General features: G+C 52.0%; 109 protein-coding genes, 6 tRNA genes, 5 rRNA genes and 1 other RNA gene (2 of these 121 only partly in view). 37 read left to right on the top strand and 84 right to left on the bottom strand.

Translation table 11 applies throughout. The features are described from left to right. From ACSHSR_RS01695 to ACSHSR_RS01660, 8 genes are all read left to right on the top strand, one after another. Positions 1-451, top strand: partial view of a LysR family transcriptional regulator gene (locus ACSHSR_RS01695; RefSeq protein ID WP_025011927.1) — the 3' end only. Its footprint begins 512 nt before the window's first position; 451 of the gene's 963 nt are visible here — the last part of the coding sequence; its start codon lies off the left edge, out of view; its stop codon occupies positions 449-451. Between the two features lie 32 nt (positions 452-483). Next, the gene (locus ACSHSR_RS01690; RefSeq protein ID WP_164489371.1) at positions 484-651 is read left to right on the top strand and encodes a hypothetical protein; all 168 of its coding nucleotides are present in this window, start codon (positions 484-486) and stop codon (positions 649-651) included. 9 nt (positions 652-660) lie between these two features. Beyond that, entirely contained in the window at positions 661-2,103 is a 1,443-nt protein-coding gene (locus tag ACSHSR_RS01685) for a disulfide bond formation protein B (protein ID WP_208161823.1), read from the top strand. Positions 2,104-2,220: 117 nt separating this feature from the next. Continuing rightward, on the top strand, positions 2,221-4,422 hold the full coding sequence (locus ACSHSR_RS01680) for a molybdopterin-dependent oxidoreductase (protein ID WP_208184367.1): 2,202 nt from the start codon (positions 2,221-2,223) through the stop codon (positions 4,420-4,422). 11 nt (positions 4,423-4,433) lie between these two features. Continuing rightward, complete coding sequence (locus tag ACSHSR_RS01675) at positions 4,434-4,982, top strand: 4Fe-4S dicluster domain-containing protein (RefSeq protein WP_107111687.1); 549 nt, start codon at positions 4,434-4,436, stop codon at positions 4,980-4,982. Next, a complete protein-coding gene (locus tag ACSHSR_RS01670) occupies positions 4,979-5,602 on the top strand; it encodes a TorD/DmsD family molecular chaperone (protein ID WP_208184366.1) in 624 nt (207 codons plus the stop codon). Before ACSHSR_RS01675 ends, ACSHSR_RS01670 begins: the two co-directional genes overlap by 4 nt. Before the next feature lie 18 nt (positions 5,603-5,620). Continuing rightward, entirely contained in the window at positions 5,621-6,586 is a 966-nt protein-coding gene (locus ACSHSR_RS01665; protein WP_044733495.1) for a formate dehydrogenase subunit gamma, read from the top strand. Between the two features lie 103 nt (positions 6,587-6,689). After that, positions 6,690-7,748 (top strand): porin, encoded by a 1,059-nt coding sequence (locus ACSHSR_RS01660; RefSeq protein ID WP_208155549.1) that lies wholly within the window; start codon positions 6,690-6,692, stop codon positions 7,746-7,748. A gap of 36 nt (positions 7,749-7,784) precedes the next feature. Here ACSHSR_RS01660 and ACSHSR_RS01655 read toward each other — a convergent pair whose 3' ends face one another. Further along, a complete protein-coding gene (locus ACSHSR_RS01655; protein ID WP_025011932.1) occupies positions 7,785-8,120 on the bottom strand; it encodes a YkvA family protein in 336 nt (111 codons plus the stop codon). A gap of 407 nt (positions 8,121-8,527) precedes the next feature. Here ACSHSR_RS01655 and speFL point away from each other — a divergent pair, with 407 nt between their 5' ends. The 5 genes from speFL to ACSHSR_RS01630 all read left to right on the top strand — a co-directional run bounded on the left by speFL (position 8,528) and on the right by ACSHSR_RS01630 (position 16,668). Next, entirely contained in the window at positions 8,528-8,659 is a 132-nt protein-coding gene (speFL, locus tag ACSHSR_RS01650; protein ID WP_363325324.1) for a leader peptide SpeFL, read from the top strand. Between the two features lie 269 nt (positions 8,660-8,928). After that, the gene (speF, locus tag ACSHSR_RS01645) at positions 8,929-11,094 is read left to right on the top strand and encodes an ornithine decarboxylase SpeF (RefSeq protein ID WP_025011933.1); all 2,166 of its coding nucleotides are present in this window, start codon (positions 8,929-8,931) and stop codon (positions 11,092-11,094) included. Positions 11,095-11,152: 58 nt separating this feature from the next. Beyond that, the gene (gene potE, locus ACSHSR_RS01640) at positions 11,153-12,472 is read left to right on the top strand and encodes a putrescine-ornithine antiporter (RefSeq protein WP_028780970.1); all 1,320 of its coding nucleotides are present in this window, start codon (positions 11,153-11,155) and stop codon (positions 12,470-12,472) included. A gap of 77 nt (positions 12,473-12,549) precedes the next feature. Continuing rightward, positions 12,550-13,704 (top strand): porin, encoded by a 1,155-nt coding sequence (locus ACSHSR_RS01635; protein WP_144191263.1) that lies wholly within the window; start codon positions 12,550-12,552, stop codon positions 13,702-13,704. 270 nt (positions 13,705-13,974) lie between these two features. After that, positions 13,975-16,668: a DEAD/DEAH box helicase gene (locus ACSHSR_RS01630; protein ID WP_219012375.1), complete on the top strand. Its 2,694-nt coding sequence runs from the start codon at positions 13,975-13,977 to the stop codon at positions 16,666-16,668. On the opposite strand, the gene ACSHSR_RS01625 is transcribed toward ACSHSR_RS01630, so the two are convergent. Next, complete coding sequence (locus tag ACSHSR_RS01625) at positions 16,665-18,122, bottom strand: MFS transporter (protein WP_115389409.1); 1,458 nt, start codon at positions 18,120-18,122, stop codon at positions 16,665-16,667. The genes ACSHSR_RS01630 and ACSHSR_RS01625 overlap by 4 nt on opposite strands. 560 nt (positions 18,123-18,682) lie before the next feature. On the opposite strand from ACSHSR_RS01625, the gene ACSHSR_RS01620 reads away from it, so the two are divergent. Then, positions 18,683-19,294 (top strand): TetR/AcrR family transcriptional regulator, encoded by a 612-nt coding sequence (locus tag ACSHSR_RS01620; protein ID WP_221055700.1) that lies wholly within the window; start codon positions 18,683-18,685, stop codon positions 19,292-19,294. 57 nt (positions 19,295-19,351) lie between these two features. Here the strand turns inward: ACSHSR_RS01620 and ACSHSR_RS01615 are convergent, their stop codons facing one another. Further along, on the bottom strand, positions 19,352-21,718 hold the full coding sequence (locus tag ACSHSR_RS01615; protein ID WP_479631187.1) for a YgiQ family radical SAM protein: 2,367 nt from the start codon (positions 21,716-21,718) through the stop codon (positions 19,352-19,354). Positions 21,719-21,893: 175 nt separating this feature from the next. Further along, a complete protein-coding gene (locus tag ACSHSR_RS01610; RefSeq protein WP_025011611.1) occupies positions 21,894-22,298 on the bottom strand; it encodes an MAPEG family protein in 405 nt (134 codons plus the stop codon). A gap of 216 nt (positions 22,299-22,514) precedes the next feature. On the opposite strand from ACSHSR_RS01610, the gene ACSHSR_RS01605 reads away from it, so the two are divergent. The 3 genes from ACSHSR_RS01605 to ACSHSR_RS01595 all read left to right on the top strand — a co-directional run bounded on the left by ACSHSR_RS01605 (position 22,515) and on the right by ACSHSR_RS01595 (position 26,404). After that, positions 22,515-23,735, top strand: coding sequence for a threonine/serine exporter family protein (locus ACSHSR_RS01605; RefSeq protein WP_215794111.1), 1,221 nt, complete (start codon positions 22,515-22,517; stop codon positions 23,733-23,735). A gap of 156 nt (positions 23,736-23,891) precedes the next feature. After that, positions 23,892-25,541 carry a BamA/TamA family outer membrane protein gene (locus ACSHSR_RS01600; RefSeq protein WP_025889320.1) on the top strand — a complete coding sequence of 550 codons (1,650 nt, stop codon included), beginning with the start codon at positions 23,892-23,894 and terminating at the stop codon, positions 25,539-25,541. 68 nt (positions 25,542-25,609) lie between these two features. Further along, complete coding sequence (locus ACSHSR_RS01595; RefSeq protein WP_082052759.1) at positions 25,610-26,404, top strand: substrate-binding periplasmic protein; 795 nt, start codon at positions 25,610-25,612, stop codon at positions 26,402-26,404. 45 nt (positions 26,405-26,449) lie between these two features. On the opposite strand, the gene rnpB is transcribed toward ACSHSR_RS01595, so the two are convergent. Both rnpB and rsmI read right to left on the bottom strand, forming a co-directional pair. Next, positions 26,450-26,819, bottom strand: an RNA gene (gene rnpB / locus ACSHSR_RS01590) — RNase P RNA component class A. A gap of 44 nt (positions 26,820-26,863) precedes the next feature. Continuing rightward, complete coding sequence (rsmI, locus tag ACSHSR_RS01585) at positions 26,864-27,706, bottom strand: 16S rRNA (cytidine(1402)-2'-O)-methyltransferase (protein WP_028780979.1); 843 nt, start codon at positions 27,704-27,706, stop codon at positions 26,864-26,866. An 88-nt stretch (positions 27,707-27,794) separates the two neighbouring features. Between rsmI and ACSHSR_RS01580 the strand changes: the two genes are divergently transcribed. The 4 genes from ACSHSR_RS01580 (at position 27,795) to ACSHSR_RS01565 (ending at position 31,215) form a co-directional block, all read left to right on the top strand. Further along, positions 27,795-29,624 carry a penicillin-binding protein activator gene (locus ACSHSR_RS01580; RefSeq protein ID WP_479631186.1) on the top strand — a complete coding sequence of 610 codons (1,830 nt, stop codon included), beginning with the start codon at positions 27,795-27,797 and terminating at the stop codon, positions 29,622-29,624. Between the two features lie 8 nt (positions 29,625-29,632). Further along, positions 29,633-29,959, top strand: a complete 327-nt coding sequence (locus tag ACSHSR_RS01575) for a YraN family protein (protein ID WP_129980059.1) — start codon at positions 29,633-29,635, stop codon at positions 29,957-29,959. Positions 29,960-30,055: 96 nt separating this feature from the next. Continuing rightward, complete coding sequence (locus ACSHSR_RS01570) at positions 30,056-30,649, top strand: phosphoheptose isomerase (protein ID WP_028780981.1); 594 nt, start codon at positions 30,056-30,058, stop codon at positions 30,647-30,649. After that, the gene (locus ACSHSR_RS01565) at positions 30,646-31,215 is read left to right on the top strand and encodes a BON domain-containing protein (protein ID WP_025011605.1); all 570 of its coding nucleotides are present in this window, start codon (positions 30,646-30,648) and stop codon (positions 31,213-31,215) included. Before ACSHSR_RS01570 ends, ACSHSR_RS01565 begins: the two co-directional genes overlap by 4 nt. Before the next feature lie 31 nt (positions 31,216-31,246). Here ACSHSR_RS01565 and ACSHSR_RS01560 read toward each other — a convergent pair whose 3' ends face one another. Continuing rightward, a complete protein-coding gene (locus ACSHSR_RS01560; RefSeq protein ID WP_044733485.1) occupies positions 31,247-32,122 on the bottom strand; it encodes a DMT family transporter in 876 nt (291 codons plus the stop codon). Between the two features lie 122 nt (positions 32,123-32,244). On the opposite strand from ACSHSR_RS01560, the gene ACSHSR_RS01555 reads away from it, so the two are divergent. After that, positions 32,245-33,135 (top strand): LysR substrate-binding domain-containing protein, encoded by an 891-nt coding sequence (locus ACSHSR_RS01555; protein ID WP_107353278.1) that lies wholly within the window; start codon positions 32,245-32,247, stop codon positions 33,133-33,135. A gap of 57 nt (positions 33,136-33,192) precedes the next feature. Here the strand turns inward: ACSHSR_RS01555 and trpS are convergent, their stop codons facing one another. From trpS to rpe, 3 genes are read right to left on the bottom strand one after another with little or no spacing between them, the layout of a single operon-like run. Beyond that, positions 33,193-34,197: a tryptophan--tRNA ligase gene (gene trpS / locus ACSHSR_RS01550; RefSeq protein WP_479631185.1), complete on the bottom strand. Its 1,005-nt coding sequence runs from the start codon at positions 34,195-34,197 to the stop codon at positions 33,193-33,195. 8 nt (positions 34,198-34,205) lie between these two features. Then, positions 34,206-34,892 carry a phosphoglycolate phosphatase gene (locus tag ACSHSR_RS01545; RefSeq protein ID WP_037475295.1) on the bottom strand — a complete coding sequence of 229 codons (687 nt, stop codon included), beginning with the start codon at positions 34,890-34,892 and terminating at the stop codon, positions 34,206-34,208. A 3-nt stretch (positions 34,893-34,895) separates the two neighbouring features. After that, positions 34,896-35,564 (bottom strand): ribulose-phosphate 3-epimerase, encoded by a 669-nt coding sequence (gene rpe, locus ACSHSR_RS01540; RefSeq protein ID WP_025011600.1) that lies wholly within the window; start codon positions 35,562-35,564, stop codon positions 34,896-34,898. Positions 35,565-35,756: 192 nt separating this feature from the next. Here rpe and ACSHSR_RS01535 point away from each other — a divergent pair, with 192 nt between their 5' ends. Both ACSHSR_RS01535 and ACSHSR_RS01530 read left to right on the top strand, forming a co-directional pair. Then, complete coding sequence (locus tag ACSHSR_RS01535) at positions 35,757-36,107, top strand: hypothetical protein (protein WP_025011599.1); 351 nt, start codon at positions 35,757-35,759, stop codon at positions 36,105-36,107. Further along, a complete protein-coding gene (locus tag ACSHSR_RS01530; RefSeq protein WP_025011598.1) occupies positions 36,108-36,296 on the top strand; it encodes a DUF2970 domain-containing protein in 189 nt (62 codons plus the stop codon). A 21-nt stretch (positions 36,297-36,317) separates the two neighbouring features. On the opposite strand, the gene ACSHSR_RS01525 is transcribed toward ACSHSR_RS01530, so the two are convergent. The 9 genes from ACSHSR_RS01525 to ACSHSR_RS01485 all read right to left on the bottom strand — a co-directional run bounded on the left by ACSHSR_RS01525 (position 36,318) and on the right by ACSHSR_RS01485 (position 45,469). Continuing rightward, the gene (locus ACSHSR_RS01525; protein WP_071237680.1) at positions 36,318-37,157 is read right to left on the bottom strand and encodes a Dam family site-specific DNA-(adenine-N6)-methyltransferase; all 840 of its coding nucleotides are present in this window, start codon (positions 37,155-37,157) and stop codon (positions 36,318-36,320) included. A gap of 48 nt (positions 37,158-37,205) precedes the next feature. Continuing rightward, positions 37,206-38,672, bottom strand: a complete 1,467-nt coding sequence (locus ACSHSR_RS01520; protein WP_479631184.1) for an AAA family ATPase — start codon at positions 38,670-38,672, stop codon at positions 37,206-37,208. 16 nt (positions 38,673-38,688) lie between these two features. Further along, the gene (gene aroB, locus ACSHSR_RS01515) at positions 38,689-39,765 is read right to left on the bottom strand and encodes a 3-dehydroquinate synthase (protein ID WP_479631183.1); all 1,077 of its coding nucleotides are present in this window, start codon (positions 39,763-39,765) and stop codon (positions 38,689-38,691) included. Between the two features lie 8 nt (positions 39,766-39,773). After that, positions 39,774-40,289 (bottom strand): shikimate kinase AroK, encoded by a 516-nt coding sequence (gene aroK, locus ACSHSR_RS01510; RefSeq protein WP_025011596.1) that lies wholly within the window; start codon positions 40,287-40,289, stop codon positions 39,774-39,776. A 317-nt stretch (positions 40,290-40,606) separates the two neighbouring features. After that, positions 40,607-42,661 carry a type IV pilus secretin PilQ gene (locus ACSHSR_RS01505; RefSeq protein WP_413735018.1) on the bottom strand — a complete coding sequence of 685 codons (2,055 nt, stop codon included), beginning with the start codon at positions 42,659-42,661 and terminating at the stop codon, positions 40,607-40,609. Positions 42,662-42,682: 21 nt separating this feature from the next. Next, positions 42,683-43,201 carry a pilus assembly protein PilP gene (locus ACSHSR_RS01500; RefSeq protein WP_413735020.1) on the bottom strand — a complete coding sequence of 173 codons (519 nt, stop codon included), beginning with the start codon at positions 43,199-43,201 and terminating at the stop codon, positions 42,683-42,685. Continuing rightward, the gene (locus ACSHSR_RS01495; protein ID WP_144166169.1) at positions 43,198-43,818 is read right to left on the bottom strand and encodes a type IV pilus inner membrane component PilO; all 621 of its coding nucleotides are present in this window, start codon (positions 43,816-43,818) and stop codon (positions 43,198-43,200) included. Before ACSHSR_RS01495 ends, ACSHSR_RS01500 begins: the two co-directional genes overlap by 4 nt. Continuing rightward, positions 43,815-44,402: a PilN domain-containing protein gene (locus ACSHSR_RS01490; protein ID WP_044733478.1), complete on the bottom strand. Its 588-nt coding sequence runs from the start codon at positions 44,400-44,402 to the stop codon at positions 43,815-43,817. Before ACSHSR_RS01490 ends, ACSHSR_RS01495 begins: the two co-directional genes overlap by 4 nt. Then, entirely contained in the window at positions 44,390-45,469 is a 1,080-nt protein-coding gene (locus ACSHSR_RS01485; RefSeq protein ID WP_025011592.1) for a pilus assembly protein PilM, read from the bottom strand. Before ACSHSR_RS01485 ends, ACSHSR_RS01490 begins: the two co-directional genes overlap by 13 nt. Positions 45,470-45,651: 182 nt before the next feature. Between ACSHSR_RS01485 and ACSHSR_RS01480 the strand changes: the two genes are divergently transcribed. Together ACSHSR_RS01480 and ACSHSR_RS01475 are read left to right on the top strand one after the other, a co-directional pair. After that, entirely contained in the window at positions 45,652-48,186 is a 2,535-nt protein-coding gene (locus ACSHSR_RS01480; RefSeq protein WP_413735023.1) for a penicillin-binding protein 1A, read from the top strand. A 134-nt stretch (positions 48,187-48,320) separates the two neighbouring features. Then, entirely contained in the window at positions 48,321-49,646 is a 1,326-nt protein-coding gene (locus ACSHSR_RS01475) for an IS4 family transposase (protein ID WP_208184440.1), read from the top strand. A gap of 55 nt (positions 49,647-49,701) precedes the next feature. On the opposite strand, the gene argH is transcribed toward ACSHSR_RS01475, so the two are convergent. The 5 genes from argH to argC form a co-directional block, all read right to left on the bottom strand. Further along, entirely contained in the window at positions 49,702-51,069 is a 1,368-nt protein-coding gene (argH, locus tag ACSHSR_RS01470; RefSeq protein ID WP_413735025.1) for an argininosuccinate lyase, read from the bottom strand. A gap of 65 nt (positions 51,070-51,134) precedes the next feature. Further along, positions 51,135-52,358: an argininosuccinate synthase gene (locus ACSHSR_RS01465; protein WP_025889296.1), complete on the bottom strand. Its 1,224-nt coding sequence runs from the start codon at positions 52,356-52,358 to the stop codon at positions 51,135-51,137. A 34-nt stretch (positions 52,359-52,392) separates the two neighbouring features. After that, positions 52,393-53,298, bottom strand: coding sequence for an ornithine carbamoyltransferase (locus ACSHSR_RS01460; RefSeq protein WP_413735027.1), 906 nt, complete (start codon positions 53,296-53,298; stop codon positions 52,393-52,395). Between the two features lie 11 nt (positions 53,299-53,309). Further along, the gene (gene argB, locus ACSHSR_RS01455) at positions 53,310-54,092 is read right to left on the bottom strand and encodes an acetylglutamate kinase (RefSeq protein WP_025011587.1); all 783 of its coding nucleotides are present in this window, start codon (positions 54,090-54,092) and stop codon (positions 53,310-53,312) included. A gap of 33 nt (positions 54,093-54,125) precedes the next feature. Next, a complete protein-coding gene (gene argC / locus ACSHSR_RS01450) occupies positions 54,126-55,106 on the bottom strand; it encodes an N-acetyl-gamma-glutamyl-phosphate reductase (protein WP_144191256.1) in 981 nt (326 codons plus the stop codon). 264 nt (positions 55,107-55,370) lie between these two features. Between argC and argE the strand changes: the two genes are divergently transcribed. From argE to ACSHSR_RS01435, 3 genes are all read left to right on the top strand, one after another. Beyond that, positions 55,371-56,522: an acetylornithine deacetylase gene (argE, locus tag ACSHSR_RS01445; RefSeq protein ID WP_101058334.1), complete on the top strand. Its 1,152-nt coding sequence runs from the start codon at positions 55,371-55,373 to the stop codon at positions 56,520-56,522. Positions 56,523-56,666: 144 nt separating this feature from the next. Beyond that, positions 56,667-59,303 carry a phosphoenolpyruvate carboxylase gene (gene ppc / locus ACSHSR_RS01440; protein ID WP_221052523.1) on the top strand — a complete coding sequence of 879 codons (2,637 nt, stop codon included), beginning with the start codon at positions 56,667-56,669 and terminating at the stop codon, positions 59,301-59,303. Further along, on the top strand, positions 59,300-59,839 hold the full coding sequence (locus ACSHSR_RS01435) for a YceB family lipoprotein (protein ID WP_208136421.1): 540 nt from the start codon (positions 59,300-59,302) through the stop codon (positions 59,837-59,839). The genes ppc and ACSHSR_RS01435 overlap by 4 nt, the downstream gene beginning before the upstream one ends. Before the next feature lie 71 nt (positions 59,840-59,910). Here ACSHSR_RS01435 and ACSHSR_RS01430 read toward each other — a convergent pair whose 3' ends face one another. The 10 genes from ACSHSR_RS01430 to ACSHSR_RS01385 all read right to left on the bottom strand — a co-directional run bounded on the left by ACSHSR_RS01430 (position 59,911) and on the right by ACSHSR_RS01385 (position 70,860). Continuing rightward, positions 59,911-61,185 (bottom strand): CinA family nicotinamide mononucleotide deamidase-related protein, encoded by a 1,275-nt coding sequence (locus ACSHSR_RS01430; protein ID WP_221052522.1) that lies wholly within the window; start codon positions 61,183-61,185, stop codon positions 59,911-59,913. Between the two features lie 248 nt (positions 61,186-61,433). Next, a tRNA-Asp gene (locus ACSHSR_RS01425) sits at positions 61,434-61,510 on the bottom strand. A 37-nt stretch (positions 61,511-61,547) separates the two neighbouring features. Beyond that, positions 61,548-61,663, bottom strand: a 5S ribosomal RNA gene (rrf, locus tag ACSHSR_RS01420). 116 nt (positions 61,664-61,779) lie between these two features. Beyond that, positions 61,780-61,855: transfer RNA gene (locus ACSHSR_RS01415), tRNA-Val, on the bottom strand. 90 nt (positions 61,856-61,945) lie between these two features. Then, positions 61,946-64,838, bottom strand: a 23S ribosomal RNA gene (locus tag ACSHSR_RS01410). A 433-nt stretch (positions 64,839-65,271) separates the two neighbouring features. Beyond that, positions 65,272-66,816 (bottom strand): 16S ribosomal RNA (locus ACSHSR_RS01405). Together the 16S, 23S and 5S rRNA genes with 2 tRNA genes alongside form the textbook arrangement of a ribosomal RNA operon. A gap of 436 nt (positions 66,817-67,252) precedes the next feature. Beyond that, on the bottom strand, positions 67,253-67,837 hold the full coding sequence (locus ACSHSR_RS01400; protein ID WP_025889964.1) for a TlpA disulfide reductase family protein: 585 nt from the start codon (positions 67,835-67,837) through the stop codon (positions 67,253-67,255). Continuing rightward, complete coding sequence (gene nrfF, locus ACSHSR_RS01395; RefSeq protein WP_025889965.1) at positions 67,837-68,316, bottom strand: heme lyase NrfEFG subunit NrfF; 480 nt, start codon at positions 68,314-68,316, stop codon at positions 67,837-67,839. The genes ACSHSR_RS01400 and nrfF overlap by 1 nt, the downstream gene beginning before the upstream one ends. After that, entirely contained in the window at positions 68,313-68,867 is a 555-nt protein-coding gene (locus ACSHSR_RS01390) for a DsbE family thiol:disulfide interchange protein (protein WP_208184359.1), read from the bottom strand. The genes nrfF and ACSHSR_RS01390 overlap by 4 nt, the downstream gene beginning before the upstream one ends. A gap of 16 nt (positions 68,868-68,883) precedes the next feature. After that, positions 68,884-70,860, bottom strand: a complete 1,977-nt coding sequence (locus ACSHSR_RS01385; protein ID WP_208184358.1) for a heme lyase CcmF/NrfE family subunit — start codon at positions 70,858-70,860, stop codon at positions 68,884-68,886. Between the two features lie 453 nt (positions 70,861-71,313). On the opposite strand from ACSHSR_RS01385, the gene ccmI reads away from it, so the two are divergent. Further along, the gene (ccmI, locus tag ACSHSR_RS01380; protein ID WP_096142833.1) at positions 71,314-72,567 is read left to right on the top strand and encodes a c-type cytochrome biogenesis protein CcmI; all 1,254 of its coding nucleotides are present in this window, start codon (positions 71,314-71,316) and stop codon (positions 72,565-72,567) included. Positions 72,568-72,627: 60 nt separating this feature from the next. Here ccmI and ACSHSR_RS01375 read toward each other — a convergent pair whose 3' ends face one another. Next, positions 72,628-72,921, bottom strand: a complete 294-nt coding sequence (locus ACSHSR_RS01375) for a c-type cytochrome (RefSeq protein ID WP_025011985.1) — start codon at positions 72,919-72,921, stop codon at positions 72,628-72,630. A 323-nt stretch (positions 72,922-73,244) separates the two neighbouring features. On the opposite strand from ACSHSR_RS01375, the gene ccmA reads away from it, so the two are divergent. From ccmA to ACSHSR_RS01345, 6 genes are all read left to right on the top strand, one after another. After that, positions 73,245-73,892, top strand: coding sequence for a cytochrome c biogenesis heme-transporting ATPase CcmA (gene ccmA / locus ACSHSR_RS01370; RefSeq protein ID WP_028781247.1), 648 nt, complete (start codon positions 73,245-73,247; stop codon positions 73,890-73,892). 12 nt (positions 73,893-73,904) lie between these two features. Then, positions 73,905-74,591 (top strand): heme exporter protein CcmB, encoded by a 687-nt coding sequence (gene ccmB / locus ACSHSR_RS01365; RefSeq protein ID WP_025011984.1) that lies wholly within the window; start codon positions 73,905-73,907, stop codon positions 74,589-74,591. 1 nt (position 74,592) lies between these two features. After that, positions 74,593-75,339: a heme ABC transporter permease gene (locus ACSHSR_RS01360; protein WP_025011983.1), complete on the top strand. Its 747-nt coding sequence runs from the start codon at positions 74,593-74,595 to the stop codon at positions 75,337-75,339. Beyond that, positions 75,339-75,539 (top strand): heme exporter protein CcmD, encoded by a 201-nt coding sequence (gene ccmD / locus ACSHSR_RS01355; RefSeq protein WP_025011982.1) that lies wholly within the window; start codon positions 75,339-75,341, stop codon positions 75,537-75,539. Before ACSHSR_RS01360 ends, ccmD begins: the two co-directional genes overlap by 1 nt. Continuing rightward, complete coding sequence (ccmE, locus tag ACSHSR_RS01350) at positions 75,536-76,024, top strand: cytochrome c maturation protein CcmE (RefSeq protein ID WP_025889966.1); 489 nt, start codon at positions 75,536-75,538, stop codon at positions 76,022-76,024. Before ccmD ends, ccmE begins: the two co-directional genes overlap by 4 nt. A 103-nt stretch (positions 76,025-76,127) precedes the next feature. Next, a complete protein-coding gene (locus ACSHSR_RS01345; RefSeq protein WP_342896762.1) occupies positions 76,128-77,102 on the top strand; it encodes an ABC transporter substrate-binding protein in 975 nt (324 codons plus the stop codon). A 65-nt stretch (positions 77,103-77,167) separates the two neighbouring features. Here the strand turns inward: ACSHSR_RS01345 and rplQ are convergent, their stop codons facing one another. The 45 genes from rplQ to ACSHSR_RS01120 all read right to left on the bottom strand — a co-directional run bounded on the left by rplQ (position 77,168) and on the right by ACSHSR_RS01120 (position 109,562). After that, positions 77,168-77,566 (bottom strand): 50S ribosomal protein L17, encoded by a 399-nt coding sequence (gene rplQ, locus ACSHSR_RS01340; protein ID WP_028781249.1) that lies wholly within the window; start codon positions 77,564-77,566, stop codon positions 77,168-77,170. A 41-nt stretch (positions 77,567-77,607) separates the two neighbouring features. After that, positions 77,608-78,597, bottom strand: coding sequence for a DNA-directed RNA polymerase subunit alpha (locus ACSHSR_RS01335; protein WP_025011980.1), 990 nt, complete (start codon positions 78,595-78,597; stop codon positions 77,608-77,610). A 24-nt stretch (positions 78,598-78,621) separates the two neighbouring features. Further along, positions 78,622-79,242: a 30S ribosomal protein S4 gene (gene rpsD / locus ACSHSR_RS01330; protein ID WP_025011979.1), complete on the bottom strand. Its 621-nt coding sequence runs from the start codon at positions 79,240-79,242 to the stop codon at positions 78,622-78,624. A 34-nt stretch (positions 79,243-79,276) separates the two neighbouring features. After that, entirely contained in the window at positions 79,277-79,669 is a 393-nt protein-coding gene (gene rpsK / locus ACSHSR_RS01325) for a 30S ribosomal protein S11 (protein WP_025011978.1), read from the bottom strand. A 14-nt stretch (positions 79,670-79,683) separates the two neighbouring features. Continuing rightward, entirely contained in the window at positions 79,684-80,040 is a 357-nt protein-coding gene (gene rpsM / locus ACSHSR_RS01320) for a 30S ribosomal protein S13 (RefSeq protein WP_025011977.1), read from the bottom strand. A 114-nt stretch (positions 80,041-80,154) separates the two neighbouring features. Continuing rightward, on the bottom strand, positions 80,155-80,268 hold the full coding sequence (gene rpmJ / locus ACSHSR_RS01315; RefSeq protein WP_006083579.1) for a 50S ribosomal protein L36: 114 nt from the start codon (positions 80,266-80,268) through the stop codon (positions 80,155-80,157). Between the two features lie 22 nt (positions 80,269-80,290). Then, positions 80,291-81,631 carry a preprotein translocase subunit SecY gene (gene secY / locus ACSHSR_RS01310; protein ID WP_025011976.1) on the bottom strand — a complete coding sequence of 447 codons (1,341 nt, stop codon included), beginning with the start codon at positions 81,629-81,631 and terminating at the stop codon, positions 80,291-80,293. A gap of 7 nt (positions 81,632-81,638) precedes the next feature. Continuing rightward, positions 81,639-82,082 (bottom strand): 50S ribosomal protein L15, encoded by a 444-nt coding sequence (rplO, locus tag ACSHSR_RS01305; RefSeq protein WP_025011975.1) that lies wholly within the window; start codon positions 82,080-82,082, stop codon positions 81,639-81,641. Positions 82,083-82,085: 3 nt separating this feature from the next. Continuing rightward, the gene (gene rpmD, locus ACSHSR_RS01300) at positions 82,086-82,268 is read right to left on the bottom strand and encodes a 50S ribosomal protein L30 (protein WP_025011974.1); all 183 of its coding nucleotides are present in this window, start codon (positions 82,266-82,268) and stop codon (positions 82,086-82,088) included. A gap of 6 nt (positions 82,269-82,274) precedes the next feature. Beyond that, a complete protein-coding gene (rpsE, locus tag ACSHSR_RS01295; RefSeq protein WP_025011973.1) occupies positions 82,275-82,778 on the bottom strand; it encodes a 30S ribosomal protein S5 in 504 nt (167 codons plus the stop codon). A gap of 11 nt (positions 82,779-82,789) precedes the next feature. After that, positions 82,790-83,140, bottom strand: a complete 351-nt coding sequence (gene rplR / locus ACSHSR_RS01290; protein ID WP_025889969.1) for a 50S ribosomal protein L18 — start codon at positions 83,138-83,140, stop codon at positions 82,790-82,792. A 10-nt stretch (positions 83,141-83,150) separates the two neighbouring features. Then, positions 83,151-83,684 (bottom strand): 50S ribosomal protein L6, encoded by a 534-nt coding sequence (gene rplF, locus ACSHSR_RS01285; RefSeq protein WP_025011971.1) that lies wholly within the window; start codon positions 83,682-83,684, stop codon positions 83,151-83,153. A 10-nt stretch (positions 83,685-83,694) separates the two neighbouring features. Further along, positions 83,695-84,090, bottom strand: coding sequence for a 30S ribosomal protein S8 (rpsH, locus tag ACSHSR_RS01280; protein WP_025011970.1), 396 nt, complete (start codon positions 84,088-84,090; stop codon positions 83,695-83,697). Positions 84,091-84,114: 24 nt separating this feature from the next. Continuing rightward, positions 84,115-84,420, bottom strand: a complete 306-nt coding sequence (rpsN, locus tag ACSHSR_RS01275) for a 30S ribosomal protein S14 (protein ID WP_025011969.1) — start codon at positions 84,418-84,420, stop codon at positions 84,115-84,117. Positions 84,421-84,431: 11 nt separating this feature from the next. Next, entirely contained in the window at positions 84,432-84,971 is a 540-nt protein-coding gene (gene rplE, locus ACSHSR_RS01270) for a 50S ribosomal protein L5 (RefSeq protein ID WP_025011968.1), read from the bottom strand. A gap of 12 nt (positions 84,972-84,983) precedes the next feature. Further along, positions 84,984-85,298, bottom strand: a complete 315-nt coding sequence (gene rplX / locus ACSHSR_RS01265) for a 50S ribosomal protein L24 (protein WP_025011967.1) — start codon at positions 85,296-85,298, stop codon at positions 84,984-84,986. Between the two features lie 11 nt (positions 85,299-85,309). Further along, a complete protein-coding gene (gene rplN / locus ACSHSR_RS01260) occupies positions 85,310-85,678 on the bottom strand; it encodes a 50S ribosomal protein L14 (RefSeq protein WP_011494644.1) in 369 nt (122 codons plus the stop codon). A 180-nt stretch (positions 85,679-85,858) separates the two neighbouring features. After that, the gene (gene rpsQ, locus ACSHSR_RS01255) at positions 85,859-86,107 is read right to left on the bottom strand and encodes a 30S ribosomal protein S17 (RefSeq protein WP_025011966.1); all 249 of its coding nucleotides are present in this window, start codon (positions 86,105-86,107) and stop codon (positions 85,859-85,861) included. Then, a complete protein-coding gene (rpmC, locus tag ACSHSR_RS01250) occupies positions 86,107-86,298 on the bottom strand; it encodes a 50S ribosomal protein L29 (protein WP_011758342.1) in 192 nt (63 codons plus the stop codon). The genes rpsQ and rpmC overlap by 1 nt, the downstream gene beginning before the upstream one ends. Further along, positions 86,298-86,708, bottom strand: coding sequence for a 50S ribosomal protein L16 (rplP, locus tag ACSHSR_RS01245; protein ID WP_025011965.1), 411 nt, complete (start codon positions 86,706-86,708; stop codon positions 86,298-86,300). Before rplP ends, rpmC begins: the two co-directional genes overlap by 1 nt. A gap of 11 nt (positions 86,709-86,719) precedes the next feature. Continuing rightward, positions 86,720-87,409: a 30S ribosomal protein S3 gene (gene rpsC, locus ACSHSR_RS01240; protein ID WP_025011964.1), complete on the bottom strand. Its 690-nt coding sequence runs from the start codon at positions 87,407-87,409 to the stop codon at positions 86,720-86,722. Between the two features lie 9 nt (positions 87,410-87,418). Beyond that, a complete protein-coding gene (gene rplV, locus ACSHSR_RS01235) occupies positions 87,419-87,751 on the bottom strand; it encodes a 50S ribosomal protein L22 (RefSeq protein WP_025011963.1) in 333 nt (110 codons plus the stop codon). A gap of 15 nt (positions 87,752-87,766) precedes the next feature. Next, positions 87,767-88,045 (bottom strand): 30S ribosomal protein S19, encoded by a 279-nt coding sequence (gene rpsS, locus ACSHSR_RS01230; protein WP_025011962.1) that lies wholly within the window; start codon positions 88,043-88,045, stop codon positions 87,767-87,769. Between the two features lie 14 nt (positions 88,046-88,059). Next, complete coding sequence (rplB, locus tag ACSHSR_RS01225) at positions 88,060-88,884, bottom strand: 50S ribosomal protein L2 (RefSeq protein ID WP_025011961.1); 825 nt, start codon at positions 88,882-88,884, stop codon at positions 88,060-88,062. Between the two features lie 11 nt (positions 88,885-88,895). Continuing rightward, positions 88,896-89,198 carry a 50S ribosomal protein L23 gene (gene rplW / locus ACSHSR_RS01220; protein ID WP_025011960.1) on the bottom strand — a complete coding sequence of 101 codons (303 nt, stop codon included), beginning with the start codon at positions 89,196-89,198 and terminating at the stop codon, positions 88,896-88,898. Next, positions 89,195-89,800, bottom strand: coding sequence for a 50S ribosomal protein L4 (rplD, locus tag ACSHSR_RS01215; RefSeq protein ID WP_025011959.1), 606 nt, complete (start codon positions 89,798-89,800; stop codon positions 89,195-89,197). The genes rplW and rplD overlap by 4 nt, the downstream gene beginning before the upstream one ends. A 17-nt stretch (positions 89,801-89,817) precedes the next feature. Next, positions 89,818-90,456, bottom strand: coding sequence for a 50S ribosomal protein L3 (gene rplC / locus ACSHSR_RS01210; RefSeq protein ID WP_025889970.1), 639 nt, complete (start codon positions 90,454-90,456; stop codon positions 89,818-89,820). Between the two features lie 27 nt (positions 90,457-90,483). Then, positions 90,484-90,795, bottom strand: coding sequence for a 30S ribosomal protein S10 (gene rpsJ, locus ACSHSR_RS01205; protein ID WP_011635639.1), 312 nt, complete (start codon positions 90,793-90,795; stop codon positions 90,484-90,486). Positions 90,796-91,155: 360 nt separating this feature from the next. Continuing rightward, on the bottom strand, positions 91,156-92,340 hold the full coding sequence (gene tuf, locus ACSHSR_RS01200; RefSeq protein ID WP_071239068.1) for an elongation factor Tu: 1,185 nt from the start codon (positions 92,338-92,340) through the stop codon (positions 91,156-91,158). Positions 92,341-92,420: 80 nt separating this feature from the next. Next, entirely contained in the window at positions 92,421-94,517 is a 2,097-nt protein-coding gene (gene fusA, locus ACSHSR_RS01195) for an elongation factor G (protein WP_025890055.1), read from the bottom strand. A 72-nt stretch (positions 94,518-94,589) separates the two neighbouring features. Next, positions 94,590-95,060 (bottom strand): 30S ribosomal protein S7, encoded by a 471-nt coding sequence (gene rpsG, locus ACSHSR_RS01190; protein WP_025012041.1) that lies wholly within the window; start codon positions 95,058-95,060, stop codon positions 94,590-94,592. Positions 95,061-95,136: 76 nt separating this feature from the next. After that, complete coding sequence (gene rpsL, locus ACSHSR_RS01185) at positions 95,137-95,511, bottom strand: 30S ribosomal protein S12 (RefSeq protein ID WP_025012042.1); 375 nt, start codon at positions 95,509-95,511, stop codon at positions 95,137-95,139. A 178-nt stretch (positions 95,512-95,689) separates the two neighbouring features. Next, positions 95,690-99,901, bottom strand: a complete 4,212-nt coding sequence (gene rpoC, locus ACSHSR_RS01180) for a DNA-directed RNA polymerase subunit beta' (RefSeq protein WP_044733357.1) — start codon at positions 99,899-99,901, stop codon at positions 95,690-95,692. 84 nt (positions 99,902-99,985) lie between these two features. Next, positions 99,986-104,017 (bottom strand): DNA-directed RNA polymerase subunit beta, encoded by a 4,032-nt coding sequence (gene rpoB, locus ACSHSR_RS01175; protein ID WP_479631182.1) that lies wholly within the window; start codon positions 104,015-104,017, stop codon positions 99,986-99,988. 233 nt (positions 104,018-104,250) lie between these two features. Then, on the bottom strand, positions 104,251-104,619 hold the full coding sequence (rplL, locus tag ACSHSR_RS01170) for a 50S ribosomal protein L7/L12 (RefSeq protein WP_025890054.1): 369 nt from the start codon (positions 104,617-104,619) through the stop codon (positions 104,251-104,253). Between the two features lie 54 nt (positions 104,620-104,673). After that, positions 104,674-105,174 carry a 50S ribosomal protein L10 gene (gene rplJ, locus ACSHSR_RS01165; protein WP_025012044.1) on the bottom strand — a complete coding sequence of 167 codons (501 nt, stop codon included), beginning with the start codon at positions 105,172-105,174 and terminating at the stop codon, positions 104,674-104,676. A 262-nt stretch (positions 105,175-105,436) separates the two neighbouring features. Continuing rightward, complete coding sequence (gene rplA, locus ACSHSR_RS01160; protein ID WP_025012045.1) at positions 105,437-106,138, bottom strand: 50S ribosomal protein L1; 702 nt, start codon at positions 106,136-106,138, stop codon at positions 105,437-105,439. Between the two features lie 4 nt (positions 106,139-106,142). Beyond that, entirely contained in the window at positions 106,143-106,571 is a 429-nt protein-coding gene (gene rplK / locus ACSHSR_RS01155; RefSeq protein WP_025012046.1) for a 50S ribosomal protein L11, read from the bottom strand. A 123-nt stretch (positions 106,572-106,694) separates the two neighbouring features. Further along, the gene (gene nusG, locus ACSHSR_RS01150; protein ID WP_025012047.1) at positions 106,695-107,246 is read right to left on the bottom strand and encodes a transcription termination/antitermination protein NusG; all 552 of its coding nucleotides are present in this window, start codon (positions 107,244-107,246) and stop codon (positions 106,695-106,697) included. A gap of 8 nt (positions 107,247-107,254) precedes the next feature. After that, on the bottom strand, positions 107,255-107,635 hold the full coding sequence (secE, locus tag ACSHSR_RS01145; protein WP_025012048.1) for a preprotein translocase subunit SecE: 381 nt from the start codon (positions 107,633-107,635) through the stop codon (positions 107,255-107,257). Between the two features lie 263 nt (positions 107,636-107,898). Next, entirely contained in the window at positions 107,899-109,083 is a 1,185-nt protein-coding gene (gene tuf / locus ACSHSR_RS01140) for an elongation factor Tu (RefSeq protein ID WP_071239068.1), read from the bottom strand. A gap of 116 nt (positions 109,084-109,199) precedes the next feature. Beyond that, positions 109,200-109,275: transfer RNA gene (locus tag ACSHSR_RS01135), tRNA-Thr, on the bottom strand. Positions 109,276-109,284: 9 nt separating this feature from the next. Beyond that, positions 109,285-109,358, bottom strand: a tRNA-Gly gene (locus ACSHSR_RS01130). 35 nt (positions 109,359-109,393) lie between these two features. Continuing rightward, positions 109,394-109,478: transfer RNA gene (locus tag ACSHSR_RS01125), tRNA-Tyr, on the bottom strand. Between the two features lie 8 nt (positions 109,479-109,486). Then, positions 109,487-109,562: transfer RNA gene (locus tag ACSHSR_RS01120), tRNA-Thr, on the bottom strand. Positions 109,563-109,795: 233 nt separating this feature from the next. On the opposite strand from ACSHSR_RS01120, the gene coaA reads away from it, so the two are divergent. Beyond that, positions 109,796-110,743, top strand: coding sequence for a type I pantothenate kinase (coaA, locus tag ACSHSR_RS01115; protein ID WP_208184356.1), 948 nt, complete (start codon positions 109,796-109,798; stop codon positions 110,741-110,743). On the opposite strand, the gene birA is transcribed toward coaA, so the two are convergent. The 4 genes from birA to ACSHSR_RS01095 all read right to left on the bottom strand — a co-directional run. Beyond that, complete coding sequence (gene birA / locus ACSHSR_RS01110; RefSeq protein WP_144133383.1) at positions 110,744-111,703, bottom strand: bifunctional biotin--[acetyl-CoA-carboxylase] ligase/biotin operon repressor BirA; 960 nt, start codon at positions 111,701-111,703, stop codon at positions 110,744-110,746. A 2-nt stretch (positions 111,704-111,705) separates the two neighbouring features. Beyond that, a complete protein-coding gene (murB, locus tag ACSHSR_RS01105; RefSeq protein WP_117200097.1) occupies positions 111,706-112,731 on the bottom strand; it encodes a UDP-N-acetylmuramate dehydrogenase in 1,026 nt (341 codons plus the stop codon). Between the two features lie 447 nt (positions 112,732-113,178). After that, a 5S ribosomal RNA gene (gene rrf, locus ACSHSR_RS01100) occupies positions 113,179-113,294 on the bottom strand. Between the two features lie 101 nt (positions 113,295-113,395). Then, positions 113,396-114,528, bottom strand: a 23S ribosomal RNA gene (locus tag ACSHSR_RS01095); it runs 1,760 nt beyond the window's last position.

Genomic DNA, 114,528 nt, shown 5'->3' with positions numbered 1-114,528 from the left:
CTACATTCTGGCCAGAAAAGATCATCCAATTCTGTCCGAATCCATGTCATTGGAGCAGCTATCCCACTATCCCTTGCTGGAAATCGACAACTACAACGACCTGACCTGCCCTTTGCTGGTCAATCTGTGTCGTGACAACGGCCTGCAGATGGATGTCGCCGGTTATACAGACAGTGTTGCCACCGCGATGCAGATCCTTGCCGAGTCGGACAATATAACCCTCAGCTGCAATCAATTTACCCGCAAGTTTGTCGACATGTTGCCGGCGGTCAGTTATCGAAGATTATCTGACAACATGATTGAAAATATAAAAGAAATCCGTAGCGAACATCGTACTGTCGGCAATTACATTCTTTATGGAAATATTAATAATTCCCCGGCATTCAACTGGGTGAAATCAAAACTCGTTTATGGACTGGAACGGGAATGGCGTTTGGCTGCGGCCACATAGAGATAAATCACAAGTGAAACAAGAGGTATCCAATGGAGTTCACACTATTTTGCATTACGGCCTATGCCGCTTATCTGGTTTATAAGAAACCAGAAAAAGAAAAACTGGCAGATAAACTTCTTTTCGGTTGTATCGGAATGAGTTTCTTTATTTGGATCATGATGTCCTGGGGCATTTTACTTCCAGTCGGAAATTACTAAAGAGTCGTTATGAAAGAGCATATATTCAACAAGTTGGCATCCTTAGCCGCTATTGTCATCATGGCCTTACCCGTAGGTATTGCCTGTTTCTTTTTCGGATTTATTCTCCTGGATAACCCTTGTGCATTTTGCTGGCAAGAACGTACGGCAATGATTCTGGTGGCGCTGACCGCTCTGTATATTGTGCGCTTTGGCCTCAAGCCGAAATATATTGCCGCGCTGGTTTGGCTGGGTATTTATGGTGCCTTTATGGCATCCGTGCATACTTCCATCAACCTCGGCAGCGACATAGGCCAGGGCTTCTCATTGAAGATCATGGGCGCCCATACCTACACCTGGGCACTGCTGGTCTTTATCGTGGTCCTTGTGGTTGTTGCTCTGCTGATGCTGACCCTGGGCAATAAATTTCCCGGCAACGCCTATGGCAAACAGCCGCTGGACACCCTGCCAAAATTGGCCTGCGGAGTATTCCTGGTAGTGATTGCCGGCAACATAGTACAGGCCTTCACCCAAACCGGCCCGATTCCCTTCGTCGGCCAGGACAGTCCAGGCCGCGTATCCTTCAATCCCAAGTTCATGAGCTGGGAACTGGACCACTGGCCAACCTATGCCCCGAATGCCCGCGGCGCCTATGCCATCAGCAACCCGGATATAGAAAGTTGGAACAAGACGGCTGCACTGTTTACCTCGGCTCCAGAAGCCAGACTACTGAGTCAAACGGCATTGCCGGAAGCGATTTCCGGCCGGGTAACTGCCATCGACTACCAGCCTGAAAGCCAGCTCTACGCCCTGACCACTTCAGACAACTGGGTCTACATACTCGACCGTCAGTTCAAGCTGCTCACGCAGGCGCAAATCGACGGCATGTATATGCTGCACATTGAAACCTTGAGCGGCGTCAGCTTTACCTCGGCCAACAGCCTGTTGGTGATGGGATTCAACAAGGCCTGGGCCGAACTGGTAGTGGATCCTGAGCAAAATTGGGAAATGAACTATCGCCGCTTCAATCAGAGCAGCGACGGCATAGGCGAAACGGCCCGTGGTCAGTTCAGCACTGTCAGAGCCAAGACCAGTTATAGCCTGGCACTGGGTTACAGCAAAGCGCTGGATCAATACGTCACTGTCACCACCCGCAACGAATTCAGCGATGCCTTGGTGGTATCCCGTTTCGACAAGGGTGACATGACACTGTCTGCCGAAGCCAATCTCAAGGGGCTTGAAGGCAAGGCGCTGCCACAACTGACGGGTATCAGCGTCGATGGCGAGCAAGCCTGGCTGCTCAACAATGACGCGAGTGAAGCCATGCAACTCAACCTGCTCACAGGTGAAGTTCACTCAGGTGTGAAACTGCCTGGCACAAACAACCCACAGGGCTTGCTGGTTCGCGATGGTCAACTGCTTACTGTCAGCCTGGTGAATGGCCGTAACCAACTGCAAACCTTTGTAATGTAACGCACCTTAGCCCTGGGGGTGTTTCCCCCGGGGTAACGCCGGGAAACCGGCACTATAAAGGCCCTTGGGCCAACAATCATAACGGACCCAGGGTCCAAATTATGGTGAGTGATGACTATGAAAATCAACAGACGCACATTTCTACAGGGGGCCAGCGCCACAGCCGTGCTTTCCTCCCTGTCAGGGTTGACTCCCGGTGTTGCCAATGCCAAAGAGGCGGGAGCCAATTCAGGGCTGCTGGCCAAGCGTAACGGCAAAGTCGTGTACCACAGCTGCCTGCGTAACTGCGCCGCCCGCTGTCTGCTCAAGTTCCGGGTTCAGGACGGCAGAATGACTTATGTCACCGGCGCCGAGGAACAGGCCAAGACTGGCAAGGCCCCCTGCCTCAAGGGGCAAAGCTACGTGCAATACACCTATGCCGCCGACCGTATCCTGCACCCTATGGAACGGGTGGGCAAGAAGGGTGAAGGCAAGTGGCGCCGGATCACCTGGGATCAGGCCTACAGCAAGATCGCCAGCCGCTTTAAGCAGATCATCAATGAGCACGGTTCGGAAGCAATTCTGCCCTACAGTTATTCGGGTAACTATGGTGCCATCGGCATGTCGGCCTCCGGCGAGCGTTTCTGGAACCGTATCGGTTCCTCCATTCTGGAACGTAAGGTATGTACCTACGCCGCCTACGACGGCCTCAAGTCACTCTACGGCACCTTCCTCGGCCCGGATCCTGAAGATGTGCTGCTCAGTGACGTCTATCTGACCTGGGGACACGATGAAGTCGTTTCCAACACCATAGCCATCAAGCTCATCAACCAGGCCAGGGATCGCGGCACCAAGCTGCTGGCGGTCAACCCACAGCGCACACCTTTGTGCTCTCAGGCCGACATCTACCTGCAACCTCGCCCCAGCACAGACGTACAACTGTGTGCCGGTATCATGAAGTATCTTGTAGAAAAAGATCTGGTTAATCATGAATTTATTGCCGAACAGACCATGGGCTACGACGAGTTGCTCAAGCGCCTCGACGAAATCAGCTACGACGAAATCGAAGCCATTACCGGGGTACCCAGAGCCAAGATGTTTGAGTTTGCCCAGGTACTGGGTGAAAACGAAAAAACCATGCTGCGTATGGGTTATGGCTTCCAGCGCAACTTCAACGGTGCCCGTATGTCTCGTGCCGTCGCCATGCTGCTGGCGGTCACAGGCAATTTCGGTAAGCGCGGTAACGGCCTTATCTATGACAACGTTCATGCCGGTGGTGGCTTGAATCAGTACCAGGCCAGCGGCAAATATATGCGCCCGAATCCGGATGCCCAGCGGATCAATATGACAGAGCTGGCCAAGGCGCTGCATCCAACCAATCCCACCAGCCACGACAAGCCCAGCAAGCCGATCCACGGGATGATCATCTATAACGGTAACCCTGTGGTTGTGGCACCCGATACCAATGCGGTGCTCGAGGGGATGAAGCGCGAAGACCTGTTTGTTGTCGGCCACGACATGGTAATGACAGACTCTCTGCAGTACTGCGACATTATAGTCCCGGCTGCCAGCCAGTTTGAAACCGATGATATTGTCGGCGACTACCACGGCTACTATGTACAGGTGTGCCAGAAGGTGATTGAACCTCTGGGTGAAACCAAGTGTAACTGGACCTTCTTCCGCGAGCTGGGCCAGGCAATGGGCTTTGAAGACCCCGCCTTCCGGGCAAGCAATGACGATGTGATCCGCGAGCTGCTGGATACCGACTCCGAGTACTATAAAGGAGTAACCTATGACCGGCTGATGAAGGAGAAATACATCAAGCTGGACATTCCTCAGCCCGTATTGGCCGACGGTAAATATGAAACCCCAAGCGGCAAGATTGAATTCAGTTCTCAGTTGATGGCCGATGCAGGTTTCCATCCGGTACTGGATTGGGGCCTGCCAGAGGATGAGATGGAACCCAGAGAGCGAGAGTTGCCATTCCGCTTGCTATCTTCCGGGGTACCACAGCGGGTTAACAGCTCCTTCTACAACGTGAAATATATCCGCGCCATTCCAGCCTACTACGTCAAGATCAATCCCAAAGATGCCCAGCAATACGGCATTGCCAACAACGACACAGTCAAACTCAGCAACCACAGAGGTGAAGCCAAATTTGTGGCCATGGTCACCACAGGTGTGCCAGAGGGCTCGCTGATGACTCCCAAGTGTAACTGGCTCAGGCTCAATCCCAACGGCACCGAAGGCTGCACCAACTCGTTGACCACAGACAAATTGACCGATATGGGCGGCTGCTCGGCCTATCACTCAACCCGCGTGGCACTGGCCAAAGCCTGAAGGAGATCCTCATGGAAAACAAACATCAACTCGGATTCGTCTTCAGACAGGAAAACTGTGTCGGCTGCCAGGCCTGCACCATAGCCTGCCAGATCCACAATGAGCTGCCGGAAGACGTGCGCTTTCGCAAGGTAGACCGCTACGAAGTCAAACGTGACGACGGCATGGTGGACGTGTGGCTCAGCCATTCCTGCATGCATTGCGGCAACCCGGCCTGTCTCATGGTGTGCCCGGCTCAGGCCTATACAGTGCGTGACGATGGTTTGGTAGTACTCAACCGCGAGAAATGTAGCGGTTGCGGCCTGTGTGTCAGTGCCTGCCCTTATGATGCGGTAGTCATGCTGAAAACCGATGGCAAAGCCGCCAAGTGCAACATGTGTATTGAGCTTATCGATCAGGGTCTCAAGCCCGCCTGTGTCGACGGTTGTCCGGTCAAGTGTCTGGATACCGACAGAGTACAGCAGGTGTTGGCCCAGAAACCTTCAGCCAGTAAACAAGGCGTAGGTTACGGCGACTGCATCACCAAGCCCAATATGGTCATCATCAAGGAGCGGCCATGACACATCTCGACCTCGGTCCGGTCGCCAGCGGCTATCAGGCCTTGAAGGGAATGCTGTTTGCCCCCTCAAGCCCTGAATCGCTCAAGCGGCTTATCGATTGGCTGGAACAGGAGCAGCGCTATCCAGAGTTGCTCCAACAAGCCAAACATTGGCAATCAGAGCCTCTGGAACTTGAGTGTGACTTCAACCGTATGTGTATCGGCCCCACCAAGTTACTGGTGCCTCCCTATGAGTCTGTCTACCGCGATGTCGGCCGGCAGATCCATACGGATCGCACTCTGGAGGTCGCCGACTTCTACCAGCAGCTGGGACTGGTGACGGATACAGGTTTCAACGAACCGGCGGACTATATAGGCAATGAGCTGGAGTTTCTGTTTTGTGCCGAGGCCCTGCGCCATCAGCAGCAAAACGAAGACCCGGCCGCAGCCGATGAGCTGGAGCAGTTGGCGCAAGTCTTCCTCGAGCAACACCTGGGCACTTGGTATCAGGCGTTTGCCCAGGGGATCAGCCAACATGCACGGCTGGATTTCTGGCGCTGCTATGCCCAGGTGCTGGAAGACCTCCTCACTTCCAGACTGAAGAATTCCGGGGTCGAGACTCCGACTGCAAAGCATCATTAAGATGTTTAAGGATTTGACATGAAAAGTTTGAATGCCTTTATCTCAGGTGCTGTGGCCTTAGTATTCAGCTTACCGCTGCTGGCCGCCGACACTCTGACACCCGAGCCACAACAGTGGCAACCGATACAGGAAGTGGCGATTCAGGGCGATATCCCTGAACTCAGGGGCATGCCGCAACAGGCACAGTTCCCGGACGCGTTGCCCCCCGTCAATCAAGGGTATCTCGATACTCTGGCGCCGGCCTCCTGGTGGGCCGACCTCCTGAGCTACAGCTTCTTTGGCATGATAGTACTGCTGGCATTGTTCGTGGCCATCAATGGTAAAGCCAAGCTGAGCCAGGGCTTTTCCGGCAAAAAGGTTGACCGCTGGAGTGGCATGGATGTGCTGGTGCACTGGGTGGGCGCCATCGCCTGCCTGCTGCTAATCATCACAGGCCTTATCATGGTTGCCGGCCGCTTCTGGCTGGAACCCAACATGGGCGCCTCCCACTGGACCGGCTTTATCGGCACTTCGGTAGCCCTGCATGACCTGATGGCCTTCCCCTTCATCCTGGGATGGGCGGTCATGGTGGTCAAATGGGCCGGTAAGCAACTGCCGGAAGCCTGTGATATCGGCTGGCTCAAAGTGGTTGGCGGCTATCTGAACTTCGGTCCCTTCAAGGGCAAGCATCCGGATGCCGGTTTTGCCAATGCCGGTGAAAAACTCTGGTTCTGGTGCTTCGCCTTGTTCGGCGCCCTGATGGTCGGCTCGGGTCTGGTGCTTATGTTCCCAAGCCTGGTTGCCACCAAAGACGGTGCCAATCTGGCATTGATCCTCCACCTAGTCAGTGCCTTCGTACTCGGCGCCTTTACAATAGTGCACATCTATATGGCCACAGTGATCTCTGAAGGCGGTATGGAATGTATGCTCAGTGGCAAGTGCGACGAAAACTGGGCGAAACAGCACCACAACCTCTGGTACGACAGCCTCTCCAAAGGCAAATAACCCCTGCGCCCTCCTCCTGCTCCCGGGGGAGGGTTTTCCAAACCTATGGCAACCACGGCCCTGATGGGTCGGGGATCCCTATACCCAAATGAGGGACAAACAGATGCGAACATCTTCCCTGTATTTACTCAGTTGTGCCCTGCCGCTGACAGCAATGGCGGCCGATAATAACAGCAACGGTGACTGGCAGCAGATTGACCAGCGCCTGCAACGCCTGGAACAGCAACAAGTCAGCTCCAGTGCCGAGAACACCAGCTTCAGCCTCTATGGTTCACTGCGCCCGACCCTGGTTTACAGCGACAGTGACATCACAGATGAGTGGGATGTGGGCGATGCCCTGTCCCGTATCGGCGTCAAGGGCCGCACCGAATTTGCCCCCGGCTGGGCCTTGCTGGCTCAGGGTGAATGGAAAATCAACCTCAATGGTGATGGCAGCTTCGGCGATGCCAGGCTGGCATTTGCCGGGGTGGATTCACCCTATGGTCAACTCAGCTTTGGCCGCCAGCGGCCGGTGCAGTACACCCTGGTGGCCGAATACACAGACATATTCAACAACGCCAACAGCCCGTTTGCCTACAACCAGGAAAGCCCCTTCTTCGCCGACAACCTGGCGTTGTACCAGTTTAAGTTGCAACACTTTACCCTGATGGCCTCGGCACGTTTCGATGGTGAAGGCGATAACAGCGGCGCCGATGCCATCAATGCGGGTCTGGGCTTTGACTGGCATGGTTTGCATCTGGGGGTGAGCTATCTGGAACAGGACAATTTCGAGGGTGGGCTAAAGACAGGCAAGGATAAGACCAGCGCCGCCGCTGTGGCCTACAGCTTCGACAACGGCATCTATCTGGCGCTCGCCTACCAGTATAAAGACTATCAATTGACAGGCTCCGAAGACAGGGACGGCAGCACCCTGGACGCCGCGCTGGCCATCCCGCTGTGGCAGGACTACAAACTCAAGCTGGGCTACTTCCGCTTCGATGATGGCCTGGAGCCCGATATCAGCCTGGATTATCAGGGCTTCAACACCACGCTGGAATGGAACCCCGCCGGCAATGTACGCCTGCACCTGGAGTACCTGCAGCAAGACAACGAACAAGGTGCCACCGACAAGAGCATTGCCATAGGCATTCGCTACGACTTCGATCTGAACTGGCGCTTCTGAACCTTCTCCATTGGGCCAGGGACGGCCAACCTTGAGTTACTGCTCATCCCCAAACCAGCGCTTCAGCGTCTGATCGGCTTCCTGCTTCACCTCGGCATTCACATAGAGGCTCACCATGGTCAGTGCCGCTGCCAGCGCACCGAGATCATCACTGAAACCCACCAAGGGCGTCAGATCCGGAATGGCATCCAAGGGAGTAATGAAATACGCCAGGGCGCCAAAGATCACCGTCTTGGCCCATTTGGGGGTATCGGGTCTTTGGGCGGCATAGTATAGCCAGAGCGCCTTTTGCACTACCTCCCTGCCGGCCTGCCTGGCATAACCCTTGAGTTTGGCCCAGAAACCACTGTCGCTGTACTGCTCTTGTTCCATCTCACTCTCCACTGCTGATATAGAGGACAGTATTCAACCCTGGCCCCGACAACGTCAAGCACCATACAAATATCTGATACTGGAATAATCCGCCGACTCATTTACCTTTATGCAACAGTCTTAATAAAGTGAATATTTAATCAAATAATCGCAATATAATCTCAAATATATCGATATATCATACATATCCATTTATTTTAAATGTTCCTTATTTTATGTATAACCAAAACAATATATAAATATAAAGTGTAGTTTTTTGGTACAACTCATTAAAAACAATAAAAATTTAAAATAAGCAGATACACTTTTTCACAAGTGATTGGAACTATGACTTAGCTCATACTTTTATTTTTTGGCCGGATATAAACTCGCAATTAAGTTATCACCAGTGCTTTTCTCTAAACGTAATGGAGTTGTATATGAAGAGAAAGTCCAAAATCATGGCGCATATAAGGCGCACCCGACATATCATGATGCCAACCCATCGTGACTATTTTGACTACTCCTACTTTTTCCCCGCCTCAATCATCGCTGACTGAGGAGATAGGCTGCTCCGCGCATCCATCTCCTTAGCATCCCCAATACATACAATTAGTTGCTTTTACTCGGCCGGTAATATCCTGCACGCGTAACGGTAAGGCTTTCTTATACCTTATTCTCTGACGAAGCATTCGTCATGGTATCTCTACGCCTTACATAAATATCGCTGCTTGAATATATCAGCCCAGGGCTGACTTTATCTAAATTTTAATATTGGAATTTATTTTCCGATACGAGCCCTGCTGACTTTTTTAAATAAGGTTATTTTATGAAATCACTAAAAATTGCAGCAAGTTTATCTGTTCGTTCTTGTTTTGATACTGAAAGAGAAGTGGTCAACGTATTAACTACCGACTTTTGCGATATTGGTGCCGTGGTTGTTTCAGTCACAGACGTTAATAACGGTATAGTTGACAAAATCAATAACACAGGCCTGAAACTGCCGATCTTCGTTGCCGTATGTTGTGAAGAAGCCTTTCCCGATGATATCTGCTCTTCCATTACCGGCGTATTTGAGCTGTGCGCCAGCAGCAGTACTGAGTTTTACGGCAAACAGGTAGAAACCGCGCTCAATAAATATGAGCAGGCCCTGCTGCCACCTTTCTTCGGTACACTGAAGAAATATGTGGAAATGGGTAACTCCACCTTTGCCTGCCCAGGACACCAAGGCGGCCAGTTCTTCCGTAAGCACCCTGTTGGCCGTCAGTTTTTTGATTTCTTTGGCGAAACAGTATTCCGCTCCGACATGTGTAACGCCGACGTCAGACTGGGCGACCTGTTGATCCACGAAGGCGCCCCCTGTGATGCCCAGAAGCATGCCGCCAAAGTATTCAATGCCGACAAGACTTACTTTGTCCTCAACGGCACTTCAGCCTCCAACAAGGTGGTGTGTAATGCGCTGCTGACCAAGGGCGATCTGGTACTGTTTGACCGCAATAACCATAAGTCAAACCACCACGGAGCGCTGATCCAGGCCGGTGCTACCCCGGTTTATCTGGAAACTGCCCGTAACCCCTTCGGCTTTATCGGCGGTATCGATGCCCATTGTTTCAGCGAAAACTATCTGCGCGAAGAAGTCCGCAAGGTTGACCCCAGCCGTGCCGATGCCAAGCGCCCCTTCCGTCTGGCGGTGATCCAGCTGGGTACCTACGACGGCACCATATATAACGCCCGTCAGGTCGTGGACAAGATAGGTCACCTGTGTGACTACATACTGTTTGACTCCGCCTGGGTGGGCTATGAGCAGTTTATACCCATGATGAACGACTGCTCACCGCTGTTGCTGGAGCTGACCGCAGAAGATCCGGGGATCCTGGTGACCCAGTCGGTACACAAACAACAGGCCGGTTTCTCACAAACCTCGCAAATCCACAAGAAAGACAGCCATATCAAGGGCCAGGACAGATACTGCAACCATAAACGTTTCAACAACGCCTTTATGTTGCACGCCTCCACCAGCCCCTTCTATCCGCTGTTTGCCGCACTGGATGTCAACGCCAAGATGCACGAAGGCGCCAGTGGCCGCTTCCTGTGGCGTGAGGCGGTGAAAGCCGGTATCGAAGCCCGTAAACTACTGCTGAAAAAGTGCAAATATATCAAGCCATTCATTCCGCCAATGATAGAAGGTACCCCATGGCAGGATCATGAAACCGAACAGATGGCCGATGACCTGCGCTTCTTCGAATTCGAACCCGGTCAGAAATGGCATGCCTTCGAGGGATATGAGAAAGGCCAATACTTCGTCGACCCTTGTAAGTTCCTGCTGACGACTCCGGGTATCGATGCCGAAACCGGCAAGTACACCAACTTCGGTATTCCGGCGACGATTCTGGCCAACTTCCTGCGTGAAAATAACATCATTCCGGAGAAGTGCGACCTCAACTCGATTCTGTTCCTGATCACCCCGGCCGAAAACATGGCCAAGATGCAGCATCTGGTATCTCAGATTGCCCGCTTCGAGAAGCTGGTCGATGAAGATGCGCCGCTGTCTGAAGTGCTGCCCAATGTCTACAACGCCAACAAGGAACGCTATCAGGGTTACACCATACGCCAGCTGTGTCAGGAGATGCATGACCTCTATGTCAGCCATGATGTAAAACAGCTGCAAAAAGAGATGTTCCGCCAGGCCCACTTCCCCAAAGCCGTGATGAACCCACAGGAAGCCAACATAGAGTTTATCCGCGGCAATGTGGAGCTGGTGCCCCTGTCACAGGTGGAAGGACGCATCGCGGCCGAAGGCGCCCTGCCTTACCCACCGGGAGTGCTCTGTGTGGTTCCCGGCGAGATCTGGGGTGGCGCAGTTCAACGTTACTTCCTCGCCCTGGAAGAAGGGATCAATCTGCTGCCGGGTTTCTCACCTGAGCTGCAAGGCGTGTATCTGGAACAAACCCCTGAAGGCCGGCAACAGGCCATGGGCTATGTCCTGAAAGCTTAACCATAAGCGGCGGGGCATGGCACCCCGCCACCTGGCAACATGACTTAGGTAAATAATTATGAGCAAAGCAAATAATAAAATTGGCGTGGTTCAGCTAACCATACTCACCATAGTGAACATGATGGGCTCAGGTATCATTATGCTGCCAACCCAGCTGGCTCAGGTGGGAACGATTTCAATTCTGTCCTGGTTGGTAACGGCGGCGGGTTCAACGGCATTGGCCTACGCCTTTGCCAAGTGCGGTATGTTCAGCAAAAAATCCGGTGGTATGGGCGGTTATGCCGAGTATGCCTTCGGTCGCAGTGGCAACTTTATGGCCAACTATACCTATGCGGTATCTCTGTTGATCGCCAACGTGGCCATCGCGATTTCCGCCGTGGGCTATGGTGCCGTGCTGTTCGGTGTCGAACTCAGCCCCATCGCTATCTGTCTGGCCACAATAGGTGTGCTCTGGCTGGCCACTGTGGCCAACTTCGGTGGTGCCCGCATCACAGGTCAGGTATCCAGTGTTACCGTGTGGGGGATTATCATTCCGGTTATAGGGGTGTCCCTCATAGGTTGGTTCTGGTTCGACTTTGACCTGTACAAAGCGGCCTGGAACCCCCACGACATGCCATTCTTCAAGGCTCTGGGTGGCTCAATCGCCATGACACTGTGGGCCTTCCTGGGATTGGAATCTGCCTGTGCCAACTCTGAAGCAGTAGAGAACCCAGAGAAAAACGTGCCTATCGCGGTAATGGGCGGCACCATAGGTGCAGCGGTTATCTATATCATCTCTACCAACGTGATCGCCGGTATTGTGCCCAACGGTGAGCTGGCGCTGTCCAACGCACCTTTCGGTCTGGCCTTTGCGCAAATGTTCAACCCCACTATCGGTTCCATCGTCATGGCCTGTGCCATCATCTCTTGTACCGGTTCCCTGCTGGGTTGGCAGTTCACCATCGCCCAGGTGTTCAAGTCATCTGCCGATGAAGGTTTCTTCCCTAAAGCCTTCTCCAAGGTAACCAAGAAAGACGCCCCGGTTGTCGGCATGCTGATCATCGTTTCGGTACAAACCGTACTGTCACTGATGACCATCAGCCCATCGCTGAGCAAACAGTTTGAGGCGCTGGTTAACCTGGCCGTGGTCACCAACATCATCCCTTACATCCTTTCCATGGCTGCTCTGGGTGTGATGCAAAAGCAATTGAATATCCCTGTAAAACAGGCCCGAATTGCCAACTTTATGGCGGTAATTGGTGCCCTGTACAGCTTCTATGCCCTCTATAGCTCAGGGGAAACCGCCGTAATGCTGGGTTCTATCGCAACCTTCTTCGGTTGGACCCTGTTCGGCATTATTTCCAACAAAAACGACAAGCAAAAATTGAAACACGCTTAAGGCTTACGGGTGTGCACTCCCCTGCGTGCGCGCCCACCTAAAAGTTAAATCAATAACAATATTGGATGAGGTGGACTATGAACAAGACAATACTGGCGCTGGCAATCCCTGCGCTGCTGCTCTGCGGCTCAGCCCAGGCAATCGATCTGTACAACGATGATACCAATAGCTTTGGCATCAGCGGATGGCTGGGTTTCGCCGCCTACAATGATGGCCACGAGACCTCGGTAATTGACGACACGTCAAGGATACGTTTGAGCTTCGAGCGTAAAGAGCGCAACGGCTGGACCGCCTATGCGGTCACCGAATGGGGCATCAACATGGTCACCAGTGATGACAATCTGGTGCTACAGGGCGGCAGACTCGCCGCAGAGAAAACCGATGACTTCCTTAACAACCGCCTGGGTTATGTCGGTCTGTCCCACGATACCTGGGGTAGCCTGACCTTCGGGAAGCAGTGGGGCGCCTATTATGATGTGGCCGGTACCACTGACTTACCCAATGTCGTGGCCGGTTATGCCGTCGGCGCTTACACCTTCGGCGATGGTGGCCTGACGGGTACAGGGCGCGCCGATGCCGCATTCCAATACCGCAATGACTTTGGCCCGCTGCATCTGGCACTGCAATACGCCGCCAAGCAAGATGGTGAGGTCTCGGTACAGGACAACAATGGCGAACCACTGGCCAACTCTGAACTGGACTTTGATTCCAGCTACGGTGCCAGCCTGACCTACAGCGTCACTGACAAGTTCAAACTGCTGGCCGGCTTCAACCGTGGTGATATCGATGGCCACCTGGAAGGCAGCGAACTCAAGGTGACCAACCAGATAGTAGGCATAGGTGCCATGTATGGCGACTATTATCACTATGCACCCAACCGTGAAGCCAGCGGTTTGTATGTGGGTTTCAACGCCCACAAGAGTGACAACAACGAACTGGTTGGCGGTGAACTGTACGACGCCACCGGCGCCGAGCTGATGGTGGCCTACCAATACGACAACGGCTTTGTGCCCATTGCCATGCTGAGCTACCTGGATCTGGATACAGATCAGCATAGCGCCATTCAAGGGAACTGGCGCCGCCAGTTTGCCATGGTGGGTCTGCACTATAGATACAGCAGAGACACTGTAATGTTCTTTGAGGCCAAACTGGACTTCAGCGACATGGATGACCCGGCCGAAGATGCCGCCCAGGACAATAACTTCGCAGTGGGGATCAACTACTTCTTTTAACTGAACTTCTATAGCGGCACACTCCCGCTCCATTGCTGGCAGTACCCTTTTTGCCAGGCACGCTCGGCCACCCTGACCCCACTTCCTTCCAGGGTGGTTTTTTTTACTTGAAACCGAAAAGATTGGCGGGAGATATGCCCCCAGGCTCCACTCAAAACGACCGGCATCATGGCGCATTTCTGGAAAGCTTACGCCTAAACCGTTAGGATACTTGCCATCCCGCGGCTTCAGTGGACGCAGCCGCGCCAACGTAAAAAAGTAGCCAAGGTCATGCCCGCCAAACCATTACTCGCTTACTACCAGGATTGCTATAAGGAAGATTGTGTCGACCTTAATCTGTGGCACCTTGGCAAACTAAACCAGGAAGACAGGCTATTTATTGAGGGCGAGGATTCGCTGCTTTCAGGCTTCCTGCCAAGACAGCCAATCGCCCATGAAGCCGGGGCGCAGCTCCTGCCCAGAATCGCCATGTACCAGCGCGAGCGCCAACTGCTCTATGTTTCCCATTTCGTGGTCGGCCAGCTAAAGGAAGAGGGGCAGACCCGCACTGTACTCAGCCCTCTGGTTTTTAAAGAAGCCCAGTTGGAAGAGGATGACGGCAGCTTCTATGTTTCCCTCAAAGAGGGGGCCCTGCAGATTAACGAGCCCTTGCTGCGGCTGTTGCTGCCGGAAGACACTATGGAAGCCGGCTTTGACGCCATCTTCGCTCCCGAGCACCCCGACAGCTGGACCTCGCTGTTGAGCCAGAGCCACCAGAACATAGATACCCTGGGACTGCTGGGATTCCCCAAACTGACAGGCTATGACAGCCTCGCCCGCCTGACCCGCAAGCGTAAGTTAACTCTGGTGCCGGCATCGGCACTGGTGTTTCTGAAACGCCCCAGCGCCAGTCGCGGCATTCTGCATGAGATCTCTGCCATGATGAATGCGGCCGAACTCTCGGCGCCGCTGCAGAATCTGATGGGAACACAACTGCCACCCAAGGCCGAAGCCAAGCGCCGCCTCAAAAGCCAGTACCTGCCCTGCCTCTTGTCCCGGGCACAGCAGCAAGTGCTGGAGATAGGCGCCGGCCACAGTCTTGGCTGCGTTGTCGGGCCGCCGGGAACAGGCAAGAGTTATACCATAGCCGCCGTCGCGACCGAACATATGGCCCGGGGCGAGTCTGTGCTGATCGTCGCCAACAACGAGCATGCGCTCGATGTCATTAACGACAAGCTTGAGAGTCAGTTCGGGCTCAAGGACATCAGCCTGCGGGCGGGACAAAAGGCCTTCCTGAAACAGCTGAAGGATTATCTCAGCAATCTGCTGGACGGCTATCATTCACTTGAGCACACACCCCCGCGGCAGTTGGAAAGCCAGCTCAATTTATTGAACCGGCAACTGGACAACTCAGAACGCCGGCTGCTGCGATTTTTACGCCGCGCCATTCGCCGCGGTCAAAGGCTGCACAAACTGGAGCGCTCACAGCAGCGCTGGTTGTTGCAGCTCTATCTTGCTCTGTTTGGCCACAGCATGGAAAACCTGAGCCAACATTGGGACACTCTGGATGAGTTGAACGATAGCCTGACAACCAAAGAGGCGCTGGCGGCCAAGTTGCTGCAAAATGTCAAAGCCAGCCGGGTCGCCGGCTTGCTGAACAACCACAGGCAACAGCTGCAAACTTTCAATCAAGCGATTCGTTCCCGCACCTCACAGCGGCAGTTTGCACTGTTCGATACCTTGGATTACCAGGTGTTGCAGCAGGCGTTTCCCATCTGGCTAGTGAGCCTCAACACCCTTCACAAGGTGTTGCCGTTGCAGCGGGAGCTATTCGATCTGGTTATCTTCGATGAAGCCAGCCAGAGCAATATCACCAGCGCTTTACCGGCGCTGTTTCGGGCCAAACGGGCACTGGTGGTCGGCGATGGCAAGCAGCTCAGGCATATCTCTTTCCTGTCCCGCAGCAAAGAGCAGGCGTTGCAACAACTGCATGGCGTGTCCACAGCGCAATCCGGCATCTGCAGCTATCGCGATAAATCGATTTTGGATCTGGTGGCCGAGCAGATAGCCTCCCAGCAGCAGGTCGCTTTTCTCGATGAGCACTTTCGCAGCGCTCCCGAGCTTATCAGCTTCAGCAACTCGCAGTTTTATCAGCAGCGGCTACGGATAATGCAGCACAGACCCTGTACCAGCAGTGGCCATCTGCATCTGCACTCAGTGATGGGCGAGCGCAGTGAACAGGGAGTCAACCAGGCTGAAATCAGTGCACTGTGCAACCTGATAAGGCAGCAGATAGACAGCTGCGAACAAGCGGGAATGACCAAGTCGCTGGGAGTGTTATCGCCTTTTAGGGCTCAGGCCGATGCGCTGGCCGATGCTTTGTTCAAACAGTTTTCCGCCACCGAGCTGGAAAAGTATCGCCTGCGGGCCGACACCCCCTTTGGTTTTCAGGGAGAGGAGCGCGACATTATGTATCTCTCCTTCGCCGTTGACCCACAGAGCAAGAGAGCCGCGGTATATCTCAACCGCGAAGATGTGTTCAATGTAGCCATTACCCGCGCCAGGGAACAACAGCACCTGTTTGTTTCGGTAGCGGCCCAAGAGCTGCCGAGCAACTCACTGCTGCGCCTCTATCTGGAATCCAGCCGTCAATTCAATGCTCGGCACAGGCAAAATGACCAGTTGGATCAGTTTCAGCGCCAGCTTTGTGACGCCTTGGCCGGGCACAATATCGAAACCTGGCCGGGCTATGAGATAGCCGGCACAGAGGTGGATATCCTCTGCCGCTGGCAGGGGGAGTATCTGGCGCTGGATCTCATCGGCTTTCCCGGCCCCTGGATGGACTTCTTTGAACTGGACACATACAAGATACTGCAGCGGGCCAAGGTGCCCATGTTGCCCATCAGCTATGGACTCTGGTTGAAGAATCCCGGTGCCTGTATCGAGCGCATTCGCAGTAAGCTGACTCGGGAACCCCAGAGTTAACAATCATCAGAAGCGGTTTTGGCGGCCGCAAGCGAACCCAAACGGGGATGACGCAGCAGCAGTAACCATAAGGTCATCCCCAAACAAAGCACGCCGGCCCAAAACATGGCGACCCCAAAGCCGGCGGCAACCGCCTGATGATTTATCGCTGCTATCCCACTCGGATCAAACTGTCCCCCACTTTCAGTCTCTTTGGCCGTGTAGATGACCCGGCTCATCAGAGTGCCCAAGAGGGCGATCCCCAAGGTCATACCCGTCTGCCTCACGGCATTCATGGTGGCCGAAGCCATGCCCGAGCGCTGAGCTCCGACACTGGCCATCACCAGCTCACTGGTTGCCGGTACCGCCAGCCCCATTCCCAAACCAAGCAGGGCAAGATAGCCCGCCGTCAGAAAATAAGCCGTTTCCCCTTGCAGGTTTGACAGCAACATGAGCGCCAAAGCCATCAATCCATACCCCAGATTCATCAGTCGCCTGACTCCAAAGTTCGCCGCCAGGCGGCCAAACCCCATGGCCGCCACAGCCATGGCGATAAACTCGGGCGCCATCCGCCAACCGGCCTCGGCAGCATCCCAACGCTGCGCTTCCTGAAAAAACAGCGACATAAAAAACACGCTGCTGTAGGCAGAAAAGCCCAACACAAAGGAAGCCGAGTTATAGCAACTAAAGTCCCGCTGCCGAAACAGCTTCAGCGGCAGCAGTGGCCGCGGCGCCTTAAGTTCAACCCGGATAAAGACCGCAAACAAAATGGCGGCCAACAACAGCGGCACCAAGGTGTGATAACTCAACCAATCATGCTCACCCAAGCCGATAAGGCCATAGGTCAGTCCCCCAAGGAAGAGTATGCTGAGCAACTGCCCGGCAAAATCCAGTGCCGCCTGTTCCGGGTCGGCACTCTCGTCCAGCCCCCAAGCCCCCAGCAGTAATGCGATGAAGCCTATGGGGACATTGATCCAGAAAATACTCTGCCAACCCACATGCTGCACCAGCAAACCGCCGACTATCGGCCCCAGTATCAGAGACAGGGCGCTGACCGATGACCAGATGCCTATCGCGCGGGTGCGGGCGCCAACGTCAGAAAAGGCGTGGGTCAACAGAGACAGGGCTCCCGGGATAACGGCGGCACCGGCAATCCCTTGAATCACCCTTCCCAGGAGTAACAGCCACAGAGAGTCTGCCATAGCGCAGGCTATTGAACCCAGAGTGAACAGCACGACCCCGCAGAGCCACAACAACTTGCGGCCAAAACGGTCCCCCAGCGGCCCGGAAGAAAGAATTAAAGCCGATAAACACAGGGCATAGGCGTTCACCACCCATTGGGAATCCGCCATGCTGATTGCCAACTCCTGTTTCATGGTCGGCAGGGCAACATTGACTATGCTGATATCCAGAGTCGCCATAAAAGTGCCCAGACAGATGGCCGCAAGCAGAGCGACCTGACGCAGAGAAGACATGCTGTTCCTCCTTGAAACTTAGCAATTGTTGAGAATAATTCTCAATATAGATTTCGACCGACCGTCGGTCAATGACATTTACAATCACTGGATGGTCGGCATCTGGCCTTGGATCAGCACTTTAGGTAGGATGAATGCCGATTCCGACCTAAGGAAGGTGCGAACAAATCCTCGTGGCCTTCTCTTTTGTAGAGAGTGGCTTGCACAGCAATTGGCGTTCAAGGCATCTGACTGAAGGCATGCCGGGGCCTGTCTAAGTCGGATAACGCAGAGAGCCGGTTGCTGTGAAAGCCCCGAAGGGCGTGGCTTACAAGCCTGCCTGCTGTGTTGTGCTTCTTGCAAAGGACTAGGGCCATTTACTGCAAACCACGCCTTGCATTCAGGCCCCGTAAGCCGACGCAGAGTACACATGGGATTTGTTCGCACCTTCCTAATGCACAGGGGCTTGATTCACTCGGCGAGTATGAAAGAATTTGGCGGCCAATCGGCCAAGAAAAACATTATCCTGGCCGACGCAGTTTCCTGGCAGATCAAACTTCTTATATTGAGTGGTATGGCTAATGACAAATAACAGCACCCCGGGAGCTCCACGTACCAAACCGGCCGAGGTTCGTCTCGATGAACTCATGGATGCGGCCCAGAAGTTATTTATTGAGAAGGGGTTTGAAGCCACTACAGTCAGCGACATAGTGCGCGAGGCCAAGGTCGCCAAGGGGACTTTTTACCACTACTTCAATGCCAAGCCGGAGATACTCTCGGCTCTGCGGCAACGCTTTAGCCGGCATTTTGTCGAGCAGGTGCAACTGGCAATGGATGCCTGCGATAGCGATGACTGGCCGACACGACTGGATGTTTGGTGCCGGGCCAGTGTCAACGCCTATCTGGCCGGTATAGAGCTGCACGACCTGCTCTTCCATGACAACTATTATCACGGTCACGGCAACAGTGAGCGGGATCGGGTGTTGGCGCAGATTATTGAGCTTTTGCTAAGCGGCAAGCGCCATGGCGCCTGGCAGTTGCAAAGGCCTGAGCTGAGCGCCATCATCCTCTATCACGGCATGCATGGCGCGGTAGATAACGCCATGCATAACGGCATCAAGGACCGCCAAGCGACGGCGCAACAACTCGGCGAAGATCTGTCACTGGAATTCCGGCGTCTGCTGGGATGTTAGCCTACGCAGCCCTTGTTTAGAACAAAGGCTTGCTAGCGCCCTCTATCGTCTTGGTTTTTACTTTGATTTCTTACTCTGGCCCTGGCTTTTACCCTGACTTTTACCCTGAGTATGGCTCTGAGCATGGCCAAAGACAGGCCTGGCTCCGGGTCTGGCTTTGCCACTGCCGGGCTTGGAGCCTTTAGCTGTTGCCACTTTGCCTGTTGTTGTGTGGTCGCCGCCCTTGCCTTTTCCGGCCTTGTTACCGCCTTTGGCCCCTTCGGTTGGCTTACCCTTGGCGGCTTTGCCGCTGCGCTCTGCAAACTGATTGTCGCTGAAACGGGTGAGTCCCTGGCGGCCCTTGTCGGCCCCCTTGCGGTTATGCTTACCGGCCCAGGCTTCGGCGCGGCCTTCCGGGGGCACCAGATGCTGTGGCCCGGTGCCGATAAGATGCTGTTTCCCCATGGCGATAAGCGCCTCGCGGATCAGCGGCCAACCTGCGCTATCGTGATAGCGCAGCAAGGCCTTATGCAGTCGCCGCTGGCGCCCTTTCTTGGCCACCGGTACCTCTTCGCTGCTGTGTTTGACGTTTTTCAACGAGTTCAGCTCTGTGTGGTAGATGGTTGTGGCATTGGCCATAGGCGATGGGTAGAAGTTCTGCACCTGATCCAGCTTGAACTTACGCTCTTTGAGCCACAGCGCCAGGTTGAGCATGTCCTCGTCCGTGGTGCCCGGGTGAGCCGAAATAAAATAGGGGATCAGATACTGCTGCTTACCCGCTTCGGCCGAGTATTGGTCGAACAGCTCCTTGAACTTGTCGTAGGTGCCCATACCTGGCTTCATCATCTTGGATAAAGGCCCCTCTTCGGTATGTTCCGGTGCTATTTTGAGATAGCCGCCCACATGGTGCTTGGCCAGCTCTTTAACGTAACGCGGATCTTCAATCGCCAGGTCATAACGCACGCCGGAGGCGATCATCACCTTCTTGATCCCGGGAACATCCCGGGCGGCGCGGTAAAGATCTATGGTGTGCTGATGATCTGTGTCCAAATGGCCACAGATGCCGGGAAAGACACAGGATAAGCGCCGACAGGTCTTTTCGGCCTTTTCGCTCTTGCAGCCGAGACGATACATGTTGGCCGTTGGGCCGCCGAGATCGGAAATCACCCCGGTAAAGCCAGGCACTTTCTGCTGTATATCTTTAATTTCTTTGATAATGGATTCTTTCGAGCGGCTCTGGATAATCCGCCCTTCATGCTCGGTTATCGAACAAAATGAGCAGCCACCGAAACAGCCTCGCATGATATTGATCGAGGTCTTGATCATGTCGTAGGCCGGGATCTTGGCCTTGCCGTAAACCGGGTGTGGCACCCTGGCGTAAGGCAAGTCGAATACCGCATCCATCTCATCTGTGTTGAGCGGCCAGGCCGGTGGGTTGACCCAAACACCACGGTCGCCGTGGGGCTGGAACAGGGCTCTGGCACAACCTGGGTTTTGCTCCTGATGCAAAATCCTCGATGCATGGGCGTACAGGTATCTGTCTTCACTCACCCGCTCGAAGGCCGGCAGCAACACATAGGTCTGCTCCCAGGGCCTTGGCTTGGGTGGCTGCACACTGATGGGCTTGGGAGCGTCGTTGTCGAAGATCTTCTTGTCGGATGGCCCGGACAAGTTCTGGCAGCCGACATCATCGGCGCCATAGGGATTGGGGATGGGGTCAATTTTGTGCAACTGATCTATCTTGCGCGAGTCCATGCCGCGCCATTCTGGCAGTGGCTCTTTTCGGATAACCGCTGTGCCGCGGATATTCTGCATCTGCGCCATGGTTTCACCCTTGGCGAGACGGTGCGCCACTTCCACCAGCGGCCGCTCGGCATTACCGTAGATCAGGATGTCGGCCTTGGCATCAAAAATCACACTGCGGCGCACTTTGTCGGACCAATAGTCATAGTGGGCAATCCGCCGCAGGCTGGCCTCGATACCGCCTATGACCACGGGCACCTCTTTAAAGGCTTCCTTACAGCGCTGGGTATAAACAGTCACGGCGCGATCCGGGCGCTTGCCGCCTTCATTGCCCGGGGTATAGGCATCGTCGTGGCGCAGTTTACGATCGGCCGTATAACGGTTGATCATCGAATCCATATTGCCCGCAGTGACCCCGAAAAACAGATTCGGTTTACCCAGGCTCATAAAGGCCTCTTTGCTGGACCAATCCGGCTGCGAGATGATCCCCACTCTGAATCCCTGCGCTTCCAGCAAACGGCCAATCACCGCCATGCCGAAACTGGGGTGATCCACATAGGCATCGCCTGTCACCAGGATCACATCACAGCTGTCCCATCCCAGTTGTTCCATCTCCTTGCGGGACATGGGCAGAAAGGGAGCCGTGCCGTAACACTCGGCCCAATACTTGGGATACTGAAATAAGCTGGATTCGACTTGCATTTGAGACTGACCATCAGAGGATTCGACACACGGCAGCCACGCTGCCTCAGGGCCGCGGAGTATAACAGGCTAACCTGGTTAAGTGTGACTAATTTTTCACCAACTGCCGACTATTTGTGCCCCTTGTTTGTGCCTGCAAGCCAAGGCCCTACTAGGATTGTGGCTTCTCTCGGGTTCAGAGCAACAAGCGCCCCACATACTGCCAGAGGTTAAACAGCGCCAGCACGAGTATGCTTATCCAGGTGAACAAGGTGCCGAGAAAACGGCCCGGGTGGTAACCGCCCTTGCCTTGGGTCAGACCTATGGCATGCAGCAATCTGGCCACCAGCCAAATCGTCCCCAGTAGATGTAACCAAACGCCGGCCATGCCGTTGGCTTCGGCCAGCACTAAAAGCAGCAAGGCTATTGGGGCATTTTCCAGCAGGTTACCGTGCACCCGGTTGGCCAAATGCAGTGCATCGTTGCCGCCATCGCCCAGGCCTATCTTGTAAGCACGGCGCAACCGCACCACCCGGTAAGCCAAAGCCAAGACCAAAAGCCCCGTCAAGGCGGCATAAAAACCCGATATAAACAATGACATAAGTTCTTTTATCTCCTTTTAAAATTCTCTGTTCAGCCTTGGCTGATGCGACGCTGTCCAAGCGCAGCCAATCAACCTTAACGCAACAAGCTTGCACTTAAGCTCACATAAAGGAAATAATTTTTAAAATGTCATTAACCAGATTCTGCCCCCTTGCTGTAGAATCCGCGCGGGCAAAAAGCCGTCCATCCAATCAAGGGCACAGTGGGAAACCGAGTGGATAATCAAGAATTCATTGAAAAGCGCCGTTTTATCATCAAGTTGGGCAAGGCTCTGCATAAGTTCGGCACCCCGGCTTATCGGCTCGAAACCCACTTGCAGACAGTGGCCAAGACGCTCGGCATCGAAGGCTATTTTCTGATCTCCCCCACTTCGATGACCTTTGTGCTGCAACACGATACAGATCAGGAATACAACCATGTTGCCAGGGTCAAACCCGGCGAGCTGGATCTGGGGTCGCTGGCCCGCACCGACGCCTTAGTGCAGGAGCTGAGCCTGGGGCAACGCAGCCTGAGTGAAGCGCTGGAACGGCTGGATGAGATAGCCAACAAGCCCAATCCCTATGGCCCCATGTTAACCCTGGGCTCCTTTGGTACCTCGGCCGCCGCCTTTGCCATGCTGATGGGCAGCAGTTGGAATGATGTGTTCTGGTCGGCCTTGATAGGCATGCTGGTCTATGGCTTGGTATTCAGCGCCGAACGCTCGCGGCGGATGGCCGAACTGCTGGAGCCTCTGGCCGCCATGCTGGCCGGTTTCGCCGCCTGTGGCCTGGCGCAACTGGATGCCGGGCTGAATATCCCCGTGGTGGTACTGTCGGGGATCATCGTCTTTATTCCCGGCCTGGCGCTGACCCTGGGCCTGGCCGAACTGGCGGCAAGGGATCTTATGTCAGGCACCATGAGGATCATGGATGCGGTAATGCTGCTATTCAAACTCTACTTCGGCGCCGTACTCGGCGTGGCAATAGGCAATGCCCTGTTCGGCGAATCCCTCTATATTGAGCCCATGCCGTTGCCTCGCTGGGCCATCTGGTCGGCGGTGCCCATCCTCTCCATGGCGCTGGTGTTCATCTTCAAGGCCAGGCTCAAAGATGCCCCCTGGGGCGTACTGGCCGGCATTGTGGCCTTCTTCTCCGCAATGTTCGGCGGCCTCTATCTGGGGGATTCTCTGGGGATCTTCTTCGGCGCCCTGGCCGTGGGTATTTACGCCAACCTGTTTGCCCGCTGGATGAAGGCACCGGCCTCCATAGCTCTGCTACAGGGGATAGTCATCCTGGTGCCTGGCTCCAAGACCTATATCGGCCTCAATGTGCTGATCTCGGGTGAAACCATGTTGAACCAGTCGCATCTGGGGTCGCAAATCTTTCTGATATTTATGTCACTGATCGCCGGGCTTATCTTCTCCAACGTGGTGGTACCGCCGAGAAACACCCTCTAAACGCTGCTGCCGTGGGCATTCGCGCCGGAGGGTGGTAATTTATTACAAGCTAAATCATTACTTTATTTCGAAGGTCGCCTTGACTAACCGCCTATTCGGTTGTGTTATTGAAGTGTGAATATCAGCCCGATATTCACTACCGAGAGGAGGCAGTCTATGGCAACAAGCCGCAGTGTCTTGCTTCTGGCAACCCTGTTTGCCAGCCTCTCCGTTTTGGCCGAAACCGGCACCAAAGGCGATAGCACCACCTCGTCTTCCCAAGGCCAAAATCCACTCCCTGAGCGGTTCAGGGTTGGCAAAATTGTGGTGGTCAGCAACCCAATTTTCGACGAGTCTGCCGACAACGCCATCTTCCTGCACAATTGGGCCAACGCCTTGCATATCAATACCCGGGAGTCGGTGATCCTCAATCGCCTCAGTATCCAGGAGGGGCAGGAAGTGACCCCAAAGCAATTGGAAGAAGCGCAGCGAATTCTTAGGCGTGAAGCCTATCTCAGAGACGCCAGGATCTCTGTGGTCAAGGCCGACCCGAGTGCCGATCAACAGCCTGATGGTGAAACCTTGCTGGTGGAAACCTGGGATCAATGGTCGCTGCTGCCCACTATCAGCCTGGGGCGCAGCGGCGGCAACAACAGCTTCTCCGTCGGGTTGAAAGACGACAATATTCTGGGTCTGGGGATCCGCACCCGTTTGAAGTATCAATCCGACGAGGACAGAACCGGCTACAAAGTCGCGTTCGAAATGCCGCTGAACATCATCAAAAATGCCACTGTGGCGGCCAACTTCTATGACAACAGCGATGGTCAGGCCAAACAACTGTATTTCGACAAGCCTTTCTATACCCTGGACGACACCCGGGCCTACGGTGCCGAGTATCTGGATGAAGACAGAATCGACACCATTCGCCAAAACGGCCTGGACATCAACGAGTTCGATGAAGAGATCCGCTATCGCAACCTCTACTGGGGCTTTATGTTCGCCAAAGAGAACCAGAGTCGGCAAAGATTACGCCTTGGAGTCACCCAGGATAAGCACAGCTTTCACGCCCTACCTCAATACCCGCAGCAGCCCTTGCCTCAGGACAGAGACTTTCTCTACCCCTGGGTAGAATGGGAGTACCTGCAGGATGACTTTCGGGTGCTGACCAATATTCACCTGGTCAACTATAACGAAGACTTCAACCTCGGCTGGCATCACAGCGTTAAATTGGGGCTGGAAACCAAAGACAGTGATAGCCTGGGTTATCACCTCAACTGGCGCAGCAGTCGCGGCTATTTTGAGGGCAAGGAGCTGCTATTGCTGGCATTTGGCGGTGAAGCCACCCTGGCCACCCGGCAACGGGACTTTTATCAAGTGAATGTTGCCGCCGAGTATTTCTATAAGTTCACCCCCAAGTGGACCGCCTATTCCAAGGTGCGGCTGTCCAACTCCAACAACAACTATATCGACCGTCCCTTTGCGCTGGGGGATGAAACCGGCATTCGCGGTTATCCCAACGACTACCAGCACGGTGACAATCAATGGCTGCTGACCGGCGAAATCCGCTATTACCCCAATATCAACCTTTACCAACTGGCAGAATTGGGCTGGGCCGCCTTTATCGATGTCGGTCAGGCCTTTGGGGGTGCCATGGCCAATGACAACGAAGTCTCAGGCCCCATAGGCTCTATCGGCATAGGTGCCAGAATCTACTCTTCCCGTTCCAGTTATGGTCATGTCGCCCATATCGATTTCAGCGTGCCCTTTACCCGGGGCGAGGAAGTGGACGGCTGGGAATGGCGCTTTCAAGTGAAGCAGAGTTTCTAGGCTGACTCTGCCACCCCAGCGGCAAACTCTGCACTAAACTTGAAGGGTCACAGCAACCTGGACCTGACATGAAAAAACTCCTTTCCTCCGTACTGCTCGGCCTGTCGTGCCTGATATCGGCACAGGCAAGCACGTTGAAAATCGCCTTTTTTGATTTTGCGCCATACAGCTTTCAGGAAGAAGGAGAACTCAAGGGCGTCATGGTAGAGATGACTCGCCTGGCCTGCCAGCGCTGGGAGGAAGGCTGCCAACTCAAGCTGTGGCCCAATCGCCGCGCCAGGCAACAGATGAACTCGGGAGAAACCGGTGCCATGGGGCTAGCCTGGGCAGATTATCGCACCTCACAATACTATTTCTCGGTCCCCCTGTTGCAGTCTGAATATGGTTTCTTCAGCCTCAAGGCACTGAGTTTGAAGCAGATGCAGCAGCTATCGGATCAGCGTGTGGCAGTATTCTCACCATCCAATACCCACAATGCCCTGCAAAAATTGAATCAGGAACTGATCCGGCAACAAGTTCCCCCCATGCAGGTGGTTACCTTTCCACAAAGCGATGAGTTACCACTGAAAATGCTCGCCAGAAAGCGTTTTGATGCCTATTTTGTCAACCGGGATGTCGGTCGCTGGTACGCAGGGAAACAGGGGATTGAAGGCTTGGACTATCTACCCAGCCAACCCAAGACTTACTACTGTCTGGCATTCGATATCCGTCATAATGACCGACAGACCATAGCCCGCTTCAATCGGCTGTTGTTGGAGTTGCAGCAGGGAGAAGCCTGGCACCAGTTACTGCAGCGCTGGCAGGTTGAACCGGCCCAATGGCAGCCTGAGCAAGCCCAAGCCATGAACATTCCACTCGAGTAGAAAAGCAAAAGGCCGCCCGTGATAACACGGACGGCCTCGTTTTATTTGGTGAGTTGGCCTATAAGCCGGGTCCTGTTCTCCCGAAGGAGCGGCAGTCATTCCTCTAGGCCTGCAATCGCTCACAGGCTCAAGCAATCTACCCGGTTCCAACGCGAGCCACGCATTAATTCCGAAGAATAGTGGAACCCTATTTGATCTTGCTCCGGGTGGAGTTTACCGTGCCGCGAACTGTTACCAGCCGCGCGGTGCGCTCTTACCGCACCCTTTCACCCTTACCGGCCCGAAGGCAGGCGGTCTACTCTCTGTTGCACTGGTCGTCGGCTCACGCCGCCCAGACGTTATCTGGCACCCTGCTCTATGGAGCCCGGACTTTCCTCCCCGTTCTTGCGAACGCAGCGACTGCCCGGCCAACTCGGCGCGGATTATAGCCCATAGCGAGCCTCACACCAAGGCATTTCCTTACCAGCCCAGCTCCAGCCCTTTTTTATAGAGAGCGTTTTTCTTCAACCCATGGATCTGTGCCGCAATGGCGGCCGCCTTCTTCAGCGGTAATTCATCACAGAGTAGTTTGAGGGTATCCAGCGCCGCGGCGGGCGTTTCGTCTGCTTCTTCACTGACAAAACCGTGCAGCATAAGCACGATTTCACCGCGCTGCTGGTTGGCATCGGCTTCTACCTGCGCCAGCACTTCGGCCGTGGTGCCGCAGAGGAAGGTTTCAAAGGTCTTGGTCAGTTCCCGCGCCATCACCATCTGCCTATCCGGCCCCAGGACCTCCACCAGCGACTTGAGGCTGGGCAGAATTCTGTGGGGAGACTCATAGAAAATCAGGGTGCGCGGGTCTTCCCTAAGCGCCAGCAGTTTATCCTGGCGCCCTTTGTCTTTGGCCGGCAAAAAACCTTCAAACGAAAAGCGATCCGAGGGCAAGCCAGATGCCGACAGCGCGGCAATGGCGGCGCAAGGGCCAGGCAGCGGAATCACCGGATAACCGGCGGCGCGCACATGGGATACCAGGTGATAGCCGGGATCGGAAATCAGCGGCGTACCGGCATCGCTGATCAGCGCTATGGCTTCACCTTCGCCGAGGCGTTCGACAATCCACTGCGCCCGGGCACGTTCATTGTGGTCATGCAGCGCTGTCGTGCGGGTGTCTATGCCGAAGTGACTCAGCAATTTACCGCTGTGGCGAGTGTCTTCACAGGCGATCAAGGCCACCTGATTCAGTACTTCCAGAGCCCTGGGGCTCAAGTCCCCTAGGTTGCCTATGGGAGTGGGAACTATATACAGCGCGACCGACAGGTCCATAACTACCTCGGAGATGAAAGTGCCGAGACTTTCGTCAGGCACAATAGAAGGTTAAACTAGAGCCAGCATCTTACCAGAGTGAAGCCCTGTGTTAAAAAGCCTGAATAGAGTTAAATACATTTCTGCTGCGATTTTGCTTGCCAGCCTGTGGGGCTGTAGCAGCACGCCATCGGCAGACAAAGATCAGCTGGCCGTCGTTTCTCTGGTCAGTGCCCCGCAAGCCCCGGCCGAGTATTTGGCATTTGCCGCCAAGGCGCCCAGCAAGGAAAACCGCGAGCGTTACCTGCTGTTGGCCGCCAATGCTTACCTCAAGCAAGGTGATACAGATGCCGCTGCAGATATTCTGCGTTCAATGCAGGCCGGGCTGAGCCCGGTGGATGAAATCCAGGCCGAGCACCGTTTTCTCTGCGCCCGCCTGCAAGAACTGACCGGCAAAAACGCCGAGGCCCTGAGCACCCTGAATTACCCCGGTAATTGGCAACTGGCCGATTGGCAATGGGCCAGTTATCACCAAGCCCGTGCCCGACTATTTGCTGCCAACCAGCAACCCGTGGAGCAAGTGCGTGAGTTGAGTAAGCTCAGTCAGTATCTGCCGGTGAAGGCGACCGGCGAGGTTAACGATGAAATTTGGCAATTGCTCAAGCCACTGCAGGAAGAAACCCTGCAGAGCTTTGCCGCTCAAGAGAGCGATGCCGTATTTACCGGCTGGCTGCAGCTGGCTTATCTGGCCAAACACTACGCGGTGGATCCCTCAAGCCTGATCCGCCAGCTGAGTGATTGGCAGAAACGTAATCCTTATCATCCTGCGGCGGTACAGTTGCCTTCGGATCTGCAGCTGGCGCTCAGTGCCAAGCCATACAGACCCAGCAATATCGCCGTGCTGCTACCACTTTCGGGCCCAAGAGCCGGGGTCGCCAACACTGTGCGTCAGGGCATACTGGCCAGTTATCTGAGCGACCCGGACAGCAATGTCAGCCTCAACTTCTTCGACACGGCCCAAGGTGCCGACAAAGCCTACCAGCAAGCGCTGCAGAGCGGCGCCGAATTTGTGATCGGCCCGCTGCTGCAAAACGAAGTGGAACAGGTGATGGCGGCCCAGCAAGCTGCAAAGACAGATACCCCGCCGCAACTGTTTCTCAATCAAATAGATAAGCTGCAACCGCAACAGAATAAGTACTACTTCGCCCTGTCTCCCACTCAGGAAGCCAGCGATGCCGCCAGACGCATGTATCAGGATGGCATACAGGTGCCACTGCTGCTGGCCAGCAATGATGCCGTAGGCCAACGTATGGCCCAGAGCTTCAAGCAGACCTGGATGGAGCTGACCGACAGTGATGCCGAGGTTCACTTCTATGATAACGGTGACAAGATGCGCGAAACCGTGGAAGAAGCCCTTGGCGTGACTGACAGCAAGGCGAGGATCCAAGCCATTAAGGCACTGCTGGGCAGTAAGGTGAAGGCCGACTTCCGCTCCCGTACCGATATCGATGCCATCTATATGATCTCGGGGATTCAGGACTTACCGCTGCTGAAACCCTTTATCGATGTCAACTTTAGTGTCTTTGCCGAGCAGGTGCCACTGTATACCAGTAGCCGCGCCCGTCAGGAAGACAACGCCAAGCAAACCGCGATTGAACTGAACAATATCACCATCAGTGATATCCCCTGGTTGCTGCAGGCCAGTGAAGAAACCGAAGCGGTCAACAAGTTGTGGCCCACTTGGGGCAATGCCCAAAAACGCCTGTATGTGATGGGCTATGATGCCCTGCAGCTGGTCAATCGTCTGGCCCAGATGCATGCCTTCCCCGGATACCAGTACAGTGGCCGCAGCGGCCAACTGACGGTGAGCCCGGATGGCGTGATCGATCGTCAGCTCAGCTGGGCCAAATACCAGCGCGGCGTTTTGCGGCCACTGTAAGCCAGCTTATGGATCTGGGACAGGAAGGCGAGCGTCTGGCTCGCCGCTATCTGGAACAACAGGGCCTGACCTTTGTCGAACAGAATGTGCGCTACAATTTCGGCGAACTGGACTTGGTGATGAAACAGGGCAGCCAATGGGTGTTTGTTGAGGTAAAATACCGTTCACCCAGCCGATTCGGTGGTGCTTTGCAGTCATTGAGCCAGGCCCAGATAACCCGGCTTCGCAAAGCCGCCAGCCAGTATCTGCAGCAACACAGGATCAATGCCCCCTGTCGCTTCGATCTACTGGCCATTGATGCCGGCAAGGTACAATGGCTACAGGACGCTTTTTAGTAAGCGCTTAACCCGAAACAAATTTACACTTTAATGCCTGAACAAAGCCCCCGGCCTATGGCATGATAGCAACACTTGATAGTGAAGGACTTATCCATGTTAGAACGTATCAAAGACAGCTTCACCGAGTCGATTCAGACCAAGATTGACGCCGCAGAGGCGCTGCCAGAGTCTATCGCCAAGGCCGCAGAAATGATGGTGCAATGTCTGTTGGGTGGCAATAAGATCCTTGCCTGTGGTAACGGCGGCAGCGCCGGTGATGCCCAGCACTTTTCAGCCGAGCTGTTGAACCGCTATGAAGTGGAACGCCCACCTCTGCCGGCCATAGCTCTGACCACAGACACTTCTACCCTGACGGCCATCGCCAACGACTACAGCTACGACGAAGTGTTTTCCAAGCAGATACTGGCACTGGGTCAACCCGGTGACATACTGCTGGCCATTTCCACCAGCGGTAATTCAGGCAACGTCATTAAAGCGATGGAAGCCGCGCTGAGCCGGGATATGACCATAGTAGCGCTCACGGGTAAAGACGGCGGCGCCATGGCCGGATTGCTGAGCACCAATGATGTGGAGATCCGCGTCCCCTCCAATGTCACGGCCCGCATTCAGGAAGTGCACCTGCTGGTTATCCATTGCCTGTGCGACAACATTGACCGCACCCTGTTCCCGCAGGACGAACATCAATGAGACGTCTGCTGCCCCTGTGTCTACTGCTTACCAGTTTGACCGGCTGTGCCGGAGCCGTAATGGTGGGTGCAGTTGGCGGCGCCATGGTGGTTAACGATGAGCGTTCGCTCAAGACCCAGTTGGATGACACCAATGCCGATTTTCGTATCTCCAGTGTACTGGGAGCGGAAGATGATCTGAAGAATCAGACCAATATCACCGGGGTCAGCATGAACGGCAATGTGTTGATGATAGGTCAGGCGCCCAACTCCATGCTCAGGGACAAGGCGATTCGGCTGGTCAAAGAGCTGCAACTGGGTGGCAAGATCCACAATCAGATCCGTATCGGCAACCCAACGTCCTTCACTACCCGCAGCAACGACACCTGGATCACCACCAAGGTCAAGGGTCGGATGCTCAACGACAAGAATCTGGATGTTACCAAGATCAAAGTGATCACAGAGAATGGTGAAGTCTTTCTGCTGGGCCTGGTCGAGCGTGAACAAGCCGACCTGGCAGTAGAAATTGCCCGGAATACCGCTGGAGTACGTAAGGTTATTAAGGTGTTCGACTACGTCACCCCTTAACGCCCTTTATATCGAGTCGAACGAGAGCCGGTCACACCGGCTCTTGTGCTTTCAGCTCGCGGGCTTTCATCAACTTGGCGATGGCGGGCAGGCACAAAGTCGGCAGCACCACCAGGGCAGCCCCTACCCAGCTCAAAGTATCCAGCCACTCATCGAAAAGCAGCCAACCGAGGAAGACAATAAAGATAAGCCCGCTGTATTCGGCTACGGCAATTTCACTGGCCTTGGCCCTGCGATAGGCCAGGACACAGAACCAGTTATATGCCAGCAGGAAGGCATTGGATAACAGCGCCACTCCGAGCAGTGGCCAGCTCAGCCCGGCCAGTTGTTGCGACAGTGCCACCAGCAAGATCAGCGGCAAACTCAGCAGGTTGTAACAGAGCAAAGTCAGACTGGCCGCCTCTGTACTGGGCAGCTTGCGCAGGCTCATCTGGTTCAAGGAGAAGGTAAAGGCCGAAACCAGCACGGCAATGCCGGCCAACTCCAACTCGCTGGGCCTGAGGATCAATAAGATACCGGCAAATCCCAGCGCCGCAATACCCCACTGCAACGGCGTGATCTGTTCTTTCAGGAATACGGCACCTAACACCATGATCATCAAAGGCGCCGAATAGAACAGTGAACTGACAGTCGCCAAGGGCAGCGCCATCAGACCAATAATCAAAAAGAGCGCGCCAACAGCTCCTGTGTTGGCACGCCAAAGGTGGATCTTAAAATGAGAAGTCCCCGGGCGACCGGCCTTGAGCCACAGGGGCAGCAACATAAGTACCGCTGTTACCTGGCGCACCAGCAGGAAAGTCGCCGCATTGGCATCATCCGGTAACCACTTGACCGACACGTCATAAAAAGCGCTGAAGAGATTTCCTACGGTCAATAAAATCAAACCGATAGCAACGGTTCTCTGCATCTTGGTTATCCTGAACGACTCTCAATCGGCGGCATCATATCCGGGTTAAAAACCAAACTGAAATGATGTTTTTTGCGCATAAATGAATTAAATTCATACTAAATTTCCGGAAAGAATAGCCGATGCGAAAACTTCCCCCCTTGAGAGCGCTGCAGGTATTCGAGGCAGCTGCGCGCCAGAGCCACTTTTCCCGCGCCGCCGAAGAGCTGTGCATCACCCAGAGTGCCGTGTCCCACCAGGTCAGATTACTGGAGGAACACTTTGGCGAGCCCCTGTTCCAACGTCAGGGGCGCAGTCTCAAACTGTCACCCAAGGGAGAGATCCTCTACGGGGAACTGGAGCGAATATTCAACGAGCTGGCTGACCTTGGCCGTTTGTTCGGCGAACCCAATCGCGAGCTGAAACTGGCGGTTTACAGCTCTTTTGCAGTTAAATGGTTGATCCCCAGACTCAGCGACTTTCGCCGCCGTCACCCTGAGGTGCAGATCAGGCTGGAGATGGTGACTCAAGATCCCGAGCTCAGCGACAGCGTGGCCGATCTCTTTATCAGCGGTGGTCTCAAACGACGGGGATACTGGCAGACTGTGCTGCACAAAGAACGGCTGATTCCGGTTTGTAGCCCACAGTTACCGCCCAGAGCCGGGCAGATAACGATTCAGAGTCTGCAGCAGTATCCGCTGTTGACCGTGGATGAAGGCCCGCTGGGACTGGACTGGAACCGTTGGGCCGAGGCCAACGGTGTGACTCTGACAGCCAATCACAGGCAGCATATTTTCAGCCATGTGTTGATGGCCATTGAGGCCGCGATTGCCGGTCAAGGCATAGCACTGGCGTCTGACTTTATGGTAGAGGACGATATTGCCAGTGGCCGTTTGATTGAGGCCGAACTGCCGGACGTGCATACAGGGTTTGAGTTCACTTTTTGCTGTAAGGAGCGGCGCCTCAAAGAACCGGCGATAGCGGCCTTTGCCGATTGGCTGATGTTGATGGCAAGCCAGCCACAACCGCAGTAACTCGAACGCAGCCACAAAAAAGCCGACCTTGTAGGTCGGCTCTCAAGATTGGCTGATTTACACCAGCAAGCCTATCTTCTCATAAACTTTCTTCACTGTGACTTCGGCGCGGGCCTGGGCCTTCTCGGCGCCCTGCTTCATTACCGACTCCAGGAAGGCGCTGTCTTCGCGGAATTCACGGAAGCGTTGTTGCAGTGGCTCCAACATTCCGACCACGGCTTCACCGGCGGCCACTTTCAAATGGCCATACATCTTGCCTTCAAACTCGGCTTCCAGTTCGACTATGCTCTGGCCTGTCACCCCGGACATCAGGCTCAGCAGATTGGATACCCCAGGCTTGTTGTCTATGTCGAAACGCACCACAGGCGGCTCATCGCTGTCGGTCATCGCCTTTTTCAGCTTCTTCATCACCGCCTTGGGATCTTCCAATAGGCCGATGACATTGTTGCGGTTGTCATCTGACTTGGACATCTTCTTGGTGGGATCCTGCAGCGACATCACCTTGGCACCCAGCTCAGGGATAAAAGGCTCGGGCACTGTGAAGGTGTCACCATAAGCGTTGTTGAAGCGGGTGGCGATATCCCGGGTCAATTCCAGATGCTGTTTCTGATCCTGACCGACAGGGATCTCATTGGCCTGGTACAGCAGGATATCGGCCGCCATCAGTACAGGATAACCGAACAGACCCACGTTGATATTGTTGGCGTGTTTTTGCGACTTGTCCTTGAACTGAGTCATGCGGCTCAGCTCGCCCATCTGGGTATAACAGTTCAAAACCCATCCCAGTTGAGTGTGCTGCGGCACCTGTGACTGAATGAACACTGTGCTCTTCTTGGGATCGACACCACAAGCAAGGTACAGCGCCAGAGTATCCAGGCAAGCTTCACGCAAGGCATTGGGATCCTGGCGCACTGTGATGGCATGCAGGTCCACCACGCAATAGAGGCAATCATGGCTGTCCTGCATGGCTACCCACTGACGCAGGGCACCCATGTAGTTACCTATGGTCAACTCGCCTGAGGGCTGGGCACCGCTCAATACTATGGGTTTGGGACTGCTCATGAATTTCATTACTCCGATTGCTGTGGCGGCAAATGCGCCAAAATTTGCTCAAAATGATCGCATACGGCATCTGGGCCGCAAAGCCCAATATCTTCACCGTAGTTGTAGCCATAGGTCAAGCCGATTGAGGCAATACCTGCGGCTTTCGCCGCCAGAACGTCGTTGCGGGAATCGCCCACCATCAACATCTGCTGAGGCTGCAACTGCCATTTATCCAGCAGGTGGGTCAGCGGCAAGGGATCCGGCTTCATCTTGGTGAGTGAATCGCCGCCGAGAATTTCACTGAAAAACGACTCAATACCAAAGGCCTGCAACAGAGGCACAGTAAAGCGATAAGGCTTGTTGGTGACTACCGCCAGCTTGAAACCTCGTCGCTGCAGGGTGCCAAGCACGGACTCAACCCCGGGATAGAGCTTACTGTAACGCTCGAGGCAGGCCTCATAGTGCCTCATAAATACCGGCATGGCATCGGCCATGACAGAGGCATCCGGCTCATCGCCCAGGCTCGAGGTCAGCGCCCGGCGCATCAACATCTCTGTGCCATTGCCAACCCAGCTGCGAACCTGGTCTTCAGTGCAACCACGCAGTCCCATATCGGCCAAGGTTGCCTGGGTCGCAGCGGCCAAGTCCGGCACACTGTCCACCAGAGTGCCATCCAAATCAAAGGCGATCGCACTGATACTGCTTGCGATCATAACTTACACTCCTGCCAGTTCACTGCGCATCTGGTCGATAACCGCTTTATAGTCCGGTTGGCTAAAGATGGCAGAACCGGCTACAAACATATCGGCACCGGCGGCGGCGATTTCGGCAATATTGTCCACCTTAACCCCACCGTCGACTTCCAAGCGGATATCGCGGCCACTCTCATCGATGCGGCGACGCACTTCGGCCAGTTTGTCCAGTGTCGATGGAATAAATGACTGACCACCAAACCCTGGGTTGACCGACATCAGCAAAATCACATCCAGCTTATCCATCACATAGTCCAGGTAGTGCAGTGGCGTGGCAGGGTTGAAAACCAAACCCGCCTTACAGCCATTGTCGCGGATGAGTTGCACTGTACGATCCACATGCTCGCTGGCCTCTGGATGGAAAGTGATGATAGAAGCCCCCGCCTTGGCAAAGTCAGGCACTATGCGATCGACCGGCTTCACCATCAGGTGCACATCGATATCGGCGGTAATACCATAGTCACGCAACGCCTTGCAGACCATGGGGCCTATGGTCAGGTTAGGTACATAATGGTTGTCCATCACATCGAAGTGAACCACGTCGGCCCCCGCATCCAATACGGCTTTAACATCATCACCCAGGCGGGCAAAATCGGCAGACAGAATGGAAGGAGCAATAAGATATGGGCGCATAGCATTCTCACAGGATGTTTAAGAAGTCGCCTATTTTACCCGCCAAGGCGCTCGGGCTCTATAGCCTGGCGCCCATTTCTGCCGTTGAAAAGCGCCATAAGTTGGAATAAAGTTGTTACTTGGTAAAAAGCTGTTCAATTTATCAACGGCTTTGTTATAATTGACCGATGTCACATTTGGGATTGGAACAGGATGAACCAGAAACCGCAGGTTTTCACACACAGCATCAAGTCAGCAGTCATACTCGCTGTCGCCGCTGGCGTGGTGGGAGCAACTGCCGTTGGTTTCCAAAGCCTGGGTTCTTCCAGCAATAATCTGGCCTGTAGCTGCAGCCAGGAAAATGATTACAATCCCAACCTGCCTTCCAGCCATCCCAATAATCGCTGTGCGACTCAGGAAGATGATCTGAGCTGGAAGAGTTGGCTCAGCGGCAAGAGTCGTTCGGGTCAGTTCCATTTTGTTGACTTGTTGGAGTTGCTGCACGGCCATCAACGTAAACCGGTTGATGATATGGCTCCGGCGAATTCCAATAACGGTTTCTAGATGCTTGGCCGCTACTGGCGTTACCTTTACAGTACGCTGGCAGCCTTCTTCGGCGTGCAGAGTGAGTCCAATCGCGTCAGGGACTTCAGCGCCAATTCCTCACCTCTCCCTTATATCATCACGGGCGTGTTGCTGGCCGCACTACTGGTACTAGGTCTGTTGCTGCTGGTAAATCGAGTACTCGCCTGATTACTTTGGCAAAGATGACTTTCAGTCGTTCTCGTTGTGATAGGTTTCGTCGTACAGAGCCATCAACTCATTCACCTTGGTTCTGGTGCTGCCTTTCTGGCTGATGTTACGTTGAACCTGTATCGCTTCCATTCTCGAGCCGTGATAGAGCTCGCGGGTCAACGGAATATCATGGTTGCTGATAAGCACAGGAATGCCACGCTCAATGGCGGTATGACGGGAATGCCTGGCCAGCAGTGCCTGGTCATCCAAAGAGAAGCCGGCACCGACATAAGTGGTAAAACTGGCGGTTGTCGATAAAGGTGCGTATGGCGGATCGCAATAAATCACGTCACCGCTTTTAGCCAGGGCAAACGCCTGCTCGTAGCCAATGCAGCGAAACTCGGCATTTTGTGCCTTGGCAGCAAAACCGCGGATCTCTTTCTCAGGGAAATACGGCTTCTTGTAGGAACCAAAGGGCACATTGAATGAGCCTTTACGGTTATAACGACACAGACCATTAAAGCCGTGGCGGTTGAGATAAAGAAAATAGACTGCCCGCTCGAAGGGGTCACGACTGCGATTGAATTTTTCTCTGACCAGATAGTATTGCTCTTTATCGTTCATCCGCGGTACAAACAGTTCCGCAGCCGCCCCTATGTATGCTTCCGGACGAGTCTGAATGATGGAGTAAAGATCGATCAGATCGCGATTGATATCGCACAACAGATAGCTCGGATAATCTGTGTTGAGAAACACAGAACCGGCACCGACAAAGGGCTCAACCAAGCGCTCACCCTTGGGCAAGTGCTGAGTCAGGGCATCAACCAGTTTAAATTTACCACCGGCCCACTTAAGAAAGGCTCTTTGTTTTTTCTTCATTAAAATTGATTGGTGCCCGGAAAAACGAAAGTGAGGATTGTACTCCGTTTAAGATGAAATTTCACTGTTACTTAGGCCAGCTTGTAAGCGATAGTGCTGCAGTGATTGCCATGACTTGACCAAGGGTTGAGACAGGCCCAAAGTCTGCTGCAACACTTTGCCGGCTTCGATGGCCTCTTGCTTACTGGCATATTCCCCTACCAATACCACCCACCAATCCTTGTGCTTGGCTACCCTGACATTTTCCACTTTTTTCAGCTTGGCCATAAACGCCGTCAGTGACGATTCACGTTTCAGACTCACCAACTGCAAAGTATAACCCTGTGTCGGTAGCACTCCGGCACTGGGCTCTTGTTCTAGATCAGATTTATCCTGAGCTTCTTGCGACTTGGTATCTTGAGAAGCCTTAGCGGCCTCTTTGACCTGCGGCTTTTGGGTAACCGGCGTAGTAACAGGAGCGGTTTGCACATCCAGTATTGCCTTGGCGTCACTCAGTAGCTCAGATTCTGACTCTGAGGATCGCGCTGTAACCACTTGAGTCTCTACATGCTGATCGTTTATTTGCTCCAAGACCGCCTGCGGCTCTGTTACCTGGCTTTGTACTTGTTTCAGGCGAACGTAAACGGGCGTAGTTGAGAGCGCCTCCTGATCTCGGTCAATATCGAGCCAACGTTCGGCAAATTGGCTTAAGGGACTTGTACTATGCTCCAGCACCAGGGCTGACTTGGGCAATTCAGGCAGAGGCTCGGTCGAGCGCAGCAGATACCAGGAGAGCAGCGCCAGAGAGATAAGCACGGCAAGGCTCGATATCAGTATGGTCTTCCAAGGGAATACCCTTGGCCTCGGCGGCTCACCATTCAATGCCAGCTCCAGCAATGCCAATACCTCGGCCGGTGTGCCTTGTTGCCTCTCCAACTGCTTGACCACTATGGCCCGTGGCGTGAAAGTGTGCACTGCGCTGCGGGTCAACAGTGTCTGATACAGGCCCTCACGCTCGACGAGAGAAAGCGGCTCAAGCTTAACCGGCAACACCTGCTGTTTCTGTGCTTTGGGCAGTTGAAGCTGTAGCTGCTCGGCAAACTCCGGAGAGACAGAACAGGTCAACGTGATAGGTTCTCCTCTGGCCTGCAGCTGAGTCAGCAATAAACACTCGGCCCAAAGCGCCAAGGGCATATTGTCGGCATCGTCGATCAGAATGTGGATAGGCTTGCGCATCTCACCCAGATAGCGCAGCAGGGTATCGGCCAGAGGCTGCTCGTCGTCAAACAGGGGATCGGGCAGCAACTGGATCAGCAACTTGCGCCTTATTTCTGCAGCATCGGCATGTTGAGGACAACTGACCAACGCCAGATCATGCTCATCGAGCACATTGGCCAAGGCGGTCAACAGTCGTGTCTTACCGGCCCCAGCCTGCCCCTGCAACAAAACCAGCTGCTGACCATAACAGGCCAGATGCTGCAGTCTTTGTAACAGTGCCTCTTGCGAGGGCAGGAGAAGTTCTTCGGTTGCCACCATTGTCACCTATCAAGGATCAAGTGCGGCAGATCACCTGTTCGAGTAGGGATTCCGGCACTTGAGCAAAAATACCGGCCTGCCCCATGTCTGTGGGCAAAACCAGGCGAATTTGCCCAGCCAAAACTTTTTTGTCACGCCGCATGTGTTTGATAAAGCTTTCAAAATCCATGGACTCTGGTGCGGTTACCGGTAAATCGAATGCCTGTAGCAGCACAGTGATGCGACGGAGAATTGACTCGTCAATCAGTTCCAAGGCTTTTGCAGTTTGTGCAGCAAGGACCGTGCCAGCGGCAACCGCTTCACCGTGAAGCCAATTGCCATAGCCCATTTCGGCTTCGATAGCATGTCCGAAGGTATGCCCCAGATTCAACAGAGCACGAACCCCCTGCTCTGTCTCATCTTCGGCAACCACTTCGGCTTTTATCTCACAGCAGCGACGTATGGCATAAGCCAGTGCCTCTGGCTGCTGCGATTTGAGTGACTCAACATTGTTTTCGAGCCACAGGAAAAAGTCAGCATCCCAAATGATGCCGTATTTGATCACCTCAGCCATGCCGGCGGCAAATTCACGCGCCGGCAGAGTCTTCAGGCACAGGGTATCTATCAGCACAAGTTGTGGCTGATAAAAAGCGCCTATCATGTTCTTGCCCAGCGGATGATTGACTGCCGTTTTGCCGCCCACAGAGGAATCGACCTGAGACAGGAGCGTAGTGGGGATCTGGATAAAGTCCACGCCCCGCTGATAACAGGCCGCAGCGAAGCCGACCATGTCACCAATGACACCGCCACCGAGAGCCACCAGCACCACATCACGACCGCAGTTGTGCTCAAGCAGAGCCGTAAATACGCTTTCGAGTTGTGCCAGTGTCTTGTACTGCTCACCATCGGGCAGAATATGAGCAAAAACCTGAGCCGCAGGCAGCAGAAGGCGCTGCAAAGACTGCAGATACAGGGGAGCTACTGTGTCATTGGAGACAATGAAGACTTTTTTACCCGAGACACTCGCCGTCAGGCAATCGCTCTGGGCCAACAGACCCTGGCCAATGAAGATAGGATAACTGCGTTCACCTAAATCAACCCGGATCTGTTGCATCTTGCGTCCTAGAAGCCTAATTGTTCAATGATTTGATTGGCCACAACTTTGGCGCTTTGCTCGTCTGTCTTGACGATAACATCGGCGATTTCCTCATAGAGAGGATTACGCACGTCTGCCAGTGCTTCCAACACTTCACGAGGATTATCTACCTGCAGCAAGGGGCGACGCTTGTCGCGCTGGGTACGGGCCACTTGCTTGTCAATAGTGGTTTCCAGATACACCACGATACCGCGGGCAGAGAGGAAGTTGCGGATATCTTTGCTTTGAACTGAGCCACCACCTGTGGCCAGAACTATGCCTTGTTTCTCGGTCAGATCGGAAATCACCTGAGCCTCGCGGCGACGGAAACCTTCTTCGCCTTCAACGTCAAATACCCAGGCAATGTCAGCGCCAGTGCGATTTTCAATCTCTTGATCTGAATCGTGGAATTCCAAATGCAGCATTTGTGCCAGATGACGACCTATGGTGCTTTTGCCTGCGCCCATAGGGCCTACCAGAAAAATATTACGTTTTTCAGCCATTTCTTGTACGTCTGAATCTTATGAAAAGTTTGCCGAATGTCGACTTACTATCAAATCGACGGGATTTGTTACCTTGCTCTAATGAGACTTGACCGGGGATTATCTCAGCTTAAGGACATCCAAGGCAAGTAATGCCGACTATTAAAGCCAAATTTCCCCGGGCCCAAACATCAAAGCCAGCGACTGGCACTGGCTTTGATTGAGGTTTTACAGGTTTGGAAAAAACTTAGGCTGACCCCGGCATGCCTTCAATGCCAATTGCTGTGCAAGCCACGCTCTACAAAAGAGAACGCCACGATGACCCATTCACACCTTCCCTAGATTTCTTCGGTCACTATCTTGGGCGTTACGAAGATCAGTAACTCCTGGCGCTCATTCTTGTCCGAAGTATTGCGGAACAGGAAGCCGACCAAGGGGATATCCCCCAATACAGGAACCTTGCTGACCCGGCTGATCAGGTTCTGTTGATAGATACCACCCAAGACTATGGTTTCACCATTATCCACCAGCACTTGAGTACCTATGCGCTGGGTATCGATGGAGACAGCCTCTCCCAACGGAGTTTGTACTACCTTACCCTGCGAGTCCTGAGTAATTTCCAGATCCAGTATCACGCGGTTGTCCGGGGTGATCTGAGGTGTTACCCGCAGCGACAGTACCGCTTTCTTGAACTGTACAGTTGCCGCCCCACTGGAAGCCGATTCCACGTAAGGGATCTCGACACCCTGCTCAATATAAGCGGCTTTCTGATTCGAAGTGGTAATCCTCGGACTGGCAATAATTTCACCCTTGTTTTCCTGCTCCAGCGCACTCAATTCCAGGTCCAAGACGGTACCGTCAGCCAATTTGGCCACATGAAAAGCTATGCTGGTAGCATTGCTTGGTGCTGCCGGCAGATTCACATTGAGACGATCGCCAATTGATGGAATGGTGCCGTTGGCTATGTCCTGAGCACCTTCCAGGCTACCCGATGTGCCCTTATTGCCCTGCTGATCTGTAATTCCCCAACGGATACCCAGGTCTTCCGAAACATCATCTTTGACCGTGACCATTCGGCTTTCAATCAGCACCTGACGAATAGGTACGTCCAATACTTCAATCAGCTTATGCACATTTTCCAGGATATCGGCCGTGTCTTTAACCAACAGAGTATTGGTTCTTTCGTCCACGGCAACAGTGCCACGCTTGGACAACAGGCTGGAACCTTCTCCCTTCAGCAGGTTAGCAATATCATTGGCCTTGGCGTAATTCACCTGCAGATACTCTGAGTAAAGCGGTGCCAACTCTTCTGAAACCTTTTTCTTGTTCTTGAGCTGATTTTCCTCACGTATGGCCAGCTCTTCCGCCGGCGCCACCATCAGGATATTACCCTCGATTCGCTTATCCAGCCCCTTGGTTTGCAGGATAAGATCCAACGCCTGATCCCAAGGGACATCGTCCAGTCTCAGGGTGATGCTGCCGTCGACTGTATCACTGGTCACCAGATTGAAATCATTGTAATCGGCGATAATCTGCAGCACGGTCCTGACGGAAATATTCTGGAAGTTAAGTGACAGAGTCTTACCTGAGTATTTCTTCTCTTCTTCCAGTTGAACTTCACGCTCGACCTTGTTCATCGCCAAGGTGAACATATTGCCATCTTGCTTGTAGTTATATTCGTAGTCACCTTTGATATCGATTAGCACCCGGGTAGTCAGATCTTCTTTGAAGGTCTCAAAGCTCTTCACCGGAGTGGCAAAGTCCTGCACATCCATGACATATAACATGTCAGATGGAATATCTGTGTTATACAACTTCAGCTCCAGCCTGGAGCCAACTTGCTCCACATTGGCGGCAACCGATGAATTACGCAGCTCAACCAGCAATTCTCCGCCATTGTCACCCAAGCGGCGGAAATCAATATTCTTTATGCTATTGACGAAAGGACTGCTGGCCTTGCTCTGGGGATCCATGACCTCATCATTGACAGTCAAACGATAAACGTTGTCTACCGCCTTACCCTGATAAGGTTTCACTTTTTTCAGTGCCAGAACCAGTCGTAAATTATCGCCGTCCTGCATGCTGGACAGCTGCTCGACACCGGCAGTATTAATAGGGATCTGTGCTTTCTCCAGCGCCGAAATACTGTCGCTGAAGTCCAATTGGATACTGGCTGGATCGGCACTCAAATTGATTTCCGGCTCAGATATCGGCTTGTCAAACACCAACTCCAGCTCCAGTTGATGATCCACAATGGCGTGGTACTTTACATCCACCAGCTTGTTGGCAGCACAAGCGTAGGGACTGAGCCCCAGGACGAGCAGGCTGCCCAGGATAAACTGCATCCATTTGGCTGCATTCTTCGGGGTGATATTCGCGGCAGAAGATTCCATTATTCCCTCATCCTTCGCTTGTTATTCTCCGGTCAATTCCAGGCTGCTGTTGCGCTCTGTCCAACAGCCGGAACCGTCCGGTACTAATTCAATGATGTCGATATTCTGTGCTGATACTTTGGCGATGCGGCCGTGATAGAGTCCCAAATACTCGCCCACTCCCATCCGATAGACATTGCCATCGGTTGTTTCCACCAAGGCCCAAACCACGTTGTCTTCGCTCAGGGTGCCGCGCATCTTGAGGTTGTCCAGCGCATAGGTTTCGAGACGGCTCTTACGACGCTTGAGATCCGGTTGCAGGCAATCCTTGGTGGTATCTATCACCTCTTCCGTCAGTTCCCGGGAGGGCGGCACAAAGGGACTACGCAACATATCTGCCTGATAATCAAAATGCTCAAACTGAGGCGGCTCTTTCAACGGCTGGATCCTGGCAACATGCTGAGCCTTGGTGCTGGTGACAAAGGCTTCAAGATCTGTTCTGTCACCGATACAGCCGCCAAGCATTAACGCCGCCGCGATCAGGGGGATGAGTTGTTTCATTTACCTTTCCCCTTAGCCTTCTCCGGCGGTAATTCCGTTCCCTCTTTAAATCTGTAGGTCTTGGCCAGAATTTCCATTGCCAAGGTGCCGGATGGATCGCGCTTAACCACAAAGTCATGCAGGCTGACGATCCGTGGCAGCTTGGCAACTCCGCCGACCATGTGCCCCAATTGGTGATAGTCACCGGTCACTGCCATGCGTATCGGAAACTCAATATAGAAATCCCGTTGGATCTCTGCATCCCAATCCAAACTCTGGATCTTCAGACCCGCATCTGTGGCGACATAGGTCAAGTCATCGAGCAAACCCGGCATTTCATTCTCTGATGGCAGCATCTTCAACAATTCGGCAAATTGTGCCTCCATCTGTACCAATTGCTCCCGATATAATTTCAGGTTAGCGGCCAACAGATACTTTTGCTTGAAATCATCACGCAGTTGTTGCTCTTTCGCCTGTTCAGACTGGTAAATATCTATGGCGTCTGAAACAAACAGATAATAGCCACCGACGAACACCAGAATCGCCAGCAAGCCTGCAAATACGGCCTTGACCTGAGTCGGCCAGCCGCCGATATTCTCCATGTCCAGATCATTGAACTGGCTCAAATCGAAACTCATTTGCCCGCTCCTTTCGCCATCTGTGCCGTCCCTTCAAGCCGGTTTGCTCCCTTGATACTGACTTTGAGACTGAAGCGTTGCAGCTCTCTGAGTTCTTCCTGTTGAGAGACTATCGACTGCATACTCGGATCCTGAAGCCATTCTGATGCTTTAATTTTTCGCATCATGTTGGCGACATTGTTATTGGACTCACTGCGTCCTTCGATCCAGATAAGGCTGCCTTTCTTTTCTATGCTGGAAAGATAGATACCTGGCGGAATAACCCGTACCAGCTCATCCAATACATGGGTGGGTAAATTACGCGACTGCTGTAAGTTAAGAATAATCTCGGTGCGACGCTCAATATCCTTTTTGCGCTGTTTTATCTTGGTGATTTCAGCTATCTGCTTGTCAAGCAGGCTAATTTCTGACTGGAGATAAGCATTTCGCTGACGCTGATCCTCTGTCATCAAGTCGATAAAGTTCAGTGCCAAATAAACCAATAACGCGGCGCCAATAAAAACAGCAGCCAGAATACCTATATAATCGCGCTTCTGTTTTTCCCTGGCTTCTTCACGCCATGGCAATAAGTTTATGTTCGCCATTGAGCATAACTCCTCAGTGCCAGGCCGCAGGCCACCATGTATTTACTGATATGGGGTTGCAGGGCATTTTTTACTGAATCGTCCGCATGCAAACTTCCCTGAAAGGGGTCGGCAATTATAGTGTGAACACCTAATTCATTGGTTAGAAGATTAGCCATACCTTCTAATTTGGAAGTGCCGCCACAAAGCACCAAATGATCGACTTTATCCTTACCACTGGAAGTGCAATATATTTGCAGCGTACGTTTTATCTGTTGCAATAATTGCGTTTGAAATGGCGATAACACCTCAAACATATAATTGCGAGGTAGATCACCTTCTATCTTGGCCTTTTCCGCCTGCTCATAGGACATACCGTAAAAAGACAATATAGATTGAGTGAAGAGTTCACCACCAAATGCTTGCTCACGGATAAAGGCTGTTTCCCCTTTTTCCACCACGGCGAAGGTGGTCATGTTGGCACCGATATCAACCAAAGCGACAACCTGATCTGCTGCGCCATCCGGAAGCTGCCCCAGGATCAATTCATGGGCACGTCCCAGAGCATAGCCTTCTACATCAACAACTTTAGGTTCAAGGTCGACACTGTCCAGCGCATCGATTCTGGCATCAATATTTTCAGTACGGCAAGCACTAAGCAAGACATCAACCTTGCTGGGGTCTGTCTTGTTGACGCTCAGCGTTTCAAAATCAATGCTGACTTCATCAAGTGAATAGGGAATGAGGTTATCCGCTTCAATCTCAATCTGTGCCTCCATTTCAACCTCACTCAAGGAGGCGTCCATGTAGATGACTTTAGTCATTACGGCTGATCCGGATACAGCGACAGAAGCAAATTTAGTTGATTTGGGCAATTGCCTCTTCAGCTGTCTCATTGCTTCAATAACGGCTTCAGGATCGCGAATATCATGATCATTGATGGCTCCTTTTTTTACAGGAGCAGCGGCATAAGCCTGGATTTTATAACCATCGCCTGTCTTGCCCAGCAGGATCGCTTTGACCTCGTGAGAACCGATGTCAATACCCACCATTTGCGGAGCCTGACGCTTCCATAGATTCGAAAGCATAGTCCTTTGTCACTTTGTTATTGTTAGGTTTTAGATTAGCACATTTTCAAATTGTTACGCCCCTTTGTATAAAATGTTTGAGCACATTACAACGGCTAATTTTTTGACGCTGCCTTTTTGCTTCACCCTGCACAAAACGCCTTATATACTATTGTGCCCGCAGCAAGTTTTGGAATAATCTCGTGAAGTGGTTAAAACGTATACTCATAGCTCTATTCAGTCTGGCCCTTCTTGGGGTTGCAGCTATCGTTGGAGCCTACTTCTACGTCCTGCCCGAACTCCCGGATGTCGCTACACTCAAGACAGTTCAACTGCAAACGCCACTGAGGGTGTACTCCAGTGACGGCAAACTGATCTCGCAATTCGGTGAAAAACGCAGGATCCCGCTGGAGTTGGCCGATGTGCCCAAACCACTATTGCAGGCCTTCCTGGCAACCGAAGATTCACGCTTTTATGAGCATAAAGGTATCGACCCCATAGGTGTGGTGCGCGCCGCATTGGTTATGCTGGCCACCGGCGAGAAAAAGCAGGGTGCCAGTACCATTACCATGCAGGTGGCCAGGAACTTCTTCCTGACTCGAGATAAGACAATTATTCGTAAAGTCAAAGAGATATTTATCTCTATCCACATAGAGCAGCTGCTAACCAAAGATGAAATTCTGGAGCTCTATGTCAACCGTATCTATCTTGGACAGCGTGCTTACGGGGTTGGCGCCGCGGCTCAAGTTTATTATGGCAAGGAAGTCAAAGACTTGACGCTTGCTGAAATGGCAGTTATCGCAGGTTTGCCAAAAGCCCCTTCAACACTCAACCCTATCACCTCCCCCAGCCGAGCTTTGACCCGTCGTAACCTGGTGCTCAACCGTATGCTGGAGGTCGGCTATATCACCCAGAGTGAATATAACGAAGCCAGTGCTCAACCTATTACCGCCAAATACCATGGCGCCGAAATCGATCTCTACGCCCCCTACATTTCAGAGATGGCCAGAGATTATATGGTGCAGAAATATGGTGAAGAGGAAGCCTATACCGGTGGGTACGATGTTTACACCAGCATAGACTCATCACTGCAGTTAAAAGCCCAGAAGGCACTGCGCAACAATGTCTACGCCTATGATGAACGCCATGGCTATCGAGGCCCTGAAGCGGTTCTATGGACAGACAAGCAGCCTGATGAGAACGAGTTGATTGCCACCCTGAAGAAAACTATGCCTATTCAGGAGCTCAGGCCAGCCGCCGTATTGCAAGTAGAGGAACAGCAAGCACAGGTGCTGCTCGCCTCGGGAGAAAAACTCACTCTGCCTTGGGATGGCCTCAAATGGGCCCGCAAGTTTATCAATGACAAACGCCAGAGTGCACCACCGAAGAAAGCCGAACAATTCCTGAAAGTGGGCGAGCAGATTTGGGTGCGTAACAACGGCGATATCTGGCAATTGGCTCAGGTGCCTCAGGTTGCCAGCGCCATAGTCTCGATAGATCCCAAAGATGGTGCAATTCAGGCTCTGGTCGGTGGTTACAGCTTCAGTCAGAGCCAGTACAACCGGGTAACTCAGGCCAAACGTCAGCTGGGCTCCAACATAAAGCCTTTCCTATATGCTACGGCGCTGGAGAAAGGCTATACCCTGGCGACACTGATCAACAATGCGCCGATCAACAAGCCCGACCTCAGCCAAGGTACGGCATGGCGCCCCAAAAACTCACCCGACGTATACGGCGGCCCCACCAGGCTACGTCTGGGACTGGCCCAGTCTATCAACGTAATGTCGGTGAGAACCCTACGCTATGTTGGACTGGATGCCGCCATCGACAAACTGGTGCAATTTGGTTTCGATGCCAAAGAGCTCAACCGCAACGAGTCTCTGGCGCTGGGTTCGCCATCGGCAACACCTTTGCAGGTGGTCACAGCCTTCTCGACCTTCGCCAACGGGGGTTATCTGGTTGAGCCTTACTTCATCAAACGGATCCAGAATGCTCAGGGCGAAATCCTTGAGCTGGCTCATCCTGCCCTGGCCTGCGACGCGCCACTTAAGCCTGAAGAAGATATGGCGGATAACGCGATAACCGATTTGACTATGCAACAGCCGCTGCAGCCCCTGGTTCAGGAAGATCCTTTCAGCTGTGATAGCCCAAGTGCCCGTCACGCCAAGCAAGTGATCAGCGAGCAGACCGCATTCCTGATCACCGATGCCCTCAAGAGTGTTATCTGGGGTGGCGGTAACTGGAGCAAGGGCACTGGCTGGAACGGTACCGCCTGGCGCGCCGCCAGAGTGGTCAAACGCCATGACATAGCCGGTAAAACGGGAACAACCAACGAATCGCGGGACACCTGGTTCAGTGGCTACAATCCCAAGCTTGCCACCACCGTCTGGGTCGGCTTCGATGACCATGGCCGTGAGCTGGGACGTACCGCCTGGAATGCCAGCGGCGCCAAAGATCAGATTTCAGGGGCCGAATCCGGTGCCAAGACCGCGGGCCCAGGCTGGAACGAGTTTATGCGCGATGCCCTGGAAGGAACGCCGGAAGAACCCAGCATTCCACCGGCTGGAATCGTTTCGGTGCGTATTGATTTGGATAGCGGCAAGCTGTCGCGTAAGACAGACTACACCAGCGACTTCGAGTACTTTATTCAGGGTACAGAACCCAAGGAATACGCCACCGGCGCCGAAGATGACAGCGACATCTTTATCGAAACACCGCCGGAAGAGCTGTTCCAGTAACTGTCTGTTTAACACCGTCTGCTAAACATTAAAAAACGCGCCAATTGGCGTAATGCCGATCAGTTAAGACAGATCGCTTGACGATCTCACTGAAAGGATCAAAATCCGATGACCCCATGTCATCGGATTTTTTTATGCAACTTTCAGAAGCTTTGGCGCGTACTCATATCAATCGTCTTACCGAATTCACCTGTCTGGCCGATGTACTTGAGCCTGAGTTAATTCAGTCGTGCCTTGATTCACATGGTGTTGCCAGTTTAAGACGACGTAAGTTACCTATGGATGCCATGATTTGGGCGGTGATTGGTATGGCTCTGTTCAGAGGCGAGTCCGTCCGTTCACTCATCAATAAGCTTGATATCGTCTTACCGCAAGAGGTGGATTACGTTGCGCGCAGTGCTGTCACGCAAGCGCGTAAGCGATTGGGCTCTGACGTTGTTCAGGATGTGTTTAAGCGAAGTGCCAAGACCTGGCATGAAAGAGCAGAGCATCCTCATTGGTGTGGGCTCAACCTCTACGGTGTCGATGGTGTCGTGTGGCGAACACCTGATAGTGAGCAAAACAATCAGGTGTTCGCCAAAACCGCCAACGCTTCTGGTGATGCTGCCTATCCTCAAATTCGCATGGTTTGCATGATGGAGTTAAGCAGCCACCTGGTATTGAACAGTGCCTTTGATTCTGTTGCTGTCAGTGAAATGAATTTAGCCGCCGAACTGATATCAAGCATACCCAATAACAGCCTGACGCTGTTTGACAGAGGCTTTTATTCGTTGGGGCTTTTGCACGCCTGGCAACAGGCTCAACCGAACAGTCACTGGCTGCTGCCGTTGAAGAAAGGGACACAATATGAAGTGGTACGCTCTTTAGGAAAACACGACCAACTGGTGCAGTTAGCCACCACGCCTCAAGCCAGAAAGAAGTGGCCTATGCTACCTGACAATATTGAAGCTCGCTTACTGACAAAGACGATAAAAGGTAAGTCGGTTTCCATTTTGACCTCATTAACAGACCCCTTGCGTTATCCGGGGGCAGAGATAGCGGATTTATATGCCCATCGATGGGAGATAGAAGTGGGCTATCGGGAGATGAAGCAGCATCTTCTGGAGAGTCGCTTTACGTTGCGTAGTCAATTGCCAGAGTTGGTTATCCAAGAATTGTGGGGGGTACTATTGGCCTATAACCTCATCAGATACAAGATGATGTTGATGGCTAAGAGCTTACCGTCGTTACATCCGAACCAATTAAGCTTTAGAGATGCATCGAGTTATATCATTTTTAAACTGACTCAACTGTCATCTCAAACGCCTGGAAATGTCCCGAGAGAGGTCTTGGACATAGTGCGTAATGCGAGGCAGTTCAAGCTTGATGGGAAACGGGATAGAGCCTATCCACGTGCGTTAAAAATGAGTAAAAACAAGTATCCCATTAAGCCTAAGAAAAATGCCGTTCACACTAAGTGAACGGCATTACGCCAATTGGCGCGTTTTTGTTTGGCTCGAATCCGAGGGATAGCTTCTATTTGGCCTGCTTGGCTGTCAGTGCGGCCTTGACCTGTTCCACCGCGGTACCACCGAGAATATTGCGCTTCGCCAAGCAGGAGTCTATACCCAGATGCGGATAAACATCCTCCGTTATGATGTCGGCATAGCTTTGCAAGACTTCAAGTGGCAAGGCTTCCAGCGGCTTACCCTCGGCAATGGCATGCAGCACCACTTCACCCACAACGTGATGCGCCTGCCTGAAGGGCATGCCTTTACCCACCAGATAGTCCGCTAACTCAGTGGCATTGGCGTATCCCTGTTGAGCTGCGGCCAACGCATTGGTTCGGTTAACCTTGACACCTTCAAGCACCAGAGCCGCCATTTTCAAGCACAGGCTCCAGCTGTCCATCACATCGAATAAGCCTTCCTTGTCTTCCTGCATATCCTTGTTGTAGGCGAGTGGCAGCGCCTTCATGGTGGTGAGGATCCCCATCAAGCTGCCGTATACCCTGCCAGCTTTACCGCGGATAAGCTCAAGCGCATCGGGGTTCTTCTTCTGCGGCATCAAGGAAGAGCCTGAGGTGACATTGTCGGCCAGCTCGATAAAGTTGGCTTCGCCGGAATTGAAGAAGATCATATCTTCGGCCATACGACTTAAGTGCATCATGCTGATAGAGGCATCGCTGCAGAGCTCTATGACATGGTCACGATCAGACACGCTGTCCAGGCTGTTGAGGGTAGCAGAGGCAAAGCCCAGGCTGGCCGCCAGCGCCTGACGGTCGATGGCATAAGCTGTACCCGCCAAGGCGCCACAACCCAGAGGGCAGGTGTTGAGGCGATTCAGTGCATCCTGCAAGCGGCTAATATCCCGCTCAAACATTTCCACATAAGCCAAAGCCCAATGGCCAAAGGTCACGGGTTGCGCCCGCTGCAGATGGGTATATCCCGGCATCACGGCATCCAACTCACGCTCGGCCAAGGCCAGCAGCCCCTGTTTGACTTCAATCAACAGACTCTGCAGGTGTGCGCCTTCCTGTTTGCACCACAGCTTGAGATCGGTCGCCACCTGGTCATTGCGCGAACGGCCGGTGTGCAGCTTCTTACCCAAGTCACCCACCTTGGCGATCAGCTGTGATTCCACAAAACTGTGAATATCTTCGGCGCCGGAAGCGATGATCTGCTCCGGCGTATCTTTAACTTCTGCAAGCAACTCAGCCAGCGCCTGAGTCAGGGTCTGGCATTCCTCCTGGGTTAACACGCCGGCCTGGGTTATCGCCTCAGCCCAGGCGACTGAGCCCTGGATATCCTGCTCCAGTAAACGGAAATCCACCGGCAGGGAATCGTTGAAGAGCTTGAAAAGTTCGCTGCTTTGGCCGCTGAATCTGCCACCCCATAAAGCCATGATAAGGTCCTCTTTCTCGGGCATAAAAACTAAGGGGCGCCAATGCGCCCCTAATATACTGACGCTTACTTGCTGTTGAGCGCGCGGATACGGCTCGCCAATGAGTAAAGACGGATAAAGCCTTCGGCGTGTTTCTGATCGTAAACCGTGTCTTCACCGAAGGTGGCAAACGCCTCGGAATACAGGCTGTTGGGAGAACGTTTCTTCACGGCAACCGCCTGGCCCTTGAAGAGTTTGATCACCACTTCGCCGTTAATGTCCTGGGCCAGTGCCTCGGATGCCGCTAACAGCGAGTTGCACAGAGGTGTAAACCAACGGCCATCATAGACCAGATGTGCCATCTGAGCGGCGACCTGTTCCCGCCAGTTACGGCTGGTCTTGTCGAGCACCAACTCCTCAACCGCTCTCAGAGCAGCAAACATGACAGTGCCGCCCGGTGTTTCATAACAGCCACGGGACTTCATCCCCACCAGCCGGTTTTCAGTGATATCGATACGGCCAACACCGTGCGCGGCAGCAATCTGGTTCAGCTTCATCAGCGCCGCATAGGGGCTCAGGGCTTCACCGTTGACTTCAGTCACCCGGCAGTTTTCCACTTTCAGGCTGACATACTCAGGCTCATCTGGCGCATCCAGCGGATCGACTGTCATGGTCCACACCTCTTTGCTGGGCTCATTCCAGGGATCTTCCAGTTCCCCACCTTCGTGGGAGATATGCCAGGCGTTGGCGTCGCGGCTATAGATCTTGGTGGCCGAAGCCGAGGTCTTGATGTTGCGCTCGGCCAGGTAAGCCAGCAGATCTTCACGGCTCTCCATGGTCCACTCACGCCAAGGGGCAATCACTTTCAGATCCGGCGCCAGTGCGGCAAAACAGCCTTCGAAACGCACCTGATCATTACCCTTGCCGGTACAACCATGACACAGGGCGTCGGCGCCGACCTTACGGGCCACTTCCACCTGAGCCTTGGCGATGATGGGTCTGGCCATGGAGGTGCCCAACAGATAGGTTCCCTCGTAGATGGCACCGGTTGCTATGGTGGGATAGATGTAGTCTTTAACAAACTCTTCTTTCAAATCAACAATATGACATTCACTGGCGCCGGAAGCCAACGCCTTTTCTGTCAAACCTTCGAGTTCGGCTTCCCCTTGTCCAACATCGGCACAAAAGGCAACGATCTCACAGTTGTTATAGTTCTCTTTCAGCCAGGGAATAATGGCCGAGGTATCCAGGCCGCCGGAGTAGGCCAGAACAACTTTTTTCACATCTGTGTTTTTCTGTGCAATAGACATCTTAATTTTCCTAGATTCAACTGGCCCTTGGCCATCAGCTCAAAAGTGTTACCAGAACGGCATTCTGCGCGTGCATGCGGTTTTCTGCCTGTTGCAGGATCAGAGAACCTTTGCCATCCATCACCTCATCTGTCACTTCTACCCCTCTGTGAGCGGGTAAACAATGCATAAAATACTTCACCTTATGCTGATCCATCAGCGGCTGATTGATCTGATAAGGATTAAATTTTGTTTCAATATCAGAAAGTTCTGTTTGATCGCCCATGGAAATCCAAGTATCAGTGTAGACGGCATCCTGACCTTCCAGGGCGGCGATGTCCGAAGTCAATACCAGGCTGCCTCCATTCTCTGCCGCCAGTTGCTGTACTTCATTGACAATCAGACCATCGGGGAAATGCCCTTCGGGGCAGATAACCGTCATGCTGGCACCCAGAATAGCAGCGCCTATCATCAATGAATGGGTCACGTTGTTGCCATCACCCACATAGGCCAATTTCACCTTGCTCAAGTCACCGAGCTGCTCTGACAGGGTCAGAAAATCCGCCAGGGCCTGACAAGGGTGGTACAAGTCCGACAGCGCATTGATCACAGGTACAGTGCCGAACTCGGCCAGGCCTTCTATGGTCTTGTGGCTGAAAGTCCGTGCCACTATGGCGTCGGCCCAGCAGGAAAGGTTACCGGCGAAATCGGCAACAGATTCGCGCTTGCCCAAAGCACCATTTTGTTGATCCAAATAAAGACAGTGACCACCCAGCTTATGGATACCGATATCGAAACTGACCCTGGTACGCAGGGAAGGTTTTTCAAACAGCATCACTACGCTCTTGCCCGCAAGCGCGTGTCGGTAGTCTGCCGGATTGGCCTTGATCTTCTTGGCCAAGTCCAACAACGCCAGCAACTGGGATTGGGTGAGTTCTTTAATGGTCAACAGGTGCTTCATACTGCCTTCTCCTATGGTTTTATTTGCGTACCCACGGCTTCGCCCTGAGCCAATGCAGCCAGTTGCGCCGCATCTCTCCAGGAAGCAACCTGTACCGGCTGCCCCATGAGTTCTGCGACTTCCAACGCCGCCTCTACTTTGACTTTCATACCTTTCTCTATCACGCCCAATTTCACCAGGTCGTCGATTTCGCTACGATTAAGACTGGCGATCAACTGCCCCTTACCGTCCAATACTCCGGAAACATCGGAGAGCAGCACCAGCTTGCCCTGCACCAGCTTGGCCAGCACTGTGGCAGCCTGATCGGCATTGACGTTAAGCAGTTGCCCTTCGCTGGATACTGCAATGGAGCTGACAATGGGCATCCAACCCTGAGACAGGACGAAATTGATATAGCTGCCGTCTTTGGGGGAAACTTCACCCACCAGCCCCAAACGTTCATCTTTAATTACCGCATCGACCAAGTTGGCATCCGCCAGACTCATGCCAACGCTGGCGACACCAGCCTTGATGGCCGCCGCCTGCAGTATCTTGTTGGACATACCGGCCAGGGCGCCGGCGATGATCGGCATCTGCTCCGGCGGGGTGACCCGCAAGCCATCGAGCTTCACCGTATCCATGCCATTGGCCTTGAGCTGTTCATCCACCAGATAACCGCCACCATGAACCAGAACCACCTTCTGTCCCTGGGCCAGCATTTTCGCCGCCGTATCCATCAGCCTGGCCATTCCCATCTCACACTGCATCAGTGCGCCGCCAACTTTCAGAACCAACACCTTGTCTTTCGTGCTCATAGTGACAACTCTCTCTAACCGTTCCGGGAATCATTAGTATTTAAAGTGAATCTTTATGCATTGCAGCGCCTGACTGGCAGCGCCCTTCATCAGGTTGTCTATGGCACTGGCCACCACCAGATAATGGTTCTGTTCATCAAACTTCCACCCCAGATGACAATTGCCTGTGTGTACCACGTCATCCACCTTGGGAAATTGGTTCTGTTTTACGCTGACAATGCTCGAGCCATGGTAGATGCTGTAAGCCTCGGCAACGTCCTCAGTCCTGGTACCCGGCTTGAGCTGCAGCGTAATGGTGGCGAGAATGCCGCGTTTGAAGTTGCCAAGGTGCGGAGTAAAAATCACTTCCTGCCCCAGTTGGCTGGCGATTTCGGGCTGATGCCTGTGACCAAGCACACCGTAGGGCGTTAAACTCACTTCACAGAAACTGGTGTGCAGCTGCGCCTTGCGCCCGGCTCCGGTCACACCGCTAACGGCATTAATAACGGGGAAGGCATCTGTCATCAGTGACTTGAGCGGCTTAAGCGCCAACAGAGATGCCGTGGGATAACAACCGGGAACCGCAATCATCTTGCTGTTGGCAATGGCCTCAGCATTCCACTCGGCCAGGCCATAAACCGCCTGTGCCAATACTTCGGCTTGGTCATGCTCAAAGCCATACCACTTGGGGTAGTTTGCAGCATCGCTGAAACGATAAGCACCGCTCAAATCAAATACCGCCAGCCCCTGGGCATAAAACCAAGCTGCCAATTCCAGGCTTACCGAATGTTCGGTCGCCAGCGCCACGGCGTCGGCCTGTGCCACTATCTGCTGTTTGGCCTCTGGCGTTAACGGCTGCAACACTGCAGAGATATGTTGATATACAGGATAAAGCTCGGCCAGGCTTTTGCCCTTATCCAGACTATTTTCAGAGACATACAACCCTTGAATGCTTAACTCTGGCTCAGTTTGGATCAGGGCGGTTAACTGGGCACCTGTATATCCACTGGCCCCTATGATGGCGATATTTTTCATGGTTTCTAATTCTTCAAGCTAATCAAAAAAGGAAGGGCACAACGAAAGCCCGTGGCTCAGCGCCTAATGACAAGTTTATCGTCGCAGGGAGTTATTGCAGTTTTTGGTCTGAATCAAGCTCAAGGTCGAACTCAACATACTTAGTCTCACTGAATTTAGTCACCATGAAAGATGACACTGGCTTTAGCTGTTTGCTAGACTAACACAGCAATTTATTTATGCAATATATATGAATAGTTATTTTTAATGTTTTGCGGAATAGTCATGAAAAAACTGCCGGAACTCACAGAAAGCTTCAGTGCGCTTATCGCCTCGCCCTCCATCAGTGCCTTGGAGCCCGAGCAAGATCAATCCAATGCTGCCGTTATCGACTTGCTGGCCAACTGGTTTGCCGATTTGGGGTTGGAGTGCCGCCGCCAGCCGGTGTCCGGCAGTCGCAACAAACATAACCTGCTGGCCAACCTGGGCACTGGCCAAGGTGGCCTACTGCTGGCCGGGCACACAGACACAGTACCGTTCGATGAAGGCCGTTGGCAGCATGATCCCTTTCGGCTAACCGAAAAAGATAACCTTTGGTATGGCTTGGGAACTTGTGACATGAAGGGTTTCTTTGCCTTGATATTGGAGGCCTTGAAACAACTGCCGCTGACACAAATGAAGCGACCTCTCTATATTCTCGCCAGTGCCGATGAAGAAACCACAATGAATGGGGCCAAGGCCTTTGCCGCCAACGCTGCAATCAAGCCTGAATTTGCCATCATAGGCGAACCCACCAGCCTACGGCCGGTTTATATGCATAAAGGGCACATGGCTCAAGGCATTCGGGTAACGGGCCGCAGCGGCCACTCGTCAGATCCGGCCAAGGGACTCAATGCCATAGAAGTGATGCATCTGATCATAGGCCGACTACTTAAACTCAAGCAGCATTTGAGCGAACACTATCGCGAAGATGCCTTCAGTGTGCCTTACCCAACCATGAACTTTGGCCATGTCCACGGCGGCGATGCAGCCAACCGTATCTGTGGTTGCTGTGATCTGCATCTGGATATTCGCCCGCTTCCCGGTTTGGCTTTGACCGATCTGCAACTCATGCTGCAGCAGTATTTACAGCCGGTCTGCGAACAATTCCCAGGGTCAGTTTCCATCAGCGAACTCTATCCCGGCTCGGAGCCGTTTGCCGATGATAGAGACTCTCCCTGGAGCCAACTGGTCGCCAGCCTGGCGGGACAGGCACCTCAAGTGGTGAACTATGCCACCGAGGCGCCTTATATTCGGCAACTGGGGTGCCACACTCTGGTATTGGGACCCGGCAGCATAGAGCAGGCTCATCAACCGGATGAATATTTGGATACGGCGCAGATCAAACCTACGATAAACTTGCTGAAACAGCTTATTTATCATGCCTGTATAAAATAATGATCCAGCCCACAGCCACTGGAAACAACGTGAGGCAAATACCTCAGCGTATTGACCACAGGGCACAGTGCTGGTTATTGTGCTCTACTCAAGTCCGCCCGAAACGACGACTCTTTCTCACTATTCTTTGGAGCAATCAACACGATGGCAGATATGTATGCATCCTTAAGATCCAACGTCAGTATGCTTGGGCAGATCCTCGGCGACACCATGCGATCCGATCTGGGGGAGCCATTTCTCGATAAGGTGGAGCAGATCCGTCAACTGGCCAAGAGTTCCCGTCAGGGTGATGAAAGCGCCCGTCAGCAGATGTTGGAACTGCTGACGGCCTTGCCCGATGACGAACTGGTGCCGGTCACCAAAGCCTTTAACCAATTTCTCAACCTGGCGAATATCGCCGAGCAGTTTCATACCATCAGCCGCAACTGTGATGAACTGGTGTGTGTACCGGATCCCGTGGAGCAACTGCTCGGACGTATGCTGAACGGCCCGATAGATCAGAAGCAGATGCTGTCCTGTCTGAGGGAGATGAACATAGATCTGGTACTGACGGCACACCCGACCGAGATATCCCGCCGCACCCTGATCCAGAAGTACTCATCTGTGGTCGATTGTCTGACGGCTCTGGAAAACGATCAGCTCAGCGAGCGCGAGTTTAAGCAGATCAATTTGCGACTGCGGCAGCTGATCGCCCAGATTTGGCATACCAATGAGATCCGCCGCGAACGCCCGACGCCGGTAGATGAAGCCCGCTGGGGTTTGGCGACTATCGAAACCTCACTGTGGCAGGCGATTCCCGACTTTTTACGCCAGCTCAACGACCAGGTAGAAGAGCGCACCGGCAGCCAGCTACCGATTGATATCGCTCCGGTGCGATTCTCCAGCTGGATGGGTGGCGACCGTGACGGCAACCCCTTTGTTACCGCCAAGGTCACTCAGGAAGTATTGGATCGTAACCGCCATGCCGCCGCCAGACTCTATCTCAAAGATATCGTCTCTCTGGTTGGCGAATTGTCCATGGAAGAAGCCAACGAGGAGTTGAGCCAGTATACCAACGGCAGCTGTGAACCTTATCGTGACGTGCTCAGAGATCTGCGCCAAAAGCTGCGCAACACCATAGACTATCTCAATGCCCGCCTCGAAGGTCATCAGCCCGAAATCGATAGCCATAGCATCATCTGGCACCAGGACGACCTGAAAAAGCCGCTGCTGATGCTGTATCAAAGCCTGTGCGATTGCGGCATGAGCCTGATAGCCAATGGCTTGCTGCTGGATATGTTGCGTCGCTTGGCTTGCTTCGGCATTCATATGCTGAGGTTGGATATCCGCCAGGATGCAGAGCGCCATGCCAATGCCATTGCCGAGCTTACCCGCTACCTAGGAATGGGTGACTTCAACCATTGGGATGAGACAGAAAAGCAGGCATTCCTGCTCAGGGAACTGGCTAATCGCAGACCATTGATCCCGGTAAACTGGCAGCCATCAGACGAGGTGGCCGAGGTACTGGCAACCTGCCGCTTGATAGCCACTCAGCCTCAACAAGCGCTGGGCTCCTATGTGATATCCATGGCCAGCCAACCATCCGACGTGCTGGCGGTACTCTTGCTGCTCAAGGAAACCGGCTGTCACTATCCCATGCGGGTAGTGCCGCTGTTTGAGACCCTGGATGACCTCAACAATGCCGCCGATTGTATCTCTGCCCTGCTCGATATCGATTGGTATCTGGGTTACACCAAAGGCATGCAGGAAGTGATGATTGGCTATTCGGATTCGGCCAAGGATGCCGGAGTCATGGCCGCAGCCTGGGCACAATACCGGGCTCAGGAGCAACTGGTTGCGGTATGTAAGAAGGCCGGCGTCAAACTGACCCTATTCCACGGCCGTGGCGGTACTATCGGCCGTGGCGGCGGCCCGGCTCACCAGGCGATTCTGTCACAGCCTCCGGGCTCAGTTGACGGACGGATCCGGGTGACAGAGCAGGGAGAGATGATCCGCTTCAAGTTCGGTCTCCCCAAGTTGGCGGTGCAGTCACTGGCGCTTTACACATCGGCGGTGATGGAAGCCACTTTACTTCCACCTCCTGAGCCCAAACAGGAGTGGCGGCAATGCATGCAGCGACTGGCCGATGAGTCTGTACTGGCCTACCGCAGCATAGTCAGGGAAGAAGCTGACTTTGTTGCCTATTTCAGAGCAGCAACGCCTGAAGTAGAGCTGGGTAAACTGCCACTCGGCAGCCGACCGGCCAAACGCCGGGTGGATGGCGGTATCGAAAGCCTGCGCGCCATTCCCTGGATATTCGCCTGGTCACAGAACCGTTTGATGCTGCCGGCCTGGCTCGGTGCCGGTGAGGCTCTTGAAGCCGCGACCAAGCGAGGAGAGCTTTCTCTGCTACAGGAAATGGAACGCCAGTGGCCCTTCTTCAACACCCGTATCTCCATGCTGGAAATGGTGTATGCCAAGGCAGAACCCAACCTCGCCCGCTATTACGACACCTGCCTGGTGCCTGAAGATCTGCGTCATTTGGGCGAGGCCCTCAGGGGGAGGCTGCAACAGGGGATCCAGGCGGTACTCGAACTGACCCGCTCTGACAGCCTGATGTCGCATACTCCCTGGAACCGTGAGTCGGTGCGGCTTCGCAACCCCTATATCGACCCGCTCAACTTCCTGCAGGCCGAGCTGTTGGCCCGAAGTCGCAAGGAACAGGAAACCTCGGAACAATTGCAACTGGCGCTGATGCTGACCATAGCCGGTGTCGCGGCGGGCATGAGGAATACAGGATGAGGCTGCCCCTACTGCTGTCTCTGTGGTTGATGCTGATGTTGGGTGGCTGTGTCAGCCAATACAGCATCAGCGAAGGACAGCTGGAATCCTATCTGAATAAAGAGCTGCAGCTGGATAAGCAAGACACCCAGGGGCCACTGGCAACAGAGATCCAGTTAAATCGGGTAACAGTCAAATTGGGACACAAACCGGATACCATGGCGGTGAAAGCCACCTCTGAGCTGATACTCAGAACGCCGCTGTTTCCCCTGCGTGCCAGCCTGACGACAGAGTTTGAGGCCAAGCCTTGGTATGACAACCAAACCCATGGCGTCTATCTCCGTGGTCTGGAGTTGACCTCTGTCGAGTCCAATCCCAAGGATATTCAGCGGGCTTTACAAGGTATTGCCCCACAGTTGATGGACTTTATCCGCAACTTCCTCGAAAGTCAGCCGGTTTATGTTCTGGACACCCAGGACAGCAACCAAGCGAGACTGGCCGATATGACCAAGAGCCTTCAGGTTAAACCAGGCAAGCTGGTGCTGGAGTTTAAATAAATCAATATTCAGAGCACAAAAAAGACGCGGCCTTGGCTGCGTCTTTTTATTTAACCTATTGCTGCCTTTGACTATTTGGCAAATCGACCAATAGAGGAGTAGTCAACAATAACCGCCTCGCCCAGCAACTCGCGGCGCAGCATGTCATAGGCTACTGCGCTGCTGAGGCTGCGAACCAGCTCTCGAGAACGTCTTGGCAGCTGAATCACCTGGCTGTAACAACCTCCTTTGGTTGCCAAGGCTATGGCGACAGTACCGACAGGCTTCTCCTCTGTGCCACCATCAGGACCGGCAATACCACTGGTGGCCAGAGCATAGTCGCTATCCAGTATCGCCCTGGCCCCCATCGCCATCTCCTCAACGGTGGCAATCGACACAGCGCCATGGTCATCCAGAGTTGAAGGTTGTACCCCAAGAATACGCACCTTGCTCTCATTGCTGTAGGTCACCAACCCCTGATGCAAATAGGAAGAACTGCCAGGGAAAGCCACCAATTGGCTGGTCAACATACCTCCTGTACAGGACTCGGCCAGGCTAAGACTAAGGCCGGAATTCAACAACCTATGATGGATCTCTTCCGCCAGTGTCGCGCGATTTTCAGCAACAACCGCAGTGCCCAAAACCTGTCGCACATGATTGGTTACTCGGGGCAACAGTGCAATGGCCTTATCACCGCGGGCAAACAACTTGATCTCTATATGTGGCATAGAGGAGCGATAACCTACGGTGATCCCTGCTGGCAACTCCAATGCTTCCAGCTTATCGGCCAGCGTCGATTCGCCATGGCCCAGGGTCAACAGCTTATTCAATGCGACTTTTGCATCCAGGCCGAACTCCTGTTTGATAAAGGGCAGAAACTGCTCCTGAACCATATGTTTCAGCTCAAATGGCACCCCTGGAGTGAAATAGAGCCAGGCACGATTGAGTTTGACTCTAAAGCCACAGGCCGTGCCAACCGGATTATCCACCATGACGGCAGACTCAGGCAGTAAAGCCTGTTTCAGATTACTGGCCGGCATCTCTCTGTTGTTACGGCTGAACCAGGCCTCCATCTTGGCACGCCATTCGGCGTTCTCAACCAGAGGCTCACCCTTAGCCTTGGCCATAGCTTCGGCCGAGAGATCGTCGCTGGTTGGCCCCAAACCACCATTAACCAGAATGATATCGGCATGGAGACTACGCTCCTGAAATACGGCTATCAGATCTTCGAGTCTATCCCCCACTGTGACCCTGCGCTGCACCTCAATCCCATGCTCCATCATCACATTGGCAAACCAGGCGGCATTGGTATCTACTATCTGACCGGACAACACTTCCTCTCCGGTACAAATCATCTCTAACTTCATTCAAAGATCCCTTTGGCAAAAACTGCATATACGTTAAGTAACAGCTGGATGAATAGCAAGCACGGCTTGGAAGACACAAGAAAGGGAGAAACAGGGAGAGTGGAAAACCAGCATGACACGCAGTTTAGAGAGTTGTACGCACGTTAGTTTGCAGGGGCAGAAGTCGATTTGTCGCGGGGTAAAGTTCAACGCAGTTCTGGATAAAAACGAAAAAAGCCTCATCTTTCGATGAGGCTTTCTCTTTAAGTTGGCGGAGCGGACGGGACTCGAACCCGCGACCCCCGGCGTGACAGGCCGGTATTCTAACCAACTGAACTACCGCTCCTTTAGTATCACGCCTTGGCGCACTACTAAAATTAGGCGTCTGGCGATGACCTACTCTCACATGGGGAGACCCCACACTACCATCGGCGCGATTGCGTTTCACTTCTGAGTTCGGGATGGGATCAGGTGGGACCACAATGCTATTGTCACCAGACATAAAATTGTATGGAACAAATTTTAAACGCGCTTCAGCGCGGCCCGCTAGGGTCAAATACAAGGATGTATTTGATAAATTCATTCCTAAATTCAGAAAGCTGTTGCTTTGAAATATGGTGGTCGCTACTGGGATCGAACCAGTGACCCCCTCCTTGTAAGGGAGGTGCTCTCCCGGCTGAGCTAAGCGACCGGTATTCTTGGCTGTGCTCTTTTCAGAGCCTGAGTTCAAACTTCAATCAAGTATCGACTTCTTCAAGTCCGTAAAACCCATCTGGGTTGTATGGTTAAGCCTCTCGAGTCATTAGTACAGGTTAGCTCAACGCCTCGCAACGCTTACACACCCTGCCTATCAACGTCCTGGTCTCGAACGGCTCTTCAGAGGGCTCCAGGCCCTAGGGATGACTCATCTTGGGGCTCGCTTCCCGCTTAGATGCTTTCAGCGGTTATCGATTCCGAACGTAGCTACCGGGCAATGCCATTGGCATGACAACCCGAACACCAGCGGTTCGTCCACTCCGGTCCTCTCGTACTAGGAGCAGCTCCCCTCAATCATCCAACGCCCACGGCAGATAGGGACCGAACTGTCTCACGACGTTCTGAACCCAGCTCGCGTACCACTTTAAATGGCGAACAGCCATACCCTTGGGACCGACTTCAGCCCCAGGATGTGATGAGCCGACATCGAGGTGCCAAACACCGCCGTCGATATGAACTCTTGGGCGGTATCAGCCTGTTATCCCCGGAGTACCTTTTATCCGTTGAGCGATGGCCCTTCCATTCAGAACCACCGGATCACTATGACCTGCTTTCGCACCTGCTCGACGTGTCTGTCTCGCAGTTAAGCTGGCTTATGCCATTACACTAACCGTACGATGTCCGACCGTACTTAGCCAACCTTCGTGCTCCTCCGTTACTCTTTGGGAGGAGACCGCCCCAGTCAAACTACCCACCAGGCACTGTCCCTAACCCCGATTAGGGGCCCAGGTTAGAACATCAACACTACAAGGGTGGTATTTCAAGGTTGACTCCAACAAGACTGGCGTCTCATCTTCATAGTCTCCCACCTATCCTACACATGTAGGGTCAATGTTCAGTGCCAAGCTATAGTAAAGGTTCACGGGGTCTTTCCGTCTAGCCGCGGGTATACGGCATCTTCACCGCAATTTCAACTTCACTGAGTCTCGGCTGGAGACAGCGTGGCCATCATTACGCCATTCGTGCAGGTCGGAACTTACCCGACAAGGAATTTCGCTACCTTAGGACCGTTATAGTTACGGCCGCCGTTTACCGGGGCTTCGATCATGAGCTTCTCCGAAGATAACCCAATCAATTAACCTTCCGGCACCGGGCAGGCGTCACACCGTATACGTCATCTTGCGATTTTGCACAGTGCTGTGTTTTTGATAAACAGTTGCAGCCACCTGGTATCTGCGACTCCCGTCAGCTCAGAGAGCAAGTCTCATCACCAACAGGAGCGTACCTTCTCCCGAAGTTACGGTACCATTTTGCCTAGTTCCTTCAGCCGAGTTCTCTCAAGCGCCTTGGTATTCTCTACCCGACCACCTGTGTCGGTTTGGGGTACGATTCCTGCTAACCTGAAGCTTAGAAGATTTTCCTGGAAGCATGGCATCAACCACTTCATCCCCTTAGGGACTCGTCGTCAGCTCTCAGTGTATGTGTGCCCGGATTTGCCTAAGCACACCACCTACTACCTTAAACGCGGACTACCAACGCCGCGCCGGCCTAGCCTTCTCCGTCTCTCCATCGCAGTTAGCAGAAGTACGGGAATATTAACCCGTTTCCCATCGACTACGCCTTTCAGCCTCGCCTTAGGGGTCGACTCACCCTGCCCCGATTAACGTTGGACAGGAACCCTTGGTCTTTCGGCGAGGGGGTTTTTCACCCCCTTTATCGTTACTCATGTCAGCATTCGCACTTCTGATACCTCCAGCGTGGGTTACCCCTTCGCCTTCAACGGCTTACAGAACGCTCCTCTACCGCACTGATGCAAGCATCAGTACCCGTAGCTTCGGTGAATTGCTTAGCCCCGTTACATCTTCCGCGCAGGCCGACTCGACTAGTGAGCTATTACGCTTTCTTTAAATGATGGCTGCTTCTAAGCCAACATCCTAGCTGTCTAAGCCTTCCCACATCGTTTCCCACTTAGCAATTACTTTGGGACCTTAGCTGACGGTCTGGGTTGTTTCCCTTTTGACGACGGACGTTAGCACCCGCCGTCTGTCTCCCGGATAGCACTCTTTGGTATTCGGAGTTTGCAAAGGGTTGGTAAGTCGGGATGACCCCCTAGCCTTAACAGTGCTCTACCCCCAAAGGTGTTCGTCCGAGGCGCTACCTAAATAGCTTTCGAGGAGAACCAGATATCTCCCGGTTTGATTGGCCTTTCACCCCCAGCCACAAGTCATCCGCTAATTTTTCAACATTAGTCGGTTCGGTCCTCCAGTTGATGTTACTCAACCTTCAACCTGCCCATGGCTAGATCACCGGGTTTCGGGTCTACACCTAGCAACTCAACGCGCAGTTAACACTCGGTTTCCCTACGGCTCCGCTATTCGCTTAACCTCGCTACTAAATGTAAGTCGCTGACCCATTATACAAAAGGTACGCAGTCACGGTCTCAAGAACCGCTTCCACTGCTTGTACGTATACGGTTTCAGGTTCTATTTCACTCCCCTCACAGGGGTTCTTTTCGCCTTTCCCTCACGGTACTGGTTCACTATCGGTCAGTCAGGAGTATTTAGCCTTGGAGGATGGTCCCCCCATATTCAGACAACATATCACGTGTGCCGCCTTACTCGATTTCATCTCTGGTTAGTTTACGTGTACGGGGCTATCACCCTGTGCCGCTGTGCTTTCCAACACATTCCACTAACACCCCAAAGACTTAAGGGCTAATCCCCGTTCGCTCGCCGCTACTTGGGGAATCTCGGTTGATTTCTTTTCCTAAGGGTACTTAGATGTTTCAGTTCCCCTCGTTCGCCTCACTAAGCTATGTATTCACTTAGTGATGACAGCTTATGCTGCCGGGTTTCCCCATTCGGACATCGCTGGCTCAAATGCTTGTTACTAGCTCACCAACGCTTTTCGCAAGTTACTACGTCCTTCATCGCCTCTGACTGCCAAGGCATCCACCGTATACGCTTGGTCGCTTAACCATACAACCCGGATGAGTTTTCATCTCGCTTGTCAGTACTCATGTTGTCGTTATTGTGCTTTTCATTCGTCAGTCATGTAGCGCTGCTACACTCCATCCTCACTCAAATCACCGCTTAGACACCATGTCGCCTGACTGCGCTACCTTATCGGTAACATAGCGGAAAACACGGGTTGTATTGCAACCAGCTTAGGTTTACTTGTCTCACTTCCGGGTTAAGGAAGTGGACTCGCCTTGAAGAATTTCCAAAACACTTGATTGAAGTGTTTGAGAACTCAATTTGTATGCATCAATTCCAACTCCTAAGAGTGGTCTTGATGTCTACTATCAGCTTTCCAAATTGTTAAAGAACTCATTGACCTACCAGGGTCAACGGCCTGCTCTATGAACAAGCAATCTGTGTGAACACTCAAAAGCACCAATTATCGCTTAGGTAAGGAGGTGATCCAGCCCCAGGTTCCCCTAGGGCTACCTTGTTACGACTTCACCCCAGTCATGAACCACACCGTGGTAAACGCCCTCCCGAAGGTTAAGCTATCTACTTCTGGTGCAGCCCACTCCCATGGTGTGACGGGCGGTGTGTACAAGGCCCGGGAACGTATTCACCGTGGCATTCTGATCCACGATTACTAGCGATTCCGACTTCATGGAGTCGAGTTGCAGACTCCAATCCGGACTACGACCAGCTTTATGGGATTAGCTCCACCTCGCGGCTTCGCAACCCTCTGTACTGACCATTGTAGCACGTGTGTAGCCCTACTCGTAAGGGCCATGATGACTTGACGTCGTCCCCACCTTCCTCCGGTTTATCACCGGCAGTCTCCCTAAAGTTCCCGGCATTACCCGCTGGCAAGTAAGGATAGGGGTTGCGCTCGTTGCGGGACTTAACCCAACATTTCACAACACGAGCTGACGACAGCCATGCAGCACCTGTCTCACAGTTCCCGAAGGCACTGAGGTATCTCTACCAGATTCTGTGGATGTCAAGAGTAGGTAAGGTTCTTCGCGTTGCATCGAATTAAACCACATGCTCCACCGCTTGTGCGGGCCCCCGTCAATTCATTTGAGTTTTAACCTTGCGGCCGTACTCCCCAGGCGGTCTACTTAATGCGTTAGCTTGAGAGCCCAGTGTTCAAGACACCAAACTCCGAGTAGACATCGTTTACGGCGTGGACTACCAGGGTATCTAATCCTGTTTGCTCCCCACGCTTTCGTGCCTGAGCGTCAGTCTTTGTCCAGGGGGCCGCCTTCGCCACCGGTATTCCTCCAGATCTCTACGCATTTCACCGCTACACCTGGAATTCTACCCCCCTCTACAAGACTCTAGTTTGCCAGTTCGAAATGCGGTTCCCAGGTTGAGCCCGGGGCTTTCACATCTCGCTTAACAAACCGCCTGCGCACGCTTTACGCCCAGTAATTCCGATTAACGCTCGCACCCTCCGTATTACCGCGGCTGCTGGCACGGAGTTAGCCGGTGCTTCTTCTGCGAGTAACGTCACAGATGTAAGGTATTAACTTACACCCTTTCCTCCTCGCTGAAAGTGCTTTACAACCCGAAGGCCTTCTTCACACACGCGGCATGGCTGCATCAGGGTTTCCCCCATTGTGCAATATTCCCCACTGCTGCCTCCCGTAGGAGTCTGGGCCGTGTCTCAGTCCCAGTGTGGCTGATCATCCTCTCAGACCAGCTAGGGATCGTCGCCTAGGTGAGCCTTTACCTCACCTACTAGCTAATCCCACCTGGGCTTATCCATCAGCGCAAGGCCCGAAGGTCCCCTGCTTTCCCCCGTAGGGCGTATGCGGTATTAGCAGTCGTTTCCAACTGTTATCCCCCACAAATGGGCAAATTCCCAGGCATTACTCACCCGTCCGCCGCTCGTCATCTTCAAAAGCAAGCTTTTGAAATGTTACCGCTCGACTTGCATGTGTTAGGCCTGCCGCCAGCGTTCAATCTGAGCCATGATCAAACTCTTCAATTAAAGTTTTGGTTGAACCCGAAGGTTCTGCTCAATGAATTCTGTTCGTATGAACACTCTTCATCGAGTTAAATCGTTTTGTCGATTTCTCAATGCCTGTGAGTGTCCACACAGATTTGCTTGTTTATCTTGTTAAAGAGCAATCCCTTAGGCGCTGTGGCCATCGGGTCAGGGCTGCGTATTCTACGCTTTCCTGCTGCGGCGTCAAGAGGTAATTACCATCTTTTTTCGCCTGTCGTTGAAAGGACTCGAGAGCCGTTTTTCTTCGACCCTGTCACGTCTTTCGCGTTGCCGCTGTGCCGTGTCAGTGGGAGCGCATTATAGGGAGCCTGAACTTTTGTGCAAGGGCTTTTTATAAGAAAAAAGATCGCTTGCCGATCTTTTAGGCAAAAACGATCTTTTTCTGCAATTATTATGGCTATTTTACGCCCTAATTTACTCAGTTTGCGGCCGACTTGGGTGCATTTTCCTGTTCAATAAAGCCTTTGAGTAAGGCTATCGCCTTTGGGTCACCCCAGTCGACGAAACTACGGACAAAGGCAATCAGCTCCCCTTTACCATTAAGAATAAAGGTCGCCGGGATAGTATCGAGTGGGAATATCTGCCCCAACTGCATTTGTGGGTCGTAGTAACTGCGGAAATTTGCCATCCCCAGGGATTGCAGAAAACTGGCAACTTGCTCCTGGCCACCCTGATCGATGGAAATCGGCAGCAGGGCAAACTCTTTATCACTGAACTGCCCTTCAAGCCGTTCCAGAGCAGGCAACTCTCTGACACAAGGAGGACACCAAGTAGCCCAGATGTTGACCAACACCACTTTTCCCTTGTGTTGACTGAAATCCAATTGGCTACCGGTCTTATCCTGGAAGGGAACCACTTCCAGAGGGAAGCTGTGAGGGAGTACATTGATCTTGTCGACACTGGATTGGATCTGATTGTGATCCTTCGGCTGCATACCGGGATAAGCCTGCGCCCCCAGAGACAGGGACGCCAGCAAGAGTAATGAGTATCTGAGTTTGCTCATTACTTGTCTCGCTTCAATAGCTCATCCAACTGGCGTTGTTCTTCGGCAGACAGTTCGAGCGCTTTACCACCGGTAGTACGCTGTTTGCGGATGAAAATAAAGCCAATCAAACCACCGAACAACAGTAACGCCACAGGGCCCAGCCAAAGGACGTAGGTCTTGGTCTCAAGCCTTGGCTTATAGAGAACGAATTCGCCGTAGCGACTGGTCATGAACTGGACGATTTCATCATCAGCCTTGCCCTCTTCCACCATCTTGTACACTTCAAGACGCAGATCGCGGGCAACCGGTGAGTTGGAATCGATCAGGTTTTGATTCTGACACTGGGGGCAACGCAGCTCATGAGCCAGCGACAATGCCCGCTTCTGCTTATCAGGAGAACTGAACTCGAAGGTATCCACCGGCGTTGCCGCCACCTGAGCGGCATAACCGAGCAGGAGCGCCGCAACAGCAAAGGTTTTCAGCAACAACTTTCTCATGACGCTTTATCCTTAGCGGCCTCGGCCTGCAACTGTTGGATCATGGGATACAAGGTTTCTTTCCAAACCCGCATATCTACCGGCCCGGCATAGCGATAACGAATGACACCGTTGTGATCCACGATGAAACTCTCCGGCGCACCATATACCCCGAGATCCAGACCGAGACGACCGTCCTTGTCATAGATATTCAACGTGTAGGGGTCGCCTTGGCGAGAGAGTTCCCTTACCGCCAGCGCCCGCTCGTCACGGTAGTTGATGCCATAGATGGGCACCAAGTTTTGTCGAGCCAACTGCATCAGGTAGGGATGTTCATACTTACAGGATGGGCACCAAGTCGCCCATACGTTCAGCATAGATACCTTACCTTTAAGATCTTCGTTGGTGATCATCTCTCCCGGCGTTTCCAGTTTCTCCAGCTGGAAGGCAGGCACAGGCTTACCTTCCAACGCAGAATCCAACTGCTGCGGATTCAAGAACAGTCCCTTGTAAAGGAAGAGCCCCATCAAAAGAAACAATATCAGTGGAATAAAAAGTATTAGCTTCTTCATCTTCTTCTTACCTGTTTCAGGCTGTTGCCAGTTTGGCTTTCTTGGCTGCAGCCGCTTCTTCAGCGCGGGCCTTGGCACGATAGCGCTTATCTGAAGCCGCAAAGAAACCACCAACCATCATAAAGATACCGCCAAACCACAACCAACGAACAAAAGGTTTGTAGTTCAGTCGCACTGCAAACTCAGTACGGCTTACAGGGTCGCCCATAGTGACATAGAGATCCCGGAACAGCCCCCAGTCGATACCGGCCTCTGTCATATCCATGGTGCGAACATTGTATTGACGACGATCCGGCTGCAACAGAGCAATCTTTTCGCCATCTTTCAGTATTTCAACCTGCCCTTGCTGTGCCGTGTAGTTAGGGCCAACAACGTTACGGGTTTCCAGATACTTAAAGGTGTAACCGGCCAACTCATGGCTGACGCCTGGGCCCATGCGCACACTCTTCTCAATAGAGTAGTTGGACACCATGGTGGCCCCCACTACAGAGACAGCAATACCCAGGTGGGCGATGATCATCCCCAGTTCACTGCGGCCCATACGCGCCAAACTGACACTGCCGTCTTTCGCTTTAATCACGTTGTAACCGGCACGCAGAGTCGCCAGCACAATCCAGACAGCCGCACCTATACCCAGTGCAACCCAGATGTTGAACTCACCACCGGCAATAAATGGCGCTATCACGCCCAGTACAGCTGAAATGATCGCAGGCACTAACAATTGACGTTTGAGCTCACCCTGCTTGGATTTTTTCCAGCGAATGATGGGGCCAATACCCATAAAGGCGAACAGTACCAGCACGATGGGAACAAATACTGCATTGAAGTATGGTGGGCCAACGGAAATCTTACCCATGCCCAAAGCATCGATCAGCAGCGGGTAAAGGGTACCAAGCAATACGGTACCAGCCGCTACGGTCAGCAATACGTTACAAACCAGCAGCATGGTTTCTTTGGATTTCAGCTCAAAACGGGCAGGGCTGCTCATTTCACTGGCACGGAAAGCAAACAGTGTCAGCGAACCGCCTATGGCCAAGCCAAGCAGCAGTAGAATGAACATACCCCGGCTTGGGTCTGCCGCAAAGGAGTGCACTGAGGTCAGCACACCAGAACGAACGATAAAGGTACCCAATAAGCTCAGGGAGAAGGCAAAGATAGACAGGAGTACTGTCCAGTTACGGAAGGCACCGCGTTTCTCTGTCACTATCAAGGAGTGAACCAGCGCTGTACCGACCAGCCATGGCATAAAGGATGCGTTTTCAACCGGATCCCAGAACCACCAACCGCCCCAGCCGAGCTCGTAATATGCCCACCAGGAGCCCAGTGCGATACCACCAGTGAGGAAAATCCAGGCGGCCAGAGTCCAAGGGCGGCTCCAACGAGCCCAGGCAGAATCGAGTCGACCGCTCATCAGTGCGGCGATGGCGAAAGCAAAGCTGACAGAGAAACCCACATAACCCAGATACAGCATAGGCGGGTGGAAGATCAGACCCACATCCTGCAGCATGGGGTTAAGGTCACGTCCTTCCGCCGGGATCGGGAATAAACGTTCGAATGGACTGGAAGTGAGTAGCATGAACAGGGTAAAGCCTATGGTGATCATCGCCAACACGGCCAATACCCGAGCGGTGAACACCTCTTCCAACCCCTTACTGAAGAAGGCTACAGCTGCGGCCCATACAGAAAGTGAGAAGACCCAGAACAACAGCGAACCTTCATGCCCACCCCAGACTGCTGCAATCTTAAAGAAGATAGGCAATTGAGAATTGGAATGATGGGCCACATAGGCGACTGAGAAGTCATCGGTTGCGAAGCTGTAGCCCAGCGCGATTACCGATAAAAAGATGAATAAAAACATACCGTAACTCAGAGGCCAGGCATAGCGCACTAAGTATTGGTCTTTGCGGGCAACACCGATCAGGGGGACGGTCATCAGCAGTACAGCGAACGCCATCCCTATGATCAATGAGAAATGTCCAAGTTCTGGGATCATGGGTTTTCCTCAGTTTCCAGGTCAATGTCTGCCAAGCTTCTATTCTGGGCAGACGCACAACTACGGGGCACACACCATTACCTTATTAACTTAATCACGGCTTAAAAGCCGTAACGGTCAACAGGTATATATTACGAATTTTTGCTCATTTTAGTATTTGCTTTTGTTCCTGTCTGCCACTTTCCACCAATTATGGGTTGCGGCTCTCATTCTCCGAGAGGCCAATATCAGTAGGGAAAAGGCGGCAAGACTCAAGGCTGTGACAGGCGTTAACTAGAGAAGTTTCATTGAATTTTTTGCTGAAATTTGGAACTGTGAACCAGTGCCCAACTATGACCATTAACCCAGATGGGGGGCTTATATTACTGTTCAATGAATCATCTTTCCGTATAATCTTGCAGTCAGGCCGTGCGGTAACCCCGCTTTGTCACAAACCAACGTGAAATAAACATAATGACCACTTTTTGGATTTTTATTGCGATTGTTGTGTTAGTCAGCCTGGGGCTGATCTGGCTTCCTCACTTCCGGCAACAGAAGCTGCTCAAGGCTGAAGAGTCCGGTGTCCGCAAACAGACCAACCTGGAACTGTTTAATGAACGTCTAGCCATTCTGGAGAAGGAACGCCAGGAAGAACTGCTGGATCAAGACGAATTTGAATCCCTGAAAAAAGAACTGGAAGTCAGCTTACTGCAGGACATCAAACAAGGAGCCGACGAATCACTCGACTCTCAGGCCAAGCCTAAAGGGCTACTCTGGCCAAGTTTGATGTCGGTTGTATTACTGGTTGTTGCCGGCTACTCCTATCAGCAGTTGGGTGCCTATCAAAATATCGATTCGCCTCAACCAGAGAATCCCCATGCAGGTATGAGCACTGAGCAGATCATGATGCAGCGAGTACAGATGATGGAATCAGCTGTGCAACAGGAGCCTGAAAACAGCCAGGCTTGGTTCAGCCTGGGTCACGCCTATATCTCTGCCGGGCAATATGATCAGGCAGTCGCGGCCTTCGATAAAGTGATCGAACTTGTGGGTGTACATGCCGAGCTGCTGGGTCCTAAAGCCACCGCCCTCTACTATAAGGCTGGCCAGCAGATGATCCCTGTGGTTCAGTCGCTGATCGATCAGGCTCTGAAGCTGGATCCACAAGACCCTTCCACTTTACTGCTGGTTGGTATGGATGCTTTCTTTACCGCAGACTACAACAAGGCCATCGGCGCTTGGCAGACTATTCTCGACAGCGATAGAGCCGACGTGGATCGTGCCGCACTGATCAATGCCATTGACAGCGCCAAGATGCGTATGCAGGCAGAAGGTGGTGCCACCATGCCGAATGATGAAGCCCATAAAGGCCTGAAGGCAGCCACAGCCAAGACAGTAACACTGAATGTTTCTATCGCTCCTGAACTGGCAGCCAAGGTCAGTAATACCGATATGCTGTTCATCTTTGCCAGAGCGACGGAAGGCCCCAAAGTTCCACTGGCGGCCACCAAGGTGAGTGCCAAGTCATTACCTGTGACTGTGACTCTGGATGACTCCACCAACATGGGCGGTAACGTCAAACTCAGTGATGCAACCGACGTTGAAGTGATTGCGGTATTATCCAAGCATGGCAGCGTTAAGCCTCAGCCTGGCGATCTGCAAGGTAAGCTGGCCAGCATTAAAGTTGGTGCCAGCGGCGAACTGGTGCTGGATACCGAAATCCAGTAATCCTTGATTAACAGACATAAAAAAACCGGCTGATGCCGGTTTTTTTATGATGATACCTGATTACTTGGACATGAACTCGATAGCGTTCTTGTAATCTTCATCAGTACAATCTGTGCACATGCCACCAGGAGGCATAGCGTTCAAACCAGACTTAACGCTGTTAAGCAGGGTGTCGATACCTTTGGCCAGGCGAGGCTCCCAAGCAGCAGCATCGTGTGCTTTAGGTGCACCGGCAACACCCATGCTATGGCAGACTTGGCAGGCTTTATTGAAAACGGCCTCACCTTCTTGGGCTGACACGTTCGCAGACATAGTCAATGCAGCTACTGCGGTCATTGCTAACAGTTTTTTCATGTTCAATGTTCCTAATGCAAATACTTACAAAGCTCAACGCTGCCCTTGGTTAAAGTAGGCAGACTCATTTTAGCTCGCTAAGAGTACAACAAACTTCAACAAATCTCATCTTTTTGTGATTAAAATCGCAGCTTGTCCTGTAAATAAGGACAAAGGTCGCGAATTCATTAATATATTAGTAACAGATTAAAAAGTTCCCAAAAATTCACTTTTATTGGAAGCATATCAAATTGCTGAAACTTAGTGCGATGCAGTGGTAAACCCCAGCCAGAGCATGTGTTAGTATCTCTTGTGTTTCCTTACCGCTTGTTATAGAGGGCTCAGTGGCAGAACCAAAACCTACATCACTGCTGTCGGCAAGCAGCCTCACTTGTATTCGTGAAGAGCGGATACTGTTCGATGAACTCAGCTTCGATATCAACCCTGGCGATATAGTCCAAATTGAAGGTCCCAACGGCGCAGGTAAAACCAGCCTGCTGCGGATCCTCGCCGGTCTGTCGCGCCCATACGGGGGGGAAGTCCTGTTTCAGGGAGAAGCTATCACTCGTTGCCGCGATGAGTTCAATGAAAACCTGCTTTATCTGGGCCATCTCGCCGGCGTGAAAAGCGAACTCACCGCCGAGGAAAACCTTAACTTCAATTTAAGAATCAGTGGGTATGATGACTTTGATGCACGGGAAATCCTTGCCAAAGTCAACCTGACCGGGTTTGAAGAAGCGCTTGCAGGCCACCTTTCTGCTGGCCAACACAGACGAACCGCACTCGCCAGGCTCTGGCATACCGCCTGTAAAATCTGGATTCTGGATGAACCCTTTACCGCGATCGACAAGAAAGGGGTCGCTGAATTGGAGCAACTCTATATTCGCCATGCCGATGCCGGTGGTTGCGTCATTCTGACGACCCACCAGGATATGGGCATCATTACAGATGAAAGGTTGCGGAAAATCCGCTTGGATTATCGCTTCGTATAAGGCTTAGCAGAGATGAACAGAGGCATTAGTTTTACCAAGGCATTTTTCACCCTGCTGAAACGGGATCTACAGATTGCCGTGCGTCATCGTGGTGATATTTTTAACCCACTGCTGTTTTTTATCATAGTGGTTACCCTGTTTCCGCTGGGTATAGGTCCTGAGCCACAGGTGTTGACCCGGATTGCTCCCGGGATTATCTGGGTTGCGGCCTTGCTGGCAGCCATGTTGTCACTGGAGCGGCTGTTCAAGGCAGACTTCAGTGACGGAAGTCTGGAGCAGATGTTGCTTAGCCCGCAGCCACTGGCGCTGTTGGTACTGGCCAAAGTGTTTGCTCACTGGTTACTGACTGGCGTACCTTTAATTATAATTGCACCGCTGTTGGCTGTGCTGCTGCATCTGGACGACAACAGTTACGGCGCCCTGATAGCCACCTTGATGCTGGGGACACCTGTATTGAGTCTGCTTGGCGCCATAGGTGTTGCTCTTACAGTGGGCTTACGCAAAGGCGGCGTGCTGCTGAGCTTGCTGATTTTGCCACTGTATATACCAGTGTTGATCTTTGCGACCGGCGCGATCGACTTTGCAGCATCCAAACAACCCTATGATGGTCAGCTGGCGATTCTAGGCGCCATGCTGGTCGGTTCTTTAGTCTTGGCACCTTTTGCTATTGGTGCCTCATTGCGAGTGAGTACTAACTGAAATGTGGAAATGGTTACATCCCTACGCCGACCCTCAAAGGGCGTATCAACTGTCAGGAAAACTACTGCCTTGGTTTGCACTGCTTGCCCTGGCACTTATCGCAACCGGAACCGTGTGGGGTTTGGCATTTGCTCCCACAGATTACCAACAGGGTGACAGCTACCGTATTATCTTTATCCACGTACCTGCAGCATCCATGTCGATGGCAGCTTACATGGGTATGGCAACCGCAGCCTTCATAGGCCTGGTGTGGCAGATCAAGCTGGCCGATTGGGCAGCCGCCTCTATCGCACCAATTGGTGCCGTGGTCACCTTTATCGCTCTGTTCACTGGTGCCACCTGGGGTAAACCCATGTGGGGCACTTGGTGGGTTTGGGATGCACGCCTGACCTCTGAACTTGTGCTGTTGTTCCTGTATCTAGGGGTAATCTCCCTCTACGCCTCATTCGAAGACAAGGTGCTGGCCGCCAGAGCCGCCGGCATTCTGGCCATAGTTGGAGTGATTAATATCCCTATCATTAAGTATTCGGTTGAATGGTGGAACTCACTGCACCAACCATCCACTATCCGAATCACCGAAAAGTCGACCATGTCTACCGACATGCTCTACCCTTTATTGATCAACATATTTGGGTTTGGTTTGATGATAGGTGCCATCACTCTGGTGCGTTTCCGTGCCGAAATTCTGGCCCGTAACGGAATGCGCCCTTGGGTTAGGGAACTGGCCAAGGCCGAAGGAGTCAAATAATGCAGTTTCAATCTTTAGCAGAGTTTTTCAACATGGGCGGCTATGCCTTCTATGTGTGGTTGGCCTACGGTGTCACTTTCGTGTCCCTTAGCCTGCTTATCCTGGTCAGTTCGATGAAGAAGCGTCGGGTACTGCAGGAAATAGCATCCAAAGTGCAACGTGAGGAACGCCTCGCTCAAAACCGGAGTAACAGATCGTGAACCCAAGACGCAAAAAGAGACTGGTATTGGCTGTAGCCTTGATTGCAGGTGTTGCTGCCGTGGCTTCCTTGCTGTTATATGCCCTCAACTCCAACCTTAACCTCTTCTATACTCCCACCGAGATAGTCAATGGTAAAAAGGATACTGGCATCAAGCCGGAAGTGGGCCAGCGGATCCGCGTGGGCGGCATGGTTACTGTAGGCTCTATGGTGCGTGACCCTGAAAGCCTGCATGTTGAGTTTGCCGTACATGATGCCGCCGGCGGCGAAATCATAGTGACTTATGATGACCTTTTGCCTGATCTCTTCCGTGAAGGCCAGGGTATAGTCGCTCAGGGCGTATTGATTGAAGGTGGTAAGTTAGAAGCCTCTGAAGTGCTGGCCAAGCATGATGAAAACTATATGCCACCTGAAGTTGCCGAAGCCATGGGCCAGACCCATGAAAAGCTTGAGTACAACACGCAACAGGTCGGCGGCGCCAAGTAAATGCCCATAGATAAAAAAGCCTCTTCGGAGGCTTTTTTATTACTTGCAGAGTCTGAAATTTCTGCCACGCTAAAATTCTATAGGCTGGATACAAGGACTTAGCATGCGCGCATTGGTTTTTCTGGGGTTACTGCTTTCACTGCCAACCGGTGCCGCCAATCTCTTGCTGATTGAGTCCTACCATGCTGAATATCCCTGGGATCAAAGTTATAAAGCCGGCATAAGAGCTATCCTCGGTGATAAGCACCAATTTCACACCTTCGCTCTCGATACCAAGCGACTACCCAAAGCGCAATTTAAAATCCAGGCCGATAGTGCTTGGCAAAGATACCTGGAACTTAAACCCGATTTGGTATTTCTCGCCGATGACAATGCCTTGATGCTGCTACATGAGCGCTTCAGCCAAACCCAGACTCCTGTGGTTTATCTAGGGATCAACGGCAATCCTCGTGACTACGGAATAAAGCATACAGGTAACATTACCGGTGTGCTGGAGCGCCCCTTGTTCAAACGTTCCCTCTTGATGGCACAGGCCATGCTGCCAACCCAACCACCACACAAGTTTTTGTTACTGTTTGACTCAGGCTATACCTCGGATACAGCGGTAGCCTCCATCAAAAAGCTCAACCAAAATTTGATGATAGGCAACAACCAAATCGATATAGAACAACATCAGAAGTTCAGCAGTTGGCAGTCGTCTGTTTCGAGTGCCCGAGAACGTGGCTATGACGCCGTATTTGTGGCCCTGTATCAAACGCTGCAAGACGATAAGCAACAAACGGTAGATGAGCAGGAGGTAGCACGTTGGACCCACGACAACGCCACTGTGCCTCATTTTGGTTTTTGGCATTTCAGTGTCGCCTCTGAGGGCAATATTGGGGGCTATATTCTGGATGGCAACAAGCATGGACGCATAGCGGGTACCATAGCGAAACAGATCCTGGCGGGCAAAAGGCCGGCAGAGATATTCCCCAAGATGGATACCAGTGGTGCTTATCTATTCAGTGAGAGTGGTTTAAAGCGATGGCAACTGAGTTTGCCGGAAAGGGTCAGGGAGCAGGCCGAACTCGTAGATTGACCTTCGGCGACGAGCAAAATAAAAGCCCCGCGGTTAGCGGGGCTTTTTTCAGAACTTACCTGAGATTACTCAGCAGCAGCTTCAACTTCTACAGCTTCAGCGGCTTCTGGGCGACCAACCAGCTCGATGTAAGCCATAGGGGCTTTATCACCGGCACGCAGACCGCACTTCAGGATACGGGTGTAACCACCAGGACGTTCCTGATAGCGTGGACCCAGTTCGTTAAACAGTTTACCTACGACTTCTTGGTCGCGAGTACGAGCAAACGCCAGACGACGGTTTGCTACGCTGTCACTTTTAGCAAGTGTTATCAGAGGCTCAACTACGCGACGCAGTTCTTTGGCCTTCACTACGGTTGTCTTGATGATTTCATGACGAACCAGTGAACTTGCCATGTTACGGAACATGGCTTGGCGGTGACTGCTGTTGCGGTTAAGTTGACGACCACTCTTACGATGGCGCATGACCTAATCCTTATAACCTAAATCTGTACAAAACCTGGGACTTACAGGTCGTCTGCCAAACTAGCCGGTGGCCAGTTTTCCAGACGCATACCTAGCGACAGTCCGCGAGATGCCAACACATCCTTGATCTCGGTAAGAGATTTCTTACCCAGGTTAGGTGTTTTGAGCAGCTCAACTTCAGTGCGTTGTACCAGATCTCCGATGTAATGAATCGCTTCGGCTTTCAAACAGTTAGCCGAACGTACAGTTAGCTCTAAATCGTCGACAGGACGCAACAGAATCGGATCGAACTCCGGTTTCTCTTCCTTCTGCTCTGGCTCGGTCACATCGCGCAGTTCAACGAAGGCATCCAGCTGTTCAGCCAGGATAGTCGCAGAACGACGGATAGCTTCTTCAGGATCGATAGTACCGTTAGTGGTCATATCGATGATCAGCTTGTCCAAGTCAGTACGCTGTTCCACACGAGCTGCTTCTACATTGTAGGCAATGCGAGCAACAGGTGAGAATGAAGCATCAACCAGCAAACGACCGATTGGGCGATCATCGTCTTCGGTTTGTGCACGGGCAGAAGCCGGTACATAACCACGACCACGCTCAACACGGATACGCATGCTGATGTCATTGTTACCAGTCAGATGACAGATAACATGATCCGGGTTCACGATTGTGACATCGCCGTCGTGGGTGATGTCGGCTGCGGTAACAGGGCCTGCGCCGGACTTGCTCAGAGTGAGCATAGCCTCGTCTTTACCCTCGATAATGACTGCCAGCCCTTTCAGGTTCAGCAATATTTCAAGGATATCTTCTTGTACGCCTTCCTTACTGCTGTATTCATGCAGTACGCCGTCGATCTCGACTTCGGTAACCGCGCAGCCGGGCATAGACGACAATAGGATGCGACGCAACGCGTTACCCAAAGTATGACCGAAACCACGCTCGAGTGGCTCCAGAGTCACCTTGGCACGAGTTGGGTTAACCTGCTCGATATCAACGAGACGCGGTTTAAGAAATTCTGTAACAGAACCCTGCATTGTGTCCTCTCTTGTTTGTTAGCCTTACTTAGAGTAAAGCTCGACGATCAGCTGTTCGTTAATTTCCGCAGACAAATCGCTACGTTCTGGCAGACGCTTGAAAGCACCTTCCATTTTTGCGCTGTCGACTTCAACCCATGTAGGCTTCTCGCGTTGAGCAGCCACTTCCAGAGCAGCCTTGATACGGGCTTGCTTCTGTGACTTCTCGCGAATGCTTACAACATCATTCGCAGACACTTTGAATGACGGAATGTTAACAACACGACCGTTGACCATAATTGACTTATGGCTAACCAGCTGACGTGCTTCTGCACGAGTCGCACCAAAGCCCATACGATAAACTACGTTATCCAGACGGGTTTCCAAAAGTTGCAGCAGGTTTTCACCTGTGTTGCCTTTCAGACGTGCAGCCTCTTTGTAGTAGTTACGGAATTGCTTTTCCAGCACACCGTAAATACGACGAACTTTTTGTTTCTCGCGTAACTGCAAGCCATAATCAGACAGACGTGGCTTACGAGCGCCATGCTGTCCAGGTGCTGCTTCCAGCTTACACTTCGAATCGATTGCTCTCACACCGCTTTTCAGGAAAAGGTCAGTACCTTCCCGGCGGCTGAGCTTGAGCTTGGGACCCAAGTATCTTGCCATGATCTTTCTCCAACTATCCTAACGAAACTGCCAATTACACGCGGCGTTTTTTAGGAGGACGACAACCGTTATGAGGGATCGGCGTCACATCAGTGATGTTGGTAATTTTGTAACCAACAGCGTTCAGCGCACGAATGGCTGACTCACGACCTGGACCTGGACCCTTCACGAAAACTTCAAGGTTTTTAACACCATAATCCTGAGCGGCAGTACCTGCGCGCTCAGCTGCCACCTGCGCAGCAAATGGAGTAGATTTACGTGAACCACGGAAACCTGAACCACCTGCAGTCGCCCATGACAGAGCGTTACCTTGACGATCTGTGATAGTAACAATTGTATTGTTGAAAGACGCATGGATATGAGCCATGCCATCAGCAACCTGTTTACGTACGCGCTTACGCGGAGAACGTGACGGAACTTTAGCCATTGTCTACCTTCCCGTTACTTCTTGATTGGTTTACGTGGACCTTTGCGAGTACGCGCATTGGTCTTAGTACGTTGCCCACGGAGAGGCAGGCTACGGCGATGGCGGAGGCCACGATAACAACCAAGGTCCATAAGACGCTTGATGTTCATTGAAACCTCACGGCGTAAGTCACCTTCTACTGAGTATTTGGCAACTTCTTCGCGTAGAGTATCGATTTGAGCTTCGCTCAATTCCTTGATCTTAGCGTCTTCGGCAATGGCTGTAGCCGCGCAGATAGCTTTAGCGCGAGTACGACCGATACCGTAGATAGCAGTCAGTGCAATGACTGTGTGCTTTTGATCAGGAATGTTAATGCCAGCGATACGGGCCACTATGCACTCCTTAAGTTAAAGGCCATCTGTGAAAAGCCCGAAAGGATACTCGACAGATGACTAGTTTGCAAACAATATTTTTGGCCAGCCCAGTTAAGAGCTGGCCAAGATTTTTTAGCCTTGACGCTGTTTGTGTTTTGGTTCAACACAGATAACGCGTACAACGCCACTACGCTTGACGATCTTGCAGTTACGGCAGATCTTCTTCACGGAAGCTCGAACTTTCATTTCATCACTCCGTAAAGCTATCTTATCGACCAAAGCGATCGAGATTCGCTTTGTTCACCAGATTAGCTTTCTTCATCACAGACTCATATTGATGAGACATCATATGGGTCTGAACCTGAGCCATGAAGTCCATGATCACAACTACCATAATCAGTAGTGAAGTACCGCCAAAATAGAACTGTACTTTCCATGCGATTAACATGAACTCCGGAATTAAACAGATAAAGGTAATATACAACGCGCCTGCCAGAGTCAAACGGGTCATCACTTTATCAATGTAACGCGAAGTCTGTTCGCCGGGACGGATCCCGGGAATAAACGCACCGCTCTTCTTCAGGTTATCTGCTGTCTCGCGTGGGTTAAATACCAACGCGGTATAGAAGAAACAGAAGAAAATAATTGCTGCTGCATACAACAGAGAGTACAGCGGCTGTCCAGGAGAAACTGCGAGAGAAACCTCAGACAGCCATTCCATAGACGGATTCTTACCAAACCACTGAGCCAGTGTGCCTGGGAACAGAATAATGCTGGACGCAAAAATTGGCGGAATTACGCCGGCCATATTAACCTTCAGCGGCAGGTGGGTTGACTGCGCGGCAAACACCTTACGGCCTTGCTGACGCTTGGCATAGTTAACGACGATACGACGCTGACCACGCTCCACAAATACCACGAAATAGGTTACGGCAAACACAATCACCGCAATCAACAACAATACCAGTACGTTCAAGTCGCCTTGACGCGCTTGCTCGGCCGTTTGACCGATAGCAGAAGGCAGACCGGCTACGATACCTGCGAAAATCAGGATCGAAATACCGTTACCTATACCACGCTCGGTAATTTGCTCGCCAAGCCACATCAGGAACATGGTTCCGGTGACTAAACTGACGACTGCAACAAAATAGAACTCAAAACCAGGATCGACCACCAGGCCGTTCACCAGATTTGGCAATCCTGTTGCAATACCGATCGACTGGAATGTACCCAACACCAGCGTACCCCATCTTGTATACTGGCTGATTTTCTTGCGTCCTGACTCACCTTCCTTCTTCAGTTCAGCGAGTGCGGGATGCACAACAGTCAGCAACTGCATGATGATCGAGGCCGAAATATACGGCATGATCCCCAATGCAAAAATAGAGGCGCGCTCAAGGGCACCACCCGAGAACATGTTGAACATGCCCAGGATGGTGCTCTTTTGCTGAGCAAAGAGCTCTGCCAATACAGCAGCGTCAATACCAGGAATTGGCACAAATGAACCGGCACGAAACACGATAATTGCGCCAATCACGAACAGGAGGCGAGCTTTCAATTCAGAAAGTCCACCTTTCGCGCTTTTTAAATCAAGTCCTGGTTTTGCCATCGACCTATTATTCCTCGATATTCTCGATCTTACCGCCGGCAGCTTCGATAACTGCGCGTGCACCTTTGGTTACCTTCAGACCTTTTACGGTCACTGGGCGCTCAATGGTACCTGAAAGAACGATTTTCGCAAACTGGATGTTGCGAGTTATTACGTTCGCATCTTTCAGTGCGTTCAGGTCGATAACGTCACCAGTAACTTTTGCCAGTTCGCTCAAGCGAACTTCAGCAGTTACCATAGCGATACGCGAGGTAAAGCCGAACTTAGGCAGACGGATCTTAAGTGGCATTTGACCACCCTCGAAGCCAGGGCGTACACCGCCACCGCTACGAGATTTTTGACCCTTGTGACCGCGACCAGCGGTCTTACCCAAGCCAGAACCAATACCACGGCCTACACGCTTAGGTGCAGACTTAGCGCCTGCTGCTGGAGATAAAGTATTCAGACGCATTGATTAGTCCTCCACCTTTACCATGTAGTAGACCTTATTGATCATACCGCGAACAGCAGGAGTATCTTCCAGCTCAACGGTGTGACCAATACGACGCAGACCAAGACCAGTCAGAGTGGCCTTGTGCTTAGGCAGACGGCCGATAGCACTTTTGGTCTGGGTTACTTTGATAGTTTTAGTAGCCATGGTGCATTACCCCCGAATTTCATCAACATTCAGGCCACGCTTGGCTGCAATCTGCGCTGGTGACTTCATGTGTACCAGAGCGTCAACAGTTGCACGAACGATGTTGATCGGGTTAGTAGAACCGTATGCTTTCGACAGAACGTTGTGAACGCCTGCTACTTCCAATACGGCACGCATTGCGCCACCGGCGATAATACCGGTACCCTCTGAAGCAGGTTGCATGTAAACGCGTGAACCAGAGTGGCGACCCTTCACTGGATGGTGCAGAGTGCCTTCGTTCAGGTTTACAGTAACCATGTTGCGACGGGCTTTTTCCATTGCTTTTTGAATAGCAGCTGGAACTTCACGCGCTTTACCATAGCCGTAGCCGATCTTACCGTTACCATCACCCACTACAGTCAGAGCGGTGAAGCTAAAGATACGACCACCTTTAACTACTTTAGAAACACGATTAACTGCAATCAGCTTTTCTTGCAGATCGTCTTTTTGCTGAGCTTCTAATTTAGCCATTGTTTTACCCCTTAGAACTGGAGGCCAGCTTCACGAGCGGCTTCTGCAAGAGCAGCAACACGACCGTGATACTTGAACCCAGAACGATCGAAAGCAACAACAGTTACGCCTTTTTCGATCGCGCGCTCAGCAATAGCTTTACCTACTGCTTTGGCCGCATCTACGTTACCGGTGTACTTCAGTTGTTCCTTTACTGCTTTCTCGGCAGTAGAGGCAACAGCCAACACCTGAGCTTCAGGGTTGATTACCTGAGCGTAAATGTGACGCGGTGTACGATGTACAACCAGACGGTTGACGCCCAGCTCTTGGATCTTCTTGCGAGCGCGAGTCGCGCGGCGCAAGCGAGATGTTTTCTTATCCATATCGCGTTACCTACTTCTTCTTAGCCTCTTTACGGCGTACTTGTTCGTCATCATAGCGAACACCCTTGCCCTTATAAGGCTCTGGTGGACGATAGCCACGAATTTCAGCCGCAACCTGACCAACCAGCTCTTTATCGATACTTTTCAGTACGATGTCTGTTTGGCTTGGGCATTCAGCTGTAACGCCTGCTGGCAATTGATGAACCAGAGGGTGAGAGAAACCTAAGGTCAGGTCAAGAGCGCTGCCGCTAACTTTGGCACGGTAACCCACACCAACCAGCTTCAGCTTCTTTTCGAAACCCTGAGAAACACCAACAACCATGTTGTTGATCAGTGCACGAGCAGTACCAGCCTGTGCCCAAGCGTTAGCAACGCCTTCGACAGGAGAGAACTTGATTTCTGCACCTTCAACAACAACGTTAACTGCGCTGTTGATTACTCGAGTCAGACTACCTTTACCGCCTTTAACGGTAATAGTTTGGTCGTTTAAAGTCACCTCTACGCCGGCTGGAATAGATACTGGTGCTTTTGCTACACGAGACATTCCTAGCTCCTTACGCTACGTAGCAGATAACCTCACCACCCATGCCTGCAAGGCGGGCGGCACGATCAGTCATCAGGCCTTTAGAAGTGGACACAATTGCGACACCCAGTCCGCCCATAACCTTTGGCAGCTCGTCTTTACCTTTGTAAATACGAAGACCAGGACGGCTTACGCGCTGGATAGTCTCAACAACAGGTTGGCCCTGGAAATACTTCAGAGTGATTTCCAGTTCAGGCTTAGCGCCTTCTTCTGCTACGGCGTAGTCAGTGATGTAACCTTCATCTTTCAGCAGCTTTGCGATAGCAACTTTCAGTTTGGCAGAAGGCATCTTCACAGATACTTTGTTAGCAGCTTGGCCGTTACGAATACGGGTCAACATATCCGCAATAGGATCTTGCATGCTCATATTAGCTTACTCCGTGACAAGTGCTTACCAGCTGGCCTTACGCAGACCAGGAACTTCACCACGCATGGTTGCTTCACGCAGCTTGATACGGCTCAGGCCGAATTTGCGCAGGAAACCATGAGGGCGGCCAGTTTGATTACAGCGATTGCGTTGACGCGATGCGCTTGAATCACGTGGTAGAGCTTGCAGCTTAAGAACCGCATCCCAACGAGCTTCGTCAGAAGACTCAGGGCTGCTGATGATAGCCTTAAGAGCTGCACGCTTTTCAGCATACTTGGCCACGAGCTTTGCACGTTTTGCTTCACGTGCCTTCATTGACAGTTTTGCCATTTCGCTACCCCTTATTTCTTGAATGGGAAGTTGAAAGCATCAAGCAAAGCGCGACCTTCTTCGTCAGTATTCGCAGAGGTAGTGATAACAATATCCATACCACGAATCTTATCGACTTTATCGTAGTCGATTTCTGGGAAGATGATCTGCTCGCGCACGCCCATCGCGTAGTTACCACGGCCGTCGAACGACTTAGCGCTCAGACCACGGAAGTCACGGATACGAGGGATTGCGATGTCAACTAAACGCTCAAAGAATTCCCACATACGCTCACCGCGCAGGGTCACTTTACAGCCAATAGGGTAGCCTTCACGGATTTTAAAACCAGCAACTGACTTACGAGCTACAGTCACAACTGGTTTTTGGCCGGCAATAGCAGTCATATCACGGACAGCATTTTCCATGATTTTCTTGTCAGCTACGGCTTCGCCAACACCCATGTTCAGGGTGATTTTCTCAATCCGAGGGACTTGCATGACACTGGTATAACCGAACTTTTTAGTCAGTTCAGCAACAACAGTCTCTTTGTATCTATCATGCAGTTTCGCCATCGTTTACTCCAGTTACTTAACGAGTTCACTGTTCGATTTGAAGAAACGGACTTTCTTACCGTCTTCGAATCGGAAACCAACACGATCCGCCTTGCCAGTGACAGGGTTAAAGATCGCAACATTAGATGCTTGAATCGGTGCTTCTTTCTCAACGATACCACCAGTCACACCCAGTTGTGGGTTAGGCTTCTGGTGCTTCTTAACGAGATTGATGCCTTCAACAATTAACTTACCGGTAGTAAGTACACGAGTAACCTTACCGCGCTTACCCTTATCCTTACCGGCCAGTACAATTACTTCGTCTTCACGACGGATTTTTGCTGCCATTTTGAAGCTCCTTACAGTACTTCTGGTGCCAGCGACACAATTTTCATGAATTGCTCAGTACGCAGTTCACGTGTCACAGGTCCAAAGATACGAGTACCAATCGGGGCAAGGTTTGCGTTAAGCAATACCGCTGCATTCCGATCGAAGCGAATGACAGAACCGTCTGGACGACGTACGCCTTTCTTAGTACGGACTACCACCGCGTTATACACATCACCTTTCTTCGCTTTAGCGCGAGGAATGGCTTCTTTAACAGAAACCTTGATGATGTCGCCGATACCGGCATAACGACGATGAGAGCCACCCAAGACCTTAATACACTGAACTCTGCGCGCGCCGCTGTTACATGCGACATCGAGAGTCGATTGCATTTGGATCATTTTAAGTGCTCCGCTATCGTTACTACACAATCCCCACCATGGGGCTAAATAAACACCACTTTTGCCGTTCAAATCGGTCAAAAATGGCGCGCAAGTATAACACCATAAATAGAGGATGGATAGTATTAAAAAACAAACGGCCCCGAAAAGGAGCCGTTTACCAGTTAACCTAATTAAAAATTAGGCCTTGCTTACTACTTCAACCAGGGTCCATGACTTGGTCTTGGACAGAGGGCGACATTCGCGAATAGACACGAAATCACCTTCTTTACACTGGTTTTGTTCGTCATGTGCATGGATCTTAGTAGTACGTTTGATGTACTTACCGTAGATTGGGTGCTTAACTTGACGCTCAACAGCTACAGTGATGGACTTGTCCATCTTGTCGCTGATGACTTTACCCTGCAAAGTACGGATTTTCTCAGACATTATGCACCTGCCTTAGAAGTAATAATGGTCTTAACGCGCGCAATGTTACGGCGCACTTGTTTCAGCTGGTGAGTTTGTGCCAGCTGACCAGTGGCGTGTTGCATACGCAGGTTAAACTGCTCACGCAGCAGACCAAGCAGTTCAGCGTTCAATTCCTCAACGCTCTTTTCTCTCAGTTCGCTCGCTTTCATTACATCACCGTCTTAGTTACGAAGGTAGTCTTGATAGGCAGTTTAGCAGCGGCCAGTGCGAAAGCTTCGCGGGCCAGCTCTTCTGAAACGCCATTCATTTCATAGAGTACCTTACCTGGTTGAATCTGACATACCCAGTATTCAACGTTACCTTTACCTTTACCCATACGCACTTCAAGAGGCTTAGAGGTAATTGGCTTGTCAGGGAAAACCCGGATCCAGATTTTTCCTTGACGCTTAACGTGACGTGTCATTGCACGACGGGCAGATTCGATCTGACGTGCAGTCAAACGGCCGCGGCCAACTGCTTTCAGACCAAATGTACCGAAGCTAACTTCAGTACCGTTCGCCAGACCGCGGTTGCGGCCTTTGAACATTTTGCGAAACTTCATACGTTTAGGTTGCAGCATTGCCGGCTCTCCTATTTACCACGAGGCTTGCGCTTAGGTTGCTGCTTCGGCTCTTCGATCTGAGGCATGATACCGTCCAGAACTTCACCTTTGAAGACCCAAACTTTAATGCCGATCACACCGTATTGAGTGTGACTTTCAGAGGTTGAATAGTCGATGTCAGCACGCAGTGTATGCAGAGGCACACGGCCTTCGCGATACCACTCGGTGCGCGCAATCTCAGCGCCGCCTAAACGGCCACTAACTTCAACTTTGATACCTTTAGCGCCCAGACGCATAGCGTTCTGTACCGCACGCTTCATAGCGCGACGGAACATAACACGACGTTCCAGCTGTTGAGCGATTGAATCGGCAACCAGTTTGGCGTCCAACTCAGGCTTGCGGATCTCAGCGATGTTAATTTGCGCAGGAGTGCCAGTAATTTTGGCAACTTCAGCACGCAGAACCTCAACGTCTTCACCTTTCTTACCGATCACAACACCTGGACGGGCAGTGTGAATGGTAACGCGGATGCTTTTCGCTGGGCGTTCGATAACGATCTTAGATACTGATGCGGCTTTCAGCTTCTCTTCGAGAAACTTACGCACTTCCCAGTCGCCGTGCAGATTAGCAGCGTAGTCTGCTTTATCAGCGTACCAGGTAGAGATCCAAGGCTTAGTGATACCCAGACGGATACCATTAGGATGTACTTTCTGTCCCATTGCTCTCTCCTAGCGATCTGATACAACCACAGTAATGTGGCTGGTACGCTTCATGATACGGTCGGCGCGGCCTTTAGCACGTGGCATGATGCGCTTCATGGTTGGGCCTTCATCAACAAAGACTTTTCCAACTTTCAGTTCATCAATGTCGGCACCTTGATTGTGCTCAGCATTGGCAATGGCTGAATCCAGTACTTTTTTGACCAGTACGGCGGCTTTCTTGGGGCTAAAGGTCAGGATCTCGAGGGCCTTGGAAACAGGCAGACCGCGGATCTGATCAGCTACCAGACGAGCCTTTTGAGGCGACGTACGGGCAAAACGATGTTTAGCTAAAACTTCCATCTTACTCCTCCCGTATTAGCGCTTCTTCGCTTTCTTATCAGCAGCATGGCCGCGATAAGTGCGAGTTGGTGAGAATTCACCAAGCTTGTGGCCGATCATTTCGTCAGTTACGAACACAGGAACGTGCTGACGACCATTATGGACAGCGATGGTCAAACCAATCATGTTTGGAATGATCATAGAGCGACGTGACCAAGTCTTAATAGGCTTCTTGTCACCTGCTTCCACCGCTTTCTCTACCTTCTTCAGCAAGTGCAGGTCAATGAATGGACCTTTCTTGAGAGAACGTGGCATGGCGAATCCTCTTACTATTTATTACGACGACGTACGATGTACTTGTCAGTGCGCTTGTTACTACGGGTCTTGTAACCCTTAGTTGGCACACCCCATGGAGTCACTGGGTGACGACCACCAGAAGTACGGCCTTCACCACCACCATGTGGGTGGTCTACTGGGTTCATTGCAACACCACGAACTGTTGGGCGTACGCCTCTCCAGCGCTTGGCACCAGCTTTACCCAGCTGACGCAGCATGTGCTCGGCGTTACCAACTTCACCCAGAGTCGCGCGGCAATCAACTGGCACTTTGCGCATTTCGCCAGAGCGAAGACGCAGAGTGGCATAAGCGCCATCACGAGCTACAACTTGTACATAAGCACCGGCAGAACGTGCAATTTGAGCACCTTTGCCAGGTTTCATTTCAACAGCGTGAACTACGCTACCAACTGGGATGTTACGCAGTGGCAGGGCGTTACCTGTCTTGATTTCAGCTTCTACGCCAGAAACGATTTTGTCACCAGCCTGCATGCCTTTGGCTGCCAGGATATAGCGACGCTCACCGTCTGCGTACAGTACCAGCGCGATGTGCGCAGTACGGTTTGGATCGTATTCCAGACGCTCAATCTTCGCTGGGATACCATCTTTATCACGTTTGAAGTCAATAAGACGGTAGTGTTGCTTATGACCACCACCAACGTGACGAACAGTGATACGACCAGTGTTGTTACGGCCGCCGCTCTTAGATTTTTTCGCCAACAGGCCAGCAAAAGGTTTACCCTTGTGCAGGTCAGTGTTCACCACTTTAACGACGTGGCGACGACCTGGAGAGGTTGGCTTACACTTAATAACTGCCATGAGTAATCTCCTTACGCTTCAGCGCCGACGAAATCGATGTCAGCACCCTCAGCCAGAGTAACATAGGCTTTTTTCCAATCGCTGCGACGACCAGCACGGGCACCGTGACGCTTGGTTTTGCCTTTGTTCACCAGAGTGCGAACTGAATCAACTTCAACTTCAAACAGTTTTTCAACTGCAGCTTTGATCTCTGCTTTAGTGGCGTCGATAGCTACACGGAAAACTACAGTGTTGTTCTTCTCAGCAACCACAGTACTCTTTTCAGAGATGTGAGGCGCCAGAATAACTTTCAGTAAACGTTCTTCGCGGATCATGCCAGCATCTCCTCGATTTGCTTAACAGCATCAGCAGTTACCAGCACTTTGTCGAACGCGATCAGGCTTACTGGGTCGATACCAGCAACATCACGAACATCAACCTTGTACAGGTTGCGAGCTGCCAAGAACAGGTTCTCGTCAACTTCGGAAGTTACAATCAATACGTCTTCCAGACCCATGTCTTTCAGCTTGGCCTTCAGCTCTTTAGTTTTAGGAGCTTCAACAGCAAACTTTTCAACAACGATCAGACGTTCTTGACGTACCAGCTCGGACAGAATGCTCTTCAGAGCGCCGCGGTACATTTTCTTGTTGACTTTCTGGCTGTGATCCTGGGTTTTAGCAGCGAAAGTTACGCCACCGCCACGCCAGATTGGGCCCTTGACACCACCCGCACGAGCGCGGCCAGTACCTTTTTGGCGCCATGGCTTTTTGCCAGAGCCAGTCACTTCAGCGCGAGTTTTCTGAGCACGAGTGCCCTGACGCGCGTTTGCAGCGTAAGCTACAACTACCTGATGAACCAGTGCTTCATTAAAGTCACGGCCGAAGGTAGTTTCGGAAACTTCAAGAGCGCTTTGCGCGTCTTTCAATACCAATTCCATTACTATCTCCTCAGACCTTAGGCTTTAACGGCAGGCTTGATGATCAGGTCGCCATTGGTAGCGCCTGGAACAGCACCTTTAACCAGCAGCAGGTTACGCTCAGCATCTACACGTACTACGTCCAGATTTTGAGTGGTAACACGCTCAGCACCCATGTGGCCTGACATTTTTTTGCCTTTGAATACGCGACCTGGCGTCTGGTTCTGACCGATAGAACCGTTAGCACGGTGCGCCAATGAGTTACCGTGAGTCATATCCTGGGTACGGAAGTTCCAGCGCTTAACGCCACCTTGGAAACCTTTACCTTTTGATTGACCGGTAACATCTACTTTCGCTACGTCAGCGAAGATATCTACGTTCAGCTCAGCACCAACTTCAATGCCTTCGCCTTCACCGTCTGCCAGACGCATTTCCCACAAACCACGGCCGGCGTCAACGCCCGCTTTGGCAAAGTGACCTGCTTCTGGTTTAGTGATGCGGTTGGCTTTTTTGGCACCAGTAGTAACTTGAAGTGCACGGTAGCCGTCGTTTTCCAGAGTTTTCACCTGAGTAACGCGGTTTGCATTTACTTCAATTACAGTAACAGGGATAGACACGCCATCTTCGGTGAAGATGCGGGTCATACCCACTTTACGACCAATAAGACCGATAGCCATCTCTCAAACCTCTTCTAAGGATCTCAATTAACCCAAGCTAATCTGTACGTCGACACCAGCCGCAAGATCCAGACGCATCAGCGCGTCGACTGTCTTCTCAGTTGGCTCTACGATGTCAACCAAACGCTTGTGAGTACGGATTTCGTATTGGTCACGAGCATCTTTATTAACGTGCGGAGAGATCAAAACGGTATAACGCTCTTTGCGCGTAGGCAGTGGGATAGGACCACGTACCTGGGCGCCAGTACGCTTAGCAGTTTCAACGATTTCCGCAGTAGACTGATCAATCAAACGATGATCAAATCCTTTCAAGCGGATACGGATTCTTTGGTTCTGCATTGACCAGAGCTCCTAAAATGGACACATAAAAAATCACCCTCTAGCCATTTCCTTTCTTGGAAAGACAGAGCGAGATGATTTAACCGTTCGACTCCCAATCGGAGTCGCTGTATTTGTGTTTAGCCCCTAGGGCTAAATCAACTTTGTCGCTTACTCAAGTTAAGCGAGGAGGCTATTATACTCATCCAGTTACGGATTACAAGCCTACTGTCGGAATTATCAACAGCATTAACGCTGTCAAAAAGTGGCGCAGATTATACTGACTTTAGCACTCATTGCCAACCGTTTTTGAACGACTGACAAACGGCCAATAAAAAGGCGACCCTGGGGTCGCCTTTTTACGATAGCTTAGATCAGCAATTAAGCGATGATCTTGGCTACAACACCAGCACCAACTGTACGGCCACCTTCACGGATGGCGAAGCGCAGACCTTCATCCATCGCGATTGGGCAGATCAGAGTTACTGTCATCTTGATGTTGTCACCTGGCATTACCATCTCTACGCCTTCTGGCAGTTCGATAGTACCGGTCACGTCAGTTGTACGGAAGTAGAACTGTGGACGGTAGCCTTTGAAGAATGGAGTGTGACGACCACCTTCTTCTTTAGACAGTACGTAAACTTCTGATTCGAACTTGGTGTGTGGAGTGATTGAACCAGGCTTAGCCAGTACTTGACCACGCTCTACTTCATCACGCTTGGTACCACGCAGCAGGATACCGCAGTTCTCACCGGCACGACCTTCGTCCAGCAGCTTACGGAACATTTCTACACCAGTACAGGTAGTCTTGGTAGTATCGTGGATACCCACGATTTCTACTTCGTCACCAACTTTGATGATACCGCGCTCTACACGACCTGTTACTACAGTACCGCGACCAGAGATTGAGAATACGTCTTCGATAGGCAGCAGGAATGGCTTATCGATATCACGCTCTGGCTCAGGGATGTAGGTATCCAGTGCTTCTGCCAGTTCGATGATCTTGGCTTCCCACTGAGCGTCGCCTTCCAGAGCTTTCAGAGCTGAACCCTGAATTACTGGCAGGTCATCACCTGGGAAATCGTACTCAGACAGCAGTTCACGAACTTCCATCTCTACCAGTTCCAGCAGCTCTTCATCGTCCACCATGTCACACTTGTTCATGAATACGATGATGAAAGGTACACCTACCTGACGAGACAGCAGGATGTGCTCACGAGTCTGTGGCATTGGACCGTCAGTAGAAGCTACTACCAGGATTGCGCCGTCCATCTGGGCAGCACCGGTGATCATGTTTTTAACATAGTCAGCGTGGCCTGGGCAGTCTACGTGGGCGTAGTGACGAGTTGGAGTGTCATACTCGATGTGAGAGGTATTGATGGTAATACCGCGCTCACGCTCTTCTGGAGCGTTATCGATCGCTGCGAAGTCACGCGCCTCACCACCGTAAGTCTTAGACAGTACAGTTGAGATAGCAGCAGTCAGAGTGGTTTTACCATGGTCAACGTGACCAATGGTGCCCACGTTAACGTGGGGCTTGGAACGTTCAAATTTAGCTTTAGACACGATATATTCCTTTCTTTTCAGAAGAGTCCGGCGCTGCCGGACACCATCAATCAAAATAACAGTTAATGCCGTTACCTAAATCAGGTACGAGCTTCGATAACTGCTTTAGCAACGTTTTGCGGCGCTTCAGAGTACTTCAAAAACTCCATGGAGTATGAAGCCCGACCCTGAGTCGCTGAACGCAAATCTGTTGCATAACCAAACATTTCAGCCAAAGGTACCACAGCTCGAATGATCTTGATACCGGCGACGCCGTCATCCATACCTTCGATTAGACCACGACGACGGTTCAGATCACCTACTACGTCACCCATGTAGTCTTCTGGGGTTGTCACTTCAACCTTCATGCAAGGCTCGAGCAACACAGGGTTAGCTTGCAGCGCCCCCTTCTTGAAGCCCATAGAACCTGCAACTTTGAACGCCATTTCGTTCGAGTCCACATCATGATATGAACCGTCGAACAGAGTGACCTTCACGTCCAATACAGGGAAGCCGGCGAGAACACCGTTCTTCATCTGTTCTTGGATCCCTTTGTCAACCGCAGGAATGTATTCTCTAGGAACTACACCACCAACGATTTCGTTGACAAACTCATAACCGGCACCCTCTTCACGAGGCTCCAGTTTCAGCCAGACATGACCGAATTGACCACGACCACCAGACTGACGCACAAACTTACCTTCCACTTCCACGGCACTGCGGATAGTTTCACGATAAGCCACCTGAGGTTTACCAACGTTACATTCAACGCTGAACTCACGGCGCATACGGTCGATGATAATGTCCAAGTGTAGCTCACCCATACCTGAAATCAGAGTCTGACCCGACTCCTCATCAGTCTCAACCCGGAAAGAAGGATCTTCCATTGCCAGCTTCTGCAGCGCAATGCCCATCTTTTCCTGGTCAGCTTTGGAACGAGGTTCCACAGCAATGGTAATAACCGGCTCGGGGAATTCCATCCGCTCCAGAATTACCTTATGGTCTGGGTCACACAGGGTGTCACCGGTTGTCACATCTTTCAGGCCGATAGCAGCAGCTATATCACCTGCGCGCACTTCTTTCAGTTCTTTACGGTCGTTGGCGTGCATCTGCACGATACGACCGATACGCTCACGCTTCTCTTTTACAGAGTTGTAAACGGCTGAACCCGACTCCAGGACACCTGAGTAAACCCGGATAAAGGTCAAAGTACCCACAAATGGGTCTGTTGCGATTTTGAATGCCAACGCAGAGAAAGGTGCATTGTCATCAGAAACACGCTCAACTTCCTGTTCTCTGTCATCGATGCCCTTAATCGCAGGAACATCAACAGGAGCAGGAAGGTATTCAACAACGGCATCGAGAACTGCCTGTACGCCTTTATTTTTAAAGGCACTACCACAGGTAGCCAGCACAATTTCGTTGTTGATAGTACGTTGACGAAGCGCTTTTTTGATCTCTTCTTCTGTGAGCTCACCTTCTTCAAGGTATTTGTCCATCAGCTCATCAGAAGCCTCTGCGGCACTCTCTACCAGGTATTCGCGCATTTCGGTTGCCTTGGCAAGCAAATGCTCTGGGATCTCTTCGTGAGTGAAAGTCAGGCCCTGGTCTTCTTCATTCCAGTTGATAGCTTTCATCTTGATGAGATCGATAACCCCGCTAAAGTTTTCTTCTGTACCAATATTCAATTGAATAGGCACACAAGTTGCACCGAGACGGTTACGGATCTGTCCTACTACGCGATCAAAGTCGGCACCGGCACGGTCCATCTTATTGACGAACACCAGACGAGGGACATGATACTTGTCGGCTTGACGCCATACGGTCTCAGATTGAGGTTCCACACCAGAAGAACCACAAAAGACCACTACGGCACCGTCAAGTACGCGCAGAGAACGCTCTACCTCAATAGTAAAATCGACGTGACCTGGGGTATCGATGATATTGATACGATGCTCAGTAAACTGGGCATCCATACCGCGCCAGAACGTGGTAACAGCCGCAGAGGTAATAGTAATACCCCGCTCCTGCTCCTGAACCATCCAGTCAGTGGTAGACGCACCGTCATGGGTTTCACCCATCTTGTGGTTTACCCCTGTATAGAACAGGACTCGCTCTGTGGTAGTGGTTTTACCTGCGTCAACGTGAGCACAAATACCTATGTTGCGATAACGCTCAATTGGAGTTGTACGAGCCACGATTATACCCTCTTGACTAAGATAAAAATCTTAGCAATGTCAGAGAAAGCGCGGGCAAGCCCGCGCCCGATATTACCAACGGTAATGAGCAAACGCTTTGTTGGCTTCTGCCATACGATGCACGTCTTCGCGCTTCTTAACGGCAGTACCTTTGTTTTCGGAAGCGTCCAGCAGTTCACCTGCCAGGCGCAGAGCCATAGATTTTTCACCACGCTTACGAGCAGCTTCAACCAACCAGCGCATCGCCAGTGCGTTACGACGAACTGGGCGAACTTCACATGGAACCTGGTAAGTAGAACCACCAACACGGCGAGACTTAACCTCTACCGCTGGGCGAACGTTTTCCAGGGCTGCTTCAAGGATAACCAGATGCTCTTCGCCTTTCTTATCGGCGACAACATCCAGTGCTTTGTAGATAATTTTTTCAGCAGTCGACTTTTTGCCGTCCTGCATAATGACGTTGATGAACTTAGCCAGCAACTCACTTTGAAACTTTGGATCAGGTAGGATCTTACGTTGTCCTACTACGCGACGTCTTGGCATAACTATTCTCCGTATGCTTCAGGTATTTCCAAAACTGGAATTTATATTTAGCTTGGCCTTACTTAACGGAAAACCATTAAGACTTAGGACGCTTAGCACCGTACTTAGAACGAGCTTGGCGACGTGAAGTCACACCAGCACAGTCCAGGGCGCCACGAACAGTGTGATAACGCACACCAGGTAAGTCTTTAACACGACCACCACGGATCAGGATTACACTGTGTTCCTGCAGGTTGTGGCCTTCACCGCCGATGTACGAAGTTACTTCGAAACCGTTGGTCAGACGCACACGAGCTACTTTACGTAGTGCAGAGTTAGGTTTTTTTGGAGTAGTGGTGTACACACGAGTACAAACACCACGCTTTTGTGGGCACGCGTTCAACGCAGGCACGTTAGTCTTTTCGACTTTAGGTGCGCGAGGCTTACGTACCAACTGGTTTACAGTTGCCATGTATAGCTCCGAATCAGTTGATTTCAACTCAACAATAAGGTGTGAAAAATCTAATCCCACAATAGTGGGACGCGGAATTTTAGAAAGGTAAGGCTTGGCTGTCAAGAAATAGCCAACTTTTGCAGCGTATTCCAATGAAAAAGGCGCCTTTCGGCGCCTTTTATAACATCTATGCTACTTATTCCTGACTACCTGCCAGGTTCAACAGATCGGCCAGGTTCTGTTCGGCTTCGCTGGCGCTGATGCTAGGTGCTTCAGTCGCTACTTCACCACGAGCCTGGTTACGGTTGTTGTGGTAAGCATAACCGGTACCGGCCGGGATCAGACGACCTACGATCACGTTCTCTTTCAGACCGCGCAGGTTATCACTCTTACCGCCTACTGCCGCTTCGGTCAGTACGCGAGTGGTTTCCTGGAACGAGGCCGCAGAGATGAAGGACTCAGTCGCCAGAGAGGCTTTGGTGATACCCAGCAGTTCGCGTTCGAACTTGGCCGGAATCTTGCCCTGCTCTTCCAGTTCGCGGTTAGCGATCTTGACGCGGGACACTTCAACCTGCTCCCCTTCGAGGAACTCAGAATCACCGGCTTCAGTGATCAGACACTTACGCAGCATCTGGCGAATGATCACCTCAATGTGCTTGTCGTTAATCTTCACACCCTGCAGACGATATACGTCCTGTACTTCATTCACAATGTAGTTGGCTACGTTGTGGATACCGCGCAGACGCAGAATATCGTGAGCAGACTCTGGACCATCGGCGATCACTTCACCGCGTTCGACTTTTTCACCTTCGAACACGTTCAGGTTACGCCACTTAGGGATCATCTCTTCGTATGGGTTACCGCCTTCAGCAGGGGTAATAACCAGACGACGCTTACCTTTGGTCTCTTTACCGAAGGAGATGGTACCGCTGATCTCAGCCAGAATCGCCGGCTCTTTTGGCTTACGGGCTTCGAACAGGTCAGCAACCCTTGGCAGACCACCAGTAATATCGCGAGTCTTGGACGATTCCTGAGGAATACGAGCCAGTGCATCACCGACGCTGATCTGAGCATTATCTTCCAGGTTTACGATCGCATTGCTGGGCAGGAAGTACTGCGCAGGTACGTCGGTACCAGGAATGGTCAGGTCATTACCGTTTTCGTCAACCAAACGGATCATTGGACGCATTTCTTTGCCGGCGCTTGGGCGCTGGGCCACATCCAATACCACGATAGAAGACAGACCGGTCAGCTCGTCGGTTTGACGCGAGATGGTGACACCGTCAATCATCTGCTCAAACTTCACATAACCCGCCACTTCAGTGATGATGGGGTGAGTATGTGGATCCCAGTTTGCGATAGTCTGGCCAGCGGTAACTTCAGCGCCTTCCAGCGTTTCCAGCACAGTACCGTAAGGCACTTTGTAGCGCTCTTTCTCACGGCCCAGTTCATCGATAATCGCCAGCTCGGACGAGCGCGATACGATAACCAGCTTGCCATCGCTGTTCTTAACGAACTTGGCATTATGCAGCTTCAGGTTACCGGCGTTCTTCACCTGAACGTTGTTTTCTGCAGAAGCCCTGGATGCCGCACCACCGATGTGGAAGGTACGCATCGTCAGCTGTGTACCAGGCTCACCGATTGACTGAGCAGCGACAACACCGATTGCTTCACCTTGGTTAATCAGGTGACCACGGGCCAGGTCACGACCGTAACACTTGGCACAAACACCGAAGTCGGTATCACAGGAGATCACAGAGCGAACTTTAACTTCGTCGACGCTGTACTCTTCCAGCTTGTCACACCATGCTTCATCCAGCAGAGTGTTACGTGGCGCCAGGACTTCGTCGGAACCAGGATAGTAAACATCCTCGGCAACAACACGACCCAGTACCCGCTCACGCAGCGGCTCAACCACGTCACCACCTTCAATCAGCGGCTTCATGATCAGACCTTCGTGAGTACCACAGTCATCTTCGATAACGACCAGATCCTGGGCAACATCCACCAGACGACGAGTCAGGTAACCTGAGTTAGCTGTCTTAAGTGCGGTATCCGCCAGACCCTTACGAGCACCGTGAGTAGAAATAAAGTACTGCAGTACGTTCAGACCTTCACGGAAGTTCGCCACGATGGGCGTTTCGATGATAGAGCCGTCTGGCTTGGCCATCAGGCCACGCATACCCGCCAACTGACGGATCTGAGCGGCACTACCACGAGCGCCTGAGTCGGCCATCATGTAGATGCTGTTGAAGGAAGCCTGTTTCTCTTCTTCACCGTCGCGGTTGATAACCACTTCGGAAGACAGGTTTTCCATCATCGCCTTGGAGACTTTCTCGTTGGCGCTGGCCCAGATATCGATAACCTTGTTGTAACGCTCACCGGCAGTAACCAGACCAGACTGGAACTGCTCCTGGATTTCCAGAACTTCGGCTTCTGCGTCGGCAACCAGCTTGTACTTGGCTTCCGGGATTTCCATATCGTTGATACCGACAGAGGCACCAGAGATAGTGGCGTATTGGAAACCTGTGTACATCAGTTGGTCAGCAAAGATAACAGTATCTTTCAGACCCAGCTGACGGTAGCAGGTGTTCAGCAAACGGGAGATCTGCTTCTTGCCCATGTTCTGGTTAACCAGATCAAAAGACATACCGGCTGGCAGGATCAGTGACAACAGAGCACGACCTACTGTGGTGTCGACAATGCGGCGCTGCTGGGTGCGCTCACCGTTCTCATCGATATGAGTTTCGGTGATACGAACTTTAACCCGGGCGTGCAGCTCGGCGGCACCAGTGCGATAGGCTTTCTCGGCTTCGGCAACAGACTCAAAGGCCATACCTTCACCGCGGCCATTTACGCGTTCACGGCTCATGTAGTACAGACCCAGTACCACGTCCTGAGAAGGAGTGATAACCGGCTCACCGTTGGCAGGTGACAAAATGTTGTTGGTTGACATCATCAACGCACGGGCTTCCAGCTGGGCTTCCAGCGTCAGAGGCACGTGTACCGCCATTTGGTCACCGTCGAAGTCGGCGTTATAGGCCGCACACACCAGTGGGTGCAGTTGAATCGCTTTACCTTCGATCAGTACAGGTTCGAACGCCTGGATACCCAAACGGTGCAGTGTTGGTGCACGGTTCAGCATCACAGGGTGTTCGCGGATCACTTCATCCAGTACGTCCCAAACCTCGGCAACTTCACGCTCAACCATCTTCTTGGCGGCTTTGATGGTAGTGGCCAGACCACGACCTTCCAGCTTGCCGTAGATAAATGGTTTGAACAGTTCCAGCGCCATTTTCTTCGGCAGACCACACTGGTGCAGACGCAGAGTTGGGCCCACGGTAATTACCGAACGGCCTGAGTAGTCAACACGCTTACCCAGCAGGTTTTGACGGAAACGACCTTGCTTACCCTTGATCATGTCGGCCAAGGACTTTAGAGGACGCTTGTTGGAACCGGTAATGGCACGACCGCGACGACCGTTATCCAGCAGGGCATCAACAGATTCCTGCAGCATACGCTTTTCGTTGCGAACTATGATATCCGGAGCAGCCAGATCCAGCAGACGCTTCAAACGGTTGTTACGGTTGATCACGCGGCGATACAGATCGTTCAGATCTGAAGTCGCGAAACGACCGCCATCCAGAGGAACCAGAGGACGCAAATCAGGTGGCAGAACCGGCAGCACCTTGAGGATCATCCACTCTGGCTTGTTGCCTGAATGGTAGAAGGCCTCAACCAGCTTCAACCGCTTGGTGACTTTCTTGCGACGGGTCTCAGAGTTGATAGATGGCAGCTCTTCGCGCATCTGCTCAACTTCTTTCTCCAGATCGATAGCGCGCAGCAGTTCCAGAACCGCTTCGGCACCCATCTTGGCTTCAAACTCGTCACCATACTCTTCCAGCGCATCCAGGTAGGTTTCTTCGGTCAGCATTTGACCGCGCTCCAGGCTGGTCATGCCTGGCTCGATAACCACATAAGATTCGAAGTAGAGTACCCGCTCAATATCACGCAGAGTCATGTCCAGCATCAGACCGATACGGGATGGCAGTGACTTGAGGAACCAGATGTGGGCAACTGGGCTGGCCAGTTCGATGTGGCCCATACGCTCACGACGTACTTTGGTCTGGGTCACTTCAACGCCACACTTCTCACAGATCACACCGCGGTGCTTGAGACGCTTGTACTTACCGCACAGACACTCGTAATCTTTGACCGGGCCAAAGATACGGGCACAGAACAGGCCTTCACGCTCAGGCTTGAATGTACGGTAGTTGATGGTTTCAGGCTTCTTAACTTCACCAAATGACCAAGAACGGATCAGATCAGGCGACGCCAGGCCGATCTTGATGCCTTCAAATTCTTCAGTCTTGCTTTGCTGTTTCAGAAACTTTAATAAGTCTTTCACGTTTCTCTCCTGAAGGAGTTAAACCCGGTGCCCCGCTCTCGCGGAGCACCAATTCGTTGCCAAACGCAGGCTTTAAACCGCGTCTTACTCTTGATCCAACTCGATGTTGATACCGAGAGAACGGATCTCCTTCAGCAATACGTTGAAGGACTCTGGCATTCCTGGCTGCATCTGATGGTTACCGTCAACGATGTTCTTGTACATCTGAGTACGACCGTTAACGTCATCCGATTTCACTGTGAGCATTTCCTGCAGAGTATACGCAGCACCGTATGCCTCCAGGGCCCACACTTCCATCTCACCGAAACGCTGACCACCGAACTGAGCTTTACCGCCCAGAGGTTGCTGAGTAACCAAGCTGTACGAACCGGTAGAACGGGCGTGCATCTTGTCATCAACCAAGTGGTTCAGTTTGAGCATGTACATGTAACCTACGGTCACAGGACGCTCGAACTGGTTACCGGTACGACCATCAAACAGATTCAGCTGACCAGAAGTCGGCAGACCTGCGAGCTCAAGCATCTGCTTGATCTCTTTCTCTTTGGCACCGTCGAAGGCTGGGGTTGCCGTTGGCAGACCATCCTTCAGGTGTTTGGCCAGACGCAGAACTTCATCATCGGTAAATGAATCGATATCCACGCGCTGCTTCACTTCATCGCCCAGTTCATAGACCTGTTTGATGTAGCCACGCAGTTCGGCCAGCTCACGCTGTTCTTCCAGCATGGCATTGATGCGATTACCAATACCTTTAGCCGCAGCACCCAAGTGAACTTCCAGTACCTGACCTATGTTCATCCGCGAAGGTACACCCAGAGGGTTCAGTACGATGTCGACAGGGTTACCCTGCTCGTCGTATGGCATATCTTCGATAGGACAGATCTTGGAGATCACACCCTTGTTACCGTGACGACCGGCCATCTTGTCACCAGGCTGGATGGTACGCTTAACCGCCAGGTAAACCTTAACGATCTTCAGTACGCCTGGAGCCAGATCATCACCTTGGGTGATCTTGCGACGCTTGACTTCGAACTTCTTGTCAAAGTCGGCTTTCAGCTCTTCGTGCTGTTCAGCCAGCTGTTCCAGTTCGGTTTGCTTGGCTTCATCGTCGATAACCTGAACCAATACATCTTTGCGTGGCAGTTCAGCCAGTTTGGCTTCACTGAAACCGGCGCTCAGCAGCAGGTTACGGGCACGGCTCAGTACACCCTCTTCGAGGATCTTGAACTCTTCAGTCAAGTCCTTACGGGCTTGAGCAATGTGCATCTCTTCGATTTCGATGGCGCGCTTGTCTTTTTCAACACCGTCACGGGTGAAGACTTGCACGTCGATAACTGTACCTTTCACTGAGTTAGGTACACGCAGAGAGCTGTCTTTAACGTCAGACGCTTTCTCACCGAAAATAGCCCGCAGCAGTTTCTCTTCCGGAGTCAGCTGAGTTTCACCCTTAGGCGTTACCTTACCAACCAGAATGTCACCGCCTTTAACTTCGGCGCCGATGTAAACGATACCGGATTCATCCAGCTTGCTCAGTGCAGACTCACCTACGTTAGGGATGTCAGCAGTGATCTCTTCGCTACCCAGCTTGGTGTCACGGGCAATACAGGACAGTTCCTGAATGTGGATAGTCGTGAAACGGTCTTCCTGCGCTACGCGCTCGGAAATAAGGATGGAATCCTCAAAGTTGTAACCGTTCCATGGCATGAAGGCCACGCGCATGTTCTGACCCAGAGCCAGGTCGCCCAAGTCGGTTGACGGACCATCGGCCAGAACGTCACCACGCACCACAGGCTCACCTACGCTACAGCATGGACGCTGGTTGATGCAGGTGTTCTGGTTGGAACGGGTGTACTTGGTCAGGTTGTAGATATCGATACCGGCTTCGCCTGGGCGCAGCTCATCTTCGTTAACCTTAACCACGATGCGGCTGGCATCAACATAGTCGATCACACCGCCACGCTTGGCAGCCACAACCACGCCTGAGTCAACAGCCAGTGTACGTTCAATACCTGTACCCACCAGAGGCTTCTCTGACTTGAGTGTTGGTACTGCCTGACGTTGCATGTTTGCACCCATCAATGCACGGTTAGCGTCGTCGTGCTCAAGGAATGGGATCAAAGATGCCGCCACAGAAATGATCTGCTGTGGAGATACGTCCATATACTGGATATCGGAAGCGCGCATAAAGGTAGATTCACCCTTGTGGCGACAGGCAACCTGCTCTTCCACAATGCAACCTTCGTTGTCGAGCTCGATGTTGGCCTGTGCAATCACATAGCGGCCTTCTTCGATGGCTGACAGATATTCCACTTCATCGGTAACCACACTGTCGATCACCTTACGATAAGGTGTTTCCAGGAAGCCGTATGAGTTGGTACGGGCAAAGGTAGACAGTGAGTTGATCAGACCAATGTTTGGACCTTCAGGGGTCTCAATTGGACACAGACGACCATAGTGAGTTGGGTGCACGTCTCGAACTTCGAAGCCGGCACGCTCACGGGTCAGACCGCCAGGACCAAGAGCCGAAATACGGCGCTTGTGAGTCACTTCTGACAGTGGGTTGTTCTGATCCATAAACTGCGACAGCTGAGAAGAACCGAAGAACTCTTTCACTGCAGCAGAGATTGGCTTGGCGTTGATCAGATCCTGAGGCATCAGCTCGTTCAGATCGCCCAGAGACAGACGTTCACGTACAGCGCGCTCAACACGTACCAGACCTACACGGAACTGGTTCTCGGCCATTTCGCCAACGCTACGGATACGACGGTTACCCAGGTGGTCGATATCATCGACTTCATCAAAACCGTTACGGATTTCGATGATCTTCTTCATTACGGCAACTATGTCTTCTTTGGTCAGTACACCGGTACCCTCGTTCTCGTCGATTTCGAGACGACGGTTGAACTTCATCCGGCCCACTTTAGATAGGTCATAGCGCTCTTCGCTGAAGAACAGGTTCTGGAACAGAGCTTCGGCGGCATCCTTGGTTGGTGGCTCGCCAGGACGCATCATGCGATAGATTTCAACCAGCGCTTCCAAACGGTTGGTGGTTGAGTCAATACGCAGCGTGTCAGAGATGTAAGCACCGTGATCCAGCTCGTTGATGTACAGGGTGCTGACCTCTTTGATACCGGCCAGTGACAGATTGGCCAGGTCTTCCAGGCTGATCTCGTTGTTGGCGGTAACCAGTACTTCACCTGTGTCAGGATCGATATAGTCCTGAGCCGCCACTTTACCCACTATGTACTCAACTGGGACTTCCAGTTCAGTGGTGTTGGTTTTTTCCAGTTGGCGGATATGACGGGCAGTGATACGACGGCCCTTCTCTACCAGCACAGTGCCTTCTGAATCCTTGATGTCATAGCTGGCAGTTTCGCCACGCAGACGCTCAGGAACCAGTGTCATGACCAGAGAATCTTTCTTGATCTTGAAGTCGACACGCTCAAAGAAGATGTCGAGGATATCCTGAGTAGAATATTCCAGGGCACGCAGAATGATGCTGGCAGGCAGCTTACGGCGACGGTCGATACGTACAAACAACGCATCTTTAGGGTCGAACTCGAAGTCGAGCCAAGACCCGCGGTAAGGAATAATACGCGCGTTATACAGCACTTTACCTGAAGAGTGTGTCTTACCACGGTCGTGGTCGAAGAACACACCTGGGCTACGGTGCAACTGAGATACGATAACACGCTCAGTACCATTGATAACAAAGGTACCGTTTTCAGTCATCAGAGGGATATCCCCCATGTAGACTTCTTGTTCTTTAATATCTTTTACAGTGCCGGCGGCAGCTTCACGATCATACAGCACCATGCGCAGCTTAACGCGCAGTGGAGCGGAGTATGTCACACCGCGGATTTGACACTCTTTCACATCAAAAACAGGCTCGCCCAGCTTATAGCTGACGTACTGCAGTTCTGAATTACCAGAAAAGCTCTTGATGGGAAAAACGCTACGGAAAGCGGCCTCAAGGCCACGCTCACCGGTAGGATCTTGATCGGTGAACTTCTTAAAAGAGTCTAACTGAATAGACAACAGGTAAGGGATGTCCAACACCTGTGGACGCTTACCGAAGTCTTTGCGAATACGCTTCTTTTCAGAATAGGAGTAAACCATGGGTTTCCTCTGCTTGCGAGATGTGACCAAGACTGAATCAACACAGTTAATCCAGCACGTTTGCCCATCACCGTTGATGGCAAGAACCTAACCAATAATCACTGCTAGGGACTGCAAAATCTGGCGACAAACGGTGAAAAAAATCGCCAACGCTTACAGCGCAAAAAAGGCCGACGGTCAAAAAACCGCCAGCCTCCACCCAATTGGCTTGGGTGATTGTAAGTCAGTATGACTTACTTGATCTCTACTTGAGCACCAGCTTCTTCGAGTTCTTTCTTCAGAGCTTCAGCTTCTTCTTTAGAGACAGCTTCTTTAACAGCTACTGGAGCAGATTCAGCCATAGCTTTGGCTTCTTTCAGACCCAGACCTGTGGCACCACGTACAGCCTTGATCACAGCAACTTTGTTGTCACCGTGAGAAGTCATAACTACGTCGAACTCGGTTTTCTCTTCAGCAGCAGCAGCTTCACCAGCGCCGCCAGCAACTACTGCAGCAGCAGCAGATACGCCGAACTTCTCTTCCATAGCTTCGATCAGTTCAACAACTTCCATTACAGACATAGCTGCAAAGGCTTCAAGGATTTGGTCTTTAGTGATAGACATAACAAATGTTTCCTATTGTTCTGAATTCAATTCTGTTAAGCAGCCAGCTTGAGATTAAGCGGCTTCTTGTTTTTGATCGCGCAGAGCGGCCAGAGTACGAACGAACTTGCCAGCAGATGCTTCTTTCATAGTCATCATCAGCTGTGCCAGTGCTTCTTCGTAAGTTGGCAGTTTTGCCAAACGATCAATGTCAGCTGCAGGGATGAATTCCCCTTCATAAGCTGCACCTTTAACTTCGAAAGCGGCTTGCTCTTTAGCAAAGTCTTTTAACAGACGAGCTGCAGCACCTGGGTGCTCGTTAGAGAAAGCGATCAAAGTTGGGCCAGAGAACACCTCTGTCAGACACTCAAAAGCAGTGCCTTCAACTGCGCGGCGAGCCAGAGTGTTACGTACTACACGTACATACACACCGTTTGCGCGAGCAGTCTTACGCAGAACTGTCATAGCACCTACAGTTACACCGCGTGAATCGGCGACAACTGCAGAAAGCGCACCTTTGGCAGCTTCGTTGACTTCAGCAACAATCGCTTTTTTGTCTTCGAGTCTTAATGCCATTGGCTTTACTCCTGGATTCTACCTGGGGAATCCCCCAGTGTTTACCATACTGAATACAAACGTACTCAGTTACTTACGGTGCAGATAATCCAGCAGAAATAAATCTATCTGGGGCCTGACACCGTCTACGCAGGAAATTAAGTATCCCAGACGGTCAACACCTGCGGTCTTGGACGGAAACCCATCTGAGTGTAAACACTCGTCATAGGTTCCAACCCACAAAAGTGCGCGCATTATAGGCTAACGCGCGCATTTTGTAAAATTAGTTAGCAGTGTCCAGAGTGTTCTGGTCAACAGCTACACCTGCACCCATAGTGGTGGAGATGCTTACCTTCTTCACGTACTGGCCTTTGGCTGCAGCAGGCTTGGCCTTCTTCAGTGCAGTCAGCAGTGCTTCCAGGTTTTCTTTCAGTTGAGCGGTTTCGAAGTCCACTTTACCGATAGTAGTGTGGATGATACCGTTCTTGTCGTTACGGTAACGAACCTGACCAGCCTTGGCGTTCTTAACAGCTTCGGCAACGTTAGGAGTTACAGTACCGGTTTTAGGGTTAGGCATCAGGCCGCGTGGGCCCAGGATTTGACCCAGCATACCAACAACGCGCATTGCATCAGGAGATGCGATAACTACGTCGAAGTTCATTTCGCCGGCTTTCACCTGCTCAGCCAGATCTTCCATACCTACCAGTTCAGCACCAGCTTCTTTCGCAGCTTCGGCATTGGCACCTTGAGTGAATACAGCAACACGTACTTCACGACCAGTACCGTGTGGCAGCACAGTGGCACCACGAACGTTTTGGTCAGATTTACGAGGATCAACACCCAGGTTAACGGCAACGTCTACGCTCTCAACGAACTTGGCAGTAGCCAGTTCTTTCAGCAGAGCTACAGCTTCGTTGATGTCGTATGCTTTGGTTACGTCCACTTTTTCGCGGATGGTGCGCATGCGCTTAGTCAGCTTTGCCATTATATTAGTCCTCTACTACCAAACCCATGGAACGCGCAGTACCTTCGATTGAGCGAGTCATCGCTTCAATGTCAGCACCAGTCATATCGGTTGCCTTGGTTTCAGCAATTTCCTGAACCTGGCTACGCTTGATAGTACCCACTTTCTGAGTGTTAGGACGAGCAGAACCTGACTTCAGACCAGCGGCTTTCTTCAGCAAGAAGGCTGCAGGTGGAGTCTTGGTTTCGAAAGTGAATGAGCGATCGTTGTAAACAGTGATCACTACTGGAATTGGCATACCTTTTTCGAACTTTTCAGTACGAGCGTTGAATGCTTTACAGAATTCCATGATGTTCACACCTTTTTGACCCAGAGCTGGACCAACTGGTGGAGACGGGTTTGCAGCACCGGCTGCTACTTGCAGCTTGATGTAAGCTTCAATTTTCTTTGCCATCTGACATTTCCTCAGTTTGGGTTCAAACGCTCAGGCGACATGCCTTGAGCTCCCCGAAAACAACGGGTGCGGATTATATAGAAATCCGCACCCGTTGCCAAACGGATTTTGTATTTTATTTAATCAAGATTTCTCGACCTGATTAAAGTCCAACTCAACCGGAGTCGAACGACCGAAGATCATCACAGACACCTTGACGCGGTTCTTGTCATAATCCACTTCTTCAACAGTACCATTGAAGTCGGCAAACGGACCATCGGTAACTCGAACCACTTCGCCGGGTTCGAACATAACGCGATGAGTAGGAGAATCTGTAGTCTCCTGCAGACGACGCAGGATAGCCTCGGCTTCTTTATCGGAAATAGGAGCAGGACGATCTGAAGTGCCGCCGATAAAGCCCATCACACGTGGGATGCTTTTCACCAAGTGCCAGCTTTGATCGTTCATTTCCATCTGTACCAGCACATAGCCGGGGAAGAACTTGCGCTCGCTCTTGCGGCGTTGGCCGGCACGCATTTCCACAACTTCTTCGGTCGGAACCAGGACTTCGCCGAAGAACTCTTCCATACCGTGCATTTTGATGTGTTCAAGCAGAGACTTACATACACGGCCTTCATAACCGGAAAAAGCCTGAACCACATACCATCTTTTCTTAGCTTCTTTAGCTTCAGTCATTCTAGTGCCTATACGCCAGTAATAAAGTTGACAATGCGCAGCAATACCGCATCCAGTCCCCAGAGAATCAAGGCCAGGATACCTGTCGCAGCCAGTACGATAAAGGTGGTATTCAACGCCTCTTGACGAGTCGGCCATACGACTTTGCGTACTTCAATTTGAGACTCACGGGCAAAGGCCAATGCTTGCTTACCCTTAACAGTTTGCAGAGCAATAAAACCAGCAATAGCAAATACAACAACCACACCCGCAGCGCGGATTGGCAGAGTGATGATTTCACTGTTGTTGTACATCTGGTTGCCAACGATAGCCACTACCACCAGTAGTATAGCTATTACCCACTTTACGATATCCAGAGAGTTGCCCTGGTTTTCAGTATTTGTTGTCATCGGTTAATTCCGTTACTCATTACGACCTGAGCCAAGGGACAGCTGAGTAAGTTTAAGGCTTAAATCAGCGCCAGCCCGCTTTCGAACTCGCCCCTGACGAGAATTCTCCGGCTCAGGGCACAAAAATCGGCCATAGATTGTATTCTTAATCAGCTTTGTTATCAAGGATACACAGGGCGAAACCAAGAGAAAGCCTGACACTTTGCGCCAGCAAGCAAAAAAGGAAGCCGAAGCTTCCTTTTTCAAAGTAACCTGTCTCGCAATTAAGCGATGATCTTGGCTACAACACCAGCACCAACTGTACGGCCACCTTCACGGATGGCGAAGCGCAGACCTTCGTCCATCGCGATTGGGCAGATCAGAGTTACTGTCATCTTGATGTTGTCACCTGGCATTACCATCTCTACGCCTTCTGGCAGTTCGATAGTACCGGTCACGTCAGTTGTACGGAAGTAGAACTGTGGACGGTAGCCTTTGAAGAATGGAGTGTGACGACCACCTTCTTCTTTAGACAGTACGTAAACTTCTGATTCGAACTTGGTGTGTGGAGTGATTGAACCAGGCTTAGCCAGTACTTGACCACGCTCTACTTCATCACGCTTGGTACCACGCAGCAGGATACCGCAGTTCTCACCGGCACGACCTTCGTCCAGCAGCTTACGGAACATTTCTACACCAGTACAGGTAGTCTTGGTAGTGTCGTGGATACCCACGATTTCTACTTCGTCACCAACTTTGATGATACCGCGCTCTACACGACCTGTTACTACAGTACCGCGACCAGAGATTGAGAATACGTCTTCGATAGGTAGCAGGAATGGCTTATCGATATCACGCTCTGGCTCAGGGATGTAGGTATCCAGTGCTTCAGCCAGTTCGATGATCTTGGCTTCCCACTGAGCATCGCCTTCCAGAGCTTTCAGAGCAGAACCCTGAATTACTGGCAGGTCATCACCTGGGAAATCGTACTCAGACAGCAGTTCACGAACTTCCATCTCTACCAGTTCCAGCAGCTCTTCATCGTCTACCATGTCACACTTGTTCATGAATACGATGATGAAAGGTACACCTACCTGACGAGACAGCAGGATGTGCTCACGAGTCTGTGGCATTGGGCCGTCAGTAGAAGCTACTACCAGGATTGCGCCGTCCATCTGGGCAGCACCGGTGATCATGTTTTTAACATAGTCAGCGTGACCTGGGCAGTCTACGTGGGCGTAGTGACGAGTTGGAGTGTCATACTCGATGTGAGAGGTATTGATGGTAATACCGCGCTCACGCTCTTCTGGAGCGTTATCGATCGCTGCGAAGTCACGCGCCTCACCACCGTAAGTCTTAGACAGTACAGTTGAGATAGCAGCAGTCAGAGTGGTTTTACCATGGTCCACGTGGCCAATGGTACCCACGTTAACGTGGGGTTTACTACGTTCAAATTTAGCTTTAGACATGGTATTGCCTCAATCTAAGATTTTCTGGTGGTGAAACCATATATAGTGAAAAAGTCCGATGCAAATGAATGACATCGAACAGATTATAAAAGGCAGAGGTAAAATTTAAGATAGGCTGGTGCTGATAGGCAGATTCGAACTGCCGACCTCATCCTTACCAAGGATGCGCTCTACCACCTGAGCCATATCAGCATGCAAATTTGGAGCGGGCAGCGGGAATCGAACCCGCGTTATCAGCTTGGAAGGCTGGAGTAATACCATTATACGATGCCCGCGCAACCTACTTAAGGCTACCTACTTACCTTGAAAATGGTGGAGGGAGAAGGATTCGAACCTTCGAAGGCGGAGCCGTCAGATTTACAGTCTGATCCCTTTGGCCACTCGGGAACCCCTCCGATAAAATTGGTGCCGGCACCAAGAGTCGAACTCGGGACCTACTGATTACAAGTCAGTTGCTCTACCAACTGAGCTATGCCGGCACTTCATTTCGGTAGCGGATATTAGGTAAATGTTGGGGCGAGTGCAATAGGAAATTGGCTTTTTTTCGAAAAAAAGCCCTGAATGGTGCTTTTTTACTCTGACACTACGTAGGTATTCAACTCCTTCTTAACCCTCTGTACACGGGATAAACAATTCGGCTTGGCATAGGGATTTTTTATTGTTCATGAATAATTCATGGTGTACTGTGCCTTGCCTGAGCAGAGGAAATCAGATGACAACAGCCAACTCAATTCAACAGGCATTATATATGCCGTTTCACCGCCAGCAATGGGCTGAACTTCGCGAGTCGGTGCCTTTGACCTTGAGCGAAACCGAATTGAAAAAGCTGCGGGGGATTAATGAAAAGGTTTCCCTCACTGAAGTTACCGACATCTATTTGCCCCTCAGTCGTCTGCTTAACTTGATCGTTGGCGCCAAGCAGCAAAGAGGTTTGGTGTTAAATGAGTTTTTGGGGCAAACCCCGGCCAAGAGTCCTTACATTATCAGTATTGCCGGCAGTGTCGCCGTTGGGAAAAGTACCACAGCCCGTATCCTGCAGGCACTTTTGAGCCATTGGCCCGAACACCCTAAGGTCGATCTGATTACTACGGATGGTTTTCTCTACCCGCTGGCCGAGCTGAAACAAAAAGGGTTGTTGCAGCGTAAAGGCTTTCCGGAAAGCTATGACATGAAACTATTGGTGGAGTTTATCGCTGCCATCAAGTCAGGCGCCGAATTGGTCGAGGCTCCGCTATATTCCCACATCAGTTACGACCGTCTCCCCGAAGTGCAGCAGGTCAGACAGCCGGACATTTTGATCCTGGAAGGCTTGAATGTACTGCAGACAGAGCTGGATTCTCCCGTGAGTATCAAGCGGCCATTTGTTTCTGATTTCGTGGACTTCTCTATCTATGTAGATGCGGACGAATCACTGCTGAAGCATTGGTATATAGATAGGTTTCTGCAGTTCCGGCATACGGCTTTTGCCAATGAGCGCTCCTACTTCCACCACTATGCCAAGCTGAGCGATGCCGAAGCCAAATATATAGCCGCCAATATCTGGGACACCATCAATGGCCCGAACCTGAATCTGAATATTGAGCCCACCCGCGAGCGGGCACATCTTATTCTGAAAAAGGGTCAGGACCACCTGATGGATAAAGTGCTGCTGCGAAAATAATCAAGCGCCGCGTAAGCTGATTTCCCCGCCGACAAAATGCTGTGGACCCGTTTCTGTCTGTAGGATAACGCCACCTTGCTCATCCACTCCCAGGTAGTGGCCGCTAATCTGCTGCTCACCCAGCAGCAATTTGACCTGTTGACCGGCAAAGATATCGGCACTCTGCCACCTGGTGCTGAATGCCGCCAAGCCTTGGGTTTCAAACAGCTTGAGATCTTTCAATAGCTGTCGGTGGAGATTGATAGCCAACTCAGTCTTGTCCGGCATAGATTCAAGCCCACTGAGATCGCTCCAGGGTTGATCCAGTTGTTCACCCAGTTCAGCTGGCATAGCCATATTCAAGCCTATCCCGATCACCAGATCGCATTCGCTGTCGGCAGTACCACTCATTTCAATCAGCACACCGGCAAGTTTACGGCCATCGAGATAGATATCGTTGGGCCACTTCACTCCCAAACCGGCAATACCGAAAGACTCCAACACACTAACCAGTGAACAGGCAACCACCAGACTCAAGCCCATCGCCTGAGAAAGGCCTTGAGAGAACTGCCAGTACATAGAGAAATAGAGGTGACTGCCGTAGGGCGACACCCACTGGCGTCCTCTACGCCCTCGTCCGGCCGATTGGTACTCGGCAATACAGAGATCGCCATTACTCAATTCATCGACATGGTTGAGCAGGAATGTATTGGTACCACCGAGTTCATCAAAGTAGAAACAACGGTTATCTATAGCGGAAAGCAAACGCGGCTTATCAATAAGGTGCAGGCTTCTCGCCAACTTATAGCCTTTACCTTTCACGCTGAAGATATCGATCCCGAAGGCAGTCAAGGCACTGATATGTTTGCTGACAGCCGTACGGCTGATACCGAGCTGTTCGGCCAGCTTTTCGCCGGAGACAAACTCCCCCTGCTGCAACAGCTGTAATATTTCCCGCTTGCGCTTCCACTGTTCGGTCATCGTCAGAGACTCCTCTCTCCTGTTGCCGCAAAAATTCGCGGTTCGGGCTGCAATTCTACACCGAAGCGCGCTTGCACTTGCCTGATAATTTCCCGTGCCAAATTAGCCACATCCTTACCCTTGGCGCCACCTTTATTCACCAGAACCAGGGCTTGCTTATCATGGACTGCTGCCGCTCCCATCTGGAAACCTTTCAAACCTGCCTTATCGATAAGCCAGCCTGCGGCCAACTTAACAGTACCATCCTGCTGAGCATAACCCACCAAATCAGGAAAGCGTTCGGCCAACTTAAGATAGTCGGCAGCAGCAACCACAGGATTCTTGAAAAAGCTGCCGGCATTGCCAAGTACTACAGGATCCGGCAGTTTTTCCTGACGAACCTGACATACCCGCTCAAAAATCATGGTCGCGGTCACCTCTGTCTCTTCAGCAAGCGACTGCAACGGCCCATAACTCAGTTTGGGCTGCCAGGCTTTAGGCAATTTCAAGCCGACAGAGGTGATCACAGCCTTACCCTTGAGCTCATTTTTGAAAATTGACTCACGATAGCCAAAATCACAATCAGCGGCCTCGAGACGAGTTAGCGCGCCGTTCTGCAGGTCTAGATACTCGACCCAGTCACACAACTGACACAGCTCAATTCCATAGGCGCCTATGTTTTGAATAGGCGCTGCACCAACTGTCCCCGGGATCAGAGCCATATTCTCAAGCCCCGGCATCCCCAGCTTAAGCGTTTCGCAAACCAAATCGTGCCAGTTTTCACCGGCGGCAACCTTTAGATAAAAATGCTCTTGATCCTCACAGACATCGATTCCCTTGGTACCGATTTGAATCACTGTCCCTTGATAATCTTCAAGCAGCAATAGATTACTGCCACCACCGAGGATCAGCATAGGGGTCTCATCGCCCTTATGCTGCATGCAAGCCTGGACAAGCTCCGTGGTAGAACTCACTCTGATGAGTTCCCGACAGCAACAGTCGATTCCAAAAGTGTTCAAAGATTTAAGGGAGTGGACTAGAGTTGGCATCTAAAGCTTTCACTGCAAATAAAAGCAGCATTGTAACGGGATTAGCCGGCTATTTCAGCCGCAAACCCCCCCATAAGCGAATAACGGTCAGTTAAAGGTGTGTATGGGTTTATATGTATCCAGCGGCAAGCTACTCGGCTGCTACCGAATCAAAGCTGGATTAAGGCAAATCTCACAGGCCCTAAACGCAAAAAAGCCACCTTATTCAGGTGGTTTCTCTACTTAATTGGGCGTCTGGCGATGGCCAGCTTCGAGCAAGCTCTCCGCGTTCGTCTGGCGCATCAAACTGAGTTTGATAAACGCGACAACCTCACCCTACTCCACATGGGATTGTGCCTCACTACGTTCGGACTCTTTATCTTCCCCATGTGAGAGTGGACATTTCAAAATGCAATTAAAACGAAAAATCCCCAACACAAAGTGCTGGGGATTTTCATTTTATTAGGCGTCTGGCGATGACCTACTCTCACATGGGGAGACCCCACACTACCATCGGCGCGATTGCGTTTCACTTCTGAGTTCGGGATGGGATCAGGTGGGACCACAATGCTATTGTCACCAGACATATTTGGTAATCTGGAAAGCTGTGCTCTTCTTCAGAGCCTGAGTTCAAACTTCAATCAAGTATCGACTTCTTCAAGTCCGTAAAACCCATCTGGGTTGTATGGTTAAGCCTCTCGAGTCATTAGTACAGGTTAGCTCAACGCCTCGCAACGCTTACACACCCTGCCTATCAACGTCCTGGTCTCGAACGGCTCTTCAGAGGGCTCCAGGCCCTAGGGATGACTCATCTTGGGGCTCGCTTCCCGCTTAGATGCTTTCAGCGGTTATCGATTCCGAACGTAGCTACCGGGCAATGCCATTGGCATGACAACCCGAACACCAGCGGTTCGTCCACTCCGGTCCTCTCGTACTAGGAGCAGCTCCCCTCAATCATCCAACGCCCACGGCAGATAGGGACCGAACTGTCTCACGACGTTCTGAACCCAGCTCGCGTACCACTTTAAATGGCGAACAGCCATACCCTTGGGACCGACTTCAGCCCCAGGATGTGATGAGCCGACATCGAGGTGCCAAACACCGCCGTCGATATGAACTCTTGGGCGGTATCAGCCTGTTATCCCCGGAGTACCTTTTATCCGTTGAGCGATGGCCCTTCCATTCAGAACCACCGGATCACTATGACCTGCTTTCGCACCTGCTCGACGTGTCTGTCTCGCAGTTAAGCTGGCTTATGCCATTACACTAACCGTACGATGTCCGACCGTACTTAGCCAACCTTCGTGCTCCTCCGTTACTCTTTGGGAGGAGACCGCCCCAGTCAAACTACCCACCAGGCACTGTCCCTAACCCCGATTAGGGGCCCAGGTTAGAACATCAACACTACAAGGGTGGTATTTCAAGGTTGACTCCAACAAGACTGGCGTCTCATCTTCATAGTCTCCCACCTATCCTACACATGTAGGGTCAATGTTCAGTGCCAAGCTATAGTAAAGGTTCACGGGGTCTTTCCGTCTAGCCGCGGGTATACGGCATCTTCACCGCAATTTCAACTTCACTGAGTCTCGGCTGGAGACAGCGTGGCCATCATTACGCCATTCGTGCAGGTCGGAACTTACCCGACAAGGAATTTCGCTACCTTAGGACCGTTATAGTTACGGCCGCCGTTTACCGGGGCTTCGATCATGAGCTTCTCCGAAGATAACCCAATCAATTAACCTTCCGGCACCGGGCAGGCGTCACACCGTATACGTCATCTTGCGATTTTGCACAGTGCTGTGTTTTTGATAAACAGTT

The sequence above is a fragment of the Shewanella sp. VK101 genome, from assembly GCF_056497865.1.
The sequence above is the reverse complement of the archived record's forward strand: the minus strand, read 5'-3'. Positions and strand labels throughout refer to the sequence as shown.

What these genes read in the sequence shown, in the direction of transcription:
- rplL (WP_025890054.1), bottom strand. Translation starts at nt 104,619, where the DNA reads ATGTCTATCACTAAAGACCAAATCCTTGAAGCCTTTGCAGCTATGTCT.
- rplW (WP_025011960.1), bottom strand. Translation starts at nt 89,198, where the DNA reads ATGATCCGCGAAGAACGTTTACTGAAAGTTATTCTGGCGCCTCACATC.
- murB (WP_117200097.1), bottom strand. Translation starts at nt 112,731, where the DNA reads ATGCCAACTCTAGTCCACTCCCTTAAATCTTTGAACACTTTTGGAATC.
- ACSHSR_RS01430 (WP_221052522.1), bottom strand. Translation starts at nt 61,185, where the DNA reads ATGAAGTTAGAGATGATTTGTACCGGAGAGGAAGTGTTGTCCGGTCAG.
- ACSHSR_RS01555 (WP_107353278.1), top strand. Translation starts at nt 32,245, where the DNA reads ATGCGAAAACTTCCCCCCTTGAGAGCGCTGCAGGTATTCGAGGCAGCT.
- ACSHSR_RS01465 (WP_025889296.1), bottom strand. Translation starts at nt 52,358, where the DNA reads ATGTCTATTGCACAGAAAAACACAGATGTGAAAAAAGTTGTTCTGGCC.
- rpsG (WP_025012041.1), bottom strand. Translation starts at nt 95,060, where the DNA reads ATGCCAAGACGTCGCGTAGTAGGACAACGTAAGATCCTACCTGATCCA.
- ACSHSR_RS01490 (WP_044733478.1), bottom strand. Translation starts at nt 44,402, where the DNA reads ATGGCGAACATAAACTTATTGCCATGGCGTGAAGAAGCCAGGGAAAAA.
- ACSHSR_RS01570 (WP_028780981.1), top strand. Translation starts at nt 30,056, where the DNA reads ATGTTAGAACGTATCAAAGACAGCTTCACCGAGTCGATTCAGACCAAG.
- ACSHSR_RS01535 (WP_025011599.1), top strand. Translation starts at nt 35,757, where the DNA reads ATGAACCAGAAACCGCAGGTTTTCACACACAGCATCAAGTCAGCAGTC.
- rpoB (WP_479631182.1), bottom strand. Translation starts at nt 104,017, where the DNA reads ATGGTTTACTCCTATTCTGAAAAGAAGCGTATTCGCAAAGACTTCGGT.
- ACSHSR_RS01335 (WP_025011980.1), bottom strand. Translation starts at nt 78,597, where the DNA reads ATGCAGGGTTCTGTTACAGAATTTCTTAAACCGCGTCTCGTTGATATC.
- rplQ (WP_028781249.1), bottom strand. Translation starts at nt 77,566, where the DNA reads ATGCGCCATCGTAAGAGTGGTCGTCAACTTAACCGCAACAGCAGTCAC.
- ccmB (WP_025011984.1), top strand. Translation starts at nt 73,905, where the DNA reads ATGAACAGAGGCATTAGTTTTACCAAGGCATTTTTCACCCTGCTGAAA.
- ACSHSR_RS01485 (WP_025011592.1), bottom strand. Translation starts at nt 45,469, where the DNA reads ATGCTTTCGAATCTATGGAAGCGTCAGGCTCCGCAAATGGTGGGTATT.
- ACSHSR_RS01360 (WP_025011983.1), top strand. Translation starts at nt 74,593, where the DNA reads ATGTGGAAATGGTTACATCCCTACGCCGACCCTCAAAGGGCGTATCAA.
- ACSHSR_RS01505 (WP_413735018.1), bottom strand. Translation starts at nt 42,661, where the DNA reads ATGGAATCTTCTGCCGCGAATATCACCCCGAAGAATGCAGCCAAATGG.
- rplO (WP_025011975.1), bottom strand. Translation starts at nt 82,082, where the DNA reads ATGCGTCTGAATACTTTATCTCCAGCAGCAGGCGCTAAGTCTGCACCT.
- speFL (WP_363325324.1), top strand. Translation starts at nt 8,528, where the DNA reads ATGGAGTTGTATATGAAGAGAAAGTCCAAAATCATGGCGCATATAAGG.
- ACSHSR_RS01460 (WP_413735027.1), bottom strand. Translation starts at nt 53,298, where the DNA reads ATGAAGCACCTGTTGACCATTAAAGAACTCACCCAATCCCAGTTGCTG.
- ACSHSR_RS01530 (WP_025011598.1), top strand. Translation starts at nt 36,108, where the DNA reads ATGCTTGGCCGCTACTGGCGTTACCTTTACAGTACGCTGGCAGCCTTC.
- ACSHSR_RS01595 (WP_082052759.1), top strand. Translation starts at nt 25,610, where the DNA reads ATGAAAAAACTCCTTTCCTCCGTACTGCTCGGCCTGTCGTGCCTGATA.
- ACSHSR_RS01560 (WP_044733485.1), bottom strand. Translation starts at nt 32,122, where the DNA reads ATGCAGAGAACCGTTGCTATCGGTTTGATTTTATTGACCGTAGGAAAT.
- ACSHSR_RS01575 (WP_129980059.1), top strand. Translation starts at nt 29,633, where the DNA reads ATGGATCTGGGACAGGAAGGCGAGCGTCTGGCTCGCCGCTATCTGGAA.
- rplR (WP_025889969.1), bottom strand. Translation starts at nt 83,140, where the DNA reads ATGGATAAGAAAACATCTCGCTTGCGCCGCGCGACTCGCGCTCGCAAG.
- secY (WP_025011976.1), bottom strand. Translation starts at nt 81,631, where the DNA reads ATGGCAAAACCAGGACTTGATTTAAAAAGCGCGAAAGGTGGACTTTCT.
- ACSHSR_RS01565 (WP_025011605.1), top strand. Translation starts at nt 30,646, where the DNA reads ATGAGACGTCTGCTGCCCCTGTGTCTACTGCTTACCAGTTTGACCGGC.
- rpmC (WP_011758342.1), bottom strand. Translation starts at nt 86,298, where the DNA reads ATGAAAGCGAGCGAACTGAGAGAAAAGAGCGTTGAGGAATTGAACGCT.
- birA (WP_144133383.1), bottom strand. Translation starts at nt 111,703, where the DNA reads ATGACCGAACAGTGGAAGCGCAAGCGGGAAATATTACAGCTGTTGCAG.
- rplA (WP_025012045.1), bottom strand. Translation starts at nt 106,138, where the DNA reads ATGGCAAAGCTGACTAAGCGCATGCGCACCATCCGCGAAAAAGTGGAC.
- ACSHSR_RS01525 (WP_071237680.1), bottom strand. Translation starts at nt 37,157, where the DNA reads ATGAAGAAAAAACAAAGAGCCTTTCTTAAGTGGGCCGGTGGTAAATTT.
- ACSHSR_RS01655 (WP_025011932.1), bottom strand. Translation starts at nt 8,120, where the DNA reads ATGGAACAAGAGCAGTACAGCGACAGTGGTTTCTGGGCCAAACTCAAG.
- rpsC (WP_025011964.1), bottom strand. Translation starts at nt 87,409, where the DNA reads ATGGGACAGAAAGTACATCCTAATGGTATCCGTCTGGGTATCACTAAG.
- rpsK (WP_025011978.1), bottom strand. Translation starts at nt 79,669, where the DNA reads ATGGCTAAAGTTCCGTCACGTTCTCCGCGTAAGCGCGTACGTAAACAG.
- rplV (WP_025011963.1), bottom strand. Translation starts at nt 87,751, where the DNA reads ATGGAAGTTTTAGCTAAACATCGTTTTGCCCGTACGTCGCCTCAAAAG.
- rplD (WP_025011959.1), bottom strand. Translation starts at nt 89,800, where the DNA reads ATGGAATTGGTATTGAAAGACGCGCAAAGCGCTCTTGAAGTTTCCGAA.
- rpsE (WP_025011973.1), bottom strand. Translation starts at nt 82,778, where the DNA reads ATGGCTAAATTAGAAGCTCAGCAAAAAGACGATCTGCAAGAAAAGCTG.
- rplP (WP_025011965.1), bottom strand. Translation starts at nt 86,708, where the DNA reads ATGCTGCAACCTAAACGTATGAAGTTTCGCAAAATGTTCAAAGGCCGC.
- rpsN (WP_025011969.1), bottom strand. Translation starts at nt 84,420, where the DNA reads ATGGCAAAACTGTCAATGAAGGCACGTGAAGCAAAACGTGCAAAGCTC.
- ppc (WP_221052523.1), top strand. Translation starts at nt 56,667, where the DNA reads ATGGCAGATATGTATGCATCCTTAAGATCCAACGTCAGTATGCTTGGG.
- ccmI (WP_096142833.1), top strand. Translation starts at nt 71,314, where the DNA reads ATGACCACTTTTTGGATTTTTATTGCGATTGTTGTGTTAGTCAGCCTG.
- ACSHSR_RS01675 (WP_107111687.1), top strand. Translation starts at nt 4,434, where the DNA reads ATGGAAAACAAACATCAACTCGGATTCGTCTTCAGACAGGAAAACTGT.
- nrfF (WP_025889965.1), bottom strand. Translation starts at nt 68,316, where the DNA reads ATGAGAAAGTTGTTGCTGAAAACCTTTGCTGTTGCGGCGCTCCTGCTC.
- ACSHSR_RS01495 (WP_144166169.1), bottom strand. Translation starts at nt 43,818, where the DNA reads ATGAGTTTCGATTTGAGCCAGTTCAATGATCTGGACATGGAGAATATC.
- rpsL (WP_025012042.1), bottom strand. Translation starts at nt 95,511, where the DNA reads ATGGCAACTGTAAACCAGTTGGTACGTAAGCCTCGCGCACCTAAAGTC.
- rpmD (WP_025011974.1), bottom strand. Translation starts at nt 82,268, where the DNA reads ATGGCTACTAAAACTATCAAAGTAACCCAGACCAAAAGTGCTATCGGC.
- rplF (WP_025011971.1), bottom strand. Translation starts at nt 83,684, where the DNA reads ATGTCTCGTGTAGCAAAAGCACCAGTATCTATTCCAGCCGGCGTAGAG.
- rpsD (WP_025011979.1), bottom strand. Translation starts at nt 79,242, where the DNA reads ATGGCAAGATACTTGGGTCCCAAGCTCAAGCTCAGCCGCCGGGAAGGT.
- argB (WP_025011587.1), bottom strand. Translation starts at nt 54,092, where the DNA reads ATGAGCACGAAAGACAAGGTGTTGGTTCTGAAAGTTGGCGGCGCACTG.
- argE (WP_101058334.1), top strand. Translation starts at nt 55,371, where the DNA reads ATGAAAAAACTGCCGGAACTCACAGAAAGCTTCAGTGCGCTTATCGCC.
- trpS (WP_479631185.1), bottom strand. Translation starts at nt 34,197, where the DNA reads ATGAGCAGTCCCAAACCCATAGTATTGAGCGGTGCCCAGCCCTCAGGC.
- ACSHSR_RS01500 (WP_413735020.1), bottom strand. Translation starts at nt 43,201, where the DNA reads ATGAAACAACTCATCCCCCTGATCGCGGCGGCGTTAATGCTTGGCGGC.
- aroB (WP_479631183.1), bottom strand. Translation starts at nt 39,765, where the DNA reads ATGCAACAGATCCGGGTTGATTTAGGTGAACGCAGTTATCCTATCTTC.
- rpsJ (WP_011635639.1), bottom strand. Translation starts at nt 90,795, where the DNA reads ATGCAGAACCAAAGAATCCGTATCCGCTTGAAAGGATTTGATCATCGT.
- rsmI (WP_028780979.1), bottom strand. Translation starts at nt 27,706, where the DNA reads ATGGACCTGTCGGTCGCGCTGTATATAGTTCCCACTCCCATAGGCAAC.
- rpsQ (WP_025011966.1), bottom strand. Translation starts at nt 86,107, where the DNA reads ATGTCTGAGAAAATCCGTACTTTGCAGGGTAAAGTCATCAGCGACAAG.
- secE (WP_025012048.1), bottom strand. Translation starts at nt 107,635, where the DNA reads ATGACAACAAATACTGAAAACCAGGGCAACTCTCTGGATATCGTAAAG.
- ACSHSR_RS01520 (WP_479631184.1), bottom strand. Translation starts at nt 38,672, where the DNA reads ATGGTGGCAACCGAAGAACTTCTCCTGCCCTCGCAAGAGGCACTGTTA.
- nusG (WP_025012047.1), bottom strand. Translation starts at nt 107,246, where the DNA reads ATGACTGAAGCTAAAGAAGCTAAGAAAAGATGGTATGTGGTTCAGGCT.
- ACSHSR_RS01660 (WP_208155549.1), top strand. Translation starts at nt 6,690, where the DNA reads ATGCGAACATCTTCCCTGTATTTACTCAGTTGTGCCCTGCCGCTGACA.
- ACSHSR_RS01375 (WP_025011985.1), bottom strand. Translation starts at nt 72,921, where the DNA reads ATGAAAAAACTGTTAGCAATGACCGCAGTAGCTGCATTGACTATGTCT.
- rplB (WP_025011961.1), bottom strand. Translation starts at nt 88,884, where the DNA reads ATGGCAGTTATTAAGTGTAAGCCAACCTCTCCAGGTCGTCGCCACGTC.
- rpsS (WP_025011962.1), bottom strand. Translation starts at nt 88,045, where the DNA reads ATGCCACGTTCTCTCAAGAAAGGTCCATTCATTGACCTGCACTTGCTG.
- rpe (WP_025011600.1), bottom strand. Translation starts at nt 35,564, where the DNA reads ATGCGCCCATATCTTATTGCTCCTTCCATTCTGTCTGCCGATTTTGCC.
- ACSHSR_RS01670 (WP_208184366.1), top strand. Translation starts at nt 4,979, where the DNA reads ATGACACATCTCGACCTCGGTCCGGTCGCCAGCGGCTATCAGGCCTTG.
- rplE (WP_025011968.1), bottom strand. Translation starts at nt 84,971, where the DNA reads ATGGCGAAACTGCATGATAGATACAAAGAGACTGTTGTTGCTGAACTG.
- ACSHSR_RS01545 (WP_037475295.1), bottom strand. Translation starts at nt 34,892, where the DNA reads ATGATCGCAAGCAGTATCAGTGCGATCGCCTTTGATTTGGATGGCACT.
- ACSHSR_RS01400 (WP_025889964.1), bottom strand. Translation starts at nt 67,837, where the DNA reads ATGAGCAAACTCAGATACTCATTACTCTTGCTGGCGTCCCTGTCTCTG.
- rplX (WP_025011967.1), bottom strand. Translation starts at nt 85,298, where the DNA reads ATGGCAGCAAAAATCCGTCGTGAAGACGAAGTAATTGTACTGGCCGGT.
- ACSHSR_RS01615 (WP_479631187.1), bottom strand. Translation starts at nt 21,718, where the DNA reads ATGCAAGTCGAATCCAGCTTATTTCAGTATCCCAAGTATTGGGCCGAG.
- ACSHSR_RS01625 (WP_115389409.1), bottom strand. Translation starts at nt 18,122, where the DNA reads ATGTCTTCTCTGCGTCAGGTCGCTCTGCTTGCGGCCATCTGTCTGGGC.
- rplK (WP_025012046.1), bottom strand. Translation starts at nt 106,571, where the DNA reads ATGGCAAAGAAAATTGAAGCTTACATCAAGCTGCAAGTAGCAGCCGGT.
- ccmD (WP_025011982.1), top strand. Translation starts at nt 75,339, where the DNA reads ATGCAGTTTCAATCTTTAGCAGAGTTTTTCAACATGGGCGGCTATGCC.
- ACSHSR_RS01610 (WP_025011611.1), bottom strand. Translation starts at nt 22,298, where the DNA reads ATGTCATTGTTTATATCGGGTTTTTATGCCGCCTTGACGGGGCTTTTG.
- argH (WP_413735025.1), bottom strand. Translation starts at nt 51,069, where the DNA reads ATGGCTTTATGGGGTGGCAGATTCAGCGGCCAAAGCAGCGAACTTTTC.
- ACSHSR_RS01690 (WP_164489371.1), top strand. Translation starts at nt 484, where the DNA reads ATGGAGTTCACACTATTTTGCATTACGGCCTATGCCGCTTATCTGGTT.
- ACSHSR_RS01620 (WP_221055700.1), top strand. Translation starts at nt 18,683, where the DNA reads ATGACAAATAACAGCACCCCGGGAGCTCCACGTACCAAACCGGCCGAG.
- ACSHSR_RS01600 (WP_025889320.1), top strand. Translation starts at nt 23,892, where the DNA reads ATGGCAACAAGCCGCAGTGTCTTGCTTCTGGCAACCCTGTTTGCCAGC.
- ACSHSR_RS01390 (WP_208184359.1), bottom strand. Translation starts at nt 68,867, where the DNA reads ATGAAGAAGCTAATACTTTTTATTCCACTGATATTGTTTCTTTTGATG.
- ACSHSR_RS01475 (WP_208184440.1), top strand. Translation starts at nt 48,321, where the DNA reads ATGCAACTTTCAGAAGCTTTGGCGCGTACTCATATCAATCGTCTTACC.
- rpmJ (WP_006083579.1), bottom strand. Translation starts at nt 80,268, where the DNA reads ATGAAAGTTCGAGCTTCCGTGAAGAAGATCTGCCGTAACTGCAAGATC.
- ACSHSR_RS01685 (WP_208161823.1), top strand. Translation starts at nt 661, where the DNA reads ATGAAAGAGCATATATTCAACAAGTTGGCATCCTTAGCCGCTATTGTC.
- aroK (WP_025011596.1), bottom strand. Translation starts at nt 40,289, where the DNA reads ATGGCTGAAAAACGTAATATTTTTCTGGTAGGCCCTATGGGCGCAGGC.
- ACSHSR_RS01385 (WP_208184358.1), bottom strand. Translation starts at nt 70,860, where the DNA reads ATGATCCCAGAACTTGGACATTTCTCATTGATCATAGGGATGGCGTTC.
- ACSHSR_RS01345 (WP_342896762.1), top strand. Translation starts at nt 76,128, where the DNA reads ATGCGCGCATTGGTTTTTCTGGGGTTACTGCTTTCACTGCCAACCGGT.
- rpsH (WP_025011970.1), bottom strand. Translation starts at nt 84,090, where the DNA reads ATGAGCATGCAAGATCCTATTGCGGATATGTTGACCCGTATTCGTAAC.
- ACSHSR_RS01680 (WP_208184367.1), top strand. Translation starts at nt 2,221, where the DNA reads ATGAAAATCAACAGACGCACATTTCTACAGGGGGCCAGCGCCACAGCC.
- speF (WP_025011933.1), top strand. Translation starts at nt 8,929, where the DNA reads ATGAAATCACTAAAAATTGCAGCAAGTTTATCTGTTCGTTCTTGTTTT.
- ACSHSR_RS01435 (WP_208136421.1), top strand. Translation starts at nt 59,300, where the DNA reads ATGAGGCTGCCCCTACTGCTGTCTCTGTGGTTGATGCTGATGTTGGGT.
- ACSHSR_RS01665 (WP_044733495.1), top strand. Translation starts at nt 5,621, where the DNA reads ATGAAAAGTTTGAATGCCTTTATCTCAGGTGCTGTGGCCTTAGTATTC.
- rplJ (WP_025012044.1), bottom strand. Translation starts at nt 105,174, where the DNA reads ATGGCATTAAGACTCGAAGACAAAAAAGCGATTGTTGCTGAAGTCAAC.
- ACSHSR_RS01635 (WP_144191263.1), top strand. Translation starts at nt 12,550, where the DNA reads ATGAACAAGACAATACTGGCGCTGGCAATCCCTGCGCTGCTGCTCTGC.
- argC (WP_144191256.1), bottom strand. Translation starts at nt 55,106, where the DNA reads ATGAAAAATATCGCCATCATAGGGGCCAGTGGATATACAGGTGCCCAG.
- tuf (WP_071239068.1), bottom strand. Translation starts at nt 109,083, where the DNA reads ATGTCTAAAGCTAAATTTGAACGTAGTAAACCCCACGTTAACGTGGGT.
- coaA (WP_208184356.1), top strand. Translation starts at nt 109,796, where the DNA reads ATGACAACAGCCAACTCAATTCAACAGGCATTATATATGCCGTTTCAC.
- rplN (WP_011494644.1), bottom strand. Translation starts at nt 85,678, where the DNA reads ATGATCCAAATGCAATCGACTCTCGATGTCGCATGTAACAGCGGCGCG.
- potE (WP_028780970.1), top strand. Translation starts at nt 11,153, where the DNA reads ATGAGCAAAGCAAATAATAAAATTGGCGTGGTTCAGCTAACCATACTC.
- rplC (WP_025889970.1), bottom strand. Translation starts at nt 90,456, where the DNA reads ATGGCTATCGGTCTTATTGGTCGTAAAGTGGGTATGACCCGCATCTTC.
- ACSHSR_RS01630 (WP_219012375.1), top strand. Translation starts at nt 13,975, where the DNA reads ATGCCCGCCAAACCATTACTCGCTTACTACCAGGATTGCTATAAGGAA.